Annotated in this window: 105 protein-coding genes, 2 tRNA genes, 1 other RNA gene and 1 pseudogene (1 of these 109 running past the window's edge); 77 read left to right on the top strand and 32 right to left on the bottom strand. The window is 44.2% G+C overall.

Annotated features, from left to right (window positions below; genetic code table 11):
* The 23 genes from sixA to EXZ60_RS10145 all read left to right on the top strand — a co-directional run.
* On the top strand, positions 1 to 436 hold the 3' portion of the coding sequence (gene sixA, locus EXZ60_RS10255) for a phosphohistidine phosphatase SixA (RefSeq protein ID WP_017042529.1). 29 nt of this gene lie to the left of the window's left edge; only the last 436 of its 465 coding nucleotides appear in the window; its start codon lies off the left edge, out of view; it ends in the stop codon at positions 434 to 436.
* Between the two features lie 181 nt (positions 437 to 617).
* A complete protein-coding gene (gene flhA, locus EXZ60_RS10250; protein ID WP_013856364.1) occupies positions 618 to 2,711 on the top strand; it encodes a flagellar biosynthesis protein FlhA in 2,094 nt (697 codons plus the stop codon).
* 52 nt (positions 2,712 to 2,763) lie between these two features.
* On the top strand, positions 2,764 to 4,251 hold the full coding sequence (flhF, locus tag EXZ60_RS10245) for a flagellar biosynthesis protein FlhF (RefSeq protein WP_017042531.1): 1,488 nt from the start codon (positions 2,764 to 2,766) through the stop codon (positions 4,249 to 4,251).
* Between the two features lie 13 nt (positions 4,252 to 4,264).
* Positions 4,265 to 5,152, top strand: coding sequence for a MinD/ParA family protein (locus tag EXZ60_RS10240; RefSeq protein WP_010318888.1), 888 nt, complete (start codon positions 4,265 to 4,267; stop codon positions 5,150 to 5,152).
* The gene (locus tag EXZ60_RS10235; protein ID WP_010318887.1) at positions 5,145 to 5,879 is read left to right on the top strand and encodes an RNA polymerase sigma factor FliA; all 735 of its coding nucleotides are present in this window, start codon (positions 5,145 to 5,147) and stop codon (positions 5,877 to 5,879) included. Before EXZ60_RS10240 ends, EXZ60_RS10235 begins: the two co-directional genes overlap by 8 nt.
* Before the next feature lie 44 nt (positions 5,880 to 5,923).
* On the top strand, positions 5,924 to 6,292 hold the full coding sequence (gene cheY / locus EXZ60_RS10230) for a chemotaxis response regulator CheY (protein WP_033197405.1): 369 nt from the start codon (positions 5,924 to 5,926) through the stop codon (positions 6,290 to 6,292).
* Between the two features lie 57 nt (positions 6,293 to 6,349).
* Positions 6,350 to 7,066 carry a protein phosphatase CheZ gene (locus EXZ60_RS10225; RefSeq protein WP_017045236.1) on the top strand — a complete coding sequence of 239 codons (717 nt, stop codon included), beginning with the start codon at positions 6,350 to 6,352 and terminating at the stop codon, positions 7,064 to 7,066.
* A 9-nt stretch (positions 7,067 to 7,075) separates the two neighbouring features.
* Positions 7,076 to 9,370, top strand: a complete 2,295-nt coding sequence (locus EXZ60_RS10220; protein WP_277435655.1) for a chemotaxis protein CheA — start codon at positions 7,076 to 7,078, stop codon at positions 9,368 to 9,370.
* 25 nt (positions 9,371 to 9,395) lie between these two features.
* The gene (locus EXZ60_RS10215; protein ID WP_017045237.1) at positions 9,396 to 10,511 is read left to right on the top strand and encodes a chemotaxis response regulator protein-glutamate methylesterase; all 1,116 of its coding nucleotides are present in this window, start codon (positions 9,396 to 9,398) and stop codon (positions 10,509 to 10,511) included.
* A 10-nt stretch (positions 10,512 to 10,521) separates the two neighbouring features.
* Positions 10,522 to 11,298, top strand: a complete 777-nt coding sequence (locus EXZ60_RS10210) for a ParA family protein (protein ID WP_026027244.1) — start codon at positions 10,522 to 10,524, stop codon at positions 11,296 to 11,298.
* The gene (locus EXZ60_RS10205) at positions 11,291 to 12,277 is read left to right on the top strand and encodes a chemotaxis protein CheW (RefSeq protein ID WP_277435662.1); all 987 of its coding nucleotides are present in this window, start codon (positions 11,291 to 11,293) and stop codon (positions 12,275 to 12,277) included. Before EXZ60_RS10210 ends, EXZ60_RS10205 begins: the two co-directional genes overlap by 8 nt.
* 40 nt (positions 12,278 to 12,317) lie before the next feature.
* Positions 12,318 to 12,812, top strand: coding sequence for a chemotaxis protein CheW (locus EXZ60_RS10200; protein WP_013856372.1), 495 nt, complete (start codon positions 12,318 to 12,320; stop codon positions 12,810 to 12,812).
* Positions 12,812 to 13,312 (top strand): DUF2802 domain-containing protein, encoded by a 501-nt coding sequence (locus EXZ60_RS10195; RefSeq protein WP_214651447.1) that lies wholly within the window; start codon positions 12,812 to 12,814, stop codon positions 13,310 to 13,312. The genes EXZ60_RS10200 and EXZ60_RS10195 overlap by 1 nt, the downstream gene beginning before the upstream one ends.
* Positions 13,313 to 13,523: 211 nt before the next feature.
* Complete coding sequence (ccmA, locus tag EXZ60_RS10190) at positions 13,524 to 14,147, top strand: cytochrome c biogenesis heme-transporting ATPase CcmA (RefSeq protein ID WP_064625747.1); 624 nt, start codon at positions 13,524 to 13,526, stop codon at positions 14,145 to 14,147.
* The gene (ccmB, locus tag EXZ60_RS10185; RefSeq protein ID WP_222715217.1) at positions 14,144 to 14,812 is read left to right on the top strand and encodes a heme exporter protein CcmB; all 669 of its coding nucleotides are present in this window, start codon (positions 14,144 to 14,146) and stop codon (positions 14,810 to 14,812) included. The genes ccmA and ccmB overlap by 4 nt, the downstream gene beginning before the upstream one ends.
* 111 nt (positions 14,813 to 14,923) lie before the next feature.
* On the top strand, positions 14,924 to 15,676 hold the full coding sequence (locus EXZ60_RS10180; RefSeq protein WP_019280903.1) for a heme ABC transporter permease: 753 nt from the start codon (positions 14,924 to 14,926) through the stop codon (positions 15,674 to 15,676).
* Between the two features lie 2 nt (positions 15,677 to 15,678).
* The gene (ccmD, locus tag EXZ60_RS10175) at positions 15,679 to 15,885 is read left to right on the top strand and encodes a heme exporter protein CcmD (protein WP_013856377.1); all 207 of its coding nucleotides are present in this window, start codon (positions 15,679 to 15,681) and stop codon (positions 15,883 to 15,885) included.
* The gene (gene ccmE, locus EXZ60_RS10170) at positions 15,882 to 16,367 is read left to right on the top strand and encodes a cytochrome c maturation protein CcmE (protein ID WP_013856378.1); all 486 of its coding nucleotides are present in this window, start codon (positions 15,882 to 15,884) and stop codon (positions 16,365 to 16,367) included. Before ccmD ends, ccmE begins: the two co-directional genes overlap by 4 nt.
* Positions 16,364 to 18,319 (top strand): heme lyase CcmF/NrfE family subunit, encoded by a 1,956-nt coding sequence (locus tag EXZ60_RS10165; RefSeq protein WP_222715218.1) that lies wholly within the window; start codon positions 16,364 to 16,366, stop codon positions 18,317 to 18,319. The genes ccmE and EXZ60_RS10165 overlap by 4 nt, the downstream gene beginning before the upstream one ends.
* Positions 18,320 to 18,871, top strand: a complete 552-nt coding sequence (locus EXZ60_RS10160; RefSeq protein WP_013856380.1) for a DsbE family thiol:disulfide interchange protein — start codon at positions 18,320 to 18,322, stop codon at positions 18,869 to 18,871. It abuts the gene before it with no gap.
* Positions 18,871 to 19,368: a cytochrome c-type biogenesis protein gene (locus EXZ60_RS10155; RefSeq protein WP_013856381.1), complete on the top strand. Its 498-nt coding sequence runs from the start codon at positions 18,871 to 18,873 to the stop codon at positions 19,366 to 19,368. The genes EXZ60_RS10160 and EXZ60_RS10155 overlap by 1 nt, the downstream gene beginning before the upstream one ends.
* Positions 19,368 to 20,585, top strand: a complete 1,218-nt coding sequence (ccmI, locus tag EXZ60_RS10150; protein ID WP_013856382.1) for a c-type cytochrome biogenesis protein CcmI — start codon at positions 19,368 to 19,370, stop codon at positions 20,583 to 20,585. Before EXZ60_RS10155 ends, ccmI begins: the two co-directional genes overlap by 1 nt.
* Before the next feature lie 69 nt (positions 20,586 to 20,654).
* The gene (locus tag EXZ60_RS10145; RefSeq protein ID WP_088729022.1) at positions 20,655 to 21,419 is read left to right on the top strand and encodes an MlaA family lipoprotein; all 765 of its coding nucleotides are present in this window, start codon (positions 20,655 to 20,657) and stop codon (positions 21,417 to 21,419) included.
* 33 nt (positions 21,420 to 21,452) lie between these two features.
* Here EXZ60_RS10145 and EXZ60_RS10140 read toward each other — a convergent pair whose 3' ends face one another.
* From EXZ60_RS10140 to sodB, 3 genes are all read right to left on the bottom strand, one after another.
* Positions 21,453 to 22,124 carry an SDR family oxidoreductase gene (locus EXZ60_RS10140; RefSeq protein WP_026028270.1) on the bottom strand — a complete coding sequence of 224 codons (672 nt, stop codon included), beginning with the start codon at positions 22,122 to 22,124 and terminating at the stop codon, positions 21,453 to 21,455.
* Between the two features lie 188 nt (positions 22,125 to 22,312).
* Entirely contained in the window at positions 22,313 to 22,816 is a 504-nt protein-coding gene (locus EXZ60_RS10135; protein WP_277435654.1) for a VC2046/SO_2500 family protein, read from the bottom strand.
* 122 nt (positions 22,817 to 22,938) lie between these two features.
* Entirely contained in the window at positions 22,939 to 23,523 is a 585-nt protein-coding gene (sodB, locus tag EXZ60_RS10130; RefSeq protein WP_010318866.1) for a superoxide dismutase [Fe], read from the bottom strand.
* A gap of 241 nt (positions 23,524 to 23,764) precedes the next feature.
* Here sodB and grxD point away from each other — a divergent pair, with 241 nt between their 5' ends.
* Both grxD and EXZ60_RS10120 read left to right on the top strand, forming a co-directional pair.
* Positions 23,765 to 24,097 carry a Grx4 family monothiol glutaredoxin gene (gene grxD, locus EXZ60_RS10125; RefSeq protein ID WP_094128991.1) on the top strand — a complete coding sequence of 111 codons (333 nt, stop codon included), beginning with the start codon at positions 23,765 to 23,767 and terminating at the stop codon, positions 24,095 to 24,097.
* Between the two features lie 84 nt (positions 24,098 to 24,181).
* Entirely contained in the window at positions 24,182 to 26,134 is a 1,953-nt protein-coding gene (locus EXZ60_RS10120; RefSeq protein WP_277435653.1) for a DNA topoisomerase III, read from the top strand.
* Between the two features lie 74 nt (positions 26,135 to 26,208).
* On the opposite strand, the gene EXZ60_RS10115 is transcribed toward EXZ60_RS10120, so the two are convergent.
* Positions 26,209 to 26,436, bottom strand: a complete 228-nt coding sequence (locus tag EXZ60_RS10115) for a hypothetical protein (RefSeq protein WP_026028272.1) — start codon at positions 26,434 to 26,436, stop codon at positions 26,209 to 26,211.
* A gap of 225 nt (positions 26,437 to 26,661) precedes the next feature.
* Positions 26,662 to 26,752: transfer RNA gene (locus EXZ60_RS10110), tRNA-Ser, on the bottom strand.
* Between the two features lie 525 nt (positions 26,753 to 27,277).
* On the opposite strand from EXZ60_RS10110, the gene EXZ60_RS10105 reads away from it, so the two are divergent.
* Positions 27,278 to 28,168, top strand: coding sequence for a formate dehydrogenase accessory sulfurtransferase FdhD (locus EXZ60_RS10105; protein ID WP_194567890.1), 891 nt, complete (start codon positions 27,278 to 27,280; stop codon positions 28,166 to 28,168).
* Between the two features lie 10 nt (positions 28,169 to 28,178).
* Positions 28,179 to 30,488, top strand: coding sequence for an FdhF/YdeP family oxidoreductase (locus tag EXZ60_RS10100; RefSeq protein WP_094128982.1), 2,310 nt, complete (start codon positions 28,179 to 28,181; stop codon positions 30,486 to 30,488).
* Positions 30,489 to 30,541: 53 nt separating this feature from the next.
* On the opposite strand, the gene EXZ60_RS10095 is transcribed toward EXZ60_RS10100, so the two are convergent.
* The 3 genes from EXZ60_RS10095 to EXZ60_RS10085 form a co-directional block, all read right to left on the bottom strand.
* Positions 30,542 to 30,618, bottom strand: a tRNA-Pro gene (locus tag EXZ60_RS10095).
* Positions 30,619 to 30,680: 62 nt separating this feature from the next.
* Complete coding sequence (locus EXZ60_RS10090) at positions 30,681 to 32,486, bottom strand: DUF3413 domain-containing protein (protein WP_017049110.1); 1,806 nt, start codon at positions 32,484 to 32,486, stop codon at positions 30,681 to 30,683.
* A 24-nt stretch (positions 32,487 to 32,510) separates the two neighbouring features.
* On the bottom strand, positions 32,511 to 32,735 hold the full coding sequence (locus EXZ60_RS10085) for a YejL family protein (protein WP_013856392.1): 225 nt from the start codon (positions 32,733 to 32,735) through the stop codon (positions 32,511 to 32,513).
* An 84-nt stretch (positions 32,736 to 32,819) separates the two neighbouring features.
* Here EXZ60_RS10085 and yejK point away from each other — a divergent pair, with 84 nt between their 5' ends.
* Positions 32,820 to 33,821 carry a nucleoid-associated protein YejK gene (gene yejK, locus EXZ60_RS10080; protein ID WP_017042553.1) on the top strand — a complete coding sequence of 334 codons (1,002 nt, stop codon included), beginning with the start codon at positions 32,820 to 32,822 and terminating at the stop codon, positions 33,819 to 33,821.
* 173 nt (positions 33,822 to 33,994) lie between these two features.
* Positions 33,995 to 35,191, top strand: coding sequence for an Hpt domain-containing protein (locus tag EXZ60_RS10075; protein WP_346780463.1), 1,197 nt, complete (start codon positions 33,995 to 33,997; stop codon positions 35,189 to 35,191).
* A 110-nt stretch (positions 35,192 to 35,301) separates the two neighbouring features.
* On the opposite strand, the gene nhaC is transcribed toward EXZ60_RS10075, so the two are convergent.
* Entirely contained in the window at positions 35,302 to 36,747 is a 1,446-nt protein-coding gene (nhaC, locus tag EXZ60_RS10070) for a Na+/H+ antiporter NhaC (protein WP_277435651.1), read from the bottom strand.
* A gap of 422 nt (positions 36,748 to 37,169) precedes the next feature.
* On the opposite strand from nhaC, the gene asd reads away from it, so the two are divergent.
* A complete protein-coding gene (asd, locus tag EXZ60_RS10065; protein ID WP_277435650.1) occupies positions 37,170 to 38,300 on the top strand; it encodes an aspartate-semialdehyde dehydrogenase in 1,131 nt (376 codons plus the stop codon).
* A gap of 124 nt (positions 38,301 to 38,424) precedes the next feature.
* On the opposite strand, the gene EXZ60_RS10060 is transcribed toward asd, so the two are convergent.
* The gene (locus EXZ60_RS10060) at positions 38,425 to 39,063 is read right to left on the bottom strand and encodes a YchE family NAAT transporter (RefSeq protein ID WP_010318853.1); all 639 of its coding nucleotides are present in this window, start codon (positions 39,061 to 39,063) and stop codon (positions 38,425 to 38,427) included.
* 629 nt (positions 39,064 to 39,692) lie between these two features.
* Here EXZ60_RS10060 and adhE point away from each other — a divergent pair.
* A complete protein-coding gene (adhE, locus tag EXZ60_RS10055) occupies positions 39,693 to 42,365 on the top strand; it encodes a bifunctional acetaldehyde-CoA/alcohol dehydrogenase (RefSeq protein WP_277435649.1) in 2,673 nt (890 codons plus the stop codon).
* Between the two features lie 127 nt (positions 42,366 to 42,492).
* Here adhE and EXZ60_RS10050 read toward each other — a convergent pair whose 3' ends face one another.
* A complete protein-coding gene (locus EXZ60_RS10050) occupies positions 42,493 to 43,368 on the bottom strand; it encodes a DMT family transporter (RefSeq protein WP_277435648.1) in 876 nt (291 codons plus the stop codon).
* A gap of 122 nt (positions 43,369 to 43,490) precedes the next feature.
* Positions 43,491 to 46,577, bottom strand: a complete 3,087-nt coding sequence (gene rne / locus EXZ60_RS10045; protein WP_277435647.1) for a ribonuclease E — start codon at positions 46,575 to 46,577, stop codon at positions 43,491 to 43,493.
* Between the two features lie 615 nt (positions 46,578 to 47,192).
* On the opposite strand from rne, the gene rluC reads away from it, so the two are divergent.
* Positions 47,193 to 48,140, top strand: a complete 948-nt coding sequence (gene rluC / locus EXZ60_RS10040; RefSeq protein WP_029189776.1) for a 23S rRNA pseudouridine(955/2504/2580) synthase RluC — start codon at positions 47,193 to 47,195, stop codon at positions 48,138 to 48,140.
* A gap of 106 nt (positions 48,141 to 48,246) precedes the next feature.
* Here rluC and EXZ60_RS10035 read toward each other — a convergent pair whose 3' ends face one another.
* Complete coding sequence (locus EXZ60_RS10035) at positions 48,247 to 48,831, bottom strand: nucleoside triphosphate pyrophosphatase (protein WP_088732725.1); 585 nt, start codon at positions 48,829 to 48,831, stop codon at positions 48,247 to 48,249.
* Between the two features lie 146 nt (positions 48,832 to 48,977).
* Here EXZ60_RS10035 and yceD point away from each other — a divergent pair, with 146 nt between their 5' ends.
* From yceD to ptsG, 14 genes are all read left to right on the top strand, one after another.
* Positions 48,978 to 49,502, top strand: a complete 525-nt coding sequence (yceD, locus tag EXZ60_RS10030) for a 23S rRNA accumulation protein YceD (protein WP_010319120.1) — start codon at positions 48,978 to 48,980, stop codon at positions 49,500 to 49,502.
* A 33-nt stretch (positions 49,503 to 49,535) separates the two neighbouring features.
* Entirely contained in the window at positions 49,536 to 49,706 is a 171-nt protein-coding gene (gene rpmF / locus EXZ60_RS10025; protein ID WP_010319119.1) for a 50S ribosomal protein L32, read from the top strand.
* 9 nt (positions 49,707 to 49,715) lie between these two features.
* A complete protein-coding gene (gene plsX, locus EXZ60_RS10020) occupies positions 49,716 to 50,741 on the top strand; it encodes a phosphate acyltransferase PlsX (protein ID WP_017042562.1) in 1,026 nt (341 codons plus the stop codon).
* A gap of 5 nt (positions 50,742 to 50,746) precedes the next feature.
* Positions 50,747 to 51,697, top strand: a complete 951-nt coding sequence (locus tag EXZ60_RS10015) for a beta-ketoacyl-ACP synthase III (protein ID WP_010319117.1) — start codon at positions 50,747 to 50,749, stop codon at positions 51,695 to 51,697.
* Positions 51,698 to 51,760: 63 nt separating this feature from the next.
* A complete protein-coding gene (gene fabD, locus EXZ60_RS10010) occupies positions 51,761 to 52,684 on the top strand; it encodes an ACP S-malonyltransferase (protein WP_013856404.1) in 924 nt (307 codons plus the stop codon).
* Positions 52,685 to 52,703: 19 nt separating this feature from the next.
* Positions 52,704 to 53,438: a 3-oxoacyl-ACP reductase FabG gene (gene fabG / locus EXZ60_RS10005; protein WP_026027249.1), complete on the top strand. Its 735-nt coding sequence runs from the start codon at positions 52,704 to 52,706 to the stop codon at positions 53,436 to 53,438.
* Between the two features lie 234 nt (positions 53,439 to 53,672).
* Complete coding sequence (acpP, locus tag EXZ60_RS10000) at positions 53,673 to 53,906, top strand: acyl carrier protein (protein ID WP_014204679.1); 234 nt, start codon at positions 53,673 to 53,675, stop codon at positions 53,904 to 53,906.
* A gap of 90 nt (positions 53,907 to 53,996) precedes the next feature.
* The gene (gene fabF / locus EXZ60_RS09995; protein WP_026028275.1) at positions 53,997 to 55,241 is read left to right on the top strand and encodes a beta-ketoacyl-ACP synthase II; all 1,245 of its coding nucleotides are present in this window, start codon (positions 53,997 to 53,999) and stop codon (positions 55,239 to 55,241) included.
* Positions 55,242 to 55,318: 77 nt separating this feature from the next.
* Entirely contained in the window at positions 55,319 to 56,116 is a 798-nt protein-coding gene (pabC, locus tag EXZ60_RS09990) for an aminodeoxychorismate lyase (RefSeq protein WP_170888710.1), read from the top strand.
* On the top strand, positions 56,113 to 57,129 hold the full coding sequence (mltG, locus tag EXZ60_RS09985) for an endolytic transglycosylase MltG (RefSeq protein ID WP_017049103.1): 1,017 nt from the start codon (positions 56,113 to 56,115) through the stop codon (positions 57,127 to 57,129). Before pabC ends, mltG begins: the two co-directional genes overlap by 4 nt.
* Positions 57,126 to 57,770: a dTMP kinase gene (tmk, locus tag EXZ60_RS09980; protein ID WP_013856410.1), complete on the top strand. Its 645-nt coding sequence runs from the start codon at positions 57,126 to 57,128 to the stop codon at positions 57,768 to 57,770. The genes mltG and tmk overlap by 4 nt, the downstream gene beginning before the upstream one ends.
* A 9-nt stretch (positions 57,771 to 57,779) precedes the next feature.
* The gene (holB, locus tag EXZ60_RS09975) at positions 57,780 to 58,766 is read left to right on the top strand and encodes a DNA polymerase III subunit delta' (RefSeq protein WP_277435646.1); all 987 of its coding nucleotides are present in this window, start codon (positions 57,780 to 57,782) and stop codon (positions 58,764 to 58,766) included.
* A complete protein-coding gene (locus EXZ60_RS09970) occupies positions 58,757 to 59,542 on the top strand; it encodes a YchF/TatD family DNA exonuclease (protein WP_064625714.1) in 786 nt (261 codons plus the stop codon). Before holB ends, EXZ60_RS09970 begins: the two co-directional genes overlap by 10 nt.
* Positions 59,543 to 59,969: 427 nt before the next feature.
* Positions 59,970 to 61,400, top strand: coding sequence for a PTS glucose transporter subunit IIBC (ptsG, locus tag EXZ60_RS09965; RefSeq protein WP_013856413.1), 1,431 nt, complete (start codon positions 59,970 to 59,972; stop codon positions 61,398 to 61,400).
* A gap of 360 nt (positions 61,401 to 61,760) precedes the next feature.
* Here the strand turns inward: ptsG and EXZ60_RS09960 are convergent, their stop codons facing one another.
* The 3 genes from EXZ60_RS09960 to EXZ60_RS09950 all read right to left on the bottom strand — a co-directional run bounded on the left by EXZ60_RS09960 (position 61,761) and on the right by EXZ60_RS09950 (position 64,378).
* Positions 61,761 to 61,856: a MetS family NSS transporter small subunit gene (locus EXZ60_RS09960; RefSeq protein ID WP_010319106.1), complete on the bottom strand. Its 96-nt coding sequence runs from the start codon at positions 61,854 to 61,856 to the stop codon at positions 61,761 to 61,763.
* On the bottom strand, positions 61,856 to 63,316 hold the full coding sequence (locus EXZ60_RS09955) for a sodium-dependent transporter (RefSeq protein WP_017045264.1): 1,461 nt from the start codon (positions 63,314 to 63,316) through the stop codon (positions 61,856 to 61,858). The genes EXZ60_RS09960 and EXZ60_RS09955 overlap by 1 nt, the downstream gene beginning before the upstream one ends.
* 477 nt (positions 63,317 to 63,793) lie before the next feature.
* Positions 63,794 to 64,378 (bottom strand): outer membrane beta-barrel protein, encoded by a 585-nt coding sequence (locus EXZ60_RS09950; RefSeq protein WP_277435645.1) that lies wholly within the window; start codon positions 64,376 to 64,378, stop codon positions 63,794 to 63,796.
* Positions 64,379 to 64,512: 134 nt separating this feature from the next.
* On the opposite strand from EXZ60_RS09950, the gene EXZ60_RS09945 reads away from it, so the two are divergent.
* Positions 64,513 to 64,602 (top strand): YnhF family membrane protein, encoded by a 90-nt coding sequence (locus tag EXZ60_RS09945; RefSeq protein ID WP_094123948.1) that lies wholly within the window; start codon positions 64,513 to 64,515, stop codon positions 64,600 to 64,602.
* A gap of 18 nt (positions 64,603 to 64,620) precedes the next feature.
* Positions 64,621 to 65,820, top strand: coding sequence for a patatin-like phospholipase family protein (locus EXZ60_RS09940; RefSeq protein ID WP_170898665.1), 1,200 nt, complete (start codon positions 64,621 to 64,623; stop codon positions 65,818 to 65,820).
* A gap of 18 nt (positions 65,821 to 65,838) precedes the next feature.
* Here EXZ60_RS09940 and pyk read toward each other — a convergent pair whose 3' ends face one another.
* Entirely contained in the window at positions 65,839 to 67,287 is a 1,449-nt protein-coding gene (gene pyk / locus EXZ60_RS09935) for a pyruvate kinase (protein ID WP_017045267.1), read from the bottom strand.
* 279 nt (positions 67,288 to 67,566) lie between these two features.
* Here pyk and EXZ60_RS09930 point away from each other — a divergent pair, with 279 nt between their 5' ends.
* Both EXZ60_RS09930 and EXZ60_RS09925 read left to right on the top strand, forming a co-directional pair.
* Positions 67,567 to 68,784, top strand: coding sequence for an ROK family protein (locus tag EXZ60_RS09930; protein WP_013856420.1), 1,218 nt, complete (start codon positions 67,567 to 67,569; stop codon positions 68,782 to 68,784).
* Between the two features lie 90 nt (positions 68,785 to 68,874).
* Positions 68,875 to 69,819 (top strand): chemotaxis protein CheV, encoded by a 945-nt coding sequence (locus EXZ60_RS09925; protein WP_017048555.1) that lies wholly within the window; start codon positions 68,875 to 68,877, stop codon positions 69,817 to 69,819.
* A 131-nt stretch (positions 69,820 to 69,950) separates the two neighbouring features.
* On the opposite strand, the gene EXZ60_RS09920 is transcribed toward EXZ60_RS09925, so the two are convergent.
* Positions 69,951 to 70,694 (bottom strand): YciK family oxidoreductase, encoded by a 744-nt coding sequence (locus EXZ60_RS09920; RefSeq protein ID WP_017048556.1) that lies wholly within the window; start codon positions 70,692 to 70,694, stop codon positions 69,951 to 69,953.
* A 90-nt stretch (positions 70,695 to 70,784) separates the two neighbouring features.
* Between EXZ60_RS09920 and sohB the strand changes: the two genes are divergently transcribed.
* On the top strand, positions 70,785 to 71,846 hold the full coding sequence (sohB, locus tag EXZ60_RS09915) for a protease SohB (protein WP_029388085.1): 1,062 nt from the start codon (positions 70,785 to 70,787) through the stop codon (positions 71,844 to 71,846).
* Between the two features lie 64 nt (positions 71,847 to 71,910).
* Here sohB and rrtA read toward each other — a convergent pair whose 3' ends face one another.
* Positions 71,911 to 72,504 carry a rhombosortase gene (gene rrtA / locus EXZ60_RS09910; RefSeq protein WP_017045270.1) on the bottom strand — a complete coding sequence of 198 codons (594 nt, stop codon included), beginning with the start codon at positions 72,502 to 72,504 and terminating at the stop codon, positions 71,911 to 71,913.
* A 3-nt stretch (positions 72,505 to 72,507) separates the two neighbouring features.
* On the opposite strand from rrtA, the gene EXZ60_RS09905 reads away from it, so the two are divergent.
* Entirely contained in the window at positions 72,508 to 73,116 is a 609-nt protein-coding gene (locus tag EXZ60_RS09905) for a DTW domain-containing protein (RefSeq protein ID WP_017042580.1), read from the top strand.
* 49 nt (positions 73,117 to 73,165) lie between these two features.
* Here EXZ60_RS09905 and EXZ60_RS09900 read toward each other — a convergent pair whose 3' ends face one another.
* From EXZ60_RS09900 to EXZ60_RS09890, 3 genes are all read right to left on the bottom strand, one after another.
* Positions 73,166 to 74,491, bottom strand: coding sequence for an anti-phage deoxyguanosine triphosphatase (locus tag EXZ60_RS09900; protein WP_277435644.1), 1,326 nt, complete (start codon positions 74,489 to 74,491; stop codon positions 73,166 to 73,168).
* Positions 74,492 to 74,549: 58 nt separating this feature from the next.
* Positions 74,550 to 75,134 (bottom strand): 5'-deoxynucleotidase, encoded by a 585-nt coding sequence (gene yfbR / locus EXZ60_RS09895; protein ID WP_026028390.1) that lies wholly within the window; start codon positions 75,132 to 75,134, stop codon positions 74,550 to 74,552.
* 121 nt (positions 75,135 to 75,255) lie between these two features.
* Complete coding sequence (locus EXZ60_RS09890; RefSeq protein WP_013856428.1) at positions 75,256 to 76,470, bottom strand: pyridoxal phosphate-dependent aminotransferase; 1,215 nt, start codon at positions 76,468 to 76,470, stop codon at positions 75,256 to 75,258.
* 217 nt (positions 76,471 to 76,687) lie between these two features.
* Here EXZ60_RS09890 and EXZ60_RS09885 point away from each other — a divergent pair, with 217 nt between their 5' ends.
* The 7 genes from EXZ60_RS09885 (at position 76,688) to EXZ60_RS09855 (ending at position 84,830) form a co-directional block, all read left to right on the top strand.
* Positions 76,688 to 77,995, top strand: a complete 1,308-nt coding sequence (locus tag EXZ60_RS09885; protein ID WP_199871490.1) for an isochorismate synthase MenF — start codon at positions 76,688 to 76,690, stop codon at positions 77,993 to 77,995.
* Positions 77,992 to 79,707 (top strand): 2-succinyl-5-enolpyruvyl-6-hydroxy-3-cyclohexene-1-carboxylic-acid synthase, encoded by a 1,716-nt coding sequence (gene menD, locus EXZ60_RS09880; protein ID WP_277435643.1) that lies wholly within the window; start codon positions 77,992 to 77,994, stop codon positions 79,705 to 79,707. Before EXZ60_RS09885 ends, menD begins: the two co-directional genes overlap by 4 nt.
* A complete protein-coding gene (gene menH, locus EXZ60_RS09875; protein WP_019281541.1) occupies positions 79,697 to 80,485 on the top strand; it encodes a 2-succinyl-6-hydroxy-2,4-cyclohexadiene-1-carboxylate synthase in 789 nt (262 codons plus the stop codon). The genes menD and menH overlap by 11 nt, the downstream gene beginning before the upstream one ends.
* Positions 80,486 to 80,530: 45 nt before the next feature.
* Positions 80,531 to 81,397 carry a 1,4-dihydroxy-2-naphthoyl-CoA synthase gene (gene menB / locus EXZ60_RS09870; protein WP_029388087.1) on the top strand — a complete coding sequence of 289 codons (867 nt, stop codon included), beginning with the start codon at positions 80,531 to 80,533 and terminating at the stop codon, positions 81,395 to 81,397.
* Between the two features lie 94 nt (positions 81,398 to 81,491).
* A complete protein-coding gene (menC, locus tag EXZ60_RS09865) occupies positions 81,492 to 82,490 on the top strand; it encodes an o-succinylbenzoate synthase (RefSeq protein WP_277435642.1) in 999 nt (332 codons plus the stop codon).
* On the top strand, positions 82,481 to 83,932 hold the full coding sequence (gene menE / locus EXZ60_RS09860; protein ID WP_277435661.1) for an o-succinylbenzoate--CoA ligase: 1,452 nt from the start codon (positions 82,481 to 82,483) through the stop codon (positions 83,930 to 83,932). The genes menC and menE overlap by 10 nt, the downstream gene beginning before the upstream one ends.
* A gap of 124 nt (positions 83,933 to 84,056) precedes the next feature.
* On the top strand, positions 84,057 to 84,830 hold the full coding sequence (locus tag EXZ60_RS09855) for an ABC transporter substrate-binding protein (RefSeq protein WP_017044397.1): 774 nt from the start codon (positions 84,057 to 84,059) through the stop codon (positions 84,828 to 84,830).
* Between the two features lie 77 nt (positions 84,831 to 84,907).
* On the opposite strand, the gene EXZ60_RS09850 is transcribed toward EXZ60_RS09855, so the two are convergent.
* From EXZ60_RS09850 to EXZ60_RS09835, 4 genes are all read right to left on the bottom strand, one after another.
* Positions 84,908 to 85,618, bottom strand: a complete 711-nt coding sequence (locus EXZ60_RS09850; protein ID WP_088729001.1) for an SDR family NAD(P)-dependent oxidoreductase — start codon at positions 85,616 to 85,618, stop codon at positions 84,908 to 84,910.
* Between the two features lie 5 nt (positions 85,619 to 85,623).
* The gene (locus EXZ60_RS09845; RefSeq protein WP_277435641.1) at positions 85,624 to 86,022 is read right to left on the bottom strand and encodes a DCC1-like thiol-disulfide oxidoreductase family protein; all 399 of its coding nucleotides are present in this window, start codon (positions 86,020 to 86,022) and stop codon (positions 85,624 to 85,626) included.
* Positions 86,023 to 86,120: 98 nt separating this feature from the next.
* Positions 86,121 to 87,992, bottom strand: coding sequence for an MFS transporter (locus EXZ60_RS09840; protein WP_194575506.1), 1,872 nt, complete (start codon positions 87,990 to 87,992; stop codon positions 86,121 to 86,123).
* A gap of 9 nt (positions 87,993 to 88,001) precedes the next feature.
* Positions 88,002 to 88,598 carry a TetR-like C-terminal domain-containing protein gene (locus EXZ60_RS09835; protein ID WP_017048569.1) on the bottom strand — a complete coding sequence of 199 codons (597 nt, stop codon included), beginning with the start codon at positions 88,596 to 88,598 and terminating at the stop codon, positions 88,002 to 88,004.
* Between the two features lie 178 nt (positions 88,599 to 88,776).
* Between EXZ60_RS09835 and EXZ60_RS09830 the strand changes: the two genes are divergently transcribed.
* Positions 88,777 to 89,646: a Tim44 domain-containing protein gene (locus EXZ60_RS09830; RefSeq protein ID WP_019281547.1), complete on the top strand. Its 870-nt coding sequence runs from the start codon at positions 88,777 to 88,779 to the stop codon at positions 89,644 to 89,646.
* Between the two features lie 57 nt (positions 89,647 to 89,703).
* On the opposite strand, the gene EXZ60_RS09825 is transcribed toward EXZ60_RS09830, so the two are convergent.
* Positions 89,704 to 90,771 carry a PLP-dependent cysteine synthase family protein gene (locus tag EXZ60_RS09825; RefSeq protein ID WP_194575507.1) on the bottom strand — a complete coding sequence of 356 codons (1,068 nt, stop codon included), beginning with the start codon at positions 90,769 to 90,771 and terminating at the stop codon, positions 89,704 to 89,706.
* A 119-nt stretch (positions 90,772 to 90,890) separates the two neighbouring features.
* Here EXZ60_RS09825 and EXZ60_RS09820 point away from each other — a divergent pair, with 119 nt between their 5' ends.
* A complete protein-coding gene (locus EXZ60_RS09820) occupies positions 90,891 to 91,352 on the top strand; it encodes an Lrp/AsnC family transcriptional regulator (protein WP_017044403.1) in 462 nt (153 codons plus the stop codon).
* 19 nt (positions 91,353 to 91,371) lie between these two features.
* Here EXZ60_RS09820 and tesB read toward each other — a convergent pair whose 3' ends face one another.
* Positions 91,372 to 92,232 carry an acyl-CoA thioesterase II gene (gene tesB, locus EXZ60_RS09815; protein ID WP_017044404.1) on the bottom strand — a complete coding sequence of 287 codons (861 nt, stop codon included), beginning with the start codon at positions 92,230 to 92,232 and terminating at the stop codon, positions 91,372 to 91,374.
* Positions 92,233 to 92,378: 146 nt separating this feature from the next.
* Between tesB and EXZ60_RS09810 the strand changes: the two genes are divergently transcribed.
* On the top strand, positions 92,379 to 92,810 hold the full coding sequence (locus tag EXZ60_RS09810) for a YbaY family lipoprotein (protein WP_047687881.1): 432 nt from the start codon (positions 92,379 to 92,381) through the stop codon (positions 92,808 to 92,810).
* Positions 92,811 to 92,924: 114 nt separating this feature from the next.
* Here EXZ60_RS09810 and EXZ60_RS09805 read toward each other — a convergent pair whose 3' ends face one another.
* Entirely contained in the window at positions 92,925 to 93,227 is a 303-nt protein-coding gene (locus EXZ60_RS09805) for an MGMT family protein (protein ID WP_013856444.1), read from the bottom strand.
* Between the two features lie 69 nt (positions 93,228 to 93,296).
* Between EXZ60_RS09805 and EXZ60_RS09800 the strand changes: the two genes are divergently transcribed.
* From EXZ60_RS09800 to EXZ60_RS09775, 6 genes are all read left to right on the top strand, one after another.
* On the top strand, positions 93,297 to 94,040 hold the full coding sequence (locus EXZ60_RS09800; protein WP_094131912.1) for a hypothetical protein: 744 nt from the start codon (positions 93,297 to 93,299) through the stop codon (positions 94,038 to 94,040).
* An 83-nt stretch (positions 94,041 to 94,123) separates the two neighbouring features.
* Positions 94,124 to 96,190 (top strand): GGDEF domain-containing protein, encoded by a 2,067-nt coding sequence (locus tag EXZ60_RS09795; RefSeq protein WP_277435640.1) that lies wholly within the window; start codon positions 94,124 to 94,126, stop codon positions 96,188 to 96,190.
* A 174-nt stretch (positions 96,191 to 96,364) separates the two neighbouring features.
* Positions 96,365 to 96,461: signal recognition particle sRNA small type (gene ffs, locus EXZ60_RS09790), an RNA gene on the top strand.
* Positions 96,462 to 96,579: 118 nt separating this feature from the next.
* On the top strand, positions 96,580 to 97,203 hold the full coding sequence (locus tag EXZ60_RS09785; RefSeq protein WP_194662334.1) for a TnsA endonuclease N-terminal domain-containing protein: 624 nt from the start codon (positions 96,580 to 96,582) through the stop codon (positions 97,201 to 97,203).
* Between the two features lie 2 nt (positions 97,204 to 97,205).
* Positions 97,206 to 99,071 carry a Mu transposase C-terminal domain-containing protein gene (locus EXZ60_RS09780; protein ID WP_277435639.1) on the top strand — a complete coding sequence of 622 codons (1,866 nt, stop codon included), beginning with the start codon at positions 97,206 to 97,208 and terminating at the stop codon, positions 99,069 to 99,071.
* Positions 99,037 to 100,134, top strand: coding sequence for a TniB family NTP-binding protein (locus tag EXZ60_RS09775; protein ID WP_274674149.1), 1,098 nt, complete (start codon positions 99,037 to 99,039; stop codon positions 100,132 to 100,134). Before EXZ60_RS09780 ends, EXZ60_RS09775 begins: the two co-directional genes overlap by 35 nt.
* Before the next feature lie 3 nt (positions 100,135 to 100,137).
* Here the strand turns inward: EXZ60_RS09775 and EXZ60_RS09770 are convergent, their stop codons facing one another.
* Complete coding sequence (locus EXZ60_RS09770) at positions 100,138 to 100,446, bottom strand: helix-turn-helix transcriptional regulator (protein WP_261919065.1); 309 nt, start codon at positions 100,444 to 100,446, stop codon at positions 100,138 to 100,140.
* Positions 100,447 to 100,546: 100 nt separating this feature from the next.
* Between EXZ60_RS09770 and EXZ60_RS09765 the strand changes: the two genes are divergently transcribed.
* The 3 genes from EXZ60_RS09765 to EXZ60_RS09755 all read left to right on the top strand — a co-directional run bounded on the left by EXZ60_RS09765 (position 100,547) and on the right by EXZ60_RS09755 (position 105,049).
* The gene (locus tag EXZ60_RS09765; RefSeq protein WP_277435638.1) at positions 100,547 to 101,092 is read left to right on the top strand and encodes a hypothetical protein; all 546 of its coding nucleotides are present in this window, start codon (positions 100,547 to 100,549) and stop codon (positions 101,090 to 101,092) included.
* Positions 101,086 to 102,462, top strand: a complete 1,377-nt coding sequence (locus tag EXZ60_RS09760; protein ID WP_017049078.1) for a DEAD/DEAH box helicase family protein — start codon at positions 101,086 to 101,088, stop codon at positions 102,460 to 102,462. Before EXZ60_RS09765 ends, EXZ60_RS09760 begins: the two co-directional genes overlap by 7 nt.
* 136 nt (positions 102,463 to 102,598) lie before the next feature.
* Positions 102,599 to 105,049 (top strand): DEAD/DEAH box helicase family protein, encoded by a 2,451-nt coding sequence (locus tag EXZ60_RS09755; RefSeq protein WP_277435637.1) that lies wholly within the window; start codon positions 102,599 to 102,601, stop codon positions 105,047 to 105,049.
* 45 nt (positions 105,050 to 105,094) lie between these two features.
* On the opposite strand, the gene EXZ60_RS09750 is transcribed toward EXZ60_RS09755, so the two are convergent.
* Positions 105,095 to 105,472 (bottom strand): elongation factor Ts, encoded by a 378-nt coding sequence (locus EXZ60_RS09750; protein WP_194567848.1) that lies wholly within the window; start codon positions 105,470 to 105,472, stop codon positions 105,095 to 105,097.
* Between the two features lie 75 nt (positions 105,473 to 105,547).
* On the opposite strand from EXZ60_RS09750, the gene EXZ60_RS09745 reads away from it, so the two are divergent.
* A complete protein-coding gene (locus EXZ60_RS09745; RefSeq protein WP_017045295.1) occupies positions 105,548 to 105,697 on the top strand; it encodes a hypothetical protein in 150 nt (49 codons plus the stop codon).
* A gap of 130 nt (positions 105,698 to 105,827) precedes the next feature.
* Here EXZ60_RS09745 and EXZ60_RS09740 read toward each other — a convergent pair whose 3' ends face one another.
* Entirely contained in the window at positions 105,828 to 106,226 is a 399-nt protein-coding gene (locus tag EXZ60_RS09740) for a hypothetical protein (RefSeq protein WP_064625665.1), read from the bottom strand.
* 164 nt (positions 106,227 to 106,390) lie between these two features.
* Here EXZ60_RS09740 and EXZ60_RS09735 point away from each other — a divergent pair, with 164 nt between their 5' ends.
* The 5 genes and pseudogenes from EXZ60_RS09735 to EXZ60_RS09715 form a co-directional block, all read left to right on the top strand.
* Complete coding sequence (locus EXZ60_RS09735; RefSeq protein WP_064625663.1) at positions 106,391 to 107,881, top strand: N-6 DNA methylase; 1,491 nt, start codon at positions 106,391 to 106,393, stop codon at positions 107,879 to 107,881.
* Complete coding sequence (locus EXZ60_RS09730) at positions 107,881 to 109,662, top strand: restriction endonuclease subunit S (protein WP_277435636.1); 1,782 nt, start codon at positions 107,881 to 107,883, stop codon at positions 109,660 to 109,662. Before EXZ60_RS09735 ends, EXZ60_RS09730 begins: the two co-directional genes overlap by 1 nt.
* 11 nt (positions 109,663 to 109,673) lie before the next feature.
* Positions 109,674 to 113,585: an RNA-directed DNA polymerase gene (locus EXZ60_RS09725; RefSeq protein WP_277435635.1), complete on the top strand. Its 3,912-nt coding sequence runs from the start codon at positions 109,674 to 109,676 to the stop codon at positions 113,583 to 113,585.
* Entirely contained in the window at positions 113,582 to 114,034 is a 453-nt protein-coding gene (locus EXZ60_RS09720; RefSeq protein ID WP_277435634.1) for a hypothetical protein, read from the top strand. The genes EXZ60_RS09725 and EXZ60_RS09720 overlap by 4 nt, the downstream gene beginning before the upstream one ends.
* 127 nt (positions 114,035 to 114,161) lie before the next feature.
* Positions 114,162 to 115,220 (top strand): annotated as a pseudogene (locus tag EXZ60_RS09715) (TniQ family protein); the annotation flags it as partial.
* Positions 115,221 to 115,343: the final 123 nt, after the last annotated feature.

Below are 115,343 nucleotides of genomic sequence, written 5' to 3'. Positions count from 1 at the left end.
AGCTGAACATTATGCAGCGAGTGATGCACAAAGGGCCTTAACCGAAAGAGGTCTTCGTGAGTCTGTTGCTGTGGCTCGTGCTTGTGAAAAGCAAGATCTTCGCCATGTAGATAAAGTATTGGTAAGCCCTTACTTACGGGCGCAGCAAACTTGGGCTGCGATAGCCTCTTATTTTAATGCCGATGATGTTGTGACCTGTGATGACATCACACCTTATGGGAAAGCGGAAGTGGTATTTGAGTATGTCTCTGCCTTGGCCGATGTAGAACAAATCGAATCAGTGCTGCTGGTGTCTCATTTACCGTTAGTTGGCTATCTCGCGGCTGAATTTGTTACCGATTTAGTCCCTCCAATGTTCCCCACATCCGGTCTGATTGGTATCGAATATGATAGAGAGTTGCGTAAAGGACAGCAGATCTGGAGTATTAATCCTTAAACCACCATTCAAAGTAAAAGAAGTTCACGTAATTTGAATAACTAGGCTACGTTAAGTGAAGGGTTATTGCCTTTACTAATGTAGCCATTATTTTGACTGTTTTACTGGACTAAAAATTGCATCGCCGAGTTAACGCATTGTCGCATTTATAGATATTTATCAACAGATTGCTTGCTAACCTATGAAATTTACTCTCCCATTTGCAGATAAATTGCCATCAATACCGCAGCGAAGTATGCCAGCAATCGGTGCGCCGGTTATGGTATTGGCCACGTTGGCTATGGTCGTTTTACCGATCCCAGCCTTCCTATTGGATCTGTTTTTCACTTTTAACATTGCCTTATCGATGGTGGTGTTACTCGTCACTGTCTATACCCGTAGACCGCTTGATTTTGCTGCTTTTCCTACGGTTTTGCTTATTGCAACCTTACTTCGACTAGCCTTGAACGTCGCTTCAACCCGTGTGGTTTTATTGTATGGTCATGAAGGCCCCGGGGCGGCTGGTAACGTCATTGAAGCGTTTGGTAGTGTGGTGATCGGTGGTAACTACGCCGTCGGTTTAGTGGTGTTTTTGATCTTGATGATCATCAACTTCATGGTAGTAACCAAAGGTGCGGGACGTATTTCTGAGGTGAGTGCTCGCTTTACCCTAGATGCCTTGCCGGGTAAGCAAATGGCCATAGATGCGGACTTAAATGCGGGCTTAATCGATCAAGACCAAGCGCGGCTGAGACGCTTCGAAGTAACCAAAGAAGCGGATTTCTACGGTTCAATGGACGGTGCGTCAAAATTTGTTAAAGGGGATGCGATTGCTGGGATCTTAATTTTGTTCATCAACATTATTGGCGGCTTATCGATTGGTATGGCGCAATATGGGTTGGGTTTTAAAGAAGCGATCCAAATCTACACACTGCTGACCATTGGTGACGGCTTAGTGGCTCAGATCCCCTCATTGCTGCTTTCGATTGGCGCTGCCATGATGGTTACCCGTCAAAATACCGATGAAGATATGGGAGAGCAAGTCGTCTTCCAACTGTTTGACAACCCTAAAGCATTGATGATTACCGCTTGTATTCTCGGCATCATGGGCATTGTGCCGGGTATGCCTCACTTTGCTTTCTTATTGCTAGCCGCATTAGCGGGTGGTTGCGCGTATTGGATGATACGCAAACAGAAAAAAACCGCCGATGAAAAGAAACTGCCTGCAAAAGTGGACAACGAAGCACCCACTCAAAAAGAGCTCTCTTGGGATGATGTTCAACCCGTTGATGTGATTGGCTTAGAAGTGGGCTATCGATTGATACCGCTGGTGGACCGAGATCAAGGTGGAGAGCTGCTCGAACGCGTAAAAGGTGTTCGGAAAAAACTGTCGCAAGACTTTGGCTTTCTCATCCCCGCAGTGCATATTCGCGACAATTTAGAATTAACACCCAATAGTTATCGCATTACCTTAATGGGGGTTGCTGTTGGTGAAGCGGAGATCCGCCCAGATCAAGAACTGGCGATTAACCCTGGTCAAGTCTATGGTGTTATTGACGGTGAACGCACACTCGACCCAGCATTCGGCCTTGAAGCGGTTTGGATCCGTGAAGAACAACGTGAACACGCACAAGCTCTGGGTTACACAGTTGTGGACTCATCGACCGTACTCGCCACTCATTTGAGTCAGCTTCTCACTAATAACGCCTCGCAACTGATTGGTCATGAAGAGGTTCAAAACTTAATTGAAATGCTGGGTCGCTCAGCGCCAAGGCTAGTTGAAAACTTCGTTCCAGATCAACTGCCGTTGGGTACAGTCGTTAAGGTACTGCAAAACCTACTCAATGAAGCGATTCCAATCCGAGATATTCGAACCATAATACAAACCTTGGCGGAGTATTCTGGGCGGAGTCAAGAACCTGACATCCTAACGGCGGCCGTTCGAATCTCATTGAAGCGTTTAATCGTCCAAGAAATCAATGGTATAGAACCTGAACTACCAGTGATAACACTGATTCCTGAGCTGGAACAAATATTGCATCAAACCATGCAGGCGTCAGGAGGAGAATCGGCAGGTATTGAGCCAGGCTTAGCAGAGCGTCTACAAGCTGCACTGAGCCATGCAACGCAAGAACAAGAATTGAAAGGTGAGCCCGCCGTGTTACTCACGTCTGGTGTGCTTCGTTCAACTTTGGCGAAGTTTGTGAAAAACACGATACCTAATTTGCGTGTGCTCTCTTATCAAGAAATACCTGACGAGAAACAAATTCGGATTGTTCAAGCCGTTGGTAACTAACGAAACTGTTGTTACCTAATCGGGCTTTAGCCATTTAACACGGATATCTGCTTTGAAAATAAAACGATTTTTTGCCAAAGATATGCGAACAGCGCTGCTGCAAGTGAAAGAAGAGCTTGGTGCGGAAGCGGTGATCATGTCGAATAAAAAAGTCGCGGGTGGTGTGGAAATCGTTGCCGCTGTGGATGGTGAACAGCCCACCCAGCAAAACAGTGCCAAGCGCTATAATTCGCAGCCTAGACAACAAGGTTACACCCAAGTCACCCCGTCTTTGAACAAATCCTCTCGTGAGTTGGATGATGATCGAGTCAGCCTGCAAAACAGCGCAGATTCTGGGCGTTCAATGACCAAACGTTTTGCAAATATGTTAAAGCAGTACAGCGCACCAAGTGGCTCAGATTCAGATTATCACGCCGAAAATGAAGATTCGCTCTCTGCATTATTGCAACGTCAATCGGGTTCATCTAACACCAACTCAGGACACGGTAGTGCAGAGTTACGAGCCGATTCGCCATTAGCGAAGTTAATTGCAGAGGATAGAAGAGCGTCCACCCGTCAAACGCCGAAGCTAGATCCGTCGCGTTATGATCGTTACCCAACGCAAGAGGCGAGTGTTTCGAACCCAGAGCTGGAAAACATGCGTGAAGAGATGACCTCAATACGCCGCCTGTTAGAACATCAAGTTTCAGGATTAATGTGGCAAGAAGTTGAGCGTCGAGAGCCTTTGCGTGCCATGCTCATTAAAAGACTTGAGCGCATGGGGGTTTCACAAGAACTGGCTGACCAGCTTGCGTGCTATATCCCAGAAGATACGGCTCCAACTAAAGCTTGGAAGGCGCTGCTTGGCTTAGTGGCTGATCAAATCCCTGTTTCCAAACAAGATATTCTGAAACGTGGTGGTGTGGTTGCGCTATTAGGCCCAACAGGGGTTGGTAAAACCACCACCATTGCTAAACTAGCCGCTCGCGCCGCTATGGAGTATGGCGCTGATAACGTCGCTCTAGTCACCACAGATACCTACCGTATCGGTGCTCATGAACAGCTCTCTATTTATGGCCGAATTATGGGTTGTCCAGTAAGAGTTGCTAAAGATTCCAGTGAGTTAGCCGATGTAATATATCAGCTAAGAAATCGGCGTTTAATTTTAGTTGATACCGCGGGGATGGGGCAGCGTGATGTTCGGTTATCAGAGCAGCTCGATACCCTGATGCAAGAGAGTGGCGAAATCATCCACAGTTACCTTGTTCTGCCTGCAACGGCACAAAGAAAAGTATTACAAGAAACAATCGAGCACTTTAGAAGGATCCCTCTTTCAGGGTGCATTATGACTAAGCTTGATGAGTCATTGAGCTTAGGGGAATTTGTGAGTGTCGTGGTTCAAAACGCACTGCCCGTTGCTTACATCGCGAATGGCCAGCGTGTACCAGAAGATATTGTGATTGCCCAGCCGAAGTACATGGTTGCAAAGGCAAACGAATTGCTAGAGAAGTCGACAGAGAATGAACCTCACTATTGGAGCAGCGACTCCGAGAGATTCTAGGCGGCGGACAAATATGGCGAATAATATGATATATGACCAAGCGAGCGGTTTACGCCGCTTAACTCAACCGTCACTGACCAAAGTCATATCTGTGACTGGTGGTAAAGGTGGTGTGGGTAAATCTCACGTGACACTCGGCATGGCGATCTGCATGGCTCGTCAAGGCAAAAAAGTCATGGTGTTGGATGCAGACTTAGGTTTAGCTAACGTGGATGTTATGCTTGGCATACGCCCGAAGCGAAACTTAGGGCATGTACTGGCTGGCGAGTGTGAACTCAAAGATGCCATCGTCGAGGGGCCTTTTGGGATACGAATAATTCCAGCGACCTCGGGCACACAGTCGATGACAGAGTTGTCACACGCCCAACATGTTGGTTTAATACGCGCCTTTGGCAGTTTAGAAGATGAGATGGATATTCTGCTCATCGATACAGCCGCAGGTATTTCTGATATGGTCGTGAGCTTCTGTCGCGCCGCACAAGATGTAGTGATCGTGGTATGTGACGAACCGACATCCATCACCGACGCTTACGCGCTGATCAAGCTCTTAAGTCGTGAACACCAAGTGCAACGTTTTAAAATTGTGGCCAATATGGTGAGAAGTTATCGTGAAGGACGGGAATTATTTGCTAAATTAACTTTAGTGACAGAAAGATTCCTAAATGTGAGCCTTGAACTTGTTGCTTGCATACCTTTGGATGATAAAGTGCGACAAGCAGTAAAAAAACAAAAAATAGTGGTCGATGCGTTTCCACGGTCACCTGCGGCACTGGCAATCAGCTCGTTGGCAAGTAAAGCGTTAACGTGGCCAATTCCAAGAACGCCGACAGGCCATCTGGAATTTTTTGTCGAGCGTTTGCTAAATAGAACAGAAAGTGTAGGGGAACCATTCGGTGAATAAAGCGCTTACTTATGACCAACACGGAAACCTAAAGAGCCAACAAGCATTTTTAGAAAAATACTCTGTATTGGTTAAGCGTATTGCACACCATTTAGCAGGTCGCCTGCCACCAAACGTATTGGTCGAAGATCTAATACAAGCCGGTATGATAGGCCTACTTGAAGCACAAAAAAATTATGATGGGAGTAAAGGTGCAAGCTTTGAAACCTACGCAGGAATTCGAATTCGTGGAGCTATGCTCGACGATATTCGGCGTGGTGATTGGGTTCCACGCTCGGTTCATAAACACAACCGAGAGATAACCCATGCAATTTCAGTTCTAGAAGGTGAGCTAAACCGAAACCCAACTGATACAGAAGTTGCGAAGTATTTAGGCATGTCGCTGGATCAGTACCATACTGTATTAACTGACATTAATTGCTCACGGATTGTCGGAATCGAAGATTTAGGTATTTCTGATGATGCAATTTCTCCTCTGGATGACGATGAAGACAACTCGCCATTTAAGGGAGTCGCCGATGAATCGTTTCGTAAAGCATTGGTTGAATCAATAAAATCACTTCCAGAACGTGAAGCTTTGGTACTTTCGCTCTATTATGATGAAGAGCTAAACTTAAAAGAAATTGGTGAAGTTCTAGGTGTTAGCGAATCCCGCGTTAGCCAGATACTAAGCCAATCTATGCAGCGACTAAGAACAAAGTTAAGTTCTTGGACGCAAAATGACTAATATCACTGATTTCGAGCTCAGTGGAGGCAATTTTGAATAAAAACATGAAGATCCTTATTGTTGACGACTTTTCAACAATGCGCCGTATTGTTAAGAATCTACTTCGTGATTTGGGCTTCAATAATACCCAAGAAGCAGATGATGGCCTGACAGCGTTGCCTATGCTAAAGAAAGGTGATTTTGAGTTTGTGGTTACAGACTGGAATATGCCGGGCATGCAAGGCATCGATTTGTTGAAAAATATTCGAGCAGACGCAGAACTTAAGCATCTGCCTGTTCTGATGATCACCGCAGAAGCAAAACGCGAACAAATCATCGAGGCTGCTCAAGCAGGTGTGAATGGTTATATCGTAAAACCTTTTACTGCTGCTACGCTTAAAGAAAAACTGGATAAAATTTTCGAGCGTTTATAAAGCGTGTGGTCACAGACAAAAGGTGCTCTATTCATTTATGCGCGAAAAGGCTAATCGATGATTTCATTAGAACAAGCAAAAGAACTCGTTCAGCTACTGGAAAATGGACAGCAAGATCAGGCGAATCAACTCTTTAAAGAGACCTACGACAAAGCAAGCAATCCAATGCTGCAAGAAATAGGCACTTTGACAAGGGAACTGCATGAATCGCTCAAACAGTTCAACCTTGATGAGCGTATGGCTGAGATTGCAAATGACGAAATTCCAGATGCAAGGGATCGTCTTCAATACGTAATTGATAAAACGGAAGTGGCTGCGAATAAAACAATGGATGCAGTGGATCGATGTATGCCGATCGCTGACAGCCTTCACGAAGGTCTGTTAAAAGTGCGTCCACAATGGAATGAGTTGATGCATGGACGTATTGATCTCATTGAGTTTAAAGCACTTTGTCACCGTATTGATGATCTACTATCACAAGTTGAAGGCAACAGCAGCGAATTGCGAGGTCAGCTAACTGAGATATTGATGGCTCAAGACTTTCAAGATCTCACTGGCCAAATAATTCGGCGTGTTATTACGCTGGTTAATGAAGTTGAGAAACGCCTAGTTGAGATTCTCACTGCCTTTGGGGCTAACCAAATAGAACAAAAAACAGACAAGAAGAACCCATCTATCGAACCTGAAGGTCCTATTTTGAACCCTCATGAAAGAGCCGATGCGGTTTCATCTCAAGACGAAGTCGATGATTTGTTATCGAGTCTTGGTTTTTAGGGGTAACGTATGAGCTACGAATTAGACGACGACATTCTTCAGGACTTTTTGGTTGAAGCAGGTGAAATTCTCGAATTGCTCTCAGAGCAATTGGTTGAACTTGAGAACAACCCCGAAGACAGGGAGTTATTAAATGCGATTTTCCGCGGTTTCCATACCGTTAAAGGTGGGGCCGGGTTTCTTGCCCTAACCGAGCTGGTTGAGACGTGCCACGGTGCTGAGAACGTATTTGATATCTTACGCAATGGCCAAAGAAGTGTAACATCGAGCTTGATGGATACGATGTTACGAGCTTTAGACACCGTTAACGCACAGTTTCGCGCTGTTCAAGATCAAGAACCCTTAGAGCCTGCAGATCCCGCTCTACTCGATGAACTTCATAAATTGTGTCGTCCTGCTTCTGAAGATGAAATTGACGAAGTGGAGCCTGTTATTGCTGAAGTTGAAGTCGAGGAAGAGGCCGCTATCGAAGCGCCTGAACCGGAAGTCATTCAACAAGAGGCCTCAAAGGCAGTCGCGTCAAATTCTATCGATGAAATCACGCAAGATGAATTTGAAAAACTGTTAGACGAATTACATGGCAAGGGCACCGCGCCTAATGCTCATTCTGAAAATGCCGCACCGGCGGCCCCAGCGCCTAAAGCCCCAAGTGCATCAGTGGCTGCTAGTGGTGACATTACGGATGACGAATTTGAAAAGCTGCTTGATGAACTGCACGGCGTAGGCAAAGCTCCAACCGTTGAACCCGCTCCTGAGGTTACAGCGAAACCAACTACTCCGCCTAAATCAACAGCGGCACCTAAAGCTTCTGCTGGTGGTGGCGATGATTTGATGACGGACGAGGAGTTTGAAAAGCTTCTTGACGAACTGCATGGCTCAGGAAAAGGGCCATTGCCAGAAGAGTTGGAAATGGCAACCAGACCTGCTTCTGAAAATGTGAAGCCAGCAGAGCCTATAAAACCAACAGAGACCGCAAAACCGAAAGCTGAAGCGGCGAAACCTACACCTGCTCCTCAGCCTAAAGTAACGGCTCCAGCCGCCTCTTCCCCGGCGAAAGCTCCGGTTGCAGTGGCTGAGAAAAAAGAAGTATCAGCACCTGCTGTGGCTAAAAAAGCGCAAACTCAGCCGGAAACAACAGTCCGTGTTGATACATCAACGCTCGACATCATTATGAACATGATTGGCGAATTGGTGCTAGTGCGTAACCGCTTGCTGAGTTTAGGGCTTAATAGCAACGACGAAGAGATGGCAAAAGCGGTGGCTAACCTTGATGTAGTTACTGCGGATTTGCAAGGCGCTGTCATGAAAACGCGCATGCAACCGATTAAGAAAGTGTTCGGTCGTTTCCCTCGCGTGGTTCGAGACCTTGCACGTACCCTGAAAAAAGACATCGTGCTTGAAATGCGCGGTGAAGAAACAGACCTTGATAAAAACTTGGTCGAAGCGCTTGCAGACCCATTGATCCACTTAGTGCGTAACTCAGTTGACCACGGCATTGAAATGCCTGATGTGCGTAGCAAATCTGGAAAGCCAAGCACGGGTAAAATCATACTCTCAGCTTCGCAAGAAGGTGATCATATTGAGCTAGCTATCGTCGATGACGGCGGCGGTATGGACCCAGATAAGCTGCGTAGTATTGCGGTTAAACGAGGCATGATGGATGAAGATGCGGCGTCGCGTCTCTCCAATAAAGAGTGTTTTAACTTAATCTTTATGGCGGGATTCTCCAGTAAAGAGCAAATTTCAGACATTTCTGGTCGTGGTGTTGGGATGGATGTTGTAAAAACAGCCATCAATACACTCAATGGTTCAATTGACATCGATTCTGAGATGGGCAAAGGGACTAAGATTACGATCAAAGTGCCGCTAACACTCGCTATCTTACCGACATTGATGGTTGGGGTCGCAGGGCATCCATTTGCTCTACCGCTTGCGAGCGTGAATGAAATCTTCCATCTTGATCTTAGCCGGACGAACGTCGTTGATGGACAATTGACCATCATAGTACGTAAAAAATCGATACCACTCTTCTACTTACAGAATTGGCTAGCACCTAAAGCGGGTAAAATAGAACTGCGTAAAGGTCATGGACATGTTGTTATTGTTCAGATTGGTAGCCAGCGAGTTGGTTTTGTGGTTGATACCTTAATTGGCCAAGAAGAAGTGGTAATCAAACCACTAGATAAGCTTCTTCAAAAAACACCGGGTATGGCTGGGGCAACGATTACCAGCGATGGACATATTGCACTAATACTAGATGTGCCAGATTTGCTTAAGCAGTATGCTGCTGCTTCCCGCATTTAAATGAGCACACAATATAAGGACACCCATGGCGATTAGAGTATTAGTCGTTGATGATTCGAGCTTTTTTAGACGGCGTGTGAGTGAAATTATTAACTCTGACACCCGTCTAGAAGTGATTGATGTTGCAACTAACGGTAAAGAAGCCGTAGAAAAAGCGAGAATCTTAAAGCCTGATGTCATCACAATGGATATTGAGATGCCAGTTATGGATGGCATTACTGCTGTCCGTGAAATTATGGCTGCGAACCCGATCCCGATCTTGATGTTCTCATCGCTGACTCATGATGGTGCCAAAGCAACGCTAGATGCTTTAGATGCTGGAGCGTTAGATTTCTTACCGAAAAAATTTGAAGATATTGCCCGTAACCGTGATGAGGCTGTCGCTTTATTACAACAACGGGTTATTCAAATCGCGTCGAAAAAAGGGATGCTGAGAAGACCTTTGGTTTCACGCCCAGTGCCGAGCACATCATCGCCGTTTGCCAATAGAACAGCGGCTACAACGGCGAGTTCCCCTGCGCCGAAATCAATGGGCACATTGGCTCGCTTTAAAGCTACAGGTAAAAAATATCAGTTGACTGCTATCGGTACCTCTACAGGGGGCCCGGTTGCGTTACAAAAAATATTGACGAAGTTACCTGCGAATTATCCGCATCCGATCGTACTCATTCAACACATGCCTGCCACCTTCACTGCTGCATTTGCAAACCGGCTCAACTCACTGTGTAAAATTGAAGTGAAAGAAGCAGAAGATGGTGATGCATTGCGCCCAGGTGTTGCCTATTTGGCTCCGGGTGGTAAACAGATGATGATTGAGGGCCGTCCGGGTAGTGCTAAATTGCGCATTATCGATGGTGGCGAACGTATGAACTATAAGCCGTGTGTTGATATAACATTCGGTTCTGCGGCGAAGATCTATGCAGATAAAGTGCTATCAATGATATTGACTGGTATGGGAGCCGATGGTCGTGAAGGGGCTCGAATGTTACAAGCCGCAGGGGCAACCATTTGGGCTCAGGATGAAGAAAGTTGCGTGGTGTATGGCATGCCGCAAGCTGTCGCAAAAGCGGGGATCTCGTCTGAAGATTTACCGTTAGAGCGTATATCAGAACGAATGTTAGTTGAAGTTGGCCTCGCATAAAGGAAGTTCAATGATTGTATGGAGTATTGCAAACCAAAAAGGCGGTGTGGGTAAAACAACCACAACGATTACGCTTGCCGGTTTGCTAAGTCAGCAAGGCAAAAGAGTGCTGTTGGTCGATACTGACCCTCACGCCTCGCTTACTACATACTTAGGTTATGATTCTGATGGCGTGCCCGTCAGCCTGTTTGACCTATTTCAGCAACGTGAGTTAACAGAGCAAAGCGTTACCCCTCTTATCCTAAAAACCGATGTTGAAGGCATTGATCTCATCCCTGCCCATATGTCTCTAGCCACTTTAGATAGAGTCATGGGCAACCGCAGTGGAATGGGGCTGATTTTGAAACGTGCGCTTCTTGCATTGCGCCATAATTATGACTACGTATTGATCGACTGTCCTCCAATTTTAGGGGTAATGATGGTTAATGCATTGGCCGCCAGCGATCGTATCTTAATTCCAGTGCAGACTGAGTTTCTGGCTATGAAAGGGCTCGAAAGGATGATTCGCACCTTAGCCATCATGCAAAAATCTCGTAGTCGATCGTTTAAAGTGACTATCGTACCGACTATGTACGACAAGCGAACCCGGGCTTCTTTGCAAACGCTGAATCAACTTAAAAAAGATTACCCAGAGCAAGTTTGGAGCTCTGCTGTACCTATAGACACCAAGTTTCGTGACGCGAGTTTAAAGCGCTTGCCTGCTTCTCATTTTGCTGAAGGTAGCCGTGGTGTTTTTGCTTATAAACAGTTGCTGATTTATTTAGAGAGGCTAGCTATTGATGAGTAGTGGGCCATTTTTATCCAGTGAACAAGCACTCGATGACTACTTTACAGCGTTACTAGATGAAGAAGCGATTGAACTTGAGCTGAAAGCGGAAGAGCACAAAGAATTGTCCCTTGCTGAACCTGAGTTAGCGCTTTCGACATCGGTGCAATCTGTACCGGAAAAAAGTTATTACCATGCTGAAGTGGTTGAGTTTGAGCTGCCGAATTTAGATGATGTGCAACGCTTATTAAGCCAGCTAGAATCAAGTAATCCAGTGGCAGAGTTAGAGCTGGAAGAGATCATGGAGCAAAACACCGTTCAGATCGCTTTAAAAACTCAACCAGTGGCTGAAATTGTTGAAGAGATCCAAGAATGGGATATTCCCGCCGATACTTTGGAAACAGAACCTGAAGTTGAAATTCTGACTGCGGCAGACACTGTTGAAGAATTTGCTGTTGACGTGGAAGTGGTTGAGCAACCGACGGCTGAAGTCGAACTTGAAACGCAAGCGGGCTACTCTGGAATTGGTACATGGAAAAGCACTGCGAGAACACGAGATTTTCAAGTGCTCTATTTTGAAGTGAATGGCGTGACGTTTGCGGTGCCTCTTGATGAACTTGGGGGGATCCACCGTATGGCAACGCTCAATCATTTAATCGGTCGACCTGCTTGGTACCTTGGACTGCAAACTAATAAAGACAATCAGCTAGATGTTGTCGATACGGCAAAATGGGTAATGGCAGAAAAGCTCCATGATGATAGCTACAAAGAAGGTTATCAATACATCGTCATGCTTGGTGACAGTATGTGGGGGTTAGCAAGTACTCAGCTTATGGGTACAGAATTGCTAAGCTCAGAGAAGGTCCGCTGGCGAGAACAGGCAGGCAAAAGGCCGTGGCTTGCTGGAATGGTAAAAGAAAAAATGTGTGCTTTGATCCATGTTGAAGCATTGATAGCTATGCTTAATGCAGGGCTTGATGTAAAAGCACTAGAGAAATAATAATACATTGATGTCGGAATCGACTTAGAGAGGAAAAGGTATGTCTCAGACTAACGAAGTAGAAGTAAGAAAAGACAAGTCTAACGACGAAGTGCTTCAGTGGGTGACGTTCCAACTAGAAGAAGAAACATACGGAATTAATGTAATGCAGGTACGTGAAGTGCTTCGCTATACAGAAATTGCACCGGTACCAGGTGCTCCTGATTATGTTCTTGGCATCATTAACCTACGTGGTAATGTTGTGACCGTCATTGATACACGATCTCGTTTTGGCTTAATGCAAGGTGAAATCACGGATAATACACGCATCATTGTGATTGAATCTGAGCGCCAAGTGATTGGTATTTTAGTCGATAGCGTTGCGGAAGTGGTTTACCTACGTTCTTCTGAAATCGATACTACACCAAGTGTTGGTACCGATGAGAGCGCTAAGTTTATCCAAGGCGTGAGCAACCGTGACGGTAAGCTATTGATCCTTGTTGACCTGAATAAACTACTAACTGAAGACGAGTGGGACGAGATGGTCCACCTATAATGAGCGAAGCTATGTTGTTCAGTGCTCCTGTTATTCTTATAGGGAGCGCGGTTTTTGTTGTTGTATTTTTGTTGCTGGTGTTACTTCGTGTACGTCAGGGACTTGCCCAACAGATTGATCACCAAAGACAACAAGCCCGATCGTTAGATAAGGAGTTGCAAAAGACGAATAGACAGCTGTTGGAAATACGCTCAGTTGCTATTGGTCTTGGCCAAAAAGTGACGGATCAGCAGGATCTCATCCAGCATTTAAACGAGCGAATTACTGAATTGGAACATGTTGATACGGATGGGCGTTTATACAGCCGAGCGACAAAAATGGTCCAACTCGGTGCTGACATCAATGAGCTTATTAAAGAGTGTGAGCTACCTAAAGCTGAAGCTGAGTTGATGATGTCCTTGCAGAAGAAAATTGCAGGGCATGAAAGCATCCCGCCACTGAGTAGTCACCCGGAAGGTCGCGAGCCGGTGCAAAGTACGAGGCGACCTGCCAAAAAATAGTCGAAAGAGCGAAACTAGAGAGGGAAGCCAATGGCTTCCCTCTCTAGTTTTGAATGTGGTTAAATGTAGCCATAAAGTAGTAAATGAGACAGAAAATAATTAAAAATTAACAGTTTCTTACCTAGTTTCGTGACTGGTAATAGTCTTATTATGTTTTGTCTTAGGTGTGGTGTGCTAATATAGCGGCTCAAATTTCTCGATTTAGATGCACATGCTTGAAGTAAATAACCTGACCGCAATTCGTGATGAAAGAGTTCTGTTTGAAGCACTTAGCTTTGTGATTCATGCTGGCGAATTGGTGCAGATTGAAGGACGGAACGGCACAGGTAAAACGACCTTGCTACGAATTGTTGCCGGGTTAGGTGATAGAGAGGATGGTTCTATTTCGTGGAATGGCATGAATATTGAGTCTAATCGTGATGATTACCACCAAGATTTACTGTTTCTTGGTCATCAAACTGGGGTTAAGCGCGATTTGACGGCATTCGAGAATCTTCATTTTTATCAATCAGTGCATAATGCAGAATCGTCTTCTCAAGAGATATACCAAGCCTTGGCTAAAGTAGGTTTAGCTGGCCGAGAAGACGTGCCTGCAGGCCAGCTTTCTGCCGGACAACAGCGCCGAGTTGCGCTGGCTCGTTTGTGGCTCAGTCAACAAAAGTTGTGGATTTTAGATGAACCGTTAACTGCGATTGATAAGCAAGGTGTCAAAGTGTTGGAAGCCTTATTTCTAGCGCATGCGCAACAAGGTGGCATCGTTGTATTGACCACACACCAAGATATGTTTGCTCACTATCCGCAATTGCGAAAAATTAAATTGGGGCATGAGTCATGATCGTGACCATGGGTATGATCATCCGTCGTGAATTATTGATCGCCTTTCGACGTCAAGCCGATATTTTTAATCCACTGTGGTTTTTTATCATAGTGATCACCCTATTCCCGCTGAGTATCGGCCCAGAGCCTGCTTTGCTCGCCCGTATCGCCGCAGGTATTGTTTGGGTTGCGGCGTTACTGTCGGCGCTACTATCACTTGAGCGTCTGTTTCGCGATGATTTTCAAGACGGGTCGCTTGAACAAATGATGCTGCTCCCAGTGCCATTACCAATAGTCGTTATTTCAAAAGTCGTGGCTCATTGGTTATTGACTGGACTGCCTTTAATTTTAATTAGCCCATTGTTAGCCGTATTATTGTCATTAGATTTTAATACGTGGCTTGCGGTTGTATTGACTTTGTTCATTGGCACGCCAACGTTGAGTTTTATCGGTGCTATTGGGGTTGCATTGACCGTCGGCTTGCAAAAAGGTGGCGTGTTGCTGAGCCTACTGGTCTTACCCTTGTATATCCCGATTTTAATCTTCGCTACATCAGCTATTGATGCAGCATCGCTTGGCATGCTCTACAACGGTCAATTGGCTGTTTTGGGGGCAATGTTTATGGGCGCGATAACATTAACTCCATTTGCTATTAGCGCAGCATTGAGAGTCAGCGTTAACTAAATTAAGTACGAACGATATTTTCAGCAATGCATTTGAGCGTTGCGTATCAACAACACAATAAACTGAGCAGACACATGCTCAGAAGCAATGAAGTAAGAGTGAGACAATACAATGTGGAAATGGCTCCATCCCTATGCAAAGCCTGAATCCGCCTATCGGCTATGTGGAAAGTTCCTGCCTTGGTTTGCAGGACTCGCTATCTTATGCCTGGTAGTCGGTAATATCCTTGGTTTAGCTTATGCTCCGGCAGACTATCAGCAAGGCGACAGCTTCAGAATCATTTACATTCATGTCCCTTCCGCCATTTGGTCAATGGGCATTTATATGTCGATGGCGATTGCGGCTTTCATTGGTCTAGTTTGGCAATTAAAACTGTCAGACATGGCCGCTGCTGCAATGGCGCCCATCGGTGCGGTATTTACGTTTATTGCGTTAATTACTGGAGCCATTTGGGGTAAACCGATGTGGGGAACTTGGTGGGTATGGGATGCTCGTCTGACGTCTGAGCTCATTTTACTGTTTCTCTATTTGGGAGTGATTGCGCTTTACCACGCTTTCGATGATCAAAAAACAGCCGCAAAAGCCGCAGGTCTGCTGGCCATCGTTGGTGTGATCAATCTACCTATCATTCATTTCTCCGTTGAGTGGTGGAATACCCTGCATCAAGGTGCCACGATTACTAAATTTGAAAAGCCTTCCATATCCAGTGACATGTTGTGGCCACTGCTGCTCAATATTTTTGGTTTTGCTTTCTTTTTTGCTGCGGTCACTATGGTCCGCTTACGCAATGAAATTATCAGTAAAGAGAGCCATCGCCCTTGGGTTATCGAATTGGCAACCCTTCAAACACAGAAAGGTAACTGATCATGCATTTTGACTCTTTGAGTGATTTCTTGGCGATGGGCGGTTACTCCGCCTATGTATGGAGTGCATTTGGCATTACCTTTTTATCCATGTTTATTTTACTGATGCTCAGCATCAAGCGTGGCAAAACCTTGTTGCAAGATGTGCAAGCAAAGGTTGAACGCCAAGCCAGAATTGATGCTGCGAAGCATATGGAGAACACCTTATGACCCCAAGACGTAAAAAAAGACTCACCATTATTTTGGCATTGATTATTGGGGCTGGTGCCACCATTGGTTTGATGTTGTATGCACTCAATCAAAATATGGACCTTTTCTATACGCCGACCGAGCTTGTACACGGTAAACCCGATGGGACAAAGCCAGAAGTGGGTCAACGGCTACGTATTGGCGGCATGGTGGTGGTGGGCTCTGTGAAAAGAGATCCGGGTTCACTAAAAGTAAGATTTCAGCTCCATGATGTTGGTCCAAATGTGACGGTCGAATATGAAGGCATCTTACCCGACTTGTTTAGAGAAGGTCAGGGTATTGTTGCGCAAGGCGTATTGAAAGATGCCACCACAGTGGAAGCGTTTGAAGTGCTAGCCAAGCATGATGAAAACTATATGCCACCGGAAATTGCTGAAGCAATGAAGAAAACGCATGAGCCGTTAACCTATAGCTCGGAACAAAAACAAGGAAGTGCTCAATGATTGTTGAAATAGGACATTTTGCCCTTATTGTTTCACTTGGGCTTGCCATATTACTCAGCTTACTTCCACTTGTTGGTGCTTCTAAAAACAATACCATGCTGATGAATACTGCGCGGCCATTAGCATGGGGAATGTTTTCATTGCTATTGGTCTCATTTAGCATTTTGCTATGGGCATTTTATGTCAATGACTTCACGGTACAATACGTGGCGAGTAATTCGAATAGTCAATTACCCTGGTATTACCGTCTAACAGCGGTGTGGGGGGCGCATGAAGGTTCTTTATTGCTGTGGGTTTTAATTCAAGCGGGATGGACTGTGGCGGTGGCTACCTTTAGCCGTGGTATGCCTCAAGAATCTGTGGCGCGAGTCTTATCCGTTATGGGGCTGATCAGCGTTGGATTCTTGCTGTTTGTCATCGTGACTTCGAATCCATTTTTACGCACCTTACCCTATTTCCCAATTGATGGTCGTGACTTAAACCCGCTGCTACAAGATCCTGGGCTAATCATTCACCCACCCATGTTATACATGGGATATGTTGGTTTTTCAGTCGCATTCTCATTTGCGATAGCCTCTTTGATGACCGGGCGTTTGGATACTGCATGGGCCCGTTGGTCTCGTCCTTGGACAACTGCGGCGTGGTTATTTTTGACATTAGGCATCGCGCTAGGTTCGTGGTGGGCTTACTACGAACTTGGCTGGGGTGGCTGGTGGTTCTGGGATCCAGTAGAAAACGCGTCGTTTATGCCATGGCTTGTGGGAACGGCATTGATGCACTCACTTGCTGTGACAGAAAAACGTGGCACATTCAAAGCTTGGACAGTGTTACTGGCAATTTCAGCATTTTCGCTCAGTTTACTGGGCACATTCTTAGTGCGATCTGGTATTTTGGTTTCGGTACACGCATTTGCATCCGATCCCGCTCGTGGCCTGTTTATCCTTGGGTTTTTGGTGTTTGTCATCGGTGGCTCACTGCTATTGTTTGCCGTTAAAGGTGCGGCAGTGCGCGTCCGTGGCAATGCTGAATTGATCTCGCGTGAAAATGCGCTGCTCTCCAACAACATCTTATTAATCGCTGCATTGGTGGTGGTGTTGGTTGGCACCTTGTTACCTTTAATCCACAAGCAGATTGGCCTTGGTTCCGTATCAATAGGAGCGCCTTTCTTCAACATGCTGTTTGCATGGCTAATGGTGCCATTTGCATTTTTGCTGGGGATCGGTCCACTGATCCGTTGGAAACGCGATAATTTTTCCAAGCTTTTGAAACCGATGTTGATTTGTGGCCTGATGGCGTTGATTCTTTCGGCGGTTATGGTGTACCTGCTAGCTGAACGCTTTAGCTTGATGGCATTTATCGGCTGGGTCATGGCCTTTTGGATCATCTTGCTACACGTTGTCGAGTTGCACCAACGTGCGACACATCGTCATAGCTTCATGATAGGGGTGACTAAACTACAACGTAGCCACTGGGCCATGATGTTAGGCCATGTTGGTCTTGCCGTTACTGTGATTGGTATTGCGATGGTGCAAAACTACAGTATCGAGCGTGATGTTCGTCTAGCGCCTGGAGAATCTTTTGAAATCCAACAATATGAATTTTATTTCAAAGGGTTAAGAGATAAAGATGGCCCGAACTATGATGGTTATATTGCCGATTTTGAAATTACGCAGGATGGGCAATACGTTAATACACTCCATGCGGAAAAACGTTTTTATCGTACTGCCAAGTCAATGATGACTGAAGCGGCCATCGATCGTGGCATCACTCGCGATTTGTACATTGCAATGGGTGAGCGATTAGAAGATGGTCGTTCATGGGCGATCCGAATTTATTACAAACCATTTGTACGTTGGATCTGGGCTGGTGCTTTATTGATGTCATTAGGTGGTGCGTTAGCCATCAGTGACAAACGCTACCGCTTTAGAAAAAGCTCCCAACAGGAGGCGTAGATGAACAAGAAAATTCTATTTATTCCATTGGTGGCTTTTCTTGGTCTAGTTGCCGTGTTTGTTACTCAGTTGGTCAAAAATACCGAAGGTGATGATCCCACAAAATTGGAGTCGGTTCTGATTGGTAAGTCTGTGCCTGAATTTCGTTTGGAAGATTTAGCCGAACCCGGCAAGCTGTACGACCAAGCGATATTTAAAGGCGAGCCTTTGCTGCTGAACGTCTGGGCAACTTGGTGCCCGACCTGCTATGCCGAACATCAATATCTCAATCGGTTGGCGGGTGATGGTGTAAAAATTATAGGCTTAAATTATAAAGATCAACGAGATAAAGCGGTTCAATGGTTAAATGAGCTAGGTAATCCTTACTTGATCAGCCTGTTCGATGGTAATGGTATGTTAGGGTTAGATCTCGGCGTTTATGGTGCGCCGGAAACCTTTCTCATTGATGCCAACGGCGTTATTCGTTACCGCCATGTGGGGGATGTTAATCCAACCAATTGGCAAACAACTTTGCAACCTATGTATCAGAAACTTTTAGAGGAAGCGAAGTAATGAAGCGTTTTATATTATCGATCATTGCTAGCTTTGCTTTGGTATTTTCTGTGCAATCTGCAATTGAAGTGTACGAATTTGATAATCCACAGCAAGAGCAGCAATTCAAAGAGTTGAGCAATACATTGCGTTGTCCAAAGTGTCAAAACAATACTATTGCCGACTCAAATGCGGCATTAGCACAGGACTTACGTAATAAAGTCTATGAAATGACCAAGCAAGGTAAGTCTGAACAAGACATTGTTGACTACATGATTGCACGTTACGGCAACTTTGTGACCTATAACCCACCGTTGACTTTGGCGACTTCCATCTTATGGCTAGGTCCTTTGAGTGTGGTGTTCCTGGGTTTTGGTTTTATTGTATTACGCAGCAAACGTCGTAAAGCATCAACCGCTCAAAGTGGTGAAGTTTGGGATGCCGAAAAGGAAGAGCGATTAAATCAGTTGCTCGCCGAAGACGCGGTTGATGATGAGAAGCATGGAGACAAACAATAATGACGTTTTTTTGGTTATCTACCCTCATTCTGACCTTCTTTGGTTGTGTCTTCATTGCACTGCCGATCCTCAAAAACAGAGCGAACAACGATGCAGCGCTGCGTGACGAATTGAACAAAGCGATCTTTAAAAACCGCCTTGCAGAGTTACACGAAGAGACGCAAGAAGGGTTGGTTGACAGCGAACAAGAGCTGATTGCTGATCTGAAACAGTCGCTATTGGATGATATTCCTGCGCAATCGGTGCAAGGAAATTCTTCACATGTGTCACCGATGGTTGTTTTGATCCCCTCGATTTTATTGGTCGTCATCTTAAGCTATGGCTTTTACCTAAAATTTGGCGCGGCTAGTCAAGTAGAGCAGTGGCAGCAAGTGAACGCTAACTTACCTGCACTCTCAAAAAAAATGATGTCACCAGAAGGTGCTGCCTTAAGTGATGATGAGATGAATGATCTCACACTGGCGCTGCGCACTCGTCTGCATTATCAGCCTCAAGATGCGACCGGGTGGTTGCTGCTTGGACGTATTGGACTTGCTAACAGAGATATAGAAACATCGATTGGCTCAATGAAGAAAGCGTATGCGTTAGATCCAAAAGATGCAGATGTGAAGTTGGGCTATGCGCAAGCATTAATGTTGTCACAAGATGAGCTTGACCAAAATCAAGCACGTGAAATTTTAACGGCATTAGTACAACAAGATTATGTTGATCTACGCGTGTTTTCACTACTTGCGTTTGATGCGTTTGAACGCCAGGATTACCCAGCGGCGATGAAGTATTGGCGATTAATGCAGCAGATGATTGGCCCTGAAGATAGCCGTTATGAGATGCTTTCGCGCAGTATTGAAAGAGCACAAAGCAAAATGCAGCCTAAAGCTATCGATGGGAAAATGGTTCCTGTCACCATCTCACTCGGTGATGGTGTGACTCTTGAACAAAATGCAGTACTCATAGTCTCTGTGCACAGTTCTGATGGTGCACCTATGCCTGTTGCCGCAGCGCGTTATCCACTGACTCAATTCCCTATTAAGGTTGTGTTAGATGATAGCAATAGCATGGTTCAGGGGCGGAAGTTATCCGACCTTGCACAGCTTATTGTTCGAGTACGCTTGGATACGGATGGCAATGTTTCAACCAAACAAGGTGATTGGTTTGGTGAAAGTGCTCCCATGAGCCTCGGTCAACCTGTTGAAGTTGTGATCAATAAGCAGTATTAATAGCACTTATATACAATTAACGTATTGATAGGCCGATGTCTCATCGGCCTTTATACATGGAAATAAATAATGATAAGCCGCCTATCCCGACTGATATGCCCTATGCTGTTCCTTTTCGTATTAGCAGGGTGTGCAAGCGCTCCGGATTCAACGTCAGCCGAATCAAATCAAACGCAGTCGGGCGATCCTTTTGAGGTTTTTAACCGATCAATGTGGACAATCAACTACGATTATATCGATCCATACTTGGTTCGCCCTGTTGCGATTGCCTACGTGGATTACATTCCACACCCAATTAGAAAAACGATCGCCAATGTTCTGTCAAACTTTGATGAACCTTCAAGCATTATCAACAACATATTGATGGGTAATGGCACGAAAGCCGTTGACCACTTTAACCGCTTTTGGATTAATAGCACCTTAGGCCTGTTTGGGATGATTGATATTGCGTCAGAAGCGGGCATCACCAAACACAATGAAAAAGCGTTTAGTGATGCGGTAGGTCATTATGGTGTTGGTAATGGTCCATATTTAATGATTCCTGGATACGGGCCCTACACGATTCGAGAAACCACAGATGTTGTGGATGGCTTGTATGTACCACTTTCTTATCTCAATGTCTGGGCTGGCCTAGGCAAATGGGCTCTTGAAGGATTGGAGACCCGAGCAAGGCTCGTTCCTCAAGAAGTGACGTTGGAAAACTCCCCAGATCCATATTCATTAACTCGCGATGTTTATTTACAACGCCAAGATTTTAAAGCAGAAATTGATACCCAAACGTATGATGAATCGGAAGAAGAGTATCTCGACGATTATCTGGAAGAAGGGTTTTAATCATACCCATGTAGGTCGGCCTTGTACTGCTAGCTAGGCCGACATCACACGTCCGCTAAAGTATTCGTTAGCGACGATGTATTCCGTATTGCGGATCAATTCATCTTGCAGCTCAGCCCAATGGGGCTTCTCATCTACATCACCTTTTGCGCTAGGCACTACGCCTCCGACCCTTATGTTGAAAGGGGTTAGTTCTTTTGCCCAACTCTGCGTGAAACCAGAAACCATAGAATTCGCATTTTCAATTCCCGCTAGGTCATACTCATCATTTTGAGAAATGACGTTCACAATCACACCTGGCTTGTTGTTAATACGCATTCGCTCAGCACTGGCTTGACCAAAAGTGAATAAAGTTGAGGCCATCATGGCGAGCTTCTGAAGAAAGACTTCAGCTCGTTGTTCACCTATCAAGGGGGGGAGGGATGCATTTGGCCAATTATTGACCAGTACATCCGGTGCCCCATGATAGGTTTGATCAATAAAATCGAACAGCCGATGGATCGTTTCTAAAGAGTAATCTGGTGTGTGGTAATAATGAACATCCTGAGAGATCGCTTTGCAACGAGCAAAGGTTTCCATTAACCCAAATTTGTCTTGGTCACACAAAATAATTTTTGCACCTAAATGTGCGAAATGAACGGCCAGCGTGCTACCAAGCATCGAACTTGCTGAAGTGATTAATATTATTGCACTTTTTATATCCATTGGGTGCCTCACCCTATTGTTTGTTTTATTGTTGTAGCGGGATTTAGTCTCAATAGGATGGTTGATTAACTGTGGGTAGGGTGTGAATAACATCAAATTACTCAGCCTAAGCGAGCGTGGTATGTGTTTTTTTCGCTCATACTCACATTCTGATCTAGAGAATGTCGTTTTGTGTTACATACAAGACATCAAACTTGGGTGCGGATCTGATCTCGCCGGTGGGCAACGGTGAGTTGAACCGACAGATCGGCAACTAAGAGCTCAACGTTTGAGGGGGAGGCAAGATGCCTTCGCTCATGTCCTGACAGATTAAGATATACCTCTTCGGGTAAATCATGCGTATCTTCAGGCAAATAGGCGAGTACTTCAGGAGTCAAGTAGTGGCTGAGTTTCGCACTGGCGAGTCCTCCGTGATGGAAAAGCTCGGCCTGTTTTGCTGAAACAGTGTAAGAGCTTTGGTCGGAACGCAGTGCTTGAGGCTCCGTAAGCTCAAATCGCTTACGTAACAATTCATCGCTAGTGGGTGGGTTTTCAATACGTTCAACAGGAGTGTTGTCGCGTACATCGTTAGAAAACATCGACAGTATGAGTGCAAAGTCCGCACGGCGTCCTTGCTGGACAGCATGGCTTAGCCCCGAGCCAAATTGAAGCTCGTTTATAATACTGGCTTTATCTAATGTATGTACTTGCATTTGCCTCTCCAACCGATGCACTTTTAGCGGCGAGAAAGCAGATAACTTTAGATAAAATAACAAAAAAGCCTGCGATAAAGCAGGCTTTTCATATGACTAAATACCAATCCAAGGGGAAAAGGTTATTTTGCTAGGTTTTCTGCAACGAATGCCCAGTTAACCAGTGCCCAGAAACCATTCATGTAGTCAGGGCGTAGGTTACGGTAATCGATGTAGTAAGCGTGTTCCCACAGATCAACCGTCAGTAGCGGAGTCACACCTTCGTGAGTCAGTGGTGTGGCTGCATTTGAAGTGTTGATGATCTCTAAAGAGCCATCCGCATTTTTCACCAACCAAGTCCAAGATGAACCAAAGTTATTGATCGCTGAGTCAGTGAATTTTGCTTTAAAAGCTTCAAAAGAACCAAATGCGGCGTTGATTGCGTCTGCAACGGCACCTGTTGGTTCGCCACCTGCATTTGGTGCAAGGCAGTGCCAATAGAAGGTGTGGTTCCAAATTTGAGCGGCGTTATTAAATACGCCACCAGTTGAAGTCTTGATGATCTCTTCGAGAGATTTACCTTCAAATTCAGTGCCAGGGATAAGGCCGTTAAGCTTCACAACGTAAGTGTTGTGGTGCTTACCGTGGTGGAAATCTAGTGTTTCGGCTGAAATGTGTGGTTCTAGAGCGTCTTTAGCGTAAGGCAAAGCTGGTAATTCGAATGACATTGCTCGATTCTCCGTTGTGTAGAAAGAGTGAAAGTCTCTTTCAGTAGCTTCCAGATATTATAATGATATTCGTCGATACGACTGACTTGAAGGTATTTTAGCAAGTTTTTACTTTATTAAAAGTCCTAATATTGAAAATTGTTGTATAGGCAGGATATCCATAAATAATATGTGCTTTTTATTCTCTATTAATGATTTAGAATGTCAGTAACAAACCGCACTATCCCATTAAGAGGAAGCAATGGAAACTATTGATAAAATTAAACAGCAACTTGAAGAAAATGCCATTCTGCTATACATGAAAGGCTCTCCTAAGCTACCAAGTTGCGGATTTTCTTCTCAAGCTGCGCAGGCTTTGATGGCTTGCGGTGAGAAATTTGCTTATGTGGATATTCTGCAAAACCCAGATATCCGCGCTGAGCTGCCTGTATACGCACAGTGGCCTACTTTTCCACAATTGTGGATTGAAGGTGAGTTGATTGGTGGTTGTGACATCATTATCGAAATGTTCCAAAAAGGCGAACTGCAACCTTTAGTGAAAGAAGCCGCTGCACGTGCAGGCAATGAAGGGTAATACTGTATAAAATAACAGTTTTTCTTGATTTATTAAGGTCACATTGGTTAATGTGGCCTTATTTTTTTGCGTTGATTTGAGTTTATGACCCGTTTATTCATTGCTGAAAAGCCCAGCTTAGGGCGCGCTATAGCCGATGCTCTGCCGAAACCACACAAGAAAGATCAAGGTTTCATTCGTTGTGCGAATGGTGACATCGTTACTTGGTGTATTGGGCATTTACTCGAGCAAGTTGAGCCGGATGTTTATGATGAACGCTATAAAAAGTGGAATTTACTCGACTTACCTATCATTCCTTCACAGTGGCAGCTTAGACCGCGCAAAACATCGAGCAAACAGTTGACTGTGATTCGTCAGCTTTTGAAAGAAGCATCGCAAATTATCCATGCAGGAGACCCGGATCGCGAAGGGCAACTATTAGTTGATGAAGTGATTGATTATTGCAAAGTAAGCCAAAGTAAAAAAGAGCAAGCATTGCGGCTACTGATCAGCGATTTAAACCTTCCAGCCGTGCAGCGTGCACTGAAACAGATGCGCAGTAACCGCGAATTCATCCCTTTATCGGTTTCAGCGCTCGCGCGTTCAAGAGCCGATTGGTTGTATGGCATGAATATGTCACGGGCTTATACTTTGCTGGGGCAGAAAGCGGGCTATCAAGGTGTCTTGTCGGTTGGACGGGTACAAACTCCTATTCTAGGGCTTGTGGTACGTCGGGATGAGGAGATAGAAAACTTCATCCCGCGAGACTATTTTACATTACATGCGTTAATCCCTTATCAAACTGATCAAGTGGCGTTTGATATCCGTGCGCGCTGGAAACCCAGCGATGCTTGCCAGCCGTGGCAAGATGAAGAAGGGCGAGTCTTAAACCGCAAGTTGGTGGAAAATGTCGCACAGCGCATCGCAGGGCAACCCGCCACAGTGATTGAAGCCGAACAAAAGCAAACTAAGCAAGCCGCGCCGTTACCTTATTCCTTATCTGCACTGCAAATTGATGCAGCGAAGTGCTTTGCAATGAGCGCCCAGCAAGTGTTAGACACTTGCCAATCTCTGTATGAGAAGCATAAATTAATCACCTATCCGCGCTCAGATTGTCGTTACTTACCACAAGAACATTACGCTCAAGCTTCGTCAGTAACTCAAGCTATCGCGTGCAACGCCAAAGAGTTGTTAACGGCGGTCAGTGGCGCAAACTTAGCTCTTAAATCCAAAGCATGGAACGATAAGAAAGTGGACGCGCACCATGCCATTATTCCCACACCAAAGCAGGCATCCGTCAATGCCTTGTCGGGAAATGAGATGAAAATATACCAATTGATTGCGCGCCAATACTTGATGCAATTTTATCCCGCCGCCGTGTACGCGGAAGCCAAGCTGGTGTTTGATATTGCGGGTGGCTTTTTTGTTGCGTCAGGGCGACAACTGGTTGAAACCGGTTGGAAGAGTTTGTTAGGCAAAGTCGATGAAGAAGAGAACGGAGTCGATGCCGTTCCACCACTGAGTAAAGGGACGGTGCTGACGTGTCGAGAAGGGGAGATTCACGATCGAAAAACCGAGCCTCCTCGTCATTTTACTGAAGCGACTTTACTACAAGCGATGACGGGAATTGCTCGCTATGTTGAAGATAAAGAGCTGAAAAAAATCTTACGTGAAACCGATGGTTTGGGTACGGAAGCGACGCGAGCGGGGATCCTTGACACTTTATTCAAGCGGCAACTCTTAACACGTCAAGGTAAGCTGATCCTAAGCTCGCCAGCGGGAAGGGGTTTAATTCATGCGCTGCCAAATGAATCAACTTATCCGGATATGACCGCCCATTGGGAGCATCAATTGCAAGCGATGGCTGAACGTGGGCAAGCGTATCAACCCTTTATGCAAGTGCTGCAAGAGCGCATTATTCAGATCATGGAACAGGCGAAATCGGGCGCAGTGCCAGAGTCGCTTCGCTCATTGCCCAAAGTGGAGCGCCCTGCATTCAAACGAAAGATACGTAAATCCAGCAAAACCACGCGTTATCAACGTAATTCGGCTCAATAAAATGACATCAAAGAATCGGTCGCTAAGTAAGCTGAGGCCTGCGAATTAGGTAAGATATTCACCGACCTGACGAGCTAATTATCACATTTTCGATAAAAAAGGCTGGTATCCCAATCGGTTACATTGTCAGTCACTTTGCCGACAAGTGGTAGTAAACGCCACGCCTCGCGCTCTTGAAAAGGGTGGCTTGTTATCACGGCAAAACCAGCAATACAGCATCTTCCACCTTTAGAACGGATAAACTGGGCAATCGAGCTGACCGCTTCTTCACTGTAGGATTCAATCTTATAGAGATGGCTCATACACTTCTCCTCTCTAACCATGCCATTAATTACGACATAACCGTTGAATAATGGAAAGCATATTTGATGCCAGTTTATAAAAAATACACCTTTGGTATGTGATGAATGGAGAGGGTACTTATCTAATGAATGGCAACTGGTGCGTGGAATAAAAAATCAGTATGAGAAAATGATGTTAATCAGATACGAAAAAGCCGCTGTAAAAACAGCGGCTTTTCTTAAAAGTGGCGGAGAGATAGGGATTTGAACCCTAGGATAGCTATTAACCATCGCCGGTTTTCAAGACCGGTGCTTTAAACCACTCAGCCATCTCTCCGTGTGGTGCGCATAATAGCGAGGCAATTTTACTTTGTAAAGTATTGAGCTGATCGTTTGCTGGTTTTGTATACAATTGCCGATAATTTCCCACTAATAGCTTGATTCTTAGCGCCTTGTTGGAGAAAAAACGTACATTAATGCGTACTTCGTTATGGCGCATTTTTGATTTGGTTGCTAGCTTAACGGTGAATTCTTACGATGTTTGCCTGATGCTCTCTTGTCGTATCAGGCTGCCGGAGTTTCATAAATGGAATGTTATTTCTTTTTTATGCTTTTATGTTCATATAATGCTCGAACCTCTGGGAATGACGGGTAACAAGCTAAAACTGGCAGGGAAATGGTACTAAATCTGAACCATAACCAAAAGATGGCTTTCTTGACCCTGCGCAAGGTGAGGAGTAATTTGCAGCTTCCTGTGTTTAAGGCACTACTTCCATTTCCAATCATTAAGTACAAAGTGTTTGCAGGAGTTTATCTTGCACTCACCTATGCTGATGATTGAAATCAGTCAATAAAAAGAACCATGCTAGAAGAAACGACAACCAATGACCCTCATGATGCTCAACCTGAGGGGACTGAACGCATTTATCGCCAACGTTTTGATTCCAAAATAGGGTTTCAAAATGAATACGATATTCTTGCTATTGAAGAGCCTTTACAAATCAGTTTGCAATGGAATGATACGGTTACTAACAAGCTGCATATCGAAGAGTGGAGCATGACAATGCGAACGCCCGGTGACGATGCTCATCTCATCGGTGGCTTACTTTACACGCAGCAAGTGATCGATTCATATGACCATATACTCAATATGGAATTGGTTGACGACGAATCACGGCATGGCCAGAATCACTGGTTGGTCACGCTCAATCATCCATACACTGATGTGATTCAGCATCAGGCCCGTCGTTATATGAGCCAGTCGAGCTGTGGCATTTGCGGTATGACATCCATCCGAGCCTTGAGTTTGAGGCGAGAAATTCGTGTTGATGATAGCCCGAAATGGCTCTCTTCTGATGTTGTTATTGCGCTTCCTAATCTGCTTCTTGTTCATCAACCACTGTTTGCAAAAACGGGGGCGGTGCATGGTGCGGGTTACTTCGTGAATGGCGAGTTGATTGCCGTTGCCGAAGATGTGGGCCGCCATAACGCAGTGGATAAGTTGATTGGTCGAATTTTGAGTGAGCAACGTTGGCACCCGCAAGGGGTATTGATTCTTAGTGGCCGAGTGAGTTTTGAGTTAATGCAAAAAGCGGCCATTGCTGGCATTTCAGTGGTGGTGGCTGTTGGTGCGCCATCACGTTTAGCGCTCGATATGGCGCGTCAGTTTGATATGACACTGATTGGTTTTATCAAAAAAAATCAGTTCAATATATACCATGGTCATGCACGTTTGCAGTCAGTGAAAGAGTGAGAAGAAGAATATGAGTATTAAACAGTATACCGGTTCGGCTGGTGGTTGGGGAGCGCTAAAAAGCACCGCGCATCATCTATTGAAAAGTCATAATGTTGCCAAAAATATTTCCAATCTTTTAAAAACCAACCAAGACCATGGTTTTGACTGTCCGGGCTGTGCTTGGGGTGAAAAACATGTCCCAGGGCGTTTTCGTTTTTGCGAAAATGGCGCTAAGGCCGTCAACTGGGAAGCCACTTCTCGACGCGTTGGGGCGGATTTCTTTAAGCAATATTCGGTCACTTGGCTCAATAAGCAGAGTGACTATTTTCTCGAATCTCAAGGGCGTTTAGCGGAACCAATGCGCTATAACGCTCAAACGGATCACTATGAGCCAATCAGCTGGGATGAGGCGTTTGCACTGGTTGCACAACACCTCAATCAACTCGCTAGTCCAAATCAGGCGGAATTTTATACATCAGGCCGCGCGAGTAATGAAGCTGCATTTCTATACCAGTTGTTTGCGCGCCGGTTTGGTACCAATAATTTTCCTGATTGCTCAAACATGTGCCATGAAGCGACGAGCGTCGCCTTGGTTCGCTCGATTGGCATTGGTAAGGGAACTGTGACTATTGAGGATTTTGAAGAATCCGATGCGATTCTTTTATTTGGACAAAACCCAGGAACGAATCACCCTCGTATGTTGGAAACACTGGCGTCAGCCTATAAGCGTGGCGCTCGGGTTGTTGCGTTTAATAATTTAAAAGAGCGAGGATTGGAGCGTTTTACTAACCCGCAAAATCCTTTTGAAATGTTAAGCAATGGTTCAACACCGACCACTAGCCATTATTTCACTCCTAAATTAGGCGGAGACATGGCGGCGGTTCGTGGCTTAGTGAAAATTCTTCTTGCTCGTCATCAGCAAGCACAGGCCTGCGGTGAATCGATATTCGATCTTGATTTCATTGCCCAGCATACCGAAGGGATGGAGTCTTATTTAGCCATGGTGCAGGCTACGCCGTGGTCAAGTATTATTGAACAATCTGGGCTCACGCAACAAGAGCTAGAGCTGGTGGCAGATATTTACCAAGGCGCTAAACGCGTGATCGTAACTTGGGCAATGGGGGTGACTCAGCATAAGCATTCGGTGGCAACCATACAAGAGTTGGTCAATCTACAATTACTGTTTGGCCAAATTGGTAAGGATGGTTCTGGGGTATGTCCTGTCCGTGGTCACTCAAATGTGCAAGGTGACCGCACGGTTGGAATTAATGAAAAACCGCCTGAATTTCTACTCGACAATATTGAAAAAGTACTGGGCTTTACGCCACCAAAAGCGCATGGCCATAATGTAGTTAATGCTATTGAGGCGATGCTACGGGGTGAAAGTAGAGTCTTTATCGGTTTAGGAGGAAACCTCGTTGCTGCTGCGCCCGATACCGAGCGTGTCGCACAAGCAATGAAAAACTGTAATTTGACCGTAAACATTGCGACTAAACTGAATCGGAGTCATGTCAACCCGGGCAAGGATGCGTTGATCCTGCCTTGTTTAGGTCGGACAGATATTGATATTCAGGCTCAGGGGCCACAGAAAATTACCGTTGAAGACTCATTCTCCATGGTTCATGCCTCTTCTGGGCGAATTGATGTTACAGGAGAGATGATGCGCTCAGAGCCTGCCATTATCGCAGGAATGGCAAAAGCGACCTTAGGGGAGGGAAATCCAATCGATTGGCAATCCATGGCCGATAATTACGATAACATTCGAGATTTGATTGAAAAGATTATCCCAGGATTTGCCAATTTTAATCAGCGGCTCAAAGGGCCTGGCGGTTTTTATCTTGGTAATTCAGCGCGTGAATTTAATTGGAAAACGCCCACAGGAAAAGCGCAGATAAGCAGCAATGCACTTCCTGAATCTATCGTTCCGCTCAAAACTCAGCAGATGACCAAGAAACCGATTTTTGTGTTGCAGACGATGCGTTCGCACGATCAGTACAACACCACGGTTTACGGTTTGGATGATCGTTACCGAGGTGTATTTGGCGAACGTAATGTCATCTTCATGAATGAAAAAGATATTGAGCAGCTGCAATTAAAAGCGGGTGAACGAGTCGATATTGAGACACTGTGGGATGATGGTATTAAACGTGAAATTTTGGGCTTCAAAGTGGTCGCCTATGTAATTCCTCAAGGGAATGTAGCGGCCTATTTCCCTGAGGCAAATGCACTCATTCCATTGAGCAGTAAAGGCGACTTTAGTGATACCCCGACATCAAAATCTATTGCCGTTGTCATTCACCCAACCAAAGTTGCACCACTGTTAGTTCAAACAGACTAAAAAATCAGATACTAAAGCAAAAAAGAGAGCCGAAGCTCTCTTTTTTAGGTGTATGGTCGGACTGAGAGGATTTGAACCTCCGACCCCCGACACCCCATGACGGTGCGCTACCAAGCTGCGCTACAGTCCGATTGGCGTAATCTAATCATTTATCCCTTTAGCGTCAAGAGATAATCTTGCTAACGACCTGATTTAATTATCTTTGGCGTAAAATCTCTGCAATTCAGTTAAGCCTTGCATCAGTACTGGTAACGCTGGGCTAGAGTCTTTCTGACGTTGATAGTTTTCATCAAACAGCTTGAAGTTGCCAAATTTATCAATGAGAGTCGTTTGGGTATCGGTAATCAAAGCTAATTCACGGGCATCACCGGCTAAAATCCACTTCCTTTTGTTTTCATCAAACAAGTTTCTACCACTGCTAAATTCAATAGGGTTGGATGAAGCACCTAACAGATCCTGTAAAAGCGTGACTGAAAAATCTAAGTGACTTGAACGGTGTGAGTATTCCCCTGCCATTTTCCCAGGCCAATGGATGATCATCGGCACTTGTAACTGGTATCGGCTGTAATTGCTGTTAGCACCCCAGCTGTTGGTTTTTGTCTCGTTAAACTCCGCGCCATGATTTGAGGTGATCACAATCAGCGTATTGTCTTGCAATTGTAATTCGTCAATCTTAGTGAGCAGCAGACCTATTTCTTGGTCGGCTGCATTGACCGAGTTATTGTAACCAGCACGCAGGCGATCGCTGGCACTACCTTTACTTGACCGAGGGTCAAAGTCATTAAAGTTGTCAACGGTCGTCAATTCCAAATAGCTAAACCAGGGTTGTTCGGTTTGCTCGGATACCCATTTATGCCAGCGTTGTATAGTTTGGTTATCTGTGCTCGATTCTTGATCAAAAGGAGCTTTAGAGACCGTTAAAGTGCGGAAAATCGTCTCTTCGTATAAGGTGTCGTCAAAATTATCGCCACTAAAGAGGCCAAACTGATAATTCTGTTTTTTCAATACATCTATCAGTATCGGAGGGGTACCTTGTGAACGAATGGCGTTGGCATAACTGCTTGGCAATCCATAAAATAAGCCAAAGATCCCAAACATGTCATTACTCGAGCTGTAATGATTATTAAACTTCAAATTTTCTGTCGCAAATTGGTAAGTGTTGGGCATGATTTCAGCTGTCAGCACATCACTTCTTAAATTATTGACACTCACTAGCAAAATATTGAGATTATTTGCTCTGCGGCCAAATTGAAGAGGCTCAAGAGGATAACGAACAATGTTAAGGTTCTCTTCATTATCCTTCAAACGCTTTAAGTACACATCACGATCAAATAGACCGTGTTTTTCCATGAACGATTTTGCCGTCATTGGATACGAGAGCGGGAAGTTTGATTTTTGGCTGGTCACTGATGTTTCTAAATACGCATCAGACCAAACGTAAATAAGGTGGCTGGTAATAAAACTAATGAAAAATACCGCCGCGATGGGCCGACCAACGTGTTTATGCGATAGTTTTCGCTGCTTACGCCAAACCCACTCCGAAAGCCCAAGTTGTAAGAGGAAAATGAGCGGCATGACCACAAACAGATGCTGTAAGTCGGCGGTGATAGCGCTGGTCTCATCGCTAAAAAGCAGTTCCCATACAATCGGTGTTAAGTGCAGGTTGATTGCTTGATAAGCTTGGGTATCGATTAATAAGAGTGTGAGTCCTAACGTTGCAAAACAGACCGCCACGAAGCGAAATAGTTTGCGCGACGGAATGATGAATGTCAGAGGAAATAAAACCAGCAGATAGAGTGCAAAGACCAAAAATCCAAAATGGCCGACCCAAGACACAGCTAAATAAAACTGCCCCAACAAGGTTTCAGGCCATGGTGATTGTACGATATATCGAGTACCAATAAGCATTGCTGCAATGATATTGAAGAAAGCAAACCAATGCCCCCAACCAACCAACCGTGATACGCGTTCACCGTATGTATTTTCGCTATCTGCCATGTGATTTTCTATCTATGCATTCTATTAGTGAGTAGTAGTTTCTAAAGACGACATCAATGCCTGAGCAAATTTTTCCGCAATCGCCTTACGCTGTGAAGCGGCAACATTTTGGTTTAAGACATTCGTTGCAATGTTTCCCGCAATCATGAGAGTAAGCTCAGGGGAAGCACTATGTTTAGCGAGGATGGCAGCAACTTCTGTCAGGATATTTTCAATTCTTTCGTCGCTGTATTTAGATGTAATAGGCATAAAGACTCTAATGATGATAGTAAAAGCGGCTTATGATAACCTACAATGCCTTACAACTGAAACCAGAACGATGATAATTTCACTATGAGTCTTCACCTTTCCAACGTGATTTTGCACCAATTAAGCAAAAACGAGCAAGATGAGTTGGTGGTTAAATACCGCTCTCAATCTTTAGATAATGATACGTCTGCCGAAAATTTAGTGGCTGAGTTGCATCGCGTGTTTAATTCGAAAGCGAGCAAAGGTTTTGGTTCGTTTAAGTCGGACAGTGATTTTCAAACTTGGTTGCAAGAACTTCGTCAAGGTGAGCGTGATTTTTACGATTTTTCACAAATCAGTGCTCAACGGCTGAAAGATGAATTATCAAAGTATCCGTTTGCTGATGAAGGGATCTTAGTGATGGCCGAATATCAGTCACTAGCTACCGATTACCTATTTATTGGGCTTTTACCTCTCAACCAAAGTTTGAAAGTAACAGAGGGGCTCGACATTAGCGCGACAGATTATCTTGATATCAACAAAATGGATATCGCAGCGCGTCTTGACCTCTCAAGTTTTGAAACGGACAAAAACTCAAACCGCTACCTTGCCTATATCAAAGGTCGCGTTGGTCGAAAAGTGTCGGATTTCTTTCTTGATTTTCTGCAAGCCGATGTCGGGTTAGATACCAAAGTGCAAAATCAAGTACTGATGCAAGCGGTACAGGATTTTTGCACGGATTCTAAGCTAGAAAAAGATGAAGCGATCGGTTACAAGAAGCAGGTTTACGATTACTGCAATGAGCAAATTAAAGCCGGTGAAGAGGTTCATATTCGTGAGTTGTCTGGTGAATTACCTGCTAGCCAAGACGGCACGGGTTTTTTCGAATATACGCAGGCACATGGCTATGAACTGGAAGAGAGCTTTCCTGGTGATCGTTCTACCGTGCGTAAACTGACCAAGTTTGTCGGTGCAGGGGGCGGTTTGAATGTGAGCTTTGATAGCTTGTTATTGGGGGAGCGTATTTTTTATGATCCTGAAAGCGACACGTTAACCATCAAAGGCACGCCACCGAATTTAAGAGAACAGTTAACGCGCCAGCGTTAATCGTTTACCACTAAGAGAGCTTGATATGGCTCTCTTTTTTGTCTTTTCTCCCGATGTACAACTCAGCACGGTCCAAACTTTAGGTTTATGCTTGTATTAATTACAAGTACAAATTGGTAATCACAGTGTTTGGGCAAAAGAAATCAAAACGATTCAGCGTGAGATCGTATGGAGTGATTCTGTTTGGTTGGTTAATCTCCGTTGGTCTTGTGTTTTGGCAAAGCCATTTAAGCTACCAAGCCATGCATGCGGTGAAAGAGTTACATTACAGTGTTGAAGAACTTAAAAGTTCACTCTATTTTAAAGAGCCTTATCGTTCGACGCGAGCAAATGATATCGCGCTGAATGTGCAGCTACTCTATTCACTTAGGCTACAGCTGGAAGTTGAGCACCGAGATTTTTCATGGCGACCAGATATTCAGCAATTGCTCCATGTGACTGATCGCTATATCACACTGACCAAATCGTATTTGTCGATTGAGCTTAATATTCAACCCTTGGTTGAACGCCTACAAGTGCTGCGCGATAATCCCACTAATCCAGAACAACTCAAGCAAATGTATGTGGTGTTAGGCGCTTATGTATTTGAAGCGATGTTCAGTGACACTGAGCAAAATCCGGGGATCTATCGAGCATTAGATAAACTCTATGTGGATGGACAATCTTTACCAGCTATTCAGAAAAAAGAGTTAGAGCAGACATTAGCACAAGCGTCTGATTTACTGAATCAATACGCCCAAGGTGCACGTTTGGTCGACAATTTAATCAATCACTCCATTTACAATCAGCTTATCCATGTTGAAAACCAATACCATCGTCTTTTAAACATCTATGCTTATCTTGTCACGGGGTTAAGTGGTGGTGTTATGCTATTGCTGGGTTGGTTGATGTTTCGGTCATCAGTTTTAACTCGTTCTCATGTTAATAAAGTTCCCAGTGCTGCGAAAGAGGATGCGTCATCTGAGATAAATCCCAGTCGTGTTTTGTCTACAGAAGAACCACAGGTGGAAACATCGGATCTTTCTGATGATTTAGCCATCGATATTGAATCCATGCTCATAACTCTCAATGGCGATGTTGAGTCTGTCACTCTACTGTTGAGCGTATTTATACAAGATCATCAGCATGATGCCACTGAATTGAAAAGATTGGTGCATTCTGATTTGGAGGCCGCTCAACGCCGAGCACATAGCCTGAAAGGCGTCGCGGGCAATCTTGGTTGCCGTTCACTCAAGCAGATAGCGTCAGAAATAGAGTTGCGACTTAGCCAGAAGCAACGACCTACGGAGAAGCAATTGGGGTTATTAACAACGCAATTAGCGGCCGCTATAGCCAGTGCGCAACACTACCTTGATCAAAGAAAACGATAAGCCAGTTCTATCGTGTCAGCTTTAAATGGTGATTTTGCTTGTAGTAAAAAAGAGCTCAGTTGAGCTCTTTTTTAATGGTTTTTTAGTTCAATGACCTTTGCAATACTCTGCTAGGCTGACTGTTGGTTGAGAGCCGATGCTTGTTCAGCACTGTCTGCTGGGTCTGCTGGTGCAGTCGGTTCACATTTATCAACAAACCAACCCATGTAAGAGGTAAAAATGGTCACCAAAATACAGACAAAGCTTAGCCACATAAAGGGGGCATATGAGAGCGTTGCAACGCCTAGAATGCTCGCCATATAGATGCCATTATCGCTCCATGGCACCATACCGGAGGTGAGCGTGCCACCAAATTCAGCGTTACGTGATAGGTTCTTACGCTGATAGCCTAAACGGTCATAGTTCTTGGCACAGATTTTAGGGGTCAGGATGAGTGAAACATACATGGCTGAGCCAAAAACGTTGCCCATAAATGCAGTACCAATAGTACTGGTTGCCAGTGAACCTGCGCTTGTCACGCGGCGCTCAAACAGTTTTGCGATGGTTTCAAGCACACCCACTTTATCTAGCAATCCACCAAACCCGAGACCAAAGACAATCACGGCTACAGAACCAAGCATAGAGGACATGCCGCCTCGGTTTAAGATTGAGTCAATGAAGCCAACGCCAGATTCAATATTGTAAGGTGCCCATGCGGTATTGAAAGCTTGCAAGAAGTCTACGTCTTGGATCATCACAGCCCAAATGATGCCCAGCAATGAACCAAAGCTAATTACAGGAAACGAAGGCATTCTCATCGCAAGCAAGCCGAGTACAATCAGCACTGGCACAAAAGAGTATGGGGTAATGTAAAACTGCTGTTCCATCGCCTCAATCACGCTTTGTACTTGAGACATGTCTACGTTACCCGCATAGTGGAAACCAAATAAGGTAAACATGATACCCGTGATCACGTAGCTGATAAGCGCTATCGGCAGCATACCTTTAATGTGCTCCATCACTTCAACGTTAGACATCGAAGACGCCAGAATAACGGAATCAGATAATGGCGACATTTTGTCACCAAAGTAACAACCTGAAAGTACTGCGCCAGCGGTGATTGGTGCTGGAACGCCAAGACCCTGACCAATCCCCATCATGGCAATCCCCGCGGTACCAGCTGCACCCCATGAGGTTCCAGTTGCTAAAGCGGTGAGAGAACAGATGATCATCGTTGCAAGAAGAAAAATAGAAGGATGGATTGCTTGAAGACCGTAGTAAATGATGGTCGGCACGATCCCGCCGGAGATCCAAGTACCAACTAATGCGCCAACAGCTAAAAGTATCAACACGGCACCTAAACCATTAGAAATACCATTCAGTGCTGCTTTTTCTAATTCTTTATATTGGTGACCTAAACGAACACCGAGCACAATAATGATGAACCAGCCAATGTATAAGGCTAGTTGGATAGGGAGATCGAGTTGAGCTGTAAACGAAAACGCGAGTAACAAAAACAAGCCTAGAGCAATAATTACTTGAATTAAGCTAGGTAGGCGTTGAGGGGCTTGCGTCATAAAAGAGCCTCTTGTCAGATTTATGATCTAAGGACAGAACGGTGCCCTTATTGAGTTCGATCGCACTTTACAATAGTTAGCATAATATATCGACATCAAACACCTCGGATGTGATTTATGTCGTTTAAGTGGTTAATCTTCGATGTTAAATGTTGATAATAGTTAAATTTAATGGTTATAAATGTTTTGTAGTGTGGGCTTTTTGTGTAACAGAAACGTGATTATTTAGCGTTTTGTTGATTATTGAATGCTGAATCATAGTGCGGTTGAGTGATTTTTAGGCTTGAATGTGTTTTTTACAAAACAGGCTACGCAGAAAGAAAAAGTTACCACTTTTACTAAGAAAGTCTTGAGATTTTATGCTGAACCACTTATAGATGGAGCAATAAATTTTCATTTTAGATACATGGAGAGTGAGCGCGATGAGAGTAGGTTTAGTGGGTTGGCGTGGTATGGTCGGTTCTGTACTGATGCAGCGTATGGTTGAAGAAAATGACTTTGACTTGATCGAACCGGTTTTCTTTAGCACATCTCAAATTGGTATTCCTGCCCCAACGGTGCCTTCTAAGAAAGGCAATCATCATACAGGGTTACTGCAAGATGCTTACGATATTGATAGCCTCAAACAATTAGATGCCATCATCACCTGTCAAGGTGGTAGCTACACTGAAAAAGTGTACCCAGCGCTGCGTCAAGCGGGTTGGAAAGGTTATTGGATTGATGCAGCATCTACCTTACGGATGGATAAACAATCAATCATCACTTTAGATCCGGTCAACTTGACACAAATTCAGCACGGCATCCATTCAGGAACCAATACCTTTGTTGGCGGTAACTGCACTGTCAGTTTAATGCTTATGGCATTAGGCGGCCTTTATGAGAAAGGTTTGGTCGAGTGGATGAGCGCAATGACCTACCAAGCAGCTTCGGGTGCTGGCGCTCAAAATATGCGCGAGTTGATCTCGCAAATGGGAGTAATTAACGATGCGGTGAGCTCTGAATTGGCTAATCCATCGAGCTCAATTCTTGATATTGACAGAAAAGTGGCTGAAACCATGCGATCACCTTCTTTTCCTACCGAGCAGTTTGGTGCACCACTAGCGGGTTCATTAATCCCTTGGATTGACGTCAAACGCGACAATGGTCAAAGCAAAGAAGAGTGGAAAGCGGGCGTTGAAGCTAATAAAATTCTGGGACTTCAATCGTCACCGATCCCGATTGATGGAACCTGTGTTCGTATTGGCGCAATGCGCTGCCACTCGCAAGCATTAACCATCAAGCTGAAGAAAAATGTTCCGCTTGATGAAATCGAAGAGATGATCGCTACGCACAATAATTGGGTGAAAGTTATTCCAAACGAGCGCGATATTACCGCACGTGAATTGAGCCCTGCCAAAGTCACTGGCACCTTGTCAGTTCCCGTAGGACGTTTGCGTAAAATGTCTATGGGTGATGATTTCTTAAATGCGTTTACGGTGGGTGACCAATTATTGTGGGGAGCTGCTGAGCCGCTTCGACGTACTTTGCGGATCATTCTGGCTGAAAAACAGTAAAGATGGATCTCGGTTTAAAACCACCTGAGTAAAAATAAAAAAGGGGCGCTTTATGCAAAGCGCCCCTTTTTATGCTATTTGTCTGTAGCATTTGTCTGTAGCAACAGTGACGATGTTAACGCGGTTATGCAAGGCCAGGAAATAAATTTCTGAGCCCATTGGCAATAAACTCAATACCGAGTGCGCCTAGTATCAAACCCATGATCCGCGTAATCACGTTGATACCCGTTTGACCTAAGAAGCGGACAATATAGGGCGCTGAGCGAAACAGCAGCCAAGAGCTTAAACTAAATAACACCACAGTGATTATAATACCCACGGTATCGAACATGCTTGGGTAGCGAGAGCCATACACTATGGTTGAACTGATGGCACCTGGTCCTGCCATTAAAGGCATAGCGAGTGGCACAACCCCAATTTGTTCACGGCTAATGTATTCAGATTTCTCTTGTTTGTTTTGTTTATCTTCACCCAATTTACCGCTCATCATCGAAAACGCGATGCTCAGCAGCAATAGGCCACCAGCTACTCGAAACGAATCTAAAGAGATACTAAACATATCCAGTAACATCTGCCCAGCAAGCAGTGCGGTAATCAAAATTATTGCCACAGCAATATTCGCTGTAGCCGCCGTTTTGTGTTTCTCTTCTTGCGTCATATGCCCAGTGAGAGAGACAAATATTGGCATAATCCCCACGGGGTTCACAGCGGCTACAAGGCCTAAGAAAAACTGCAGGAAAATGGCTAACTCAAAGGTTTGCATGGCATTTATCTCTAATGGATCATTTCGATGAAATATTACGTGGCTAATGTAAGCGAAAGCAAAGGATAGCACGAATGAAAAAAACTAAAGCGATTGGGGTTTTATTGCTGAGAAAAACTAATTCAATGAAGAAAACGTTTTACAATTGTTTTTCTAATGTATGTGAGTGGTGTTGTTTTTTGCTCAACTGTTAACATCTGCACATTTTTAATAAAATTAGTGCTCCTAGCTGGTGGTAAAAGTGAGAGTCGATATACTCTCAGTAGCACGTAAAATGAGGTGTGTTCATTCATCTATCGCTCAAAAATGAAACTTTTTTACAGATTGTTGTAGTTTTTATAGTTTTCGTTGTTTAAGTAAATGTTTTTTATTCATTTAATTATCTATATATTTTTTGTTTGTTTTCAGTGTCTTGTAGGCGATTTTGTAGGGTGGTTACCCCTAATTGGGTAATTAGTTTTTGAGAACTGATCTGAGTCAATTTTTTTCACACTCTGAAATATTATACTCAGTCCTGAAAGCAATTTACTAAGTCTGTCATTGTTTAAGCTGTTGAGAAAAAACAAAAACACAAAGCTGCAAACTTAATAAAGAGTTTTTAACATTTTTCTATTTTTAGGAGATCCATTATGCCTGTAACTAATTTAGCTGAACTTGATGCTCTAGTAGCGCGCGTTAAAGCGGCTCAAGCAGAATTCTCTACTTACTCTCAAGAGCAAGTAGATAAAATTTTCCGCGCAGCATCATTAGCAGCTAACCAAGCTCGTATCCCTCTAGCGCAACAAGCGGTAGCGGAATCAGGCATGGGTATTGTTGAGGATAAAGTAATCAAGAACCACTTTGCGTCTGAGTTCATCTACAACAAATACAAAGACGAAAAAACGTGTGGCATTCTTGAAGAAGATAAAAACCTAGGCACGATGACTATCGCTGAGCCTGTAGGCATCATCTGCGGTATCGTTCCAACCACTAACCCTACTTCTACTGCAATCTTCAAATCTCTCATCTCTTTGAAGACTCGTAACGGTATCATCTTCTCGCCACACCCACGTGCGAAAAATTCAACTAACGATGCAGCTAAACTCGTGTTAGATGCCGCAGTTGCAGCTGGCGCGCCAAAAGATATCATCGGCTGGATTGATCAACCTTCAGTTGAGCTATCTAACGCGCTAATGAAGCACGAAGGTATTGCACTTATCCTTGCAACAGGTGGTCCTGGCATGGTGAAAGCGGCTTACTCGTCAGGTAAACCAGCAATCGGTGTAGGTGCAGGTAACGTTCCAGTTGTAATCGACGAAACGGCAGACATCAAACGTGCAGTTGCTTCTGTTCTTATGTCTAAAACATTCGATAACGGTGTGGTATGTGCTTCTGAGCAAGCGGTTATCGTTATGGACGAAGTGTATGACGAAGTAAAAGAACGTTTCGCGAGCCATAAAGCGCATGTTTTAAGTAAAGCAGACGCAGACAAAGTACGTAAGGTACTGCTTATCGATGGCGCACTAAACGCGAAAATCGTAGGGCAACCAGCAACAGCTATCGCTGAAATGGCGGGTGTTAAAGTTCCAGCAGATACTAAAATCCTTGTCGGTGAAGGTATTGGCGAAGTTTCTTATGACGATGAATTCGCACATGAAAAACTTTCTCCAACACTTGGCATGTTCCGCGCGACTTCTTTCGAGAACGCGGTAGAACAAGCAGTAAGAATGGTAGAAATCGGCGGTATCGGCCACACTTCTGGTCTATACACTAACCAAGACGTTAATGCAGACCGTATCCGTTACTTTGGTGACAAAATGAAGACGGCGCGTATTCTTGTAAACATCCCAACCACTCATGGTGGTATTGGTGACCTTTACAACTTTAACGTTGCACCATCTCTAACGCTAGGTTGTGGTTCTTGGGGTGGTAACTCGATTTCTGAGAACGTAGGTCCTAAGCACCTAATCAACAAGAAAACTGTTGCGAAGCGAGCTGAAAACATGTTGTGGCATAAACTACCTAAGTCAATTTACTTCCGTCGTGGTAGCCTTCCAATCGCTATGAGCGATCTTGAAGGCAAAAAACGCGCATTCCTAGTTACTGACCGTTTCCTATTCAACAACGGTTATGCAGACGACGTAGTGACTCTGCTGAAGTCAAACGGTATGGAAGTTCAAACATTCTTTGATGTAGAAGCTGATCCAACTCTATCTGTCGTAGAGAAAGGCGCTGAAGCAATGAAGAGTTTCCAACCAGACGTGATTCTAGCACTTGGTGGTGGTTCACCAATGGATGCGGCGAAGATCATGTGGGTTATGTATGAGCACCCAGAAACTCACTTTGAAGAGCTTGCAATGCGCTTTATGGATATCCGTAAACGTATCTACAAGTTCCCTAAAATGGGTCAAAAAGCAGAATTGGTTTGTATCACGACTACTTCAGGTACAGGTTCAGAAGTTACACCATTTGCCGTTGTAACAGACGACAAAACAGGTGCTAAATACCCACTAGCGGATTATGAGCTAACACCTAACATGGCTATCGTTGATGCGAACCTTGTGATGAATATGCCTAAGTCTCTAACGGCATTTGGTGGTTACGATGCTGTGACTCACGCTCTTGAAGCCTATGTATCTGTTCTTGCGAACGAATACTCTGATGGTCAAGCTCTACAAGCACTTAAGATGCTGAAAGAGTACCTACCATCAAGCTACAAAAATGGCGCAGCAGACCCAATTGCTCGTGAAAAAGTGCACAATGCAGCGACTATCGCAGGTATTGCTTTTGCTAACGCGTTCTTAGGTGTATGTCACTCTATGGCGCACAAGATCGGTGCAGAGTTCCACATCCCGCACGGCCTTGCTAACGCATTGCTTATCTCTAACGTTGTGCGCTATAACGCGAATGATAACCCAACCAAACAAACTGCGTTCTCTCAATACGACCGTCCACAAGCACGCCGTCGTTACGCTGAAGTGGCTGACCACTTGGGCTTGAGCCAAGCGGGCGACCGTACTGCTCAGAAGATTGAACGTCTACTGACTTGGTTGGAAGAGCTGAAGAAAGATCTCGACATCCCGCTATCTATCCAAGCGGCTGGCGTGAATGAAGCGGATTTCCTCGCAAAAGTTGACGTGCTATCAGTTGAAGCGTTCGATGACCAATGTACTGGTGCAAACCCACGCTACCCACTGATTTCTGAGCTAAAAGAAGTGCTTATTGCTGCTTACTATGGTACAGCGTTTGTTGAAGGTGAAACTTTCGAAGGCACTACCGTCATCAAGAAGAAAGATGACCAAAAACCAGCAAAGAAAAAGTAAGCTGAGTTATTGAGAGATTTTCGCTAGCACGAAACGATCTCTATCGGGAAAAGATGAAGCCTCACCGTCTGGTGAGGCTTTTTTTTATCGAGCAACTTCATTATCAAAAGCGTGGGTGAGGTTGGAGCTATCCCCACATGACTAAAATAGCGGCAATTGCGATTAGAAAAAGCCCCAGTCCATCTTTAATTTTTACCGATTGTTTTAGCCAAAAAATAGAAATTAACATCGTAAAAAAGATCTCAATTTGGCCTAAAGTTTTTACATAAGGTACGGTTTGAAGAGACATTGCACTGAACCAACCAATAGAACCAAGACAGCTACTTGTGCTGGTTAATAGCGTCAGCTTAGGTCTTATCCATAATTGTTTTAATGAGTTGTTGTCGGTCACCATTAGGTAAATTAGCAGTAATAAAGTCTGCAGTGAAATGACCAACAATAATACCCAAGCAGCACTGTGTGGAAAGGGTAAGCCAAGTGCTAAACTGGCTTCACGTACCCACAATGAAGTGAGCGCAAAGGCACTACCACAACTTAATCCCAGTAAAACAGTTGGCATTGAAAGCTGCTTAACATTGCCGTGCGTGCTCATCAAAAATACACCAATGCCACCAACGATGACGCCAATCCAGCCCAAGCCTGTCAAATGAGTGCCAAAAAAAATCATCCCTAAAATAGCGGCAACTAAGGCTTCGCTTTTGGCTAGCCCAGCACCTACAGCATAGTTATTTAATTTAAAAAGCTTAACCATGAGCGCAGTCGCGACGATTTGCATCAATGACGCTCCGATAATGAAAGCGATAAAGGTCAATGACAATATAGGTAATTTCGCGGGTATGAAATGATACAAAGAGATGAGATAGAGAGCCGCGATAGGGCCAGCCCAAAGAAATCGCGCAAGGGTAACACCAGTAGTACTGACCTCAGTTGCTAAGCGACTTTGGAATGCATTGCGCCAAGATTGCATGAACGCGGCCAGAAGAGTGAATAAGATCCAAGTCATGGAAGTCCATTTTGAGTGACAAGAAAGAGGCCATGCTATGAGATGAAGAGATATTGGGCAAGCGGAATATAAAAAGGGCTGCGAATGCAGCCCTTTAATGGTATTTAAACTCGGTTCAGAGATTAATACTGTGGTTTAGTCATTGCCGCACCAGCTTGACTTTGCGCTGACTGGCTGCCTGCTGCACGAGTTGCAATTCGTTCAGCATGGAAAGGTGCTGATACGATTTCAATCTCTTTGAGCAACAAAGAGCCTGAGGCTTTGGTCATCGGAGAGAATGCATGCGCTTTGATTGTTTTAGGTAATACGGCTTCAGGTGCCTTAGTTACTGCTTCAACCTTCAATGCTGGTACTTTCTCTGTCGTGGCTTTTTCTTCGACAACGAGCTCAATAGCGGTAGTCTTTTCAATAACAACTTCTGCGATTACTGGCTCCGAAATAACGGCTTCTACAGTGACCGATTCTGTGACTGAAACCGATTCTGTTACCACTGCCGATGGTACTTGAGGTTCAATAGCGTCCTGCAAAGAGACCGTAACAGGTTCTTCAACGACGCTCTGGTTCTCTTCGTGGCGAATAATGACCTTACCCATTGCCATTTCAGGGAAAGCAAAACCACCTAACGTTATCTCGGTATTGTTATCTACGACATCTGCAATTTGTTGAACAGGTTCAACCGCTGCGACTTGCTCTGTTACCGGTGCTTGATACACAGGTTTAGAGAGGTCATAGCGAGGCATCACTTTACCCATTGCCATCTCAGGAGAGGCAACCCCACCTTTACGTAAACGGAATGGGTTAGGGCGACGATCACGACCACGGCGTCGACGTTGACCACTGGCTCGTAAATGACGAGGGGAGCGGCGATTGCGACGTTGATTTTGATCGTCATTCTCATTGTCGTCGTTTGGTGTAACAACCGATGGCTCAACAGATTGTGCTATTTCAGCTTTTACGGCTTCAATAACCTCTGCTGCCGGGGTTGTATTAATCAACATTTCAGCTTCTGGTTGTTCTTGAGCTATTGTCTGATCTTTTACACGAACTTGTTTGTTTAACTTACGGCGTTGACGGCGCTCTTTTACTTTTGCCGTTTTCTCTTCCGTTTTATCTTCATTCGCTGTCAAGGTAACGGCTTGCGCTTCAGCCGCAAGTTGTAGCCCTTGTTCCGCTAACTTTTCAGATTTGCTGTCATCACGCTTGTTGCGGCGCTCTTGTTTTGGCTTGCGAGCTTGTGTCTTACGAGGCTCGTTGGCGGCAACAGTTTCTTTATCTTGTGTTTCTTCAACAAGAGCAGAGGTATTGACAGGTTTACGTTTGTTTCTGTCACGGTTTGCGTTGTCGCGATTAACATTTTCACCGCGTCCGTTACGACGACGTTGGTCATTTCGATCACGACGCTGGCGTGGTGCTTGGCTACGTTCGTTTTCTTGTTTTTGTTGCTCTTCCTCAGTTTTCACCTCTTCCGTGGTGGTTGAGAAGATGCTACCAAGAGCTTTAACGATGCGGCCAAATAGACCTGGTTTGCCTGGTTCAACAGCGATCTCTTTGACTGGAACCGCTACCTCTGCTTTAGGTGTTGGAGCTGGAATAGTTTGTGCTGGAGCAGCAAACCCTTTCAACGCTGGTTCTTCAATGCGTTTTGGTTTGAAATCGATATCTGAGCTTTCTTTACCTTCTGCCTCTTTCAGCGCTTCTAGTTTCATTGGCACTAAGTAAGAGAGTATTTCTTGCTCTTCCCCTTCACGGACACGGATCACTTCAAAATGAGGCGTTTCCATTTCAGAGTTAGGGACAATCGTGATCTCGACTTCTTGAATGCGTTCAATATGATTGATTGAGCGACGTTTTTCATTGAGTAGATAAGATGCAATAGGAACGGGAACCACCGCCATAACTTGAGCGGTATTATCTTTTAGTGCTTCTTCTTCAATGAGACGTAAAACAGAGAGCGCAAGAGATTCATTATCACGAACCACTCCGGTACCAGAGCAGCGTGGGCAGATATGGTGACTTGCTTCGGCAAGTGATGGGCTCAAGCGCTGACGCGACATTTCTAACAAGCCAAAACGTGAAATACGGCCAATTTGTACGCGAGCACGATCTAGGCGTACGGCATCGCGTAAACGGTTTTCTACTTCACGTTGGTGACGAACAGGAGTCATATCGATGAAATCGATAACCACTAATCCGCCCAAATCGCGCAGACGTAATTGGCGAGCAATTTCATCGGCTGCTTCTAAGTTGGTGTTAAGCGCCGTCTCTTCAATATCGCCGCCTTTTGTTGCACGAGCAGAGTTGATATCAATTGAGGTCAATGCTTCGGTTGGGTCGATAACAATAGAGCCACCAGAAGGCAAACGCACTTCACGCTGGAAAGCTGATTCGATTTGGCTTTCAATTTGGTAATGGCTAAATAGGGGTACTTCACCGTCGTATTTTTTTACACGACTCACGAAATCAGGACGCACCAAACGAATGTGCTCAAGGGCACGTTCATAAATTGTGTTGCTATCAATTAGAATTTCACCAATGTCACGACGCAGATAATCACGAATTGCGCGTACAATGACGTTGCTCTCTTGGTGAATAAGTAGCGGTGCAGGACGCAAATCGGAAGCCTGTTTGATTGCGCTCCAGTGATTGAGCAAAACGTTTAAGTCCCACTCTAGCTCTTCCGCACTTTTGCCCACACCTGCAGTGCGAACGATAAGGCCCATGCCTTGAGGAAGCTCTAAACTGCTCAATGCGGTTTTTAATTCGGTACGCTCATCGCCTTCGATACGGCGTGAAATACCACCGGCACGAGGATTGTTTGGCATAAGAACTAGGTAGCTACCAGCAAGAGAAATGAAAGTGGTCAACGCAGCGCCTTTGCTGCCTCGTTCTTCCTTTTCAACTTGGACAATAACTTCTTGGCCTTCTTTAAGCGCTTCTTTGATGTTTGGACGGCCTTGGTAAGTGTAGCCATCAGGGAAGTATTCGCGGGCAATTTCTTTGAGAGGAAGGAAACCGTGACGTTCAGCGCCGTAATCAACAAATGCAGCTTCTAAACTCGGTTCAACACGGGTGATACGTCCTTTATAGATGTTCGCCTTTTTAGATTCATGCCCTGGACTTTCGATGTCTAGATCAAAAAGTCGTTGGCCATCAACCAGCGCGACACGCAACTCTTCTTTTTGAGTTGCGTTAATTAGCATTCTTTTCATTTAAAAATCTCGTTATCTTTCTTTAGTTTTGATTATTGGACTTGTTGCTGGGTTTCGTTTTCACGGTGCCAGATCCCATGACTAAAAGGTGCAGCCTCCCGGCTGGAGGGGATGCTCTAGGGCACTTCAGTTATCGCACGCACACGATTGCCTGCGATCCGCGTATTGGCGGAAAATACTCAACATGAAATGACGATGAGTAGAGCAACAAGATAGCTTCGCTCAATAGTGTCTTACGCCATGTGCAGCACATTGACGCTTAGCAGTCTACTCACTATTTTGCTCAAAAATGGACGGTAAAGAATAAAAAATCACCGAATCATTCATTGCAGCTGTGAACTATAGCAGTGACAGGTAAACACAGCAATCTGCTTTGTTATGAACAGGTCAAAAAAATGAGAATAGGTCTAAAAGTTAGATGGCTAATTTAATGTTTATCAAAGAGTTTTAGTTGTTAAAGTAAGAATTGTAATGGGTAATATTTAATTTTATCCACAGTCACATTTCAATTGGTGTAATTCTCGCCAATTTGCCATTAAACAGCAGATGAAAATATTCTTTTTTGTGGCGAAGAAAATGTGAATTTAAACAATTTACAGTGGTACAATGGCGCCCATGAGTGAAATTAGAACCCAAGTCCAGCTCATCGATATCGATGAAGATATGGCTGGTCAACGCATTGACAATTTTTTGCGTAACCAATTAAAAAACGTTCCCAAAAGTATGGTTTACCGAATCCTGCGCAAAGGAGAGGTTCGTGTAAATAAAAAACGCATCAAAGCAGAATATAAGTTATCGGCTGGTGATGTGGTGAGAATACCACCAGTGACTCTCGAACAGTCGGATCAAGAGAGCAACACACCCAATACCAAATTGAGTAAAGTCGCCGAGCTAGAACACTGCATTATTTTTGAGGATGAGCACTTACTTATTCTGAATAAACCTTCCGGTACGGCTGTTCACGGTGGGAGTGGTTTGAAATTTGGCGCAATTGAAGCGCTGCGGGCATTGCGCCCAGAAGCTCGCTTTTTGGAATTGGTGCACCGTATCGATCGCGATACGTCGGGCATTTTATTAGTGGCTAAAAAGCGCTCCGCACTGCGCCATCTCCAAGCCCAGTTTAGAGAAAAAACGATTCAAAAATATTACTTTGCTTTAGTTATGGGGCAATGGAAAAGCAGCTGTAAAGTCGTGAATGCGCCACTATTGAAAAATGAAGTGAACAGCATTGTGCGAGTCAATCCAAACGGTAAAGCATCGGAAACGCGCTTTAAGATCCTTGAACAGTTTGCACAAGCAACTTTGGTGCAAGCCAGTCCGATCACTGGCCGTACTCATCAGATCCGCGTTCATACTCAGTATACAGGGCACCCGATTGCGTGGGATGATCGTTATGGTGACCGCCGTTTTGACGCATATACCGCACAGTTTGGCATTGACCGATTATTCTTACACGCGGCCAATATTCGTTTTATTCACCCTTCGACAGAGGCGTTAATGGACATTAATGCACCACTCGATACTCAACTAGAGCAAGCATTAGTCAAATTGAGAAACGCTTAAGGCCAGCTTCTATTCGGTAACGAGTAGAAACATAGTAGAAACATAAAGTAATGGTCGAAGTCATGGTATAAAAGTGAGCGCGGATCAAGGCGCTCACTGTTAATCATTATCCTAAAACGGTAATGCCTTGAGACTCAAGCATTGAGACTAGCTTAATTAATGGTAGCCCAACCAAACTATTAGGGTCATCACCTTCTAAACGTTCAAAAAGTGCAATGCCTAGGCCCTCACACATAAAGCTGCCTGCGCACTGTAGTGGCTGTTCTTTTGCCACGTAAGCCGTCACCATCTCGCTAGATAAAGAGCGAAAATGAACCGTGAAGGGTTCTACGGTGACCATGCATTGACCAGAGACTGAGTTGTAAACCGCAAGCCCAGTATAAAAAGTGATGGCTTTTCCACTTTGTTTGAGTAACTGCTTAATGGCTTGTTCTTGAGTATGAGGTTTGCCAATAATCTCACCGTCAATCACGCAAACTTGATCAGAACCGATGACTAAACTGGGTTGGTTTGGATGGCAAGATCTTGCTTTCGTTTCTGCTAAACGAGTCACCAGATCTTGTGCGGACTCACTAGATAACGGAGTTTCGTCGCAATTAGGCGAGCAGGTAACAAAAGGTAGATCCAGCTTTTTAAGTAATTGCTGCCGAAACGGCGAAGTAGATGCTAAAACTAGTTGGTAATTTTGCATTTTGATTTAGAATTGCTGCGAATTTTACCGCAGCATATATCAATCAGACATGCTGTACATAATTCTCTCAGTGGAAAGGGGAAAAAACGAACTTTTTTGCCTTTTTCTTTGACTAAAACCGATTTGGAAGATAATATTCGCGCCCTATGCAAAAGGTAAAAATACCGCGATCGATTGATCCGGCTAAAGCGGCTCAAAAACGGCTTGATTGTGATGGTATCATCCAACTCAGTCTTTTTAAGCGTTTAGAAGAATCAGTCGCAGGCGTTAAACGCGACGCACAAGTCTCATTGTCATTTGGGCTTGATGAACAGCGACTAGTTGTTATCTCTGGTAAAGCTAACATCTCTGTCGATTTAGAGTGTCAACGCTGTAACAAGGTTTTCGCACATGAGTGCGAAGTCCAATTCAAGTATACTCCTTACTTGGGGAGTAAAACGGATGAAGACGCACCGGAAGAGTACGATTTGGTAGATCCGAATGAGTACGGTGAGATCGACCTTGTACAATTAGTTGAAGACGAGTTCATCATTAATTTGCCACAAGTAGCAATGCACGATAGAGCGGAATGTAGCGTTAATTCAGACAATTTAGTATTTGGTGAACTTCCAGAAGAACTAGCGGAAGAAAAGCCGAATCCATTTGATGTTTTAAAAAACTTAAAACGATAATTCGTTATAGGTTAAGACAAAGGAGTAGGGTCAATGGCCGTACAAAAGAGCAAAAAATCACGCGCACGTCGTGGCATGCGTCGTTCACATGATGCGCTAACTACATCTGCACTATCTGTAGATGCGACTTCAGGTGAAACTCACCTACGTCACAACATGACTGCTGACGGTTATTACCGTGGCAAAAAGGTTATCAGCAAGTAAGGTTGACCTTTGCAATATTTAACCGTTGCACTTGATGCAATGGGCGGGGATTTCGGTCCTCGCGTAACAGTGCCTGCCGCCGTGCAGGCACTGTCGCATTTCCCAGAGCTCAAAGTGATCCTCGTTGGTGATCAAGTTTTGATCACACATCAATTATCTCAATTAGGTTATGAACTTAATACTCGCTTGAGTATTTTGCACAGTGACCGCGTTATTTCTAACTCCGAAAAACCTTCTCTGGCCTTACGCAATAGTGCTGGAAGTTCAATGGGCATAGCAATTGACCTAGTTTCTGATAGCCGTGCTGATGCTTGTGTCAGTGGTGGTAATACAGGTGCGCTCATGGCGTTATCTCGTTTTCGTCTGAAATTGCTGCCCGGCATTGATCGTCCTGCATTAGTTTCAGCGTTGCCGACGGCTTCAGGTCAACGCACTTGGATGCTGGATTTGGGTGCGAACGTATCAAGTGATGCAGATTCTCTGTTTCAATTTGCTGTCATGGGGAGTGCGCTAGCCGAACAGCATTTAGGCCGCTCTGCAAAAGTTGCCATCCTTAATATTGGTGCGGAAGAGATTAAAGGGAATGATTTAGTGAAGCGTTGCGCTGAAATGTTGAATCAAACTCAGGCCGTCAACTATATCGGCTATATCGAAGGTAATCAGTTGTTGGATGATGTCGCTGATGTGATTGTTTGCGATGGTTTCGTCGGTAATGTTTGCCTGAAAGCATGTGAAGGCACAGCACAACTCTTTATTGATAAGTTAAAAAGCCAACTTTTGGGCTCATCCATAAAGGGTTGGATTGCACGAAAACTGTTTTCTTCATTATTTACTGAACTAAAAACATTGAACCCCGACCAGTATAACGGCGCAAGTTTGTTAGGATTGCGCGGCATTGTCATAAAAAGTCATGGAAGTGCTGATGTACTCGCCGTCGTGAATGCGATTTCCGAAGCGGTACACGAGGTCAAACGACAAGTCCCCAGCCGTATAAGCGATCGTTTGGAAGCGGTTTTACTCGAGAGGCATTATTAGTCTTCATGTATAGCAAAATTTTAGGTACTGGCAGCTACTTGCCATCTCAGGTGCGTACCAACGCAGATTTAGAGAAAATGGTAGAGACAAGCGATGAGTGGATTATTGCCCGTACGGGTATTCGTGAGCGCCGTATTTGCGCGGAGAATGAAACCGTTGCGGATATGGCTTTCTATGCAGCGCAAAATGCCATTCAAATGGCCGGCATTGATAAAAACGATATTGATCTGATTATTGTTGCCACAACCAGCAGTAGCCATGCATTTCCTTCGGCAGCATGTCAGGTACAAGGCAAGCTTGGCATCAAAGGATGTCCTGCTTTTGATTTAGCGGCGGCCTGTTCGGGTTTTGTCTATGGATTATCGATTGCAGATCAACACATTAAATCGGGTATGTGTAAAAACATTCTTGTCATTGGTGCTGATGCCTTGTCTAAAACTTGCGATCCAACGGACCGTTCGACGATCATTTTATTTGGTGATGGCGCAGGCGCTGTCATTATTGGCGCAAGTGAAGAGCCGGGCATTTTGTCGACTCATATCTATTCTGATGGTGAGTTTGGTGAGCTCTTGAGCTTGCCTGTTCCAGAGCGTGGTGGTGATGCGGATAAATGGCTCTATATGGCGGGTAATGAAGTCTTTAAAGTGGCGGTGACGCAACTCTCTAAGCTTGTTAAAGATACGCTTGCTGCCAATAACATGCACAAATCAGAATTAGATTGGTTAGTGCCTCATCAAGCTAACTATCGCATTATTTCCGCGACCGCGAAAAAACTATCGATGTCACTTGACCAAGTCGTAATAACGCTTGATCGCCATGGTAATACGTCTGCTGCTACCGTCCCAACCGCGCTCGATGAAGCCGTACGAGATGGTCGAATTCAACGTGGTCAAACGTTATTGCTTGAAGCCTTCGGTGGTGGTTTTACTTGGGGCTCGGCACTCGTTAAGTTTTAAGCGGATAGATTTTTATTTTAAGGGGTTGGTTCAACCTCTTGTTTTTACTTAAGGAAACAAACAATGAGCAAGTTTGCTATCGTATTTCCAGGTCAAGGCTCGCAATCAGTTGGTATGCTTGCGGAACTTGGTCAGCAGTATGATGTCATTCAACAGACATTTGCCGAAGCTTCTGAAGTGCTGGGTTATGATTTATGGGCATTGGTACAAAATGGCCCAGTAGAAGATCTTAACCAAACCTCTCGTACTCAACCGGCATTACTCGCTTCTTCTGTTGCCCTTTGGCGGTTATGGCAAAGCCTAGGTTTAGAGCAGCCAGCCTTGCTTGCTGGCCATAGCTTGGGTGAGTATTCCGCACTGGTGTGTGCAGGTGTAGTTGACTTTAAGCAAGCCATCAAATTAGTAGAGCTGCGTGGTCAGTTAATGCAAGAAGCCGTTCCGGCAGGCGTAGGCGCGATGTCGGCTATTATCGGTCTTGATGATGAGCTGATAGCAAAAGCGTGTGAAGAAGCTGCTCAAGGTGAAGTGGTTTCACCGGTTAACTTTAACTCGCCAGGTCAAGTTGTCATCGCAGGCAATAAAGATGCAGTTGAACGTGCGGGTCAGTTATGTAAAGAGGCCGGAGCAAAGCGTGCGCTGCCATTGCCAGTTTCTGTTCCTTCTCACTGTGCTTTAATGAAGCCAGCAGCAGACAAGTTAGCGGTTGCATTACAATCGATTGAATTTAATGCACCACAAATTCCGGTTATCAACAATGTGGATGTAATAGCAGAAATTGATCCGGCCAAAATTAAAGATGCGTTAGTTCGTCAACTATACAGCCCTGTTCGTTGGACGGAATGTGTACAGTTGATGAGTGAGCAAGGCATAGAAAAGCTGCTTGAAGTTGGCCCAGGCAAAGTTTTGACAGGCCTGACTAAGCGCATTATTAAATCGCTTGAATCAGCAGCAGTGAATGACATTGCTTCACTTGATGCCGTTAAGTAATCAAAGGAAAGAATAGATGATGAACCTAGAAGGCAAAATTGCTCTCGTGACTGGCGCAAGCCGTGGTATTGGCCGAGCGATCGCTGAATTATTAGTTGAACGCGGTGCAACAGTGATCGGCACGGCTACTAGCGAAAGCGGTGCAGCGGCAATCAGTGAATATCTTGGTAATAATGGTAAAGGCTTAGCGCTGAACGTGACGGATGTGGAATCTATCGCAGCGACGCTGAAAACCATCAATGACGAGTTTGGCGTGATCGATATTCTTGTGAATAACGCCGGGATTACTCGTGATAATCTATTAATGCGCATGAAAGATGATGAATGGTCAGATATTATTGATACCAATTTAACGTCTATCTTCCGCTTATCGAAAGCGGTGCTACGTGGCATGATGAAAAAGCGCAATGGTCGCATCATCAATGTGGGCTCTGTGGTCGGTACTATGGGTAACGCTGGTCAAACCAACTACGCAGCGGCAAAAGCGGGCGTAATTGGCTTTACTAAGTCTATGGCTCGCGAAGTTGCATCTCGTGGTGTGACGGTTAACACAGTTGCGCCAGGTTTTATCGAAACAGATATGACAAAAGCGCTGAATGATGACCAACGTACTGCTACACTAGCCCAAGTGCCAGCTGGCCGCTTAGGCGATCCACGCGAAATTGCGTCGGCAGTGGTATTTTTAGCTTCTCCAGAGGCTGCCTACATTACGGGTGAAACTTTGCACGTAAATGGCGGGATGTACATGGTATAAGTTGGTTTTTGAACGTTATTGATGAAATAAAGGCTTTGCTATTGTCAACAACGTGTAAAACTTGCTAACTATATGCGCAACATTTGTGCATGATTTAAGTCAAAAATGGTCTTAATTTCGGTTAAAATCGGTAAAATTGTGGTTTGACCAGCAATGACCCACTTGCAACTTTCCCTAGTTAGAATAAACTACGGAACCATCGCATTAGGCGAAATCTGTAAAGGAAAAGAAAACATGAGCAACATCGAAGAACGCGTAAAGAAAATCATTGTTGAACAGCTAGGTGTAGACGAAGCAGAAGTAAAGAATGAAGCTTCTTTCGTAGAAGATCTAGGTGCTGATTCTCTAGATACAGTTGAGCTAGTAATGGCTCTAGAAGAAGAATTCGATACTGAAATTCCAGATGAAGAAGCTGAGAAGATCACTACTGTTCAAGCTGCAATCGACTACGTAAACAGCGCTCAGTAATATCTCTCCCCAGGCGGCCCTCTGGCCGCCTGAGTTTTTCTAACTCTTCTATACCTCTCATAGAACTTTTCAACTCCGGAGAATATGATCGTGTCCAAGCGTCGTGTCGTTGTCACTGGCATGGGTATGTTGTCACCGGTAGGCAACACTGTAGAATCTTCTTGGAAAGCCCTGCTAGCTGGTCAAAGCGGTATCGTTAATATCGAACATTTTGATACCACCAATTTTTCAACTCGTTTTGCAGGTCTAGTCAAAGACTTTAACTGCGAAGAGTATATGTCTAAAAAAGATGCCCGTAAGATGGATCTCTTTATCCAGTACGGTATTGCGGCGGGTATCCAAGCACTTAATGATTCTGGTATCACAGTAACTCCAGAAAATGCCCCAAGAATCGGTGTTGCTATCGGCTCTGGTATTGGTGGTCTTGATTTAATTGAAACTGGCCATCATGCCTTGGTAGAAAAAGGCCCACGTAAAGTGAGCCCGTTCTTTGTACCCTCAACGATTGTCAACATGGTTTCAGGCAACTTGTCTATCATGCGTGGTCTTCGTGGTCCAAATATCGCTATTTCTACCGCATGCACAACAGGTTTACATAACATTGGCCATGCGGCACGTATGATTGCATACGGTGATGCCGATGCGATGGTGGCAGGTGGTGCAGAAAAAGCATCGACACCACTTGGCATGGCGGGTTTTGGCGCAGCAAAAGCATTGTCTACGCGTAATGATGAACCGCAAAAAGCGTCTCGTCCTTGGGACAAGGGCCGTGATGGCTTTGTTCTAGGCGATGGTGCGGGTGTTATGGTTCTTGAAGAATATGAACATGCTAAAGCACGCGGTGCGAAGATTTACGCTGAGTTAGTTGGCTTTGGTATGTCTGGTGATGCTTATCACATGACTTCACCAAGCGAAGACGGTTCAGGCGGTGCGTTAGCGATGGAAGCCGCGATGCGTGATGCGGGCGTAACAGGTACTCAAATCGGTTACGTCAACGCGCATGGTACTTCGACTCCAGCTGGTGATGTTGCGGAAATTAAAGGTGTTAAGCGCGCTTTAGGTGAAGAAGGTTCGAAACAAGTTCTTGTCTCTTCTACTAAATCGATGACTGGTCATTTGCTAGGCGCGGCTGGTTCTGTTGAAGCCATTATCACCGTTATGTCATTAGTTGACCAAATTGTTCCACCAACCATTAACCTTGATGATCCAGAAGAAGGTTTAGGCATTGATCTTGTTCCACACACTGCCCGCAAAGTGGAAGGTATGGAATATGCAATCTGTAACTCTTTTGGTTTTGGTGGTACAAACGGCTCGTTGATTTTCAAAAAAATCTAATGATTGTGGTTGTGACACTTGAGTTTGAACGGCTTGATGCTTAGCATTGAGCCGTTTCTTTTTGTGGGGTAAGCACGATGTTTTGGGTAAATGGACAACCTAGTGACACTCTATCTCTTACTGATCGCTCTTTTCAGTATGGGGATGGTTGCTTCACAACGATTCTCGTTTGCGCTGGTGAGCTTCAATATTGGGATATGCACGTTGAACGCATGGAATCTTGTTTGCGGTGTTTAGCTATTCCCGCCCCTGATTGGCGGCAAGTTGAACATTGGCTCTCAACGATCGTTCCTCGTACCGCAAAATCTGGTGTGAAAATTCATATTAGCCGCGGACAAGGTGGTCGGGGTTATAGCCCTGCTAACGTTGGCGATTCTCAAGTCACTATCAGTACCTTTGAGTATCCAGCCCATTATGGTCAGTGGATAGCCGATGGTATCGAGCTTGGTGTATGCCAACAGCGGATGGGACTCTCGCCATTATTGGCGGGTCACAAACATAACAATCGACTAGAACAAGTTTTATTGAAGTCAGAGATGGATGCAAAAGGGTACGCTGACGGCATCGCGCTAGACATCAATGAGCATGTCATAGAAACTACGGTTGCAAATATTTTTTGGGTGTCAGGGGATAGGTTATGTACGCCAAGCTTAGATAATGCAGGCGTAGCTGGGGTTATTCGCCGTGTATTATTGGCTGCGGCTACCGATCTCAAGGTTGAGGTGAGAGCATTCTCATTAGAAGAGTTATTGTCGGCAGATGAAGTATTTATTACTAACTCCTTATTAGGCGTTGCGCCTGTCACGGCAATTGCAAATACGATTTTCCCTATTGGTAAAATAACACGCTATTTTCAGGAGCGTTTTAACTCGTGATTAATCGAATCCTCGTTGTATTACTACTGATCATTATCGCCGTTGGAGCTGGATATTTCTACATTGAGCGACAGGTAGATGCTTATTTAGAACAGCCTCTATCGCTTCCTTCATCGCAAGTCGTGACCATAAAATCTGGTACAAGCCTTAATGGCGTATTAACGCTATTGAATGAGAAAAAATGGATAACGGATTTTTCGATGTACAAGTTAGTGCGACGTCTGCATCCTGAAATAACCAAAATTAAGGCGGGAACTTACCAAGTACAACCCGGAGATCGATTGATCGATCTCTTAAGTGACGTGATATCCGGTAAAGAGCATCAGTTCTCTATTACCTTTGTCGAAGGGAGCCGCTTTAATGAGTGGCGAGCTCTGCTTGCACAAACTGAAGGCGTGACAAACACGATAGCTGATTTGGCAGAAGCCGACATTGCCCAAAAATTAGGCATTGAGCAGCAAAAGCTTGAAGGATTGTTTCTAGCGGAGACTTATCATTTCCCTTTTGGAACGACCGATCTTGAGATCCTAAAAAGGGCCAATAGACGTCTTGAGAAAATACTCGATCAACATTGGGCCAATCGCCAGCCAAATCTGCCAATTAAAACGCCTTATGAAGCGTTGATTTTGGCGTCAATTATTGAAAAGGAAACGGCTATTGCTTCAGAGCGAGGGCGCATTGCCTCCGTTTTTGTCAATCGACTCAATAAACGGATGCGGCTACAGACTGATCCTACGGTCATTTACGGGCTTGGCGATGCCTATGATGGCAATCTTCGTAAAAAAGACTTAAGAACACCGACGCCATTTAATACTTATACTATTTTTGGTTTACCTCCTACGCCTATTGCGATGGCGGGGGAAGCCTCAATCAAAGCGGCATTAAACCCAGAGCAGAGTAATTATTTGTATTTTGTTGCCAGTGGCTCTGGTGGACACGTTTTTTCTAAAACATTGAATGAACATAATCGCGCTGTTCGCGCTTATTTAAAACAGTTAAGAACCCAGTCATGAATGCTAAATTTATTGTTGTAGAAGGTTTAGAAGGCGCAGGAAAAAGCACTGCTATTCAATCCATTAGAGAAACACTTATTGAGTTCGGCGTGACAAATATCACTCATACTCGTGAGCCGGGCGGGACTGTTTTAGCAGAAAAAATGCGCGCTTTAGTCAAAGAAGAGCATGACGGTGAAGTGCTTCAGGATATGACTGAGCTGCTATTAATGTACGCCGCTCGTGTTCAATTGGTTGAAAATGTGATTAAGCCTGCACTTGCGGCTGGTTCGTGGGTGGTTGGTGATCGCCATGATATGTCCTCTCAAGCCTACCAAGGTGGTGGGAGGCAAATTCCGCTAGAAACGATGCAAAACCTTAAAAAGGTAACGCTAGGTGATTTTAAGCCAGATTTTACTCTCTATTTGGACCTAGATCCGAGCATCGGTTTAGAAAGAGCCAGAGGTCGAGGTGAGCTTGATCGTATCGAAAAAATGGATATTGGTTTTTTTGAGCGCACGCGTGAACGTTACCTTGCCCTAGCTAAGGAAGATAAAAGCGTGGCTGTGATTAATGCTGAACAAACAATAGAAGCGGTGGCATTCTCTATCAAAGCAGCGTTAACCCAGTTTCTAGAAACCAATATGCTAGAGAGAAACTAGGGCTAAACATTGAGTAACAAATTAATGATAAATGATCTGTATCCTTGGTTAGCAGGCTATTGGCTTCAGTGGCAAACCAGCCTCAATAACCAGCAGTTCCCTGCGGCGAGCTTACTCGTTTCTCCCTCAGGGCTGGGCGCTGAACGGCTCATTGAGAAGTTGAGTGCAGCAGTGATGTGTTCGCATAGCCATTCAGAAGCGTGTGGGTTTTGTCATAGCTGCGAATTGATGAAGTCTGGTAGTCACCCTGATTTTCATCTGATCTCGCCTGAAAAAGAGGGGAAGGCGATTACCGTTGATCAAATTAGGCAATGCAATAAGTTGGCTCAAGAATCGGCGCAGCTTTCTGGTGCTCGCTTTATCGTTATTAATCCCGCCGATTCCATGAATGAATCAGCAGCGAATGCACTGCTCAAAACGTTAGAAGCTCCGGGGCGCAATTGTTTTTTCTTACTTGTCGCCTCTCGTATCAACCCATTACTCCCAACCATTATCAGTCGCTGTCAAAAAACGGTGCTGACACCACCGAGCAGTGAACAAGTCTCGCATTGGTTAAGTGAACAGACATCGCAACCTGTCCCTCCTTATGCGGCGCATTTAAATGGTTATTCACCACTAAATACGTTGGCGTTTATTCAATCGGGAGAGTTAGCAAAATATCAGGCTTTTGAGCAAAATATTGCTCATTGCTTAACCGATGCCAGTGCCGATATTTCCGCTTGTGTGAAGCAGATTAATGAGGTGCCTACCCAATATTTGGCTTGGTTGTGGACCATGTTGACCGATACGCAAAAGGTACAATTTGGCGTGGTTGAACAGCAGCAGCTTCCTATTAGCCTTCGATTAGCAAAACAGATCAGCTACCCAGTACTTTATCGCCAAACCAAGGCATTAACTCGTTTAATGGAAGAACTAAAGACGTTTAGTGGGCTCAATAGCGAGCTACTGATCAGCGATTGGCTATTTAACTTTAATGATGAGAAAACATGTTTGTAGATTCGCACTGCCACTTAGATAAACTTGATTACGATACGCTCCATATCGATGTTGCTGATGTAGTAGAAAAAGCTCGTCAAGCCAATGTTAAGCAATTGCTTTCTGTTGGCGTAACGCTGGATTCTTTTGAACCAATGTTAGAGCTTATTCAGCCCTTTGATAATGTTCATGCTTCTTGTGGTGTTCATCCACTTGACGTTGAAAGTCATTTTGAATTGACCCGCTTCCGTCAATACGCGAGTCATCCCAAAGTGGTGGCGATTGGCGAAACGGGGCTAGATTATCACTATCAACCGGAAACGGCTGAGTTACAGAAGTTACGGTTTTCACAGCACATTGAAACCGCCGTTGCCCTTAACAAACCTTTGATTATTCATACACGAAATGCCCGGGCTGATACTCTTGAAATGCTCCGTGATGGTGGGGCAGAAAGGTGCGGTGGTGTTATCCATTGTTTTACTGAAGATCTTGCCTTTGCACAAGCCGCTATGGAGCTTGGCTTTTATATTTCTATTTCAGGAATTGTCACGTTTAGACAAGCGACAGAATTGAAAGAAGTTGTGAAGGCGCTGCCCTTGGAACGCTTGCTGATTGAAACTGATTCCCCTTATCTTGCACCGGTTCCACACCGTGGTCAGCAAAATCAGCCAGCCTACGTTGTTGAGGTTGCTGCTTATATTGCACAGCTAAAAAATCTGTCATTAAAAGAAATTGAAGAAAAAACGACCGAAAATTACCAAAATCTTTTTTTGCGACGGAAAGTTGAATTGTCGTGAGAAATGCTTGTAAGACGGCGTTTTTTATCAAGTTAGCGTGATAATTAACAACTTATTACCTTGTTTACTTAATCTGTTGAAAAAATAAGCTTGAAAGTTAAAATTGTAATTTTGTTACTAAAAATAACAAGTGCGCTAATTTTATTCACTCTGTGAAATTAATGGTATTGTTAACAATGTCATTATAAAACATGGAGTTATATTAATTGATTGGCAGTGTTTACACCCTCCCGCATTGTGATCGGTCTATTGTTTTGAAACAAAATTTCGTTACTAACTAGAAAGTTTGAGTGGCATCAAGATATATTTAGAGGCGAAAAATATAATGCGATATGTGGTTACATTTTCATTGGGTGCTAACATTTAGGCTACGGGGGTGTGCCGTTAGAACCCAAACAATTCTAATAACTTAATCAGGAGCATAAACATGTTTAAAAACCTTTTTGCAAACCTGCAGAAAGTTGGTAAGGCTCTGATGCTTCCAGTATCAGTTTTACCAGTTGCGGGTATTTTGCTTGGTGTGGGTGCAGCGAACTTTAGCTGGCTACCAGAAGTTGTTTCACATTTAATGGAACAAGCTGGTGGTTCGGTTTTTGGTCAAATGGCACTACTCTTTGCAGTAGGTGTAGCATTAGGCTTCACGAATAACGATGGTGTTTCAGGCCTGTCAGCAATTGTTGGCTATGGCATCATGGTTGCGACGCTAAAAGTAATGGCAGTCGTAATGGGTGTTGATAACATCGAGACAGGCGTTCTTGGTGGTATCCTTGCAGGTGGTGTTGCTGCTTGGGCATTCAATCGTTTTTACAAAATTCAACTTCCTGAATATCTTGGCTTCTTCGCGGGTAAACGTGCAGTACCAATCATTACGGGTTTCCTTGCGATTGCTCTAGGTATTGTTTTATCTATCATTTGGCCTCCTGTAGGTTCAGCTATCGCAACATTCTCTGATTGGGCTGCTAACCAAAACCCAGTAACCGCATTTGGTATCTACGGTGTTGTTGAGCGTTCATTGATTCCATTTGGTCTTCACCACATCTGGAACGTGCCTTTCTTCTATGAAGCAGGTACATGTACCAACAATGCAGGTACGACCGTTCACGGTATCATGACTTGTTTCTTGACTGCTGATGATGCGTCTCGCGCTGCAGGTAACGGTTTCGGTCAACTAGCGGGTGGCTACCTATTCAAAATGTTCGGTCTTCCAGCTGCAGCAATTGCAATTGCACACAGTGCTAAACCAGAAAACCGTGCCAAAGTAATGGGTATCATGGCGTCAGCTGCATTGACTTCATTCCTAACGGGTATCACAGAACCTATTGAGTTCTCGTTCCTATTCATCGCTCCAGTACTTTATGTTGTTCATGCTTTGCTAGCTGGTCTTGCTTATGTATTGACTAACGCTCTAGGTGTTGTTCACGGTCACACGTTCTCGAACGGTTTCATTGACTTTGTTGTTCAATCTCCTCGTGCTGAAAACATGTTGCTATTGGTTGGTCTAGGTATTGCTTATGCAGTTCTATACTATGTCGTGTTTACTTTCGTTATCCGTACGATGAACCTGAAAACTCCAGGTCGTGAAGATGAATCTGAAGAAGCTTCTTCTGCTACAGGCAGTGAGTTAGCTGGTGAACTTGTTGCGGCCTTTGGTGGTAAAGAAAACATCACTAACCTAGATGCATGTATTACTCGTCTACGTGTTTCTGTTGCTAAAACAGAAGCAGTAAACCAAGAGAAATTGAAACAGCTTGGTGCTGCGGGTGTTGTTGTTGTATCGGGTGGCGTTCAAGCTATCTTTGGTACTAAGTCTGACAACCTTAAAACTGAAATGGATGAGTGGATCCGTAATCACGGTTAATTCATATCTTTTCATTCCCCTATAAAAAAGGAGGCGAAAGCCTCCTTTTCTTTTGCCGCTAACTCGTTCATCAGCCATCCCCTATTTTTATAAGTTGATCATTGCCATCTCATTTATTAGTGAGTTGTCCGCTTGCGGCGATAAGACGGATCTCACGCTTGGCTTGTTGACTTAACTCTCTTTATCTCAAACGATAATCAAGTAAGGGCTATTTCGCTCTATTCCTTTATTCACATCACTTGTTTAATTTTGCTGTGGTTTGGGTGGCATGAATAGGTTTGGCTTCAAGAGGCAGGTGTAGCGGTTGTCGACAGGCATAAAAAAAGCCGATGATGACATCGGCTTTTAGAATCAACAGGATTATTGTTTGTTCATGGCTTTTTTAATGCAGATGGCGGCGCCACCCCACGTAATGCCCAAACCAATAATCATCATAATAATTGCACTTGTCGTCATTAGTTGCACTCCTTGCGGCTTGTTGCATTGATTGTTACGCCTATAGCGAATAGTAACCCGATCATGACCCATCCTAGGGTGAGGTCATAACCACCGTAACCCTCTGTGAATAGAGCGTTCAGTTTTGTGGCGACAATAATGGCCAAAATCACAGGTGAGATAAAGCGCAGACAAATATCAAACCACACGCCAATATTGAAATCGGAAATGCTGTTCACGTATTTGCGTACGTCAGAAATCTTAAATAGCCATGCCATGAGCGTAAGTTCCACTAGACAGCTCGCCATAATACCCACGTTGTTTGCGAAGTGGTCGACAAGGTCGAGTAGCAACAGGCCACCGTTGGTCGCAAAGGCCATTGAAACCAAAAACCCTACGCTGATAACTACATTAGCGGCCTTTTTACGGCTCCATTTTAGCTTATCGATGACGGCTGAGGTGACGGCTTCAATGATTGATATGTGTGAGCTTAGGCCTGCAACAACAAGTGCAAAGAAGAATATTGGCCCAAGAATATAGGGCGCTGGCAATAGGTTGATAGCCGCTGGTAACGTAACGAATGCAAGCCCAACGCCCGCAGACACGACTTCTGTCAACGGTTTGCCTTGTTCATGAGCCATGTAGCCAAGAACAGAGAAAATCATAATCCCCGCCAGAATTGAGAAACCACAGTTGATCAATACTGTCATGAAGGCGTTATTCGTTATGTCTGATTTCTCAGGAAGGTAGCTGGAATATGCCAGCATGATGGCAAAACCAATACTTAGGGTGAAGAAAATCTGTCCATAAGCAGCAGCCCAAACCTTCACATCCCAGATCTTGTCAAAGTCAGGCTCAAACATGTAGTTCACACCATCTAATGCACCTGGTAGGAAAATCATGCGGCCAATCAAAAGCAGTACCATGATAAACAGTATTGGCATCATGATTTTTGAAGCGCGTTCGATTCCAGATTTCACTCCACCGACGATAGCAGCATAAGTAATGGCCCATGCAATCAGCATTGCAATGGCGATTTTCCATTGAATACTACCGAGATTGGTCGGTGAATTATCGCCTAGTGCTAAATAGTTGCTAAAGAAGAAAGCATTAGTATCGGTTCCCCAACTTTGTGTAAACGACATACCAAAGTAGGAAATAGCCCAGCCAATAACGGCCACATAATACACAGCAATAATAGCGGCAACCCCTACTTGGAACCAACCTAACCATTCAAATTTTGCGTGAATTTTAGCCAGAGTGGCTGGTGCTGAACCGCGATGCTTTTGACCCATGCTGAACTCTAGGATCATAAACGGTATACCCGCTGTGATCATGGCGAAAAGGTAAGGGATGAAGAATGCACCACCCCCATTCTCATAAGCCATATAAGGGAAACGCCATATGTTTCCAAGACCGATAGCCGAACCTACGGCAGCCAGAATGAACCCTGCACGGGATCCCCATTGTTCTCGCTTCATTGTTTACTCCTTTACGACTTCCCTGAGGTATGAAGCTTCTCTTCGGCTGCGGAGCCAGTGTTGGAGCGATGAATACTATCGGTACACTAAATAGACCGTGAATATTTGCGCCATCATCCATGAACTGGCAAAAAGTTAGTGTTATATGTTGTCAGCTTTCAGAGAACTCAGAATATTGTTCTTAATAGTTCGATGTGTGTTTGCTGTATCTGAAATAATCAGCTACGCATGGGTTCGAGACTACAGACTAATCTAAGTTAAGGCAATAGATTGTAAATGTTATTCTCTGGTTTTTTGATGGTGTATTAGTTGTTAATTAATTAGGATCTAGGTGGAATGAACGTCATTTTTTAATAAGAATGGAATTTATAACTTCGTTGTCTAAAAAATATAAATGATAAAACTATTTTTTGTCGAAGAGTGTATGACTGAAAAACATACACTCACTAGTGAATCACACCACAATTTTATCTTGGTTTAAAAACGAACTGTTAGGCCGATATTAGCCGAAAATTGATTGATCCAATCAGATTTAAAACGAATCACGCACGTTTCTGAAGAGGGCAGTGTGCAGGTTGCTGAAGTTTCGTTGTCAACAGAGGTACCTAACCAACGCACTTGGCTATTCAGCGCAATGTTATCGGTAAAGGCATACTCAAAACCCCCAAACAAGCTTGAAGAAAAACCATATTTATCTTTAGCCCAGTCAACATCCGTATAAGAACCACCGATACCTAGGCCTATATAAGCGGTCAATTGTTGGCTTGTTGGATAATAAATGCTGCTTTGAAAGTGGAGGTAATGGATGTTGGCATCCGCGTTAATGGTTTCAACAGCGGTGTTTTGAGTGGCATAAAACAGACCAATTCGACCTTTTTCGTAATCAGTTTCTATAGCGAGGCCATAACCAGAGGAAGCTTTTAAATCATAGTCATTGCCAGCTTTATCCACGACCTCTCCCCCAAGCGTATACCCAAAAAAGGGAGAGACGATGACTTGCGCTTGTGCATAGTGAGCAGATAAAGCTCCGATGATAAGAATGATTTTATTGTATTGATGCATAATTATTAACCTAAGCCACTTTTTAACGATTAGGTTATTGTGATGGTAACTCCATAATTGTGCACGAAAAACCACCGATTCTTGAAGATACTTCACACTGATGTTATTACTTTGTTATCTGATAGGAGGTGGCTATGGAACTTGATCTAAAATATGCATTAGTGATTACTGCAACGGTCTTTACTATTCTCGTCGGTTTTGGTTTGATCGCTATCAGCCATTAATCAACGAGGGTTCTGCTGATGAACACTAGTGGAACTATCTCTGATAAAGAGACGAGAGCGGATTTAGATCGGCTCTCAAAGTACATTGGAGGAAAAAATGCATTGGTTGCCCAAGGTGGTGGCCAAAGAGGTATTTTTACCGCAGGTGTGTTAGATGCGTTCCTTCTTTCCAATTTTGACCCCTTTGATGAATTTTATGGCACCTCTGCAGGTGCATTGAATTTGTGCGCTTACCTATGCCGTCAGCATGGGTTAGGCAAGGCTTTTATTTTAGAACTCACCACGGATGCTAATTTTTTTAATCTATTTAGCTACGTTCGGCGTAAGCAGTTCATGAACTTGGATTGGGCTTTAGATCGCATATCGGAATTTCCTTATCGGTTGGATGTCGATATGGGAGCCCAAGTCCTTGCGAAAAGAAAAGCTTATGCTGCTGTTACCTCAGCACACTCACTCCACGACCATTATTTCCCGATATTAGAAAGTAACTGGCGAGAGGTGTTGATTGCCACCTGTGCGATTCCCCGCTTATATCCGCATGAAGTCAAGCTGGGTGATGACCTATATATTGATGGTGGAGTATCGGCATCAATTCCAGTTCAGGAGGCATGGCGTAGAGGTGCCCGTTTTGTTGCGGTAATCCGCACTGAATGCCCTGATGCCGACGCGGTAGAGAGTGGGTTACCGATGAAGCCGTTGCCTTCTGCTAAGCCTTACAACGAGGCTCATTGGCTACATGAACCTTTGCAAAATATTCAAGGTCAGTGGCGACAAAAATTGTCTTACTGGAAGCAAGAGTGGAGTGGTCTTCTCCATCAACAAATAGAACGTTCTAAGCTACAAAAACGTGAGCAAATGAATTTGGAGCTACTCAATGGTGGACGCTGGTTATTTGGCGCTGATGATATTTATCGCTTGAGTCATTTAATTGGTGACAAGTTTGATTCGGGGTTAGCGGATATGTTAATGGTGCATTACCAAACTTATTCTCTTACTCAAGAATTTTTGCGTGCGCCGCCGGATGATGTTTACATCCTACAGATTGTGCCCAGCGAACCATTGAGGTCAAGATCTCTCTTAAGCAGTCAAGAAGATCTGCTTTATGATTATGAGCTGGGACTGACGGCGGGTTATCGCTTTATCGACCAATTTAACCAAGCGCAGTCGGCATATCAGTCCCGTATTGCATCATCGGATTATTTTCCCCGCGACCATTAAGTCAACGGGGATCACGGGTTATTCAAGGACCGGCAGGATACGCATGCAGTTGGTTGACCCTTCGACATCCATAATGTCACCTTGAGTGATGATCACTAAGTCACCGAACTCTAACAATTTTTTCTCCTTAAGCGTATTGAGAGCTGCAACGGCCACATCAAAACCAGTGTCTGCTTTGGTATCAAAATAGACGGGTGTGACTCCCCGATATAGAGCGCAGCGGTTTAAACTTCGTTCATTGGGCGACATAGCAAAGATAGGCAGTACAGAATTTAAGCGTGAGGTCATAAGCGCTGTTCTTCCTGATTCGGTCAGAGTCACCATGGCTTTGATTCCTTCCATGTGATTGGCCGCATAGATAGTGGACATCGCGATGGTCTCTTCAGCAGTCACAAACGAAGTATCGATTCGATAATTTTGTTGGCTAGCTTCGATCATTTTTTCCGCGCCGACACACACTTCGGCCATCGAACGAACCGTTTCTACTGGGTATTTACCAGCAGCAGTTTCACCTGAAAGCATCACCGCATCGGTTCCGTCAAGCACCGCATTGGCAACATCCATTACCTCCGCGCGGGTTGGCATTGGGTTCTCTATCATTGACTCCATCATTTGTGTTGCTGTGATCACTACTCTATTGAGTGCCTTAGCGCGGCGGATCAGCTTTTTCTGCACACCAACCAGCTCAGGATCACCAATTTCTACCCCCAAGTCACCACGAGCGACCATGATCACATCGGAGGCCATAATGATGTCATCAATATTGTGATCACTGGCCACGGTTTCTGCCCGTTCCACTTTCGCCACGAGCTTGGCCTCAAGGCCTGCATCACGAGCGAGGCGGCGCGCGTATTTCATATCTTCGCCATTGCGAGGAAATGAAATGGCCAGATATTCAACCTGTATTTCGGCGGCGAGTAGTATGTCTCGTTTGTCTTTTTCGGTCAGCGCTTCCGCCGATAAACCGCCACCCTTTTTATTGATGCCTTTGTTATTTGAAAGTGGACCACCGACGGTGACTATGGTGTGTATTTTAGCACCATCGACTGCTGTGACGAGTAGTTGTACTCGTCCGTCGTCCAATAGCAGCAAGTCATCCTGTTGCACATCTTGTGGTAGTTTTTTGTAGTCAATGCCAACCGAGTCTTGGTCACCTTGCCCTGGGGGGAGCTCTGCATCAAGAACAAATCGGTCACCTTCATTTAAGTAGACTTTTCCTTCTTTAAATGTGGAGACCCTAATTTTTGGTCCTTGTAAATCACCAAGTAAAGCGACATGGCGACCCAACTTAGCCGCGATAGCTCTTACTCGTTGCGCTCGCAGTTTATGGTCCTCGGAGCTACCATGTGAAAAATTCATGCGCACAACATTTGCGCCAGCTTTGATAATCGCCTCTAATATCTCGCCTTTGTCTGTTGATGGGCCTAAAGTAGTCACGATTTTTGTTCTTCTTAACACAGCGGTCATTGTGTTCTCCTGATGGGGCGGGAATCTAGATTGAGTATATGCAAGATCTGGCGAAAGAAAGGGGATAAGAGTGAAATTTATCGACAGGTGTCAGATGATTTTTGTCACAAAAAAAGAGGAGTTTCATATTTTTTGAATGTAAACAAATGGCAGTTTATTGGCTAAATACACGAAGATCTAGGTATATCCGTGATGCTTGTCACGGCAATATACTAAAGCGCTTCACAATTACTTCGCAAAGTAAAAAAATTGGCATGTTATTGATTTCTGGAGCTCCCAATGTATATGGCGCAACCAGGCCATATTGATCATATCAAACAGGTCAATGCTGGTCGTGTATATAAACTCATTGACCAAAAAGGTCCCATTTCTCGCATCGATTTATCGAAGGAGAGTGAGCTTGCTCCGGCAAGTATTACCAAAATTACTCGTGAGTTAATTGAAGCTCATTTAATCCATGAAACGACAGTACAAGAAGCGATCAGCCGTGGCCGCCCAGCCGTTGGTTTACAAACCAATAATGAGGGATGGCAATTTTTATCCATGCGTTTAGGGCGTGGTTACTTAATTATTGCCCTGCATGAGTTGGGTGGTGAAGTGTTGATCGACACCAAAATTGAGATCCATGAGCTAGACCAAGATGACGTGCTCGCTAGGTTGCTTTACGAAATTGAAGAGTTTTTTCAAACCTACTCGTCGCAATTGGATCGAGTGACGAGTATCGCAATTACCTTGCCCGGTTTAGTGAATTCAGAGCAAGGGATTGTACTGCAGATGCCTCATTACAATGTGGAAAATCTGGCTCTTGGTCCTGAAATTTATAAGGCGACGGGCCTACCTGTATTTGTGGCGAATGATACCCGAGCTTGGGCACTGGCTGAAAAGTTGTTTGGCCATTCGCAAGGCAATGAAAATTCAGTTCTTATCTCTATTCACCACGGTTTAGGGGCCGGCATTATCCTTGATGGCAGGGTGCTGCAAGGTCGGCACGGGAATATCGGTGAGTTAGGTCATATCCAAATTGATCCGCACGGTAAACGTTGCCATTGTGGCAATATTGGCTGTTTGGAGACAGTCGCCAGTTCGCAAGCAATTCGTGAAGAAGTGGCGCTGCGTATTGCAAACGGTGAGGTTTCATCATTGACTGAGCACAGTGAAATCACTATTGAAGATATCTGTGAGGCCGCAGCAGAGGGTGACCCATTAGCGGTGGATGTGATAGAGAAACTAGGGCGTTATTTAGGGGCCGCAATCGCAATTGTGATCAACCTATTTAACCCAGAAAAAATTCTTATCGGTGGTGTTATCAACCAAGCTAAGAACGTGCTATACCCTGCATTGCAAAAATGCATCGAAGAGCAGAGCTTACCTGTCTATCATCAAGATCTCGAATTAGTGGAATCACGTTTTTATAAACAGGCAACCATGCCCGGTGCGGCTTTGATTAAACAAGCTCTCTATGATGGACTTTTGCTGATGAAAGTTGTCGAAGGTTAATTTTTTCGCGGTTAGATCATTTATATTTTTTACAATTAACCCATATGGCTATACTGTTATGTGAGTTCACTATAATTTTCGGGATTTCGTATGTCAGGTGTTTTAAATACGGTTGACCAGCGCACCAATCTTGTCGGAGAGAATCGACTTGAGTTGCTTTTATTCAGCTTAAATAGCCGGCAAATTTTTGCGATCAATGTATTTAAGGTGAGGGAAGTGATCAAAGTTCCTCAGTTAACGAAATTGCCCGGTTCTCATCATAATATTACGGGTGTAGCCTCATTGAGGGGAGTGCCAGTTCCTGTCATTGATTTGCGCAGTGCGATCGGTTTTCCTCCATCTCGCTTGGATAGCCAGGAACAGAACCTCATCATCACTGAGTACAATCGAACCATTCAAGGTTTTTTGGTTGGGCAAGTTCGCAATATTATCAATACCGCATGGACTGAAATTCAGCCACCACCGCGTTTAGCTGGCCGGTCTAATTACCTTACCGCTATCACCCATGTTAAAGAGGTCAACAGTAGCCATATTGTTGAAATCATTGATGTTGAAAAAGTGTTAGCTGAGATTATTGATTATGACGTTTCTATCTCAGAAGGCGTTCTTGACCATGATTTGGTTGCGGAGATGGTCGGGCGAAAAATTCTGATTGTGGATGATTCTTCAACGGCTCGTAACCAAATAAAAGGGACGCTCTCACAGCTTGGTTTGGAAATTGTCGAATGCAGAGATGGCTTAGAAGCATTGAATCTTCTGAAGTCGTGGAGCGATGAAGGAAGAGATGTAACGAGTGAGCTTTTACTGATGATCACCGATGCTGAAATGCCAGAAATGGACGGCTATAAACTGACTTCCGAGATCCGTAATGATCCGAGAATGAAATCACTATTTATTACGTTAAACACGTCACTCAGTGGCAGCTTTAATGAAGCCATGGTACAAAAAGTGGGTTGTGATCGTTTTATCTCTAAATTCCAACCCGATTTATTAGTACAAGTGGCACAAGACCGATTACGTGATGTGCTTTCGTAAGATTTTTAGCCATCATTACAATAAAGTCGTCTCTAATGTAATGTGCTGACATGAAATAGTAACGTTCACCTCAAACGACAATGCCTTGCTGATGAGGCAAGGCATTGAAAGATTAAGAAAAAGCTAAGCCATTACTTTTTCGGTTGTGCATCGATACATTGACCATTCACGGCTTGGCTTTCCGGCGCCATTAAATAGAGATAAAGCGGCATGATATCTTTAGGCGTTTTCAACAACTCCACATCTTCAGCGGGATAAGCTTTGGCGCGCATGCCTGTGCGCGTGCCACCGGGATTAATTGCATTCACTCGAATTGACGTGTTGCTTAGCTCATCAGCTAGCACTTGCATCATCCCTTCTGTGGCGAATTTTGACATAGCATAAGTGCCCCAAAAAGCACGACCATCATGGCCTACGGTTGAAGACGTAAATACAATCCGCGCATCTGGAGATTTGTGCAGCAATGGCAGCGCCGCTTGGCTGAGTAAGAATTGCGCTTTGACGTTGACCTGCATGACATCGTCATAAGAATCTTCACCGATCTGATCAAACGGGCTGATCACACCCAAAAGTCCCGCGTTATGTAGCACACCATCTAAGCGACCAAACTGCTCTGCAATGGTATCGATCATATCGAGGTAATGTTGCTTGGTGGCTCCTTTCATGTCCAGCGGAACAATCGCAGGTGTTGCGTAGCCAGCGTTTTCTATCTCATCATAAGTTTGTTCTAACTTTTTCACCGTGCGGCCGAGCAAAATGACGGTTGCGCCGTGGGCTGCATAGCTGATGGCGGCTTGTTTACCGATACCGTCACCAGCACCTGTAACTAAAATGACTCTATCTTTGAGGGCATCTGCAGAAACTGAATAATCCACCTTGTGCTTCCTTATTGTTATGATTTGCTTTAAGTCTTCGTGACAAGGTGGTTACAATACACCAAATCAAAACCTATGAGGATTAGGACGTTGGAATTTTTATTGGACTACGGCCTATTTTTGGCCAAGATTGCGACAATCGTCGTCGCTCTTGTTGTGCTATTGGTCATTGTGAAATCAGTGGGCGGAAAAAACAGCGCGCAGAAAGGCGAGCTGGAAGTGGTGAATTTAACCGAGCGTCATAAAGAAATAGTCGAGCAGATGGAACACCATCTGCACGATGATGCTTTCTTGAAGGCTCGCGATAAAGCAGAAAAGAAAAGCGAAAAAGAGAAAAACAAAGTACGTGACAAAGCGATCAAAAAAGCGGCCAAAGAGGGAGCGTTAGATACCAAACGTGAACCGCATCTCTTTGTCTTGGATTTCAACGGCAGTATTGATGCCAAAGAAGTGAGTTCGCTACGCGAGGAAGTGACCGCCATTCTCGCCGTTGCTCGTCAAGGTGATGAAGTGTTGCTGCGTTTAGAGACTGGCGGTGGCATGGTGCATGGTTATGGTTTGGCTTCTTCGCAGCTCGATCGCATTAAAGCAGCTAGGTTACCCCTAACCATCGCAGTTGATAAAGTGGCCGCCAGCGGTGGTTATATGATGGCGTGTATTGCTGATAAAATTGTGGCCGCTCCTTTTGCTATTGTCGGTTCCATTGGCGTTATCGCGCAACTACCTAACTTTAATAAACTGCTTAAAAAACATGATATTGAATTTGAACAGTTGACCGCAGGTGAATACAAACGCACGCTGACTATGTTTGGTGAAAACAGTGATAAAGCGCGCGATAAGTTCAAGCAAGAACTCGAAGAGACTCACGAACTGTTTAAAGATTTTATCCGCGAGCATCGTCCAGCGCTTGACCTTGAGAAAGTGGCCACTGGTGAACACTGGTTTGGAACTCAAGCTCAAGAGCTAGGTTTAGTCGATGAGATCAAAACTTCTGACGACTTAGTGGTTGCTGCGTGTAAAGATAAAACGGTACTGGCAATCCATTATGTGCAGAAGAAAAAACTGACTGATAAATTGGCTGGTGTTGCGGGCGAAGCGGCTGATAGCGTGCTTCTGAAATTGATCAGTCGCGGTCAACGGCCAATCGTTTAGGTTAGGTGCGTCTTTCTCGAAGCAGGCAGATTATTTTTCGGAGAGTATTAAGCGGAGAAGTGCGTTACTTCTCCGTTTTTTTTGATCTCAGCCATTCACCGATGGCGAGTATCAACCCGGCCAACATGCCTGCTAAATGCGCTTCGATAGCCACGCGTGCATTAATAAGCTCACTGGTGTTACTTGAAGCGCCGAAAATTTGCTCCCAGACAACTTTGACAATAACACCAACCACCAACAGCCAACTGCTGCGACGCCCTTGCAGTGCTTCTTGTAGAGCCAAATAGGCAAACATTCCATGGAGCGCGCCTGAAAGGCCGACATAGACTTGCATACGGCTCAAAAAAAGGCTGACGCCTACCATCAGGCTGGTTGCCAGAAGGCTGATTAACCATTTTTTACTGCTCGGCTGAAACACAAAATGGATAATCCACAACCCTGCGAGGTTCATACCAAGGTGTGTAAAGTTGGTGTGTGTGAAATTTCCTGTTAGGATCCGCCACCATTGGCCCGCTTCAATGGCAGGCCGATTCCACGCACTGAGGGCGGCCAGTGGCGGCCATTGCAACCCCAAGCAGACCAAGCTGATAGCAAGTAGTGCAAAATAACGATTTTTTTGATGGTTTATGTTTAGTAAGCAAAGGCGAAAGTAATTCACGTTATGTCTCGATACTGTTCTCAATGTGGTAAAGCGCGAAAAGCCTGCATCTGTTCTTTGATCGTACCGCTTTCCTCGTCGGTCGAGCTTATCATTCTTCAACATCCGACAGAAGAACATCGCCCAATGGGCACAGCCCGAATTCTCGATTTATCTTTAGCCAATTGCAGGCGCTTTGTTGCCGAAGATTTTAGCCAGCACACTCAGCTGAATGAGTGCTTAGCTGAGCCGGATGTGCTCAACTATGTACTTTACCCGCATGAGACTGCGCAGCCTGTGTCGGCTATGAATATCAATGCTGATACCAGAAAAGTACGAGTTATTTTACTCGATGGTACTTGGAAGAAAGCGTATAAAATGTGGCAACTATCGAGCAATTTACATTCGCTACCGTGTTTGCACTTGCCGACCGATCTCAAAGGCAATTATCGTATTCGCAAGGCACCGAGTGAAAACAGCTTATCAACCGTTGAAGCTGGTTTTTATATCTTGTCATTGCTTGAGCCACGGCAAAATTTTCAACCGCTCCTTGATGCTTTTGATGCGATGGTTGCCTTTCAAATTAGCCAAATGCCAGCTGGGGTCTTTAAGCAAAACTATATCAGCGAGTAACAACTATATCAGTGAGTAACGGTGGCAGAAGCTACCACTCAACCAGCCATTAATAGTGATTATGAGCTGAGAACAGCTGTTGATGGAGCCTTTGCGCATAGCCATCGGTCATAGCCGAAATATAGTCACAGATGACGCGCATACCATCGTCTTCATTAGTTTGGGCTTGCCATTTACCGCGCGTTGTTTCTGGCAGTAAGCGTTCAGGATCGGCGCTTAGCGCTTCAAACAGATCCATGATGATCTGCTGGCCTTTGTATTCAAAACGCTGCACTTGCGGAATTTGAATCACATATTGGCTCACAAATGATTTCAGTACTTCCAGTGCGGCGGCCATATTGGGTTCTAAATAGGCGTTGAAGGCGAGTAATTCATTCTCAAAATGCGCATCAACGGCTTGAATATGAATGCTAGTCAGTAGCGCATTAACAATCCCGCCAATCGCATCTTTACGACGATAATGTTTGCCTGCAAACAGCATTTCACTGATGGAAGCGATGTGTTCTTCAAACCACGCATCGCCGCATTCGGCCAGTTTCGAGGCTGCGGCCTCTTGCCACTGTTGGCGATTCACCATGCCCAGCACGATGGCATCTTCTAAATCGTGCACGCCGTAGGCAATGTCATCGGCCAGCTCCATGATTGAGCAATCGAGTGATTTAAAGCGAGTCTTGTGATGTTGATAAGGCGTTGCGGGCTGACCACGCATTTGACTGAGTAGGGCTTTATCTTGCGCAGAGAGTGGCTCTGTTACCCAACAAAAAATCGCGTGATCGCAATCGTATATTCCTTTGGCGGGCGACCACTCTTTAGCTTTCAACTGACGCTGGTGAGCGACTGCATTGGGTTGCTGTGCGGCACGAGTTTGGCTCAGCAGCGCAGGGTATTTTAATAACCCCAGCACAGTGCGACGTGACAGGTTCATACCATGGTGTTCGGTGTAAGGCTCTAAGCTGGTCACAATTCGAAAGGTTTGCGCGTTACCTTCAAAGCCGCCGTGATCGCGCATCATATAATTGAGCGCCACTTCGCCGCCATGACCATAAGGAGGATGGCCGATATCATGCGCTAGGCATAAGGAATCGATCAAACTATCCGAAGGCAGCAAATCACGAAACTCTGGTTGCTTGAGTTTAATTTGCGCCACTATACCAGTGCCGAGTTGCGCGGCTTCTAAGGAGTGAGTGAGGCGAGTGCGATGGAAATCATTCAAGCTAGTGCCATGTACTTGAGTTTTGGCTTGCAAGCGACGAAATGCTGCCGAGTGAAGAATACGTGCCCGATCGCGTTGGAAAGGGCTGCGGTGATCATCGCGGCGGATTTTATGCTCATCATCTTGGCGTTCAAGCCATTTGGGGTCAATGGATATATCCATGCCATCTCCTGCAGTACATTTATGTTTTTCAAACACTTAACAAGTAACTTAGCGTGAGTTAGCTGATCTCGTCCAGCGTTAATTCGAAACTAGGGGCAAAGGTATTGAGAAAATACTCCATCTCAGGTGTATGGCGATCTCGTAAGGTGACGTCTAAACGTTTTTTGGCCAGCGCATATTCATGGTTGCCCGCGCTGAGTTCTTCTAAGCATTTGAGATAGGCGCAGAGTGAATCTGCCTGTTTGACTATCGCCACATCTTCAGGGTGCGCGGCGTCTGAAACGAGATATGGAGCAAAATCCTCACGCAGCTCTTCAGGCAACATCGAGAGCAGTTTTTGTTCGGCAGCGGCTTCTATTTTTTTGTATTCTTTAGCAATATCGGGGTTGTAGTATTTAACTGGTGTCGGAAGATCGCCTGTCAACACTTCACTGGTATCGTGATACATACCTAAAATCGCAATCCGTTCAGGGTTGACCTTGCCGCCAAATTTTTTGTTTTTGATTACGGCTAAAGCGTGAGCGACAAATGCCACTTGTAGGCTGTGTTCAGAGATATTTTCACTGGAGATGGATCGCATTAAAGGCCAGCGTTGAATTAACTTCATTCGGGCTAAGTGAGCAAAAAAGTGACTCTCTTTCATTGCAATAAACATCCTTGCTGTTTTGGGGACCAAGAGAAAAATTGGCGATTAAAAGAAAACGGGCGCACTTTTAGTATCGAAAAGTGCGCCCGTTTAGCATATGGAAGTTTACGTCAGAATGCTACTGACTGTAGGTCGATAAGAAACGTTCGAAGCGGCCAATGGCAATTTCCAAATCTTCAATATGCGGTAAGGTGACAATGCGGAAGTGGTCCGGTTTTGGCCAGTTAAAGCCCGTTCCTTGAACCAATAGCACTTTCTCTTGTTTTAAGAAGTCGAGTACCATTTTTTGGTCATCTTTAATGCTGTACATTTTCGTGTCGATTTTCGGGAACAGGTACATGGCTCCTTTAGGTTTGACACATGAGACGCCGGGGATCTGGTTGATCAATTCCCACGCGCGGTCGCGCTGTTCGAGCAGTCGGCCACCGGGTAAAATCAGCTCATTGATACTTTGATAGCCACCTAATGCGGTTTGAATCGCATGCTGCATGGGCACGTTGGCACACAAACGCATTGAGGCAAGCATTTCCAAACCAGCCACATAACCTTTGGCAATGTGTTTTGGCCCGGTAAGGAACATCCAACCACCACGGAACCCGCATACACGGTACGCTTTTGACAGGCCGTTAAAAGTGACCATTAAAACGTCATCAGCCAGTGTTGAAATGGGCGTATGGGTTGCACCATCGTATAAGATTTTGTCGTAGATTTCGTCGGCGAAAATGATCAATTTATGCTTGCGGGCAATCTCAACAATTTCCAGCAGGAAATCACGGCTATAGACAGCACCTGTTGGGTTGTTGGGGTTGATCAACACAATACCGCGTGTTTTGGGCGTGATTTTACTGTTGATGTCGTTGAGATCAGGATACCAATCGGCTTCTTCATCACACAAGTAATGCACAGCAGTGCCACCGGAGAGGGCGACCGAAGCGGTCCATAATGGATAATCAGGAGCAGGGACAAGCATTTCATCGCCATTATTAAGCAGCGCTTGCATCGCCATCACGATAAGCTCTGAAGCACCATTACCGATGTAAACATCTTCTACATCTAGGCTACGCAGCCCTTTTTTCTGGTAGTGCTGCACCACGGCTTTGCGCGCGGAATAGATCCCCTTTGAGTCGCAATAGCCTTGTGAAGTAGGCAGATTACGGATCACATCAACTAGGATTTCATCTGGGGCGTCAAAGCCAAATGGGGCGGGGTTACCAATGTTTAACTTCAGTATTTTATGCCCCTCTTCCTCCATGCGTTTAGCATGTTTGAGTACAGGACCCCTAATGTCATAGCAGACATTGTCGAGTTTTGACGACATCCCGATATTTTGCATTGTATAATTCCTGAAAAATAAATAATTTCTTTATTAAACTACACTAAATTGATGTTTGATAGAATAAAAATCTGCCACTGTGCGCTTTTAGGATACAGATGAGGATGCCCGTTATCACAGGAATCTGCAAAAGATAACTCGTAACCTTGATTTCGTTTCCCTCTCTAAATAGAGTAGCCGTCAGTAGAGCCCGTGTCTCAATGTTTTCGAGGTCGATTTGTCGCATTTTCATCAAGCTATTGCTCGGTTAATCGAGCAAATAAACGACGCGAAGGATGATGACGTTCGTTTTGTACAAATACTGCAAGAAGCTCCCCCTTTCGCGCCAATTGATTGGCTTGAAGCGCAACCCATTTTCCCTAAATTTTATTGGCAGTCACGTGATACGCGCGAAGAAGTAGTGGCATTAGGTCAGCTGTATACTTTTTCTGAGGCTGAACCTGCCTACGCTATTCTTGGTCAGGAGCAGCGAGTTTGGGGTGGACGTTCTTTTGATGGGCATACGGACAAAAATCGCCGTTGTTTATCCTCATTTTTCTTTTTACCGCAAATTGAGCTGATTTGCTGTGATGGTCAATGGTCATTGGCGGCGAATATTACCGCTGAACGCCAACGAACCTTGGTCGCACTGCATAAACTGCAACTTGAAGTTAGTCCATTACGTGGTATGACGTCACATATAAAACAGGTCACCCATCAACCTAATGAGGTGAAGTGGCAGCAGTTGGTCAATCAAGTGCTTGAGGGAATTGATCATCAAGCGTTTAAGAAAGTGGTGCTCGCGCGGCAAACGACACTCAGTTTAGATAAGCCGTTAAGCGCGGCGCAGTTGCTTAAGGCAAGTGCGGCGCACAATCATCACAGTTTTCATTTTTTATTAGCATTTGATCAAAAGCACAGCTTTATGGGGTCGACACCTGAGCGTTTGTACGCTCGTCAAGGGCAGACTTTGTATACCGAAGCGCTGGCGGGAACGATAGGTCGGGGAGAAAATGCGAGCCAAGACATGGAGTTATCTCATTGGCTTACTCAAGACAGTAAAAATCTTAATGAAAATCAATATGTAGTGGATGACATTATTGAACGGTTAACGCCTCATTCTGAAAGGGTTGATGTTGAACAGGACGTCCGTTTAGTGCGTTTGCGCAAAGTGCAGCATTTAAAACGGGGTATCCATGCGCAGCTGAAAAAGGGTGTGAATGGTGTGCAACTGCTGAACGCGTTACAACCAACCGCGGCGGTGGCTGGCCTGCCGCGTAAAGCGGCGATGGATTTTATTCAGGCTAATGAGCCTTTTGCACGTGGTTGGTATGCCGGCTCAGTCGGTTATTTTAGCCATCAACAAGCGGAGTTTTGTGTGGCGATTCGCAGCGCTTTGCTGGTGGACAATCAGATCCAACTGTTTGCCGGAGCGGGCATTGTTCCAGGTTCAGTGGCTGAGCATGAATGGCAAGAGTTAGACAAAAAAATGGCAACCTTATTGAGTTTGATCAGCGACCATTTTCCTCTAGGAGTGGCGTCATGAAGCATGACCAAGCAGTGCTGAACCGAATTTGGAGCCAAACGCTACTTGAGGAGCTTACTCGACTTGGGGTGCAAGAGATCTGTATTGCACCAGGTTCACGCTCGACACCCTTGACCTTAGAGGCGGCCACCAATCACAAGCTTTCAATCCATACTCACTTTGATGAGCGTGGGCTGGGCTTTCTTGCTTTAGGTCTTGCTAAGGCGAGCCAAAAGCCAGTTGCGGTGATTGTCACTTCTGGCACGGCGGCGGCTAATTTACTGCCAGCGATTGCTGAGTCACACCTCACGGGTGAAAAACTCGTTGTACTCACGGCTGACCGGCCCGTTGAGCTCGTGGGATGCGGTGCGAATCAAGCAATCAATCAAGTAGGTATTTACTCATCACATGTCACGCAGGCGGTGAATCTACCCAGTCCATCGACGACTATCCCATTGACTTGGTTGTTAACCACAGTGGATGAGGCTATGGCCAACCAAGATTATATGGGTGGTGCAATACATATTAACTGTCCCTTTCCCGAACCACTTTATGCCGAACATGATGTAGATCTTTACGCAGACTATTTAGCTGTGATTGAAGCGTGGCGTCAGCGTGAGCAAGCATTCAGCTCTCGCCAGTACCAAACCGAAACCAAAACGTTAGATGATGGTGCATGGCTGAGTAAAAAAGGGCTGGTGATTCTTGGTTCGTTGACGTTAGCTGAAGCGAAGAAGGCCAAGCACTTTGCCAACAAACTTGGCTGGCCAGTCTTATGTGATCCACAATCAGGCGTGAGCAGCGAATGGGCGCATTTTGATTTATGGTTGCAAAATGCGCGAGCACGTGAGCTGCTTAGTGAAAGTGAGGTGGTGATCCAATTCGGTTCACGGCTGGTCTCAAAACGACTTACTCAATGGCTAGCTAGCCATGCTCACATGGGTAACGTGCAGTATATTTACGTTTCACCCCAAATGGCACGTAATAATCAAAGCCATCTGATGCAACAGCAGTTTGTCACTGATATTGCGTGCTGGGTCGATCGGCATATTGGTAAATTAACGGCTTTAGGTGCGGCGCAAGCGGGTTGGTCGGATCGGATAAAAACGGTCGCGCAAGAGATTGCCCAACTGGCTAAATTGCATTTGAACGGTGACTCTTCTATTACAGAGATTGGTTTAGCGCTCGATATGGCCGAGCGTAGCGAAGGGGCCGACCTATTTATCGGCAACAGTTTGTTCGTCCGTTTAGCCGATATGTTTGCTCAAATTGAGGGACGTTCGGTTTACTCCAATCGAGGCGCTTCGGGTATTGATGGCTTAGTGGCAACCGCCGCAGGAGTACAGCGAGCCAATCATAATCCAATGTTGGTATTTATTGGTGACACGTCATTGCTGTATGATCTTAATTCTCTAGCTCTGCTTAGCCAAGTCAGCACGCCTCTGGTGCTGGTGGTGGTGAATAATGATGGCGGCGCTATTTTTGATCTATTACCCGTTCCCAAAACGCACAAAACCGCCTTGTACCAAATGCCCCATGGCTACCAATTTGAACACGCCGCACGGCAGTTTCGTTTAGGTTATGTTTGTCCGCAAACCTTATCTGCTTATCAAAGCTTGGTCCGTGAACATTTACAGCAGGGTACTGGCACCTTATTGGTTGAAGTGACCACGCCGTCTGGGCAAGCCGGTGAGCAAATCACACAATTTACCCAGCAAGTTTATGCTTTGTAGTCGTTTTTATTGCAGCACCACCACAGGTTCGACGTCGGTCGAGCCTGTGGTGGTTTTTCTACATGGTTTACTAGGCAGTGGGCGAGATTGGTCGAAAACGGCGGTTTTTCTTTCGCCATACTCGCAATTATGGATTGATCTTCCCGGCCATGGCGGTAGTCAGTCTCTCTTATGTGATGACTTTGATGAGTGCTGCGCTCACATTTCTGCAACCGTGCTTAAGCAGCTTGGCGAAAAAACACCTATCGTATTGGTGGGCTATTCACTTGGTGGAAGGCTGGCAATGTATGGCGTGGCGATGCAGCGTTTTTCGGCGTTGAATATTCAAGGTTTGATCGTTGAGGGTGGCAACTTCGGCTTGCAGAGTTCTTTTGAACGTGAGCAACGATTGAAAAATGATCACCATTGGGCACATCGTTTCCAAACTGAGCAGATTGAGCGAGTTTTGGTCGATTGGTATCATCAACCCGTTTTTTCTTCATTAAATCATGAGCAAAGACAAACTTTAGTCACTCAACGCAGTGCTAATCTTGGGGCGGCAGTGGCTCACATGCTACTTTCGACTTCATTGGCAAAGCAGCCTTATCTGCTCGCACAACTTGAGCAAGCCGCATTGCCAATAGTCTATGTTTGTGGGGAGAAGGACAGCAAGTTTGTTCATCTGGCACAGCAAAGCGGTTTCGAATATCGCCAAGTGCAGGCTGCAGGGCATAATGTCCATTATGAGCAGCCCGAGGTATTTGCTCATCTTATTCAAGAGTTTATCAGCCAATGCTAACGCGTTGGTTCAAAAACTATAATTAATAGAACAATGGAAAGCACCATGGCTAAAACAGTCGGTATTACTGAACAAGAATTGTATGCACCAGTCATCTGGAGTAACTGCAGCGCCGAATATGAAGATATTCACTATCACAAATCGCAAGATGGCATTGCCAAAATTACGATTGCCCGCCCTCAGGTGCGTAATGCCTTTCGCCCACAAACGGTTAAAGAGATGATCAGTGCGCTGGCCGATGCGCGTTATGATGAGCAAGTTGGCGTGATCATTCTAACTGGTCTTGGTGAAGCGGCATTTTGCTCTGGTGGCGATCAAAAAATTCGTGGCGACTACGGCGGCTATCGTGATGAGTCCGGTACGCATCATCTCAATGTGCTCGATTTCCAACGCCAAATTCGTACCTGTCCGAAACCTGTAATTGCGGCGGTTGCTGGTTGGGCTGTCGGTGGTGGCCATGTGCTGCATATGATGTGCGATTTAACTATAGCGGCAGAAAATGCCCAGTTTGGTCAAACAGGGCCCAAAGTGGGTTCATTCGATGGTGGATGGGGTGCGTCTTACATGGCCCGTATCGTTGGGCAGAAAAAAGCGCGTGAAATTTGGTTCCTTTGCCGTTTTTATGATGCTCAAGAAGCGTTGGACATGGGGCTGGTCAACACGGTTGTGCCAGTAGCTGATTTAGAAAAAGAGACGGTTCGCTGGTGTCGTGAAGTATTGCAGCATAGCCCTATGGCGCTGCGCTGTTTGAAAGCAGCGCTCAACGCAGATTGTGACGGCCAAGCAGGTTTGCAAGAACTGGCGGGTAACGCAACCATGATGTTCTATATGACAGAAGAGGGGCAAGAAGGGCGCAATGCCTTCAATGAAAAACGCCGCCCTGATTTCAATAAATTCCCTCGTAATCCTTAAGCGTAAAATCGGCTCAAGTCATCCAATTTTCCGTGATGATTTGGGCTAGTGGTCTCAATGAGCAAAGTCGAATATCGAACAAAAGGTTGAAATTATGCGCAGCGCAACACTGTATCGCTACTGTTTACCGATGGATAGCGGCGTTATTCTCCGCAATCAGAAGCTGGTAGAACGTGAAGGTCTGATTATTGAATTACAAGATGATCACGGTTCAGCGTTGGGTGAAGTTGCCCCATTACCCGGTTTCAGTTTAGAGTCACTTGAGCAAGCACAGCAGCAGTTAATAACGCAGCTTCAGCTTTGGGTTAGTGGTGAGCTTATTACCTATGATGATCTTTTTCCTTCTGTTGCCTTTGGTTTGTCGATGGCGGAGTTAGAGCTGGATGGTGGGTTGCCTCAAGCCGGACACTATCACGCAGCACCTTTGTGCTCGGGAGACCCTGATGAACTGATCCCGCTTCTGAACGCGCTACCGGGCGATCATAGAGTTGCGAAGATTAAAGTTGGGCTGTACGAAGCGATTCGCGATGGGATGATCGTAAATCTGTTTTTAGAATCCATGCCTGATTTGCAATTGCGTCTTGATGCTAACCAAGCTTGGACACCCGCTAAAGCTGAAAAATTTGCCCAATATGTCTCTCCTTCGCTGCGTCAACGCATTGCGTTTTTGGAAGAGCCGTGCCCATCTCCCAGTGACAGCTTGGCTTTTGCTATCAATACGGGCATTGCGATTGCGTGGGATGAAACCTTACAGCAAGTCGTTCGCCGTGCAGATTTTCAGCTAGAAGATCTGACGGGAGCGAAAGCCATTGTGATTAAACCGACCTTGATTGGGTCGGTACAGCGCTGTATCACTTTGATTGAAAAAGCTAAAACATTAGGCATTCAAGCCGTTATTAGCTCTGGCATCGAATCGAGCTTAGGGCTTTGCCAATTAGCTCGTTTTGCGCAGTGGCAACTGCCTAATGAAATTCCGGGGCTAGATACGATTAGTTTGTTTAAAGCACAACTCGAAAGCGCATGGCCCAACAGCGCATTGCCGATACAAACGCTCGCACAGCAAACGGTGGTTTGGCAATCTCAATGCGAGTAGGCGTTTCCTTTTACCAAAAGCCGTGGCAACAACATGCTTTGTATACGCCGCACGCGATCGCATTGCGTACGGCGAATCAAACCTACACTTGGCAGCAGTTAGCGAACCGTATTGACGCTTATGCTTTTGCAATGCAGCAACAAGGTTTGCAGAACCAAGATGTGCTGACGTTAGTGGGTAAGAACAGCCTTGAGTTAGTGTTAATCTACCTTGCGTCGTTAAAACTTGGCGTGATCTGCGCCATCACCATGCCACAACCTGTGATGCTACTGAAACAGAAACTCAGTACCTTATACGGAGAGAATAAACCACATTGGTTATGGTTAGGTGAAGGAGCTAGGCTCAAGGAGAATGAGCTAACTTCATTGCTCGCTGACGCTAACATCCGGCTTTTTACTCATGGACATGTTATTAATGAACATGCTTCGCAGCCCACGAGCGCTATGGTAAACAAGGCTGAGACACAGTTTGCCTCAATCATCTTTACTTCTGGCTCTACTGGGGTTCCTAAAGCCGTTATTCATACTTTTCAGCAGCATTGGTCGTCAGCCAGTGGTTTACTTGAGGTATTTTCATTTCGTTGCCATGATACGTGGCTGCTGAGTTTACCGATGTATCATGTGTCTGGGTTAGCCATTATTTATCGCTGGCTAGTCGCTGGTGCTTGCTTAAAAGTCGGCAGCGGCGATCTCACCCAAGATATAATTCATGTCACGCATGCTTCATTGGTTGCTACTCAACTGAAGCGTTTATTAGACAGTAAAACACCACTCGCATTAACGCATGTGCTGCTTGGCGGAGGGCATATCCCAAACTATCTCGCCCAGCAGGCGGCAAAGCATGGCATTGAAACTTGGGTGGGTTATGGTATGACGGAAGCGGCTTCCACTGTCACAGCAAAACGTGTTAACGCAAGCCAGAGTGTTGGTCACGTGCTACCCAAACGGCAAGTGAAACTACAAGGCCAGCGCATTTTTATTGGCGGTGAAACCATATCCAGTGGCTATTACCAACAAGGCTTAATCACGCCTCTTATGGATGAACAAGGATGGTTCGACAGCCAAGATCTTGGCTACTGGCAGAATGATGAGCTGTGCATTATTGGCCGCGTTGATAACCAATTTATCTCTGGAGGCGAAAACATTCATTGTGAAGAGATTGAAGCGGTATTATCTCACCACCCCGACATTGCTTTAGCTATGGTGATCCCTGTTCATGATGATGAGTTTGGCGCGCGCAGCGTTGCTTTGTTGCAATGCCAAACTATGCCTAAAAAAGAGGCGTTAGAGCAGTGGCTCAATGGCAAGCTTGAAAGATTTAAATATCCCATCGATTATTTTTTAATACCAAATCATTTCAGTGAGACGGGCATTAAAATCTCGCGCAAAGTCCTAAAAACCTGGCTTACTAACCATCAGCATCGTTACTTTCCTCTCACTTAGCTCGGTGAATAAGATACTCTACCTGAAATATTATCTTCGGATGCTGGTTGACTCTATTGAGAGGTGAACTATTACTTATCTATACCACCGACTGAATATTATTAGATAAGTTTTGGAGCGATTGATGAAAAAATACTTAGTATGTTTACCCGCAATAGCCCTCTCTTTCGGTGCTTCTGCCGCGACGAATGTGACCATATATGGTGATGATTCGTATCCACCTTATTCATACAGTGAAAGTGGACGTATTACTGGTATTTATACTGTAATTTTGGAACGCATATTTTCTAAAATGCCAGCCTATAATGTCACGATCAAAGAAATCCCTTGGAAGCGTGGCCTATCAGAAATCGAAAACAGCAAAATATTTGCATTATACCCACCTTATAAACGAATTGAGCAGCGTCCCTATATGGAGTACGAGATGCCTATCCTTGACGAAAAGCTAGTGGTTGTCTGTACAAAGTCAGTGTTAAGTACTCCAAGACCGAATTGGCCAGAAGATTATATGGGCCTTACTATCGGTAATAATTTAGGTTTCGCTGCAGGGGGAGATGAATTCCGTGCGGCTGTTGCGGCTGGTAAGATCGCACTCTCGGAGACCAAGGGGACGCCAAATAATCTCCTTAAGCTGATTGCAGGGCGCGTAGATTGCTACATGAATGACGCTTTATCTATTCGCTGGGAGCTCAGTAAGCTGCAAAAAGAAGGTAAATATGATGGGCAGAGTGTTATGGAAGGCGCAACCATTAGCTCTGAACAAGGATTTCTGGGTTTTGTGACGGATGGTGGTCAGTTCCCTTATAAAGATGATTTTAAAGCCACATACCACAAAATTTTATCTGAAATGAAAGAGAGTGGTGAGCTAGAACAAGTGGTTAGTAGCTTTTTGCAGTAATCCGTAATCGTTATAATCAACAGTATTATTTTAACTTAAAGGTAACAATGACAGGATACTAAAAATAACTGTCATTATTACCATTTGATGGTCTGGTGCTGCCAATCCACAAAACAGACGGGCTTATCTAACATTTCCTTTTGATGAAGTTGATAAAGTTGCTTAGCCACAAACTCCGGTTCAAAGAGCTTATCGCTAGACACATTATGCTGAAATGGTTTAGAAAGCGGGGTGTCGGTGGTTCCCGGATGAAACAGAATGGTTTGTGTGTTGGGATGAGTGCGAGAGAGCTCTATCGCAAAACTTTTCGTCGCCATATTTAGCGCCGCTTTACTCATCCGATAGCTGTACCAGCCGCCACTGTGGTTATCCTCTAAGCTACCTATCCGCGCGCTAAAAACCGTAATTTTTGCAAAAGATTGACGATCAATAAGTGATGGTAAATATTGAAACCAACGCACTTGGCTCAAAACGTTACATTGTAAAAGCCATTGAAAGTAAGACTCGTCAAACCTTGAGATACGCTTTTCTGGTGTATAGGTGTCGTTGTGTAGTTGCCCATTAAAAAACACAATTTGATCAAACTTATGCCCGATATCGGCCAATGTTTTGGCAATCAAGGCCGTTGATTCGATACTGTAGTCGGTTGGAAAATGTTCGCTTGAGGATTGGGCGAGATATTTTTGTCTTGAGACGGTAACGATTGCTGGCGCGAAAGTCTGCGCTTTGAGCTCCTTTATAAAAGCTTGGGCGATGATGCTTGAGGCGCCAATAATGAGGTATTTCATTGTTATCACTCTCTGTTTTTACAAATGCCATTACGGCATTGAGCATGACTAAACCAGCGAGATATCGACATGCGATGTTTTGCAAAAAGGAGATAAATTTGGTCGCTAATCCATTTTAGGACGGGTAAGCGCGTAATGAATAACCAGCGATGTTTGTTGACTAAACGCCAAGCTAGAACGGTCACATCCAGCCCATAAAGCAGATTGCCTTGTTGATCTAAGCCATGCAGTATCGATAACGCCTTGCTTTTGTCGATAGAAGGAAAGCTACGCATAGCATCGCCGTCATTTATGTCGATAAGCTGAACCCGACCATGGTGATCGAAGGTTTTTAATGAACGCATTTCATTGCAGCATAAAGGACACTGCGCATCGAAAAAAATCACTAAAGATGGGGTACTCATATGTATGTCATCAGCCTAACAGCCCGTTAATAACATATTTGTACGTTCACTCTTCAGTATAAGATCAAGCTAGTGTTTGGTTTGCACTCAATCCCAATCTAACGCCAATCCCCCCTGAGTTCGGCGACTTTTTGTTGCATCACTTGTGTTGTTGCCTCTTTGGGGGGGACGGGCTCGCCAGCTTCAATTTCTATATGTGACCAAAAACGAGTCGGTAGCCCACAGCAGGCGCGCCCTTTGGCACGGCTAAAATAGCTTCCCCACAATCCCTTCAATGCCATGGGGATGACAGGCACAGAGCTGCGTTTTAAAATAATATCCATCCCGCGCATGAAATCGCTGATTTCGCCATCCGCGGTTAACCGTCCCTCTGGGAAAATGCAGACGATATGCCCCTCTGCCAATGCTTGTTCTACACCGTTAAAGGCTTGGCGGATAGAACCGCGACGCGTTGCGGAAATAGGTATCACGCCTGCACGTTTCAAAAAGCGACGAAGTGGCGGCAAATTGGCGTAATCCTCTTCCATCACAAAACGAATTAAGCGAGGGCAAACCGCGCTCAGCAACAGTGCATCCATATAGCTAACATGATTGCACACCAGCAGTGCTCCGCCCTTTTCAGGTAAGTGATGAAGATTTTTGTGGCTGACTCGATACATGGTATGCGTCAGCATCCACATTAGAAATCGCACCAAGAAGACCGGGACTTGGTAGCATAAATAGAGTGCAACAAAGCCATTAAGCAAAGCTAATATAATGAAGAACTGAGGGATCGTAAGCTCAAGAAAGCTCAAACAGACAATCCCTAATAGTGCGCTCGCCACCATAAACAGTGAGTTGTAGATATTTAAAGCGGCAATGACTTGTGCGCGTTGAGTGACTTTAGCACGCTGCTGCATTAGCGCATATAAAGGCACAATGAAGATGCCACCGCAGACGCCAATCAACAATAAGAAAAGAAACATCGGCCATAGTGATTGGTAGCTGATAAATTGATAAAAATCAGTAAATTGAGGCAGTTTTTCTGGCACGGAGGTTGCCATTAAATAGCCAAATAATGTAATGCCAAAACTGCCGATAGGCACGATGCCGATCTCTATTCTATGATGCGATAATTTGTCACAGGTCAATGAGCCAGTGGCAATACCAACAGAAAACAGTGCTAGCAAAAAAGAAACGGCGCTCTCTGTGCCATATAAATAGTGATGCGTGAAATTTGGAAATTGAGTTAAGTAGGCAGCACCTAAAAACCAGAACCAACTGATCGCCATTACGCATTGGAAAATAGTACGGTCTTGTTTGGCAATCGCAATGGTCTGCTTGGTTTGCTCAATGGGCTGCCAGCGAAAAACGAGATCGGGTGCGCAAGCAGGGGCTTTAGGAATATGACGGCTGGCTAAATAGCCTAACAACGCAAATAGCACCACCGCGCCAGCAGCCACGTATTTAGTGTAGGGCATCGAGGCAATGAGCCCAGCCCCCAATGTGCCTAATAAAATCGCTAAAAATGTGCCTGTTTCCACTAACGCATTACCCGGAACCAATTCATTTGGCTTGAGTTGTTGCGGCAATAAAGCGTATTTGACTGGGCCAAAAAAGGCCGATTGTGTCCCCATTAAAAACAGTAATAACAGTAAAATGGCGTAACTCTCGGTCATAAAACCGATCGCGCCAAGGCACATGATGCCAATTTCAGCCAATTTCACTTTACGAATGAAAGCGGATTTTTCGTACTTGTCAGCAAGCACACCAGCAGAGGCAGAAAAAAGGAAAAAAGGAAGAATGAATAGCCCTGCAGCAAGGTTAATAAATAAATTACTGGAAACCGGTAACACGTTCGCTCCAGCAAACGCGACCAATAGCAGCAAGACATTTTTAAAGATGTTATCGTTAAATGCGCCAAAAAACTGGGTGATGAAATACGGAAGAAATCGTTGCTGAGTCAGCAATGAAGATTGAGATTGACTCATTGATGGTCCTTATCGCGCCCAGTGATTAAGATAGTTTGAGAGTAGGTTTTCAATCAGCTCTTTCCCATCGATGGGTTCGGCGGCGAAAAATTTATCATCTACGCTTAATAAGGTAATACCATGTACGCCAGACCACAGGACTCGGCTTGCTTGCAGCACTTCTTGTTGCGAGTGTTGTGGAGCAAGGATGGTCAATAAACCTTCAAGCATGGCGGTCATGTTATCGATGCGCTCTGCTTGCCACTGGGGAAGTCGTTCACCATTCATATTATGTTCAAAAATAAGTTGCCAGCGATTGGGGTGCAACTGAGCAAAATCGTGGTAGCAATAGGCCAATTTATACAACGCTTCTTTTGGATCGCTACACTTTCCCACCACTTTTTTCGCTTGTGAAGAGAGTTCATCCAAGGTTTGAGCTACCACATGCAACAATAAAAGATTGTAACTGCCGAAGACATTGACCAAAGTGCTAGGTACGTAGCCAATCATGGTTGCGATTTTACGCAGGCTGAGCTCGTGATAAGTGTGATTTTGAAGAAAATGCTTCGCGGTCTTGAGTGTCAATGCAATCAGTTCTTCTCGTGTGTGATCGTTTCGTCTGGCCATGGTTACGTATCAATTATGAACAACGTTCGATATTCTAGTGGGGTGGTGTATAAGCGTCAACTTATGGACGGTTAATTTGCAATATTCTGATACATGTCTGCGAGAAGCAACGGTTTTCTTGTCTATCCGAAGTGGTTATGATGAGTAAGCCTCAATAATTATAACCCTAAGGAAAAACATGAAACGTTTTTTTTCCCTTGTAGCACTGCTGATGGTTGCTGTTGCGATCACACCGATAGCAGAAGCAAAGAAATTTGGCGGTGGTAAATCGTTTGGTAAAAGCTATAAAACGGCTCCAGCTCCCAAACAGCAGACTCAAAAAAATGACACCATTAAGCAAGATCAAGCAGGTAAAGCTGGTTCGACCAAAAAAGGTCTGATGGGCGGATTACTGGGTGGTTTACTCGCTGGTGGTCTACTGGCGGCTTTCTTTGGCGGCGCTTTTGAGGGTATCCAATTTATGGATATTCTGATCTTCGGCCTGATTGCTTTTGTGCTCTTTAAACTGATGCGCGGTATGCTTGGTGCGAAGCAGGGTAGCATGAATCGGCAGCAGCCTGCGTTTGGTGGTGTTAATAACCGGACGGAATTTGAACAGCCGAACGTGCACAACTTTGAACAACAGCCTCAAGCTACGGGTGGTTTTGGATCGAATGCACACAGCGATATCCCACATAACTATCCAGCCGGTTTTGACAAAGCAGCTTTCATTAATGGTGCGCGCGAACACTACCGTATTTTGCAAGGTGCTTGGAACCATAACCAACTTGAAACTGTTGAAGAATATGTATCGGCGAGCTTGTTTGAAGATTTAAAACAAGAGCGCGCAAAGCTAAACGGTGAACAGCACACAGATGTGATGTACGTAGACGCTGAAGTCGTTCGCGCCGATTACGATGCAAGTAAAGCGCAGTTGAGTTTGCAGTTTACTGGCCGCTACCGCGATTCCGTGGAAGGCATTGAAGAAGATATTAATGATGTGTGGCATTTAGAGCGTGATTTAACCGTACCTAATGCACCTTGGTTGATTGTCGGCATTCAAGGCTAAGACTTTTCACGATGGATCCAAAACGCCCAAGTTTGTCTTGGGCGTTTTGCTAGGTCACTAAGCTAATTTAGCCGTTGTTTCAAAGGCTTCTAATTTTGAAAGATAAGGTGTTAAATCACCAATATTGCTTTTCACCCAATCGGCACAGTAATAGGTATCTAAATAACGTTCGCCGCTGTCGCATAACAGCGTCACGATGGAGCCTGTTTCACCTCGTTGTTTCATCTCACTGGCAATTTGCAAAACCCCATAAAGATTGGTGCCGGTAGAAGGGCCTGCTTTGCGGCCGAGTAGTTTTTCCAACCAATAGATTGTAGCGACACTGGCGGCATCCGCAATGGTACGCATTTCATCGACTACGCCGGGAATAAAACTCGGTTCAACTCGTGGACGACCAATTCCTTCAATTTTGCTACCACACTGCAAGGTTAAGCTTGGGTCTCGGCTTTTGAAATAATCATGAAATACCGAGTTTTCAGGGTCGACAACGCACAGTTTGGTATTGTGTTTTTGGTAGCGAATAAAGCGGCCTATAGTTGCTGAGGTTCCGCCTGTGCCTGGGCTCATTACAATCCATGTCGGAACGGGGTGATCTTCCATTTGCATTTGGTTAAAAATACTGTCGGCAATATTGCTATTACCACGCCAGTCGGTTGCACGTTCAGCATAAGTGAACTGGTCCATATAATGACCATTCAGTTCTTTGGCTAAGCGGTGTGATTCGGCATAAATTTGATCAGAGCGATCGACTAAATGCGCTTGGCCGCCATAAAGCTCAATCTGCTCAATTTTTTTACGTGCAGTACATTTGGGCATTACAGCAATAAAAGGCAAGCCAAGTAAACGGGCAAAATAAGCTTCTGATACCGCAGTACTGCCCGATGAAGATTCAATGATAGTCGTTTCAGGGCCAACCCAGCCGTTACAGATGGCATACAGAAAAAGAGAACGGGCTAGGCGGTGTTTGAGCGACCCCGTAGGATGCGTACTTTCATCTTTGAGATAAATATCGACCCCAGCGACACAAGGCAAATCGAGCTTGATCAGATGAGTATCGGCCGAGCGTTGGTAGTCCGCTTCTATTTTTCGAATTGCGTTGTTAATCCATTGATGATCGGTGCACATGGTTCTCTCTCCATCGTTATTATGAGGGTAATTTACCCTTAATTTGAGAGAAAAGCTTTGCTATGTTGCCTGTCATTTTGTAGTTTTAGAGAAAATTATTCTCTTATTTTGGGGAAGCTATGGAGCTTGATAGAATTGATCGCATGATCCTCTCATTACTGCAACAAGACAGCACTTTGTCGCTAAATGATTTGGCTGAAGCGGTGAACTTAACCACCACACCTTGCTGGAAGCGGTTGAAAAAGCTTGAAGAATCTGGCGTGATTGCGCAGCGAGTTGCCCTGCTTGACCCAGAAAAATTAGATTTGAGTTTTACCGCGTTTGTGTTGATTAAGACCAGCGATCACTCTCACGAATGGTACAGCCATTTTGTCATGACTGTGTCTGAGTACCCTGAGGTGATGGAGTTCTATCGAATGGCGGGTGAGTACGATTACATGATGAAAGTGTTGGTCAAAGACATGAAGTGTTTTGACCAGTTTTATAAAAAACTGGTCAATGGCGTGAAAGGGATTAATAACGTGACTTCAACCTTTGCAATGGAGTCATTGAAGTACACTACCCAATTGCCTCTGGCATAGCCTGCTCGTCCGAGTCTTGTTATTTGGTGAAGCGCATCACACCTTCTTGCACTGCTGTTGCGACTAAATCTCCTTGGCGGTTGTAAATCTCGCCACGCACTAAACCACGGGTATTGCTGGCCGTAGGGCTTTCTATTGCGTAGAGCAACCATTCATCCATTTTGAATGGGCGGTGGAACCAAATCGAATGATCAATCGTCGCGACTTGAAAGTTAGGAGTCATCAAAGAGACTTTATGAGGATGCAACGCTGTGACTAAAAACCCCCAATCAGACGCGTAACCGAGCAAATATTGATGGATGAGTTGGTTATTTGGCAACTCACCATTAGCGCGTATCCACATGTACTGTTTTGGCTCCGCTTTTTGTGGTTTTAGCGGGTTAATTACGGTCACTGGACGCATCTCAATCGCTTTTTCGCCACAAAAAACCTTTTTTATTTTTTCAGGTAATAAGTGTGCAATCTGGGCTGCCAGTTCAGATTCAGAGGCAAAATTTTCAGGACCAGGGATGTCAGGCATGGTGTTTTGATGTTCAAAACCGGGCGCTTCACCGTGATAAGAAGCAGTGAGATAGAAAATCGGCCGACCATTCTGAATGGCTTTGACTCGTCTGGTACTGAAACTGCGTCCGTCCCTTAAATTCTCAACATCATAAATGATTGGTTTTTCAGGATCTCCGGGGTAAAGAAAATAGCTATGAAATGAGTGAACAGTGCGGTCGGAATCAACCGTATAGCGAGCCGCCGAGAGTGCTTGGCCAATCACTTGCCCACCATACACTTGTGGTAGACCTAAGTTCTCGCTCTCACCTCGGTATAAACCTTCTTCTAGCTTTTCCAGTTGCAGCAAATCCAATAGTTCATTTAATGGTTTACTCATAGACCCTCACCGAGATTCTTAATGTAATTATTATCATTGTTGACTAAGTCAATATCTTGTTAATACCAAATGGACGACCATGACAGCAGATAAAACCGAACCTATAATCATCACCTATCTAACACCATAACTGAGGTTTTATCCTTATGAAAAAGGCACTGTTGCTGATTATGTCGTCTGTTTTGGGTCTAATGCTTGTGGGTTGCCAGTCAGCGCAAAAACCAACCTCTTCCGAGAGCAATATTCAATCTATCATGGGTACGGTTTCGTACCGTGAGCGTATTGCACTGCCGGATAAGGCGCTTGTCACTATCACTTTGCAAGATGTTTCATTGGCTGATGCACCCGCTAAAGTGATCGCAAAACACCGCTTTGAAACTAACGGAATGCAAGTGCCGCTTCAGTTTGACTTGGCATTCGACAACCGAAAAATTGATGCTCGCCACCGTTACAGCGTCAGTGCTCGTATCGAAGTAGATGGAAAACTGCGCTTCATTACGGATACCCATTACGCCGTGATTACTGATGAGAATAACACTAAACGGGTTGATTTGCGTTTGGTTGGTGTTAAACAGTAGTAAAAACAGAAGCAATAAAATAGACGCAATACTATAAAAACAGTAAAACAAGAAATGGTAAAACAGCCCTTTCCCGAGCTAGATAAGCGGGAAAGGCGCTTGACCGAAAGGGGCTTAGGGGCGCCACTGGTATAATCGAAGTTTTATTTTGCCATGCTCGTTCACTTCGACGCCTTCGGCGATCAATTTCTGTCGTTGACGTAATAAATCCTCTCCTTTTAGCGAAATCTCTCCTTTGCTGTTGATCACACGAAACCAAGGTAATCGGCTGTTTTGAGGTAGGTTACCTAATGCTTTTCCAACATGGCGTGCGTAGCCGGGGTAGCCAGCTAAGCGAGCAATTTCCCCATAGGTGGTCACTTTTCCTGCGGGAATTTGATGTATAACTGCAAAAATCTGCGCTAAAAATTGGTTCATGCTGACAATTCGTCCATACTAGCAGTGTCCTAGTTCGATAGTTACCAAGGAACGGTATAAGGAGAGGGCATGCTATTTTCTACCTTTCAATTTTTAATCACAACTGTGTTGGCTGTGGTTTGTGCAAGAGCCATAGGTTTAAGCGAAGGGGACATCCCTGTGCTGGCCATCGTGATCCCTGCGCTGTGGATTTTACCGCAAGGGGGTGTCGCGGGTGTGTTGTTATTGGCTGCAATGACCGCTTACGGTTTCACTTTATCTTATCAGCCGATCGCCCTTTCTGTCAGTGTTTGGGTGCTACTCCCGTTGTTGATGGTGGTCTTTTCTAAACGCAGTAGCATGGGTGTTATCTTAGTGAGCACGTTGATCGTACTGACGTTGCAAGTCGGTATCATCGTTACTCAATCGGCTGGGAAATTAGGCGGTACAGGCTGGCTTACTGCTATTCAGACTCTTTCTGTTATCGTTGTTTGGTGGTCGGTTGCGCACTGGAAGCCATCCAATAAGCACCGTTGGTGGGCGTTAGGGTTACTGCTACCGCTATGGATGGCCGATTTCTCGTATGCGGTGTTAGTTGCGTTAAGCATTACTGGCATTATGGCGTCGATGGAAAGTTTAACCCAATCCAAACCAGTCGCGGTGAATTGGAATGGTTTGTTATGCTGGACACTTCCAACGGTAGGCTTTGCAAGCTTAGTCGTCTCGCCCACAAGTGACGTACCAAACCCCGTATTCGTGGTTTGGATCTGTTTGCTGGCTACCGCTTGGATGACTGATTATCTACTCAAGAGCACCGAAGAGAATACCGAATGACCAGAACACAACTGAATGTAGATTAGAGCATGTTGTGGGTGAAGTTGTGACTTCATTCTTATGCATATATAGAGCATTAGTATATGATGCTCACCTCTCATTACAACAATATAAACGTCATGGTTCGTGCATTTCGGCTAATAGGTCTTTTATGGCTAGCAACGGCGGCACACAGCGTCATCAGTGCTCCCATAATCAACGCTAAAACATATCGAGTAGCGACAGAAGCGGACGATGTTGTCACGCGTATTTTGTTTGATGCCATTGCTTACCAATTTCGCCTCGAGATTGACTATGTTAATTACCCCAGCTTTGATGCGATCTTGACCGCTATCGAACAAGGGGAGAGCGATTTTGCAGCCAATGTGACTTACACCGAACAGCGTGCTCAACGCTTTGATTTCTCTAGTCCTACCAATATTGAATACACCTATGCATTTAGCCACAGCAACGTACAGTTAACCGATCTGGCGAGGGTCGGGGTTCCCAAAGGAACGATTTATGGTGAGCTGATTGCCGCTTATTTCCCTCATATTATACAGATTGAGTATGATGGTGCTCGGCGTGCCAAAGAACTTTTAAGCATGGCTGAAGTCGATGTGGTCGTAGACGCGATTAATCAATTAAAGCCGATGTTGATCGCAGGGCTCGATGCTCAATTGCTTAATGACCAACTGCCTATTCAGCCGGTTGCCATTATTACGCCAAAAGGGCACAACACTTTATTACTCAACCAAATTCAAGAATATGTACACTCAGCGTCGGTACAAAAACTGCTTAGAGAATCAGTACAAAAATACCAATTTGATATCCGCAAGCAGGCGTTGCGTCAATCAGTCATCGATAGTGGCTTAAACGTGCAGCGACCGTTAAAAGTAAAATTGGAGAACATCAGCCAATTTGCTCAGTATCAGCACGATGGTAAAGTGAAAGGAATAAACGCGGACATTGTTTTTAAAGCATGTGACATTCTGTTACTCAAATGCGAACTGGCCAGCCAGCCAGACGAAACGTGGGAGAGTATGTATGCCGATTTGGTCAATAAACGCATTGATATCCTAGTACCAGTTACCGTCTCTCAACAACGAAAATCCGACGTTTATTTCAGTGACACGTATTACCAGCCTGAAGCCGTCTTGATTAAGCGTGAAAATTACAAAGACAATGTTTACAGCAATGTGTCTGAATTAATTGTTGAGCGCATCGGCGTGATTAAAGAAGATTTCTTTGAAGAGCTGTTAGGAAAAATGCTGCCCAATAAAGTGCTACATGTTTATAAAACTCAAAATGAATTGGTCAAAGCCTTGCTCGGTAAGGAGGTCGATTACATCGTTCTAAACCGTGCTAACTTTAACCAAATATTGCGTGAAGCGGATAACTTATTGCCGTTGGAGGAAGATCTATTTATCGGCAGTTTTTACTCGTCTGAGATTGCAATGGGCTTTCCCAAAAATAGCATGGGCGCTTCGCTGGCTCCTTTATTTACTCGTGCTATTAAGATGATTGATACGCAGAAAATCATCAACACCTATGATTATCAACCGAATTGGCGAGCAACGTTAGCGGCCGAGAAAACTTTTTCACGCCACACTCAATGGCTGTTTACGTTGGTATTTGGCTTCTTGTTAGTGGTCGCTTTCTATCTACACTCACAATCTGTTACCGATAATTTAACCAAGCTGCGTAATCGCCGAGCTTTATATCGCCGTTATTCGAGAGGCTTAAACAGCGATCTAACCTTGATTTATTTAGATGTGAATAACTTTAAGCCGATAAACGATAACTATGGTCATGAAGTGGGGGATGAAGTGTTGAAAGCACTTGCCAGCCGTATCGATTCTATTTGGCGTGGTCGTAGTTACCGAATCGGGGGTGATGAGTTTATCCTGATTGGGCAATATAGCGATGAGGAGCTTGAGCCTGTGTTAATGCAGTTAGAGTCCTTTACCTACAGCGATTCTGCTCGAAATTTAAACATAAAAGTCAATGTGGCGATTGGTGTGTCGAATTACAGAGATCATTTCATGAGCCTGGAAGAAGTATTGCACCAAACTGATATTGCCATGTACCAAAGTAAGCACCACGGTAGCGGCCAACGAGATAATACAAAGCCTCTTCTCAAGATAATCAGAAGTTCAAATAAGAGCTAAAAATAGTTCACCTATTTTATTGAGTAGAAGAGAAAATAGAAGATTTGTTCAAATGGTGTTCACTTAAAACAAAAAGCTTCCATCCATTGGGATTTCGGCTTGCAATCATTACTATGATGCTTGATAATCGCCGCACTCTTTGGCTAGCAAGCCAAGAAAACAAATCAATGGAGGCTCTGGTCCTCCCGCAACACTAACTTGTGAACTCGGTCAGGCCCGGAAGGGAGCAGCCGCAGCAGGCGACGTGTGTGCCGGGATGTGGCTGGGGCCTCCACCCTTTTGAAGCCTGCAATATATGTTCGCATAAATTGCAGGCTTTCTTCATATTTGCACCATAAGTTTTCATAGTCTATTTTTTGTTGTAGGTTTACAACAAAAGTGACTTGGCTATGTTTGACCAAACTAAGAAATCATCTCACGTACACAACATCTGTAAGTTCATGAGCTTGAAGAACGATGCTGTTGTTCGCACTCTTTCCATTTTGGAATTCGATTTCTGTTTTCACCTCGAATACAACCCAAACATCAAGAGTTTTACCTCTCAACCTTTTGGCTTCCATTATCAGTTCAATAACCGCAAGTGCCGATATACTCCTGACTTTTTAGCAATAGGTCATAATGAGCAATCAACATTCTTCGAGGTCAAACACTCTAGCCAGATTCTTAAACCTGATTTTAGGGAGCGCTTTGAAGAGAAGCAGAGAGTAGCGTTGAGTGATTTCAACAGACGGTTAGTTCTCGTTACTGAAAAGCAAATCAGGATGGGACCAACACTAGATAACTTTAAGTTGTTACACCGCTATTCAGGATTGCGCACAGTGACCGAATTTCAAAAGCGAGTTTTGGCATTTATTCAACGCAAGCAAATGGTGAAGTTACAAGAGGTGTCTTTGTATTTTGGTCTATCAGAGCAAGACACGCTTATCTCTACTCTACCTTGGATCTCTTCGGGACACGTTAAAACGGATCTCAACACTATTGGCTTTGGTCTAGAAACTTGCGTTTGGTGCTAACTATGCCACCTGACTCTAATAACATATTTGGGTTCTTTGATGAGTTTGAAGCGTCAGAAGAAGAATCGCAGTTGCTCCCAAAGGAGCTAATTCTAGAACCCGTTGAAATATCATCGACCATAGATAGTTTGCCAGCAAAAATTCAGGAAGAGGTTCTTCGCCGCATAAAAGTTATTACCTTTGTGGAGAAGCGCTTGAAAGGTGGGTGGACTGAGAAAAACTTGAACCCCATCTTAAGTCTTGTTGAGTCAGAATTACAACTGACTCCCCCTAGTTGGCGGACTGTAGCAACTTGGAAAAAATCCTACTCTGAAGCAGGTAGAGAACCATGGGCACTTATTCCGAAGCATACGTTTAAGGGTAATCGCCAGAAAGAAATGGATTCGCAATCCTTGATTGACGAGGCAATTCAGAACGTATACCTGACACGTGAACGACTTAGCGTTGCAGAAGCATACCGATATTATAAGAGTCGAGTGATTCAAATAAATCGAGGGATTGTTGAAGGAAAAATCAAGCCAATTGCCGAACGTTCTTTTTACAATCGAATAAATGAGTTGCCCCCTTATGAAGTGGCGATTGCAAGATTTGGTAAACGATATGCAGATCGGGAGTATCGCTCGGTTGGTCAGCAGGTCGCTGCAACTAAACCTATGGAGTTTGTTGAAATAGACCATACACCAGTTCCAGTGATTTTGATTGATGATGAATTAGATATTCCTTTGGGCCGCCCCTATTTGACGATGCTTTATGACCGTTTCAGTAAGTGCATTGTTGGTTGCAGTATCAACTTTAGAGAGCCAAGCTTTGACTCTGTTAGAAAGGCTCTGTTGAATTCACTTTTGGATAAAAGCTGGCTCAAAGCAAAGTATCCATCGATTGAGAATGAGTGGCCTTGCCACGGTAAGATTGATTGCTTGGTCGTCGATAACGGTGCCGAGTTTTGGACTCAAAGCTTGGAAGATTCGTTACGGCCTTTGGTGTCAGACATTCAATACAGTCAAGCAGCGAAGCCTTGGCGAAAGTCAGGGATCGAAAAGTTGTTCGATCAAATGAATAAAGGGTTAGTTAACGCGCTGCCTGGAAAAACCTTCACCAATCCTACTCAACTACAAGATTACAATCCGAAGAAGGATGCGGTGGTCAGGGTATCGGTATTTCTTGAATTACTCCATAAATGGATTGTCGACTATTATCACATGGCACCAGATTCTAGAGAGCGTGAGATTCCATACCACAAGTGGCACCAATCGAAATGGACGCCTTCTTACTATGATGGTGCTGAGAAGGAGCAACTCAGAATAGAGTTAGGATTGCTTAGACACAGAACCATTGGAGTGGCTGGGATCAGGCTGCATAACTTACGTTATCAGTCCGCCGAGCTTATTGAATATCGGAAATATTGCACACCTAATAATGGCAAAAAGCTTTTTTTTAAGACCAAAACAGATCCTTCTGATATCAGCTACATTCATGTTTACCTAGAATCAGAAAAGAAGTACATAAAAGTTCCAGCGGTAGACAACAGCGGGTATACAAACGGACTTTCACTTTTTGAACACCAGCGCATACAAAAAGTACGCAGACTGAACACCAAGGAGCTCGCTGATGATGAGGCTCTTGCGGATACATTTCTATATATGAAAAAACGTATCCAGGAAGAAACCGATAGATTCCGTCGTGTTAAAAGTAGCAAGCCCAATCTTCCTAAAACAGGTAACACTTCGAAACTAGCAAAGTTTAATGATGTCGGATCTGAGGGACCAAGCTCGATCAACGAGACTCCTGTTAGGCACAAATCTGAGGTTGTCTTCGATGCCACAGAGCACTTAGATGACGATGATTTTGAAGATATTGAAGGGTATTAATTTGAATTTAACGCCAAAGCAGCTTGAGCAGCTAAAGTCCTTTGAAACCTGCTTTATCGAGTATCCCGCGATAACTGAAATCTACTCTATTTTCGATCAACTTCGTTTCAATCACACTCTAGGTGGTGAACCAGAGTCTTTCTTGTTAACTGGTGAGGCCGGAAGTGGAAAGACGGCTCTGATCAACCACTACTTATCACGCTTTCAATCAGGTTCAACTTGGGGAAAGCAGCCAGTATTAAGCACTAGAGTGCCAAGCCGTATCAATGAACAGAATACGCTTACCCAATTTTTGGTTGATTTAGATTGTAAATCAGGAGGAAGAGGTGTTCGGCGTCGTAATGAAATCGCTCTTGGCGAAGCGGTTGTAAAGCAACTTAAACGAAAATCTGTTGAGCTGATTATTGTTAATGAAATTCAAGAGCTTGTTGAGTTTTCAACCGCAGAACAGAGACAAGTTATTGCCAACACATTCAAATATATAAGTGAAGAAGCAAGAGTCTCGTTTGTGCTAGTGGGTATGCCTTATGCTGATGTGATAGCGACAGAACCACAATGGAACTCGCGGCTAAGTTGGAGGAGAAAGATACATTATTTCAAGTTGTTGAAAGCGAATAGTCATTCGAGTAGAACGGCATCTTATGGGTTTGACTTAGAACAAAAAAAGCATTTCGCCAGATTTGTCGCGGGTTTGAGTTCAAGGATGGGCTTTGATGAGCCACCAGTACTTACAAAGAATGAACTGCTATATCCTTTGTTTGCAATGTGCCGAGGAGAATGTCGAACGTTAAAACATTTCTTGAAAGACGCGCTGCTTATGAGTTTTAACGAGAATGCTGATACGATCGACAGAGCAATTTTGTCACGCACTTTTGCATTCAAGTTCCCTTACCTAGATAACCCGTTTGATCGTCCTTTAGAGAAGCTTAGTCTTCATCAAATTGACTCTGGTTCTGTTTACAACTTAAATGCGATCACCACTGAAGATAAAATAGTGGCTCCTCGCTTTACTGACGCCATTCCGTTGAGCATGCTATTGAGTAAAAATGGGCTTAAAGCTTAGAGGCTACTTTTCACGGTTTAGGCTGTCCAACAGTACCGCCTTCTCTTCATCACTCATTTTGTCAATCACGCAAGCCAGTTCAGCGCTTAATTCGTTTCTACAGAAAAAGTAGTTTAGTGGTACGTCTAACTCTTCAGCCATTCGTTCGAGCGTGCCAAGATCGGGCACATGTCTACCTTTCTCATAGTGGTTCATCCGCCCACTCGCCGAGCTGGGTTCCATACCTATTTTCACCCCTAAATCTTTTTGGGTGATCTTGGCTTTTTTACGCGCAGCTTTGAGCCTCGCTGGGATTGGGTTGTCTTTTTGCACTTACACATTTCTTTTCAACCTTTAGATAACTTAGATTGTCTAAGTTTTACTGATTTTTGTATACTTAGCAATCCTAAGTTTTAGTTGTGTAAATGTTCAGATGAAGAAATCCAAGAAAATAAACGCATACATGTTTAACCTATTGATAGAAAAAGAGATGGATAACTTTTTAGTTGTTGAACTGAGAGATGCGTTGATGTCGATTACTAAAAATGTCACAGATCCGGATGAAGCGAGAAAGTATGTATATAGGCAAATACTCTCATTTGAACGTAAAGGTTGGCTTTTTTCTACAGGAAAAGATCGGGCTAAGAGATACCAAAAGACAGAGTTATTTCGTCAAATAGACTTTTCACCCCGTGAATCAGAGGTCAAGTCACCACCTGAAACAGAGTTAATCACTGAAGTACCGATGAGTGGATTAGCTGTATTACTAAAAGAAAAAAATCAGCATGAAGGTGAGCTGGCAATTGTTCTTGGTGAAGTTGAAGAATATCAATCCTTGATCAACCGATTTCCACAAAATCGTGATCTGATTTTACCTTTGTTTACTGATGCAAAGGAATGTTCAGCTCGTCTGCTTGGTAAAATTAACGCTATATCTAAAGCTCTTAAAGCATCTGGTTTTCGAGGGATTGAATGTTAAGGTTATGGCAAGATCAATGTGTACAAATAGCTCTGAATAAGTTTGAAAAACAACATGCTCACTTCTTTTGTCAAGCAACGCCGGGTGCAGGTAAAACAGTGATGGCCGCTGAATTAGCAAAGCAGTTATTTATACGTGATGAAATAGATCTCGTGTTGTGCTTCTCTCCATCACTCACAGTCTCTGAAAGCATTAAACGAACATTTTCTTGGAAATTAGATTGCTCATTTAATGGTGGTTTGGGTTCTTTAGGCGCTTCTTATACTTATCAAACTATTCGTTTTTTAGGTGATGATTTTTGGAGTACGATGAGCAAGCATCGTGTGTTTGTAGTGTTTGATGAAATTCATCATTGCTCCTATGAAGAACAAGGGCGATCAAATGTATGGGGTGAGCAAGTGCTCGCGAAAATTCAAGGATTGGCTAAATACACTCTCGCTTTATCAGGAACGCCGTGGCGTTCTGATTCTCTACCTATTGCGATGGCTGACTATACCGACCCTGAAGGTCAGCTAATTTTCGATTATCAATATGGATTAAAGCAAGCCATCCAAGATCAGGTCTGCCGACGTCCAAAAATCGTATTGGTAGACAATGAACATTTAACCATCGACGGCAAAGGTGAGATGCAGTCCTTTTCTTCGATATTAAATCTTCTCAAAGAATCAGATATTTCTTATCAAAGCGTTATTCACAATGAAGAGGCTATGGGTTATTTGCTTGAGGAAGGGTGCAAAAAACTAGCGCAGATCCGTCAACAATCACCGCAAGCTGGCGGTCTAGTTGTTGCTTCCTCGGTTAAGCATGCGAAAGTGATACAGGAGTTACTGATACAAAAATTTGGGCAATCGGCGTGTATTGTTACGTACCATCATGATTCGCCACTTGAAGAAATTGATGCTTTTAGGCATGGGAGCAGTCAGTGGATAGTCAGTGTTGGGATGATAAGTGAAGGTACGGATATTCCTCGGTTGCAGGTTTGCTGTCATATGAGCTCAGTGAAAACAGAACTCTATTTTAGGCAAGTTTTAGGTAGAATACTGAGAGTCACAGACAGCCCAAATCAAGAAGCGTGGCTTTTTACCTTTGCGGAGGAAAGCCTTGTCGGTTTTGCTGAACGGATCGAACAAGATATCCCAGATACGTGCATGTTCATAAAGGATAAACAGGATGAAGAACAGTTAAATTTTCTTAATACTTCAATAGCTCCACAGTCAGAATTAAACCGACATTCATCAACGCAAGCGAATACTTTTACTTGGCAACAAATAGACAGTGACTCAGTGTCCAAGAATTCTGAGTACTCCCCAACGTTTGAGGAGCTGCGTTTTGGTCTGTTTAAGCAACGGGTTTTATCAGCATTTATTTAATTGTCGATTAGGTTAAGATGGGAACCATAATGTGATGAAGGCACGATATAACCTTAGGGCAGCAAAGGTAATGCGCTCGGCTTGATATGAACTTTGTTATATACTGCTCAACTAAACGATTTTCTGAGTCTGCAGTATGGTTACCGGCGTCAATAAAGCAAAATTATCTGAAACTGACATTATTACTAAGTTCATACTTCCTGCGATTAAAAATTCTGGCTGGGATGATATGGCTCAGATCCGCCAAGAAGTTAAATTGCGTGATGGTAAAGTCATTGTGCGAGGTCAAGCGGCTGCTCGTAAAAAAGTAAAATCAGCAGATATTGTTCTTTATCACAAACCAAGTATGCCACTTGCCGTTGTGGAAGCGAAAGCGAACAAACATGAAATTGGTAAAGGCATGCAACAAGGAATCGATTATGCCTCTTTGTTAGAAGTGCCTTTTGTTTTCGCATCCAATGGTGATGGTTTTATCTTTAGAGATTTAACCAATTCCGCTCAACTTGAAACTGAAATTCGTTTAGAAGATTTCCCAACACCACAACAGTTGTGGGAGAAATACTGCCTTTGGAAAGGATATAAAACGGAGCACTTACCCGTGATCACTCAAGATTATCACGATGATGGGAGCGGTAAGTCCCCTCGGTACTACCAGTTGCAGGCTATAAACAAAACAGTTGAAGCCGTCGCAACTGGGCAAGATAGAATCTTGTTAGTAATGGCGACAGGCACAGGTAAAACCTATACTGCCTTTCAAATCATTTGGCGACTATGGAAAGCGAAAGCCAAAAAGCGAATTTTATTTCTTGCTGACCGCAATATTCTTGTTGATCAAACCAAAACCAATGATTTTCAGCCGTTCGGTACAGCAATGACCAAAATAACGGGGCGCAAAGTTGATCCTGCTTTTGAAGTACACCTTGCGTTGTATCAAGCACTAACAGGGCCAGAAGAAGAGCAAAAAGCCTATAAGCAAGTTGACCCTAATTTCTTTGACTTAATCATTATCGATGAATGCCATCGTGGTAGTGCATCTGAAGACAGCGCTTGGCGAGAAATTCTTGAGTACTTTAGCTCGGCAACCCAAGTTGGTTTGACTGCGACGCCTAAAGAAACGGATGAAGTGTCAAACATTGAATACTTTGGCGATCCTGTTTATACCTACTCGCTAAAAGAAGGCATCGAAGATGGTTTCTTAGCCCCTTACAAGGTTATACGTGTCGATATTGATATTGATGTTCAGGGTTGGCGACCAACCAAAGGGCAAACCGATAAGCACGGTGAAATCATTGAAGATCGAATCTATAATCAGAAAGATTTTGACCGGACGATGATAATTGATGAGCGCACAGAGTTAGTTGCTAAAACCATTACCAACTATTTAAATCGTACTGACCCAATGGCGAAAACTATTGTCTTCTGTAATGACATCGATCATGCAGAACGTATGCGCCGAGCACTGGTTAATCTAAATCCAGAGCAAGTGAATAAGAACGACAAGTACGTAATGAAGATCACGGGCGATGATGAAGTTGGCAAAGCTCAGTTGGATAACTTCATCAACCCGAAGAAAAAGTACCCTGTTATTGCCACAACATCAGAGCTAATGAGCACCGGTGTGGATGCTAAAACCTGTAAGTTAGTAGTACTTGATCAAGGTATCCAGTCAATGACCAAGTTTAAGCAGATCATCGGCCGTGGTACTCGTATTGATGAGCGCTATGGCAAGCTATGGTTCACTATTTTAGATTTCAAAAAAGCCACAGAGTTGTTCGCTGATGAACGCTTCGATGGTACTCCTGAGCGTGTAAAAGTTACCACTCCTAAACAGTTTGAAGATGAAGACGACTTAGATGACATCATTGAGGGTATGGATGATATTGATGCCGACAACCCATTTGGTGATGAAGATATTGACTCTGATTCAATCCAAGAGCCTGAATCTTCTTACGGTGATAATTTTGGTGGTTCATCGAAAGGCGGTGCAGAAGGCAATGATGATTGGAACGACGAAAACAGAGTTCGTAAATTCCATGTAAATGGCGTATCCGTTAAAGCCCTTGCTGAGCGTGTTCAATATTACGATTCAGATGGTAAGCTTGTGACCGAATCATTCAAAGATTACACACGTAAGACAATGGTGAAGCAGTTTGCATCTCTCAATGACTTTATTAAACGTTGGAATGAATCTGAACGTAAACAAGCCATTATTGATGAACTAGCAGAAGCAGGTATTTTATGGGAAGTACTCGAAGATGAGGTAGGTAAAGATATGGACCCATTCGATATGATTTGTCATGTCGTTTACGGCCAACCCGCTTTAACTCGTAAAGAACGTGCGGACAACGTCAAGAAGCGTAACTACTTCACCAAATATGGCGATACCGCTCAACAAGTACTGAACAATCTGTTAGACAAATACGCCGATGGTGGCGTGGCAGAGGTTGAAAATATTACCGTGCTTAAAGTCGCACCATTTAATGAAATCGGAAGCATGAAAGAGATCATTAACAATGGTTTTGGTGGCAAACCGCAATACTTAGAAGCAGTTAATGAACTAGAAGCGGCTATCTATCAATCTGCGTAACGATATTCACAAAGTGTAGATACGAAAACTGTTGAGGTCGCTAAATTAGCGGCCTTTTTCATTGTCATTGAACAGATCTAGTTCTGCAGAGAGTTCTGCTAGTTGGTTGGCTAAAGCGTTATTGATGCAGTCATGCTCAACATACTTGGGAACCACCATTCCTAGCTTTAAAGCTTGATAATCAGGGTGTTCCGCGAGTATTTTCAAGTATTGTTTTAGCCGTTCGTCAGGGGTAGATTCACGTTTTAGTTGTTTTTTAATATTTTGACCCAGCTTACGAATCTCATCTTTGTCAGTCTCTTTAAAATCATCGTTATTGTTGAGCTCATCATAAAGCACGCTTGCAAACTGATGATGACTCCAACCCAAGGCATCCAAAGTGTGTTGAATTTGTTTTTGCTTTTGTTTTTTAGCTGTCCCCATTTGTCCCTAACCTCCTAGTTATTATTCCTTTGTCTTAGCGAAGACACATTAATCACGATAACAAAGGATAAAATCATGACTAAATCTAAAACCCCAATGACACCTGAAGCCGCTGCTCGCATTCAAGGTAATGTCGCAAAACAAAATGGTGGCAAAGTACCAAAAGGCGATTTTGTTGGCCGAGCACAGCGTGCTGCTGCCAACAACCAAAAAACATCTAAATAGAGGAAATTACCATGAGTAATCAAAACCCAAACTACCCAAGCAAAACTGGTAATCCATCTGGTCCCGGGCGCGGTAATACACCTAAGCGTTAATATTTAAAAGAGAGGTAGCTAAATGCTGCCTCTCTTATTTAAGAGCAACTTCTAGCATGTTGCTTGAATGTGTGAAGGAACATCTCTTGATCAGACTTATAGTCTGAGAACGCCACATCATTTTCGGTTTTTTCTAATGCGCATAAACAGGTTTCCCGTTTACTTTCATACCAACTTACCGACACAAGGTTTTCGCTAGAATTTACGCAAGTATCGACAATCGCGTATTCTATTTCCAAAGGATACCTTTCTTTGTCTAATTCACTTTCAACAGCGTAAGCGCCTACAGCACCAACCAGAAAAGCTGTACTGGCAGAAACGAGCTTTCGTTTACTGAATTTATAACCTTTGAAATTTTTCTTACATTCAGTGCATGAAATGTTCTCAGCAAATTCAATCAGGTTATCCGTCTGACAATGCGGGCATTCTATTTTCATTTTCTAGCCAAATTGGTGGGTTATTGTTCTATGAGATCGTTTTAATACGTGTTTGAGTGATTAAAGCATAATCATTCCTATACATTCATAGAGCTAGCTTAAATTTTTTGATCTAAGTTCTGCTATAATTCGGCCAAATTTTAGGTCAGTTAAAGTAGTAAGCCATGTCTATCAGTTCAGTAATCAAGTCCATTCAAGACATCATGCGTAAAGATGCGGGGGTCGACGGTGATGCACAGCGCCTTGGGCAAATGTCTTGGTTGTTATTTCTTAAAGTGTTTGATGCTCAAGAAGAAGAGTTAGAACTGGAACTGGACGATTATAAAACTCCAATCCCTGAGCAATACCTATGGCGCAATTGGGCTCAAGATGCTGAAGGCATTACCGGTGATCGACTGCTTGAGTTCGTAAACGACGACTTGTTCTACAAGCTAAAAAACCTAATCGCCCCTGTTGACTTGAACCCACGTGGTTATGTGGTGAAAGAAGCGTTTAGCGATGCGTTCAACTACATGAAAAACGGTACGTTGCTTCGCCAAGTAATCAACAAACTGAATGAAATTGATTTTACTGATTCTTCAGAGCGCCACCTATTCGGTGATATCTACGAGCAAATTTTAAAAGACCTGCAAAGCGCAGGCAATGCGGGTGAGTTCTATACTCCTCGTGCAGTCACTCGTTTTATCGTTGACCGTCTAGATCCAAAATTAGGTGAATCCATTATGGACCCTGCAACGGGGACGGGCGGTTTCCTTGCTTGTTCATTCGACCACGTTAAAAACAACTACGTAAAAACAGCCGCTGACCACCAAACGTTGCAAAAGCAAATCCACGGTGTCGAGAAAAAACAACTGCCACACCTTCTATGTATTACCAATATGATGTTGCACGGCATTGAAGTACCTGTACAAATTAAGCACGGCAACACATTAAGCAAACCGCTTTCAAGCTGGGATAGCAATATCAATGTAATTGCGACTAACCCACCGTTTGGTGGCACCGAAGAAGATGGCATTGAAAAGAACTTCCCTGCTGAAATGCAAACCCGCGAGACGGCGGATTTGTTCCTGCAACTGATTATTGAAGTACTGGATCCTGCAAATGGCCGCGCTGGTGTGGTATTGCCAGACGGCACCTTGTTTGGTGAAGGCGTAAAAACCAAAATCAAAAAGCTGCTAACCGAAGAATGTAACCTGCACACCATTGTGCGCCTGCCAAACGGCGTGTTTAACCCCTACACGGGCATTAAAACCAACATTCTGTTCTTCACCAAAGGCAAACCAACCAAAGAAGTGTGGTTCTACGAGCATCCATACCCAGAGGGCGTGAAGAACTACAGCAAAACCAAACCGATGAAGTTTGAAGAGTTTCAGGCTGAAATCGACTGGTGGGGCAAGGAAGAAGACGGCTTTTCCAGCCGCGTAGAGAACAACCACGCGTGGAAAGTCTCGGTTGATGAGATCATCGCCCGTAACTTCAACCTAGATATTAAAAACCCATATCAAGGTGAAGTGATCAGCCACGATCCAAACGAGCTATTAGAGAGCTACCAACAGCAGCAGCAAGAGATCTCACATCTTCGTAATCAGCTGAAAGACATTCTAGGCACTGCGCTGAAATCATCTGTAGGTGAAGCAACGGGTGAGAGTAAATAATGAGCGCAGAACAAACCTCTATGAACCAGTTGATTACAGACAATATCGATATTTGGACTTCAACCGTTAAAACCAAGTCAGCCTCTGGCCGTGGCAGCAGCAAAAAGCGCGAGCTTTATGGCGTGAAGAAACTGCGTGAGCTAATTTTGGAATTGGCAGTGCGCGGTAAGTTAGTGCCACAAGACCCAACTGATGAGCCTGCTTCTGTTTTACTAGAACGCATTGCGGAAGAAAAAGCGCAGCTGGTGAAAGATAAGAAGATTAAGAAACAAAAATTATTCGGAGAAGTTCGAGATGAGGAAGCTTTATTCGAATTACCTTTAGGTTGGCAATGGACTCGATTATCTGAGTTATCGGAAATCGGACCTAGAAATAGCGATGTAGAAGATGAGTCTGAAGCATCATTCGTTCCTATGCCGATGATATCAACCAGCTATAAAGGTGATCATGGCTCTGAAGTGAGAAGCTGGAAAGATATTAAAAAAGGCTACACTCACTTTCGTGACGGTGATATTGCACTAGCGAAAATAACGCCTTGTTTTGAAAATAGCAAAGCAGCTGTGTTTTCTGACCTAAAAAATGGTGTAGGAACAGGAACTACAGAGCTTCACGTTGCTAGACCTATTTTAGGAGCTCTTGAACCTTTATTTGTGTTGCTATATCTGAAAGCGCCAATGTTTCTTAAAGTGGGTGAGACCCAAATGACGGGCTCCGCTGGTCAGAAGCGTGTCCCTAAAGATTTTTTTGCAGGTAACCCATTACCTTACCCTCCACTTAAAGAACAACACCGCATCGTCGCCAAAGTCGATGAACTAATGACACTTTGCGACCAACTAGAGCAACAAACCGAAGCCAGCATTGAAGCGCATCAGGTATTGGTTGAAACCCTGCTCGCGACGCTCACCAACAGCCAAGACGCCACCGAACTGATGGCGAACTGGGCACGCATCAGTGAACACTTCGAAACCCTGTTCACCACAGAACAAAGCATCGAACAGCTAAAACAAACCATCCTGCAACTGGCGGTAATGGGTAAACTGGTACCGCAAGATCCGAATGATGAACCTGCAGCAAAACTGCTTGAGCGTATTGAGGAAGAAAAAGCGCAGTTGGTGAAAGAGAAGAAAATCAAAAAGCAAAAAGCCCTGCCGCTTATAACTGAGGATGAAAAGCCGTTTGAACTGCCGAAAGGGTGGGAGTGGTGTCGTTTGGGAAGCTTGTTTAGTTTTCTAAATGGATTTGCTTTCAAGAGTGATTGGTTCACCGAGCAGGGAGTTAAGTTGCTTCGTAACATTAACATTGCGCATAGTGAAACTAAATGGTCTGATTTGGCGTGTGTTTCCGATGAATTAGCTAAAGAGTATGAAAAATTCAGTTTGAACGCTGGGGATATCGTTATCTCGTTAGATCGTCCGATTATAAATACGGGCTTAAAGTATGCAGTGATCGAAGAGGCTGATTTACCTTGCTTGTTATTGCAGCGTGTAGCCAAGTTTTCTTCATATTGCGCAAGTGTAAATTCATCTTATTTATCGAATTGGCTCGAATCTTATTTGTTTATCTCTTCGATAGATCCAGGTAGAAGTAATGGGGTTCCTCACATTTCAACAAAACAATTAGAAATGCTTCCATTTCCCTTACCTCCAAAGAAACAGCAAATTAAAACTGTATCTGTTGTGGATGAAATGATATTTCTTTGCGACCAACTAAAACAACGTCTTCGTGACAGTCAACAAACCCAACTTCAGCTTACTGATGCGATTGTTGAGCAGGCGGTTTAAGGGAATAGAACATGCCAAGTATTGCAAAGAAATATGAGCAGCTTGTCTTAGATGACGATTACTTAACCGACAGTTTGTTGATGACGCTTGCATGGAAAAAAAGTCATCAATATATCCGTACTGCTAATTGGTATGCTGACAATTTTGAATTGGACTTGTCAGCATTATCGTTGTTGGAAAGTGCACAGCAGTGGTGCAATGATTTACAGCAAGATGATTTGGCTTTTAAGCCTTTAGAGCTTGTCCCTGCACCTAAGCAACATAACTGGGAGTTCAAAAAAACAGGTTTTGGTTCTGAGGAATGCTTAACATGGCAGCCGAAAAATGAAGCGTTGGATGAATACAACCAGAACTCTGAAGAATTTAAAAAGAACACTGAAAAACCTGCTGATATAGCATTTTCATTGAGACCTCTTGCACATATGCCTATTCGTGAACAAAGCATGATGACTTTGTTGATGATGTGCATCGCTAATCAGGTGGAAACACGTCAAGGTGACCCTAGTACAGAGCTAAAGTTAGTACATGAAAAAAAGGTGGTCAGCTACGGCAACCGCCTCTATTGCCGCTACGACGAGCAGGGCAATGCGGAGCACAGCTATGGTGGTACTACTACTTACAGTAAATTTTTTGTTGATAACCGGAAGTTTTTAGAACGCCCTTTCTATTTTGCTAAGAAAGCGAGAACTGAACTCGATGAGAACCATGAAGTATTCATTTTAGATGTGGACCTCGCCAAGTTTTTTGATTTAGTTAACCGCAAAAAGTTGTGTGAACTCATAAAAACTGTCGCAACCGTCGAAGCTAAAACCCTAGGGAAAGTTAAACATCTTAATAAACTACTGGCAGCCTTTGAAACTTGGGAGTGGAGTGAACAGGCTGCTCTGGAGTTCAATCAGGTTTGTAAAAATGAAGAGGTGATGTCTGCGCCGAAAGGCATTCCACAGGGTTTAGTAGCAGGCGGTTTTTTAGCTAACGTATACATGCTTGAGTTTGACGAAAACTTTAGAGATTTAATTGGAAGTGTATTGGAACCTACAACCAGTATCGCTGATATTGAAGTCACTTTAGTTGACTATTGCCGATATGTTGATGACATGCGTTTGGTTGTATCTGCGACTCCTAAAACTCCTGATACCCCGATTTCTAAACTTGATGTTGAGAAGCTAATCATTGCAACCATCAAAGATGTCATCAAAAAATCAAAGCTTGATGACCTCAAGTTAAACGATGGTAAAACTAAAATACAGCACTATCAGCCACGTGTAGCTGGGATATCTAAAGAGCTTACGCATATTCAGCAAAAACTTAGCGGGCCAATTGCATTTGATGAATCCCAAGAAACTCTTGGCCAGCTAGAATCCTTGCTATCTATCGTCGCTAGTGACCGAGTACCGGAACAAGATGATACTTGTGTCCCCAATCGGCTTGCTCAAATTAATAAAAGCGAACTTGATGTTCGTGATGATACCATCAAGCGTTTCGCCGCCAATAAAATATCCAAGCTACTAAAAGGCATTCGTAATTTCAGCGCCCATGAAGTGGACGCTAATGGAAACGCTATTGCAGGTGATTGGGACTATTTACAAGAGCGATTAGCGAGACGCTTAATAGCTGCATGGTCATATGATCCTTCGCTCGTGTTACTCCTTAAAAAAGGTCTAGAACTTTATCCATGTAGTCGTTTGTTGGAGCCTGTCTTACAGCAGTTAAACAAGAAGTTAATTGACCCTGAGGCTAAAATTCAATCGGTTGCACGATACTGCCTATCAGAAGTATTCCGCCATAGTGCAACTGTTATTGACCGTTTAGACCCTAAATATATCCCACTTCATGCTAAATATGATGAATACTTCGAACATCTTCAACATCAAGCAATGTTGGTTTGCAATAATGCTGATGTTAGAAACAGTCGTTTTAATCTGCTCTTAGAGCAAGCACAGTTTTTACTGCTTTGCAGACGAGATTCGAACCTAGAAAAAAGTTCGAGCAATGCTGATCATGATATGATCATTAAGTTAATCAAGGGCTTTAGGGAAATCAAACCTGATAACCAAATTAATGCTTCTAAAATTGCAGCAAATGTGTTGCTTGCTGCGCAATTTAGCGATGATAATAAACCCTTAACTCGTTCAATTTCTTGTCTTTTGGATAAGTTAAAGCCAGATGTTTGCTTGTCTATCTTAACCAAGATTGCTTCGCAAAATCTAACGCTATTCATAGCCTTAATCAGACATGCTCGTTCTCTTGGTGTGGAATGGGCAAAACAAGAGAGTATCAAAAAGCTTGCTAAACAATATGCGATTGATCGTAAAACGTTACTTGGAGAGCTAGAAAAAATTAGCGGTGATAAATCTTTATTGAGTCTCATCCAACGTGGTGATAATCCTTACGCAAATGAAGTCATGTTGCTCAAATTGATGTTATCGCTACTGGAAGAGCCTAAGCAATTACTTGAAGCTAATACAAATCAACTGATAGACATTACTCGTACCAAAGTTAACCTAGAAGGTGCAAGCTATCATCGTACTCCTCAGTTCGGGCTGTTCAATGCAAAATTAAAAGTCAAACTAGAACTTACCGAATCTCAATCACAACTAAGTCCACACCTAACTGATGTGTCCTCTGAAATTAGTGCGATCCAAAAAATCGCAATTTGCGCACGCTCTGCACTAGTTGGAAATGTCGATTGGTCTGGGTTTGGCTCATCTATGACAGCAAAACTTGGTTATAGAGGAATTAAAACGAGTCCAGATAAAAGAACATTGGGGATGATGAATACCCCACAAGCTATAGTCGGTGAATCTGCTCAAGTTTCTCATTGGTTGACCACATTGATATCTAAGCTTCTCATTTGGCCAGGTATCAATGTTAACGACCAAGGTTATACATGGCCTAACCAGTGGACCATCACCTCTTTTAAAAATCTAATTGTTCAACGTTTAAGTACTTTAGAAAAAATATACTGTAGACACTCAACTATGCCTAGTTTGATTGAATCAGTAATGCTTGATTGGACGGAGGATAAGCGTGAATTAACTGTTGCAATGGTTCAGTCTAAGTTGCCTCGTATTCGAGATTTTGAGGATTACGGTTGGATGTTAGATGATAAGAAGTTTCGGTCGTTTCATCGGAGGCACGTTGCCGATGTGGCTGCATTAGTTCGTAAGCATATTGATGCCCAGCGTGTAACCGATGAAGAACGTAATGAGCGAGGTCAAAAAATTGATTTAATCGTATGGCCTGAATTATCAGTCCATCGAGATGATATGGATATTCTGATTGATCTATCGCGCAAGAGTCATGCAATCATCTATGCGGGGTTAGTTTTTATTGAACAGGAAGGTGTTCAAGGGCCAAATAACTGTGCTGTCTGGATCGTACCACCAAAGGCCAATACTAATCAAAAGGAGCTTATCCGGTTCCAAGGAAAGCAAAATATGATGTATGCGGAAAAAGGCCATATCCAGTCATGGCGACCGTATCAATTGATGCTTGAATTAAAACATCCTAGGTTTCCTAACGATACAGGCTTTATACTAACAGGCTCAATCTGTTATGACGCCACAGATATATCTTTAAGTGCTGACTTACGAGATAAGTCCAATGCTTATGTTGTATGTGCACTAAATAGAGATGTAAATACGTTTGATACTATGATTGACGCACTTCACTACCATATGTTCCAACCAGTGGTGTTGGTTAACTCAGGTGAGTACGGAGGTTCTTGCGCAAAAGCCCCTTACAGCGAACCGTATCACCGCCTAATTGCTCATAGTCACGGGAATAACCAAGTATCCATTAACACATTTGAAATGAATATGTTTGATTTTAGGCGCGATAACGTAGGTAAAGGGATGAAATCTGATAAAACCACTAAAACAGAACCTGCTGGTGTAATGATGCAAAAGGATAGGACATGACATGTTTTAAAACAGGTTGGGCTGCTTTGCTTGACGTTAGTCTATGGGTAAGTTGGGCCAATATTGGTACTTGTATTGTAGCGATTGTTGCAGCAGGTTTTGCATATAATCAATGGATTAGTTCAAAGAAAGAGGCTAGACGTGCCACAGCGTATTCAGCGTACTCAAAATTTTTGGAGTTATGCCAGCAATCGCCTGATTTTGCATATGCCAAGGAAAATAAGATAAAAGCGAACCAAAAAGATTATATCCAATACCGCTGGTTTGTAGCGCAGATGTTGTTTGCGTTTGAACAGATATTGGATGTACTTCCAAACGATGAAGAATGGAAGGTTGCTATTAGCAACCAACTAAAAAAGCATGTCTGGCATCTAAAAGGTTCAGGCTCTGTTGAGAGAAAAGAGTGGTGCAAGCCTTTGCAAGCGCTAATTGAAGACTTAATAGATTAGAGGAAAAATATCTATTATAGTTGAATACTAGACCTAGTTTTAGCCACAATTTGTTGTCACTAAATTTGATTTAATGAAAATAGCAGCAATACTAAAACTTAGATACTCTAAGTTTTAGTGGTGATATGTGAAAACGGACATTCAACTTTACCCTGACGAATCGCTCGAAAGCTTCTTGTTGCGCTTATCGCAAGAACAAGGCTACGAGCGATTTTCTCATTTTGCTGAAGACATCTGGTATGTCACGTTGGTTCAGCATGAAGCGATTCCCGGTGCTTTCCCCTTAGAGCTCAACCGAATCAATATCTACCACGCGCAAACCACAAGCCAAATGCGTGTGCGAGTTCTTATCCATCTTGAGAACCAATTAAAACTCAATAACTTTGGTGCACTTCGCCTTGCGTTGTCACATTCAAAAGCTCAATTTTCTCCCGAATACAAAGCCGTGCATCGGTTGGGAGCTGATTATCCTTTCGTTTTTCTTGGTAAACGCTTCACACCTATTTGCCCTTTATGTATTAGTGAGGCCCCATACATTCGCCAGCAGTGGCAATTTCTTTCTCAGCAAGCTTGTGAGCGCCATGGCTGTAAATTGGTTCATCACTGCCCAGAGTGCCAATCGAGATTGGAATACCAAACCACGGAGAGTATTAGCCAATGCGAATGCGGTTTTGAACTCCGAAACTCACCGGTAGAAGATGCGCCAGTGGCTGCGCTACTGGTTGCTCGATGGTTGTCAGGAAATGACTCAAAACCTTTGGGATTATTGAAGGCTGAAATGACGCTCTCTGAGCGCTATGGTTTTTTACTATGGTACGTTAATCGTTACGGCGATATTGAGAACATCAGTTTTGAGTCATTTGTTGAGTATTGTTCTTGTTGGCCAAGAGCGCTGAAGGAAGAACTCGATGAGTTGGTAAACAAAGCCGATCTCATTCGAATCAAAGATTGGAAAAAGACGTTTTTCAATGAGGTTTTTGGCGCTTTGCTTAAAGATTGCCGCCAGTTACCAAGTAGGCAGTTAGAGCGTAATAGCGTGCTCACTCAAGTGTTAGCCTATTTTACAAAGTTAATGGCAACACTACCTTTGTGCAGCAAAGGGAATGTAGGCGATGTGCTATTAAGCCCCTTAGAAGTGTCTACATTGCTTTCTTGCACAACGGATGAGGTGTATCGGTTGTATGATCCGCACCACCAGTTTTGGACACCTAATTAAGTGAGTACAATCACTAATGAGGTGAACCATGACAAACAAGAAAAAACGTATTCTCCATTCTGCTGAATTTAAAGCAGAAGCACTGAAGCTAGC

The organism is Vibrio sp. 1151_11 (assembly GCF_029478525.1).
In the GTDB taxonomy this organism is placed as follows: domain Bacteria; phylum Pseudomonadota; class Gammaproteobacteria; order Enterobacterales; family Vibrionaceae; genus Vibrio; species Vibrio anguillarum.
This window is presented reverse-complemented; position numbering and strand designations above follow the sequence as displayed.

Coding starts and splice junctions, on each gene's coding strand:
- menC (WP_277435642.1), top strand. CDS start 81,492: ATGCGCAGCGCAACACTGTATCGCTACTGTTTACCGATGGATAGCGGC.
- cheY (WP_033197405.1), top strand. CDS start 5,924: ATGAAGATCCTTATTGTTGACGACTTTTCAACAATGCGCCGTATTGTT.
- EXZ60_RS10215 (WP_017045237.1), top strand. CDS start 9,396: ATGGCGATTAGAGTATTAGTCGTTGATGATTCGAGCTTTTTTAGACGG.
- menB (WP_029388087.1), top strand. CDS start 80,531: ATGGCTAAAACAGTCGGTATTACTGAACAAGAATTGTATGCACCAGTC.
- EXZ60_RS09850 (WP_088729001.1), bottom strand. CDS start 85,618: ATGAAATACCTCATTATTGGCGCCTCAAGCATCATCGCCCAAGCTTTT.
- EXZ60_RS09830 (WP_019281547.1), top strand. CDS start 88,777: ATGAAACGTTTTTTTTCCCTTGTAGCACTGCTGATGGTTGCTGTTGCG.
- ccmB (WP_222715217.1), top strand. CDS start 14,144: ATGATCGTGACCATGGGTATGATCATCCGTCGTGAATTATTGATCGCC.
- yejK (WP_017042553.1), top strand. CDS start 32,820: ATGAGTCTTCACCTTTCCAACGTGATTTTGCACCAATTAAGCAAAAAC.
- EXZ60_RS10165 (WP_222715218.1), top strand. CDS start 16,364: ATGATTGTTGAAATAGGACATTTTGCCCTTATTGTTTCACTTGGGCTT.
- EXZ60_RS09945 (WP_094123948.1), top strand. CDS start 64,513: ATGGAACTTGATCTAAAATATGCATTAGTGATTACTGCAACGGTCTTT.
- EXZ60_RS09820 (WP_017044403.1), top strand. CDS start 90,891: ATGGAGCTTGATAGAATTGATCGCATGATCCTCTCATTACTGCAACAA.
- menH (WP_019281541.1), top strand. CDS start 79,697: ATGCTTTGTAGTCGTTTTTATTGCAGCACCACCACAGGTTCGACGTCG.
- EXZ60_RS10200 (WP_013856372.1), top strand. CDS start 12,318: ATGTCTCAGACTAACGAAGTAGAAGTAAGAAAAGACAAGTCTAACGAC.
- EXZ60_RS09795 (WP_277435640.1), top strand. CDS start 94,124: ATGATGCTCACCTCTCATTACAACAATATAAACGTCATGGTTCGTGCA.
- EXZ60_RS09890 (WP_013856428.1), bottom strand. CDS start 76,470: ATGCAAAATATCGGGATGTCGTCAAAACTCGACAATGTCTGCTATGAC.
- EXZ60_RS09840 (WP_194575506.1), bottom strand. CDS start 87,992: ATGAGTCAATCTCAATCTTCATTGCTGACTCAGCAACGATTTCTTCCG.
- EXZ60_RS10240 (WP_010318888.1), top strand. CDS start 4,265: ATGGCGAATAATATGATATATGACCAAGCGAGCGGTTTACGCCGCTTA.
- EXZ60_RS10135 (WP_277435654.1), bottom strand. CDS start 22,816: ATGCAAGTACATACATTAGATAAAGCCAGTATTATAAACGAGCTTCAA.
- EXZ60_RS09765 (WP_277435638.1), top strand. CDS start 100,547: ATGAAGAAATCCAAGAAAATAAACGCATACATGTTTAACCTATTGATA.
- EXZ60_RS09720 (WP_277435634.1), top strand. CDS start 113,582: ATGACATGTTTTAAAACAGGTTGGGCTGCTTTGCTTGACGTTAGTCTA.
- EXZ60_RS10155 (WP_013856381.1), top strand. CDS start 18,871: ATGAAGCGTTTTATATTATCGATCATTGCTAGCTTTGCTTTGGTATTT.
- EXZ60_RS10220 (WP_277435655.1), top strand. CDS start 7,076: ATGAGCTACGAATTAGACGACGACATTCTTCAGGACTTTTTGGTTGAA.
- menE (WP_277435661.1), top strand. CDS start 82,481: ATGCGAGTAGGCGTTTCCTTTTACCAAAAGCCGTGGCAACAACATGCT.
- EXZ60_RS10140 (WP_026028270.1), bottom strand. CDS start 22,124: ATGGATATAAAAAGTGCAATAATATTAATCACTTCAGCAAGTTCGATG.
- rne (WP_277435647.1), bottom strand. CDS start 46,577: ATGAAAAGAATGCTAATTAACGCAACTCAAAAAGAAGAGTTGCGTGTC.
- tesB (WP_017044404.1), bottom strand. CDS start 92,232: ATGAGTAAACCATTAAATGAACTATTGGATTTGCTGCAACTGGAAAAG.
- EXZ60_RS09780 (WP_277435639.1), top strand. CDS start 97,206: ATGCCACCTGACTCTAATAACATATTTGGGTTCTTTGATGAGTTTGAA.
- EXZ60_RS09950 (WP_277435645.1), bottom strand. CDS start 64,378: ATGCATCAATACAATAAAATCATTCTTATCATCGGAGCTTTATCTGCT.
- adhE (WP_277435649.1), top strand. CDS start 39,693: ATGCCTGTAACTAATTTAGCTGAACTTGATGCTCTAGTAGCGCGCGTT.
- EXZ60_RS10100 (WP_094128982.1), top strand. CDS start 28,179: ATGAGTATTAAACAGTATACCGGTTCGGCTGGTGGTTGGGGAGCGCTA.
- EXZ60_RS09730 (WP_277435636.1), top strand. CDS start 107,881: ATGAGCGCAGAACAAACCTCTATGAACCAGTTGATTACAGACAATATC.
- ptsG (WP_013856413.1), top strand. CDS start 59,970: ATGTTTAAAAACCTTTTTGCAAACCTGCAGAAAGTTGGTAAGGCTCTG.
- fabD (WP_013856404.1), top strand. CDS start 51,761: ATGAGCAAGTTTGCTATCGTATTTCCAGGTCAAGGCTCGCAATCAGTT.
- EXZ60_RS09735 (WP_064625663.1), top strand. CDS start 106,391: ATGTCTATCAGTTCAGTAATCAAGTCCATTCAAGACATCATGCGTAAA.
- EXZ60_RS09845 (WP_277435641.1), bottom strand. CDS start 86,022: ATGAGTACCCCATCTTTAGTGATTTTTTTCGATGCGCAGTGTCCTTTA.
- asd (WP_277435650.1), top strand. CDS start 37,170: ATGAGAGTAGGTTTAGTGGGTTGGCGTGGTATGGTCGGTTCTGTACTG.
- EXZ60_RS09940 (WP_170898665.1), top strand. CDS start 64,621: ATGAACACTAGTGGAACTATCTCTGATAAAGAGACGAGAGCGGATTTA.
- EXZ60_RS09805 (WP_013856444.1), bottom strand. CDS start 93,227: ATGAACCAATTTTTAGCGCAGATTTTTGCAGTTATACATCAAATTCCC.
- EXZ60_RS09810 (WP_047687881.1), top strand. CDS start 92,379: ATGAAAAAGGCACTGTTGCTGATTATGTCGTCTGTTTTGGGTCTAATG.
- ccmD (WP_013856377.1), top strand. CDS start 15,679: ATGCATTTTGACTCTTTGAGTGATTTCTTGGCGATGGGCGGTTACTCC.
- ccmA (WP_064625747.1), top strand. CDS start 13,524: ATGCTTGAAGTAAATAACCTGACCGCAATTCGTGATGAAAGAGTTCTG.
- EXZ60_RS09760 (WP_017049078.1), top strand. CDS start 101,086: ATGTTAAGGTTATGGCAAGATCAATGTGTACAAATAGCTCTGAATAAG.
- ccmE (WP_013856378.1), top strand. CDS start 15,882: ATGACCCCAAGACGTAAAAAAAGACTCACCATTATTTTGGCATTGATT.
- acpP (WP_014204679.1), top strand. CDS start 53,673: ATGAGCAACATCGAAGAACGCGTAAAGAAAATCATTGTTGAACAGCTA.
- EXZ60_RS10090 (WP_017049110.1), bottom strand. CDS start 32,486: ATGGCAGATAGCGAAAATACATACGGTGAACGCGTATCACGGTTGGTT.
- EXZ60_RS09930 (WP_013856420.1), top strand. CDS start 67,567: ATGTATATGGCGCAACCAGGCCATATTGATCATATCAAACAGGTCAAT.
- EXZ60_RS10015 (WP_010319117.1), top strand. CDS start 50,747: ATGTATAGCAAAATTTTAGGTACTGGCAGCTACTTGCCATCTCAGGTG.
- EXZ60_RS10225 (WP_017045236.1), top strand. CDS start 6,350: ATGATTTCATTAGAACAAGCAAAAGAACTCGTTCAGCTACTGGAAAAT.
- menD (WP_277435643.1), top strand. CDS start 77,992: ATGAAGCATGACCAAGCAGTGCTGAACCGAATTTGGAGCCAAACGCTA.
- EXZ60_RS09745 (WP_017045295.1), top strand. CDS start 105,548: ATGACTAAATCTAAAACCCCAATGACACCTGAAGCCGCTGCTCGCATT.
- EXZ60_RS09905 (WP_017042580.1), top strand. CDS start 72,508: ATGTCTCGATACTGTTCTCAATGTGGTAAAGCGCGAAAAGCCTGCATC.
- flhA (WP_013856364.1), top strand. CDS start 618: ATGAAATTTACTCTCCCATTTGCAGATAAATTGCCATCAATACCGCAG.
- EXZ60_RS09725 (WP_277435635.1), top strand. CDS start 109,674: ATGCCAAGTATTGCAAAGAAATATGAGCAGCTTGTCTTAGATGACGAT.
- EXZ60_RS09740 (WP_064625665.1), bottom strand. CDS start 106,226: ATGAAAATAGAATGCCCGCATTGTCAGACGGATAACCTGATTGAATTT.
- pyk (WP_017045267.1), bottom strand. CDS start 67,287: ATGACCGCTGTGTTAAGAAGAACAAAAATCGTGACTACTTTAGGCCCA.
- EXZ60_RS09825 (WP_194575507.1), bottom strand. CDS start 90,771: ATGTGCACCGATCATCAATGGATTAACAACGCAATTCGAAAAATAGAA.
- EXZ60_RS09855 (WP_017044397.1), top strand. CDS start 84,057: ATGAAAAAATACTTAGTATGTTTACCCGCAATAGCCCTCTCTTTCGGT.
- EXZ60_RS09785 (WP_194662334.1), top strand. CDS start 96,580: ATGTTTGACCAAACTAAGAAATCATCTCACGTACACAACATCTGTAAG.
- EXZ60_RS09970 (WP_064625714.1), top strand. CDS start 58,757: ATGTTTGTAGATTCGCACTGCCACTTAGATAAACTTGATTACGATACG.
- EXZ60_RS09955 (WP_017045264.1), bottom strand. CDS start 63,316: ATGAAGCGAGAACAATGGGGATCCCGTGCAGGGTTCATTCTGGCTGCC.
- sodB (WP_010318866.1), bottom strand. CDS start 23,523: ATGTCATTCGAATTACCAGCTTTGCCTTACGCTAAAGACGCTCTAGAA.
- ccmI (WP_013856382.1), top strand. CDS start 19,368: ATGACGTTTTTTTGGTTATCTACCCTCATTCTGACCTTCTTTGGTTGT.
- EXZ60_RS10085 (WP_013856392.1), bottom strand. CDS start 32,735: ATGCCTATTACATCTAAATACAGCGACGAAAGAATTGAAAATATCCTG.
- EXZ60_RS09925 (WP_017048555.1), top strand. CDS start 68,875: ATGTCAGGTGTTTTAAATACGGTTGACCAGCGCACCAATCTTGTCGGA.
- yfbR (WP_026028390.1), bottom strand. CDS start 75,134: ATGAAAGAGAGTCACTTTTTTGCTCACTTAGCCCGAATGAAGTTAATT.
- grxD (WP_094128991.1), top strand. CDS start 23,765: ATGGAAACTATTGATAAAATTAAACAGCAACTTGAAGAAAATGCCATT.
- EXZ60_RS09750 (WP_194567848.1), bottom strand. CDS start 105,472: ATGGGGACAGCTAAAAAACAAAAGCAAAAACAAATTCAACACACTTTG.
- EXZ60_RS10195 (WP_214651447.1), top strand. CDS start 12,812: ATGAGCGAAGCTATGTTGTTCAGTGCTCCTGTTATTCTTATAGGGAGC.
- EXZ60_RS10210 (WP_026027244.1), top strand. CDS start 10,522: ATGATTGTATGGAGTATTGCAAACCAAAAAGGCGGTGTGGGTAAAACA.
- EXZ60_RS09800 (WP_094131912.1), top strand. CDS start 93,297: ATGCTATTTTCTACCTTTCAATTTTTAATCACAACTGTGTTGGCTGTG.
- EXZ60_RS10060 (WP_010318853.1), bottom strand. CDS start 39,063: ATGCAAACCTTTGAGTTAGCCATTTTCCTGCAGTTTTTCTTAGGCCTT.
- EXZ60_RS10160 (WP_013856380.1), top strand. CDS start 18,320: ATGAACAAGAAAATTCTATTTATTCCATTGGTGGCTTTTCTTGGTCTA.
- EXZ60_RS10120 (WP_277435653.1), top strand. CDS start 24,182: ATGACCCGTTTATTCATTGCTGAAAAGCCCAGCTTAGGGCGCGCTATA.
- rluC (WP_029189776.1), top strand. CDS start 47,193: ATGAGTGAAATTAGAACCCAAGTCCAGCTCATCGATATCGATGAAGAT.
- pabC (WP_170888710.1), top strand. CDS start 55,319: ATGTTTTGGGTAAATGGACAACCTAGTGACACTCTATCTCTTACTGAT.
- EXZ60_RS09755 (WP_277435637.1), top strand. CDS start 102,599: ATGGTTACCGGCGTCAATAAAGCAAAATTATCTGAAACTGACATTATT.
- EXZ60_RS09835 (WP_017048569.1), bottom strand. CDS start 88,598: ATGGCCAGACGAAACGATCACACACGAGAAGAACTGATTGCATTGACA.
- EXZ60_RS09900 (WP_277435644.1), bottom strand. CDS start 74,491: ATGGATATATCCATTGACCCCAAATGGCTTGAACGCCAAGATGATGAG.
- EXZ60_RS09775 (WP_274674149.1), top strand. CDS start 99,037: ATGACGATGATTTTGAAGATATTGAAGGGTATTAATTTGAATTTAACG.
- yceD (WP_010319120.1), top strand. CDS start 48,978: ATGCAAAAGGTAAAAATACCGCGATCGATTGATCCGGCTAAAGCGGCT.
- EXZ60_RS10050 (WP_277435648.1), bottom strand. CDS start 43,368: ATGACTTGGATCTTATTCACTCTTCTGGCCGCGTTCATGCAATCTTGG.
- nhaC (WP_277435651.1), bottom strand. CDS start 36,747: ATGACGCAAGCCCCTCAACGCCTACCTAGCTTAATTCAAGTAATTATT.
- EXZ60_RS10180 (WP_019280903.1), top strand. CDS start 14,924: ATGTGGAAATGGCTCCATCCCTATGCAAAGCCTGAATCCGCCTATCGG.
- EXZ60_RS10105 (WP_194567890.1), top strand. CDS start 27,278: ATGCTAGAAGAAACGACAACCAATGACCCTCATGATGCTCAACCTGAG.
- EXZ60_RS10115 (WP_026028272.1), bottom strand. CDS start 26,436: ATGAGCCATCTCTATAAGATTGAATCCTACAGTGAAGAAGCGGTCAGC.
- EXZ60_RS10205 (WP_277435662.1), top strand. CDS start 11,291: ATGAGTAGTGGGCCATTTTTATCCAGTGAACAAGCACTCGATGACTAC.
- rpmF (WP_010319119.1), top strand. CDS start 49,536: ATGGCCGTACAAAAGAGCAAAAAATCACGCGCACGTCGTGGCATGCGT.
- EXZ60_RS10035 (WP_088732725.1), bottom strand. CDS start 48,831: ATGCAAAATTACCAACTAGTTTTAGCATCTACTTCGCCGTTTCGGCAG.
- fabG (WP_026027249.1), top strand. CDS start 52,704: ATGAACCTAGAAGGCAAAATTGCTCTCGTGACTGGCGCAAGCCGTGGT.
- EXZ60_RS10145 (WP_088729022.1), top strand. CDS start 20,655: ATGATAAGCCGCCTATCCCGACTGATATGCCCTATGCTGTTCCTTTTC.
- EXZ60_RS09960 (WP_010319106.1), bottom strand. CDS start 61,856: ATGACGACAAGTGCAATTATTATGATGATTATTGGTTTGGGCATTACG.
- tmk (WP_013856410.1), top strand. CDS start 57,126: ATGAATGCTAAATTTATTGTTGTAGAAGGTTTAGAAGGCGCAGGAAAA.